Raw genomic sequence first — 112503 nt, forward strand, 5'->3', positions numbered from 1 at the left:
GGAGGCGGAGGCGGCGTGCCCAGTCCGGCGCGCGGCTTGCGCGGCGGCGGCGCCGCCTTGCTGGTCGCCGCGTCCGCGATGTCCCCGGCGTTCGGCGCGAGCGGCCGCTCCGGACCGGCCGGCGGCCGCGGCGCGTCCGGCACCCCGGCCGGCGCCTGCGGATAGCCGTACGTCGGCGCACCAGGAGGCGGCGCGGGCGTGGCGCCCGGCGGCGGGGTGGCACCCGGCCCGGCGGCCGGCGGGGGCGTACCCGGCGCCGCCGGCGGCTGCGGATGGCCGTACGACGGCATGCCCGGAGGCGGCGGGGTGGCACCCGGCGCACCGGGGGCAACAGGACCAGCGGACGGAGTACCCGGCGCACCCGGCGGAACGTTCGGCGCACCCGGCCCGCCCTGCGGGCCCAGCGCCGGCGCCACCGCCGTGGGCGGCAGCGCGCTGCCCCCGGACATCAACGCCGTCTTGGCGTCCGGCGCCGCGGCCGGCGGCCGCGGCACATCGCCGCCCGGCTCGCTCAGCGGCGGCGCGAACACGGTCGCCGGCAACGGCACCGAACGATCCTCGCCGGAATCCGCGTTGGTGTCCGTACCCGCCCACGGCGTCGCCCCCACGGGCGCCTCCGGCGCACTCGGCACACCAGGCGCACTCGGCGCAACGGGCCCACCGGCAGGCGCACTCGGCGCGCCCGGCGCACCGGGTACCCCCGCGCCCGGCGTGGCGCCCGCCCCGGCAGCCGGCCACGACGCACCGCTCCCGGAACCACCCGCCGCGCCCGCACCGGCCGGCGTCCCCGGAACCGCATCCGAGGGCTCCACCGCCGGCACCCCGGCCTGCGTCTCGGCGAGGGCCCCGCCCACCGCACCCGAACCGGCAGCGACAGCACCGGAATCCGCGACGGCAGCCGCGGCCCCGGACGACTCCCCCGACCGGCGATCCGGAATACCCAGCTTGTCCGCCGCCTCCTGCAACCACTCCGGCGGAGTCAGCAGGAACGACGTCTGATTCAGATCCACCCGGGCCGGAGCCTGCGCCGGCACCGCGTCCCGCACCTCGTCGACCCGCCCGTACTCCTCCTCGTACCGGCGGATCACCTCGCCCACCGGCAGCGCCGGCCACAACGTCGCCTCACCGCTGTCCCGGGCGATGACCAGACGCTGCCCGCCCGCGTCCGAACGCGGCCCCTCCGCACGGTCCTCGCCCCACACCACGAAGCCCAGCTCGAACTCCCGCACCCGCACCTCACGATGCTGGTACACGGGCACGTCACCGTTGATCCACTCCTCGGCGCGCTCCTGCGCCTGCGCAAAGGTCACCATCGCTCGCAGCTCACTCCCCCACCGGCACGGAAGACACCGGGACGGCACGCGCGAAACCGCCGTCCACCATCAGATTCGCCACCGTCTCCAACTCCGGCGGATTGCCCGCCAGCCGCGACAGGAACACGTCGAAGTCGTCACCGCACGGCAGCAGCAACCGCTCCACCCGCTCCGCGGGCGCCCACGACGCGTCCACGTCCCGCGCGTCGTCGTACGCGCAGAACCACACCGAACCGACCCGCTCACCGCGCACCTTCACCGCGAGCAGACCACCCTGCACGAAACCGACGCCCAGGTAGTCCTTGGTCAAGTGGTCACGCAGGCACTTGTTGACGTACACCAGGTCATTGACCGCGGCCTCGTCCCGCACCGTGAAGAACGGCTGGTCCAGCAACAGCCCCAGCTCGGCGTCCAGCGCGGCACCCACCGGCGCACAGCCGCCCGCCGCCTTCAGAAACGACCGGTACGCGCCCGGAAGGCGGTACCCCAGCTCCTCCTCGACACCCTGCACCTGCGACTCCGTCACCGCCACACCCGACTTCGGCAGCCCGAAGTGCGCCGGACGCGTCTCCTGCAACGGCCGCGTACCGCGCTTGCCGTGATCCACCCGGGTCGTCGCCACCCCGCCGTGATGCCGCAACAGCGCCTTCACGTCGACCGGCACCAACTCCAGCCGCCGCGAACCCACCACGTGATGCCACGTCCAGCCGTGCGGCGTCGCCACATCCGGCACCGTGTCCCACAACTCGTGCCCCGCCGCGGCCAGCGCCGCGTTCGCCGACACATAGTCCGTCAGCCGAAGCTCGTCGACCCCGAAACCCTCCGGCGGCTCGGCGATCTCCGCCGCCGCGCGCGCGTACGCCGAGAAATCCGGGTAACCATGCTCATCGACCCGTACCCCTCTCGGGTGACGTGCCGCCCGAACCGGATCCGGGAAGTGCACGACCTGCCCGGCATAAGCCGCGTTCGGCGGCGCGGCTTTCTGCCCGAGCCGACCTGTCGTCATGGCGGTTGCCCCCTGCGGCGTGCTCTCTGGCCTGAACGGCGGTGTCGATCGCGGATGCCGACAGCCTAAGCGGTACGCGCACACCGGTCACCGGCCCCGCCACCCCACCCCGCCACATCCCGCCCCCACTTCCGTGACCAGCCGTCACCCCAACGTGACGGCACCACCCGACCCGGGCGTGTCGCGCCGCCCCAGCTTCCGCACCAGGCACGGCATTTGGCACTCTGTGTCCTTCGGGGCACCTTCGGGGCACTCCCCGGGGAGGGAAAACGCACATGAACGCGACGCAGACCGGGGGTACCGACGTGCGGGGTACCGACCTGCGGGCCGGCGACCCGCGCATCGGCTGGAGCGGCACCCGCACACCCCCCGCCCCCACCCTCCACCACCGCCGCGACGGCATCCTCCCCACCATCGCCGCCGCCCTCTCCGTCCGCGGCACCACCCTCACCGGCACCGCCGCCCGCGGCGACCAGCCCCCGGCCCTGCACCCCCTCGTACAGGACTTCCTCGACACCCTCACCAGCGCCCAGCGCGACCGCTTCACCGGCCGCTGCGCCGAGACCATCCTCATCTCCCGGCACATCACCGCCGCCGACGCCGCCCGCAGCAGACGCTCCGCCCGCAAGCCCATGACCAACGGCGAAGCCCGCAAAGTCCTCAAACAGGCCAAACTCACCACCCGCCGTATACGCGAGGACGGCGACCCCCTGCACGGGAACTTCGCCACCCCCTGCCGCGCCTGCACCGCCCTGAGCGCCCACTTCGGCGTCCGCGTCGTCGACCCCACCGCCGACGACTGAACCCCCGCACTCCCGCACGGACGGGACCCGCCGCGACACCCCGCACCACCCGCACAGCACGCACGACGATCGAAGGGCAGATGCACCCCGACCGCACCTCCACCACCCGCTTCCCCGTCCCCGTGGACGCCGCCCTGCGCGCCGCCGGCTGGCAACCCGGGCGCTGGGACATAAAGCAAGCGGAGTTCTGGGCCGACACCCTGCGCGAGCACACCTCACCCGCCGGGCACCAGCACACCGTCTTCCCCGCGGCCGTCGAAGCCTGGGCCGAATTCGGCGGACTGCGCATCGCCCCCATCGGCCCCGGCCGCCAGGTCGCCCCCGCCACCCTGCACCTCGACCCCCTGCACGGCCTCCACCTCGCCCGCACCCTCGGCGACCTCGGCCGCGCCCTCGGCACCGAGGTCAGCCCCCTCGGCGAGGAGACCGACACCTCCGCCCTCCTCGCCATCGACACCGAAGGCCGCGTCTACGCCCTCGACCACACCGGCGACTGGTACCTCGGCCCCGACATCGACCAAGCCCTGTCGACCCTCGTCGCCGGCGCCCAACCAGCCCGCCTCACCACCGCCTGACACAGCCCGGCACCCCGGTCACCAGGCCCAGCCGAGAACGGCGGCACCCCTCACACCGCCGGAATCACCGCCGACACCCGGAAACCCCCCACATCCGTCGGCCCCGACACGAACACCCCGCCCAGCGCCAGCACCCGCTCCCGCATCCCCACCAGACCGTTGCCACCCGACGGCAGCCCCGCCGCCGACGCGGACCCCGGCTCCGGCGGCGGCCCGTTCTCCACCTGCATCGCGATCTCCCCACCCCGGTGCGCGAGCCGCACATACGTCTTCGCACCCCCCGCGTGCTTGTGCACGTTCGTCAGCGCCTCCTGCACCACCCGGTACGCCGTCTGCTCCACCTCCGCCGCATACGACCGCACCTCACCCTCCACCGACAGATCGACCACCATCCCCGCCGCGGCCGACTGCCCCACCAGCTCCTCCAGCTCCGACAGACACGGCCCCTCCTCCTCGGCCGCCCCCGAAGCCGCCCGCGCCACGGCCACCCCCACCGCCGCCAGCGGCACCACCGCCGCCCGCCGCCCCGCGTCCTCCCCGGCCCGCAGCACCCCGAGCATCTCCCGCAGCTCGGTCAGCGCCTGCCGCCCCATGTCCCCCACCAGCGCCGCGTTCCGCACCGCCTTCTCCGGATCCTTCCGCGCCACCGCCTGCAACGCCGCCGCGTGCACCACCATCAGACTCACCCGGTGCGCGACCACGTCGTGCATCTCCCGGGCGATCCGCGTCCGCTCCTCGTTGCGCGCCCACTGGGCCCGCTCCTCCGCCCGCTCCGCGAGCAACTGGAGCTCCCGCTCCAGAGAATCCGCCCGCTCCCGCAGGCTCTCCATCAACCGGCGCCGCGCACCCACATACAGACCGAGCAGCACCGGCGGAGCCGTCAGCCCCAGCGACGTCGTGATCGAGGCGAACGGCACGAACCAGTCGCCCAGCGTCAGATCACCGCGCGCCATGTCCTGCCGCACCCGCACGAACGTCACGATCATCGTGCCCACCAGCGACATCCCCGCCAGCGCCACGATGATCCGCCGCGGCAGCTCGCACGCCGCCAGCGTGTACAGCCCGACGATGCCCATCAGGAAGCCCATCTGGGCCGGCGTGATCGCGATCGCGACCAGCACGACGGCTATCGGCCACTTCCTGCGCACCAGCAGCACCGAGCCGGCGATCAACCCGAACACGATCCCCACCGACACCGGGACACCCGCGTCCTGGGCGAACGGAATCCCCTCCGCACCGCACTCCACGGCCGACACCAGCGCGAGACTCCCGTCGAGCACCGCACTGCGCCACCTGGCCCACCACCACGGGCCGGTCAGGGCCCTGGTGTGCTCTTCCCCCGTCGTGGTCATGCCTCCAGCCTACGGGCGGCGGCGGTGCCATTTCCGGTGACTTTCACCTACCGCCGCACAACACACTCCGTAATCGAATGACACCTGAACCCACCACAATCCCTCGAACAGCTGAACCCCACCCGTTCGACCTCGGAGCCGATCATTCCGCCCGGACGGTATGCGTATGACACATTCACCCGGCAAGAGCAGCAGGTACGAGGACTTCGAGACGTTGCGGAAGCGAGCGGTCGAGTTACGCCGGGAGGGGCACAGCCTCCGGCAGATCCGGGACGAGCTGAAGGTCTTCAACAACGACATCCTCAACCAACTGGTCAAGGGCGAACCGCCACCCGAATGGACCAGGCGCCCGAACGCCAAGGACGACCTCCGGGAGAAGGCACGGGAGCTGCGCCTTCGAGGGTGGACGTACGACCGGATCCAGGCGGCGCTGGGCTGCTCCAGGAGCTCGGTGTCGCTTTGGGTGCGAGACCTGCCGAAGCCGGCTCCGCGCCATACACCGGAAGAGCAACAGGAGCTGATGCGCGCGGGACTGGCACACAAGTACGCGGCCGTGGACCGCGAGCGTGAGGCGACGAAGCGGGCCGCGGCCGATTCGATCGGCAAGCTCTCCGCCCGGGAGCTGTTCCTGCTCGGCGTAGGCCTCTATTGGGCCGAGGGCGGCAAGGACAAGCCCTATGCTCGCCGCGAAGTCGTCGCGTTCGTCAACAGCGATCCGAGCATGATCGAGGTCTTCCTGGCATGGCTGGACCTCCTGGGGGTCGCGCGCGAGCGCCTCCGGTACACCGTGATGATCCACGAGACGGCGGACGTCCCGGCCGCCGAGCGGTATTGGGCAGAGCTCGTCGGCGCCGCCTCCGGCTCGTTCAACAAGACGAGCCTGAAACGGCACAATCCCAAGACGGTCCGCAAGAACGTCGGCGACGACTATCACGGCTGTCTCGCCATCAAAGTGCTGCAAGGCGCCGACTTGTACCGTCGCATCGAGGGCGCCTGGTACGGCATAGTGGTGTCCGTGCGCGAAGCCGATCAACCAAATCGGACATAGCGCATCTTTCATCCCGGATCGTCTAAAGGTAGGACAAACGGTTTTGGTCCGTTGAATGAGGGTTCGAGTCCTTCTCCGGGAGCCCAGGATCAGTGGGCCCTGACAGCACCGTCAGGGCCCACACTCATATCCGCCCCAACCCGCCCCGGTATCCTGCGGCTGTCACCCCCACCCATCCAGAGCCGAAGGGCAACCCCGTGAGCGCCATTCGCCCGGCAGCCGTCGTCGTTCTTGCAGCGGGTGAGGGCACCCGTATGAAGTCGGCCACACCGAAGGTCCTGCACCAGATCTGCGGCCGTTCCCTCGTGGGCCATGTGCTGGCCGCCGCCCGTGAATTGGATCCGGCGAACCTGGTCGTCGTCGTGGGGCACGCCCGTGAGCAGGTCACCGCGCACCTGGGTGAGATCGACCCCGGCGTCCGCACGGCCGTGCAGGAGCAGCAGAACGGCACCGGGCACGCGGTGCGGATGGGCCTGGAGGAGCTGGGCGGGCCGGTCGACGGGACCGTGGTCGTGGTGTGCGGGGACACTCCGCTGCTGACCGCGGACACGCTGCGGCGGCTCGCTGAGACCCATGCCGCCGACGGCAACGCCGTGACCGTCCTGACGGCGGAGGTTCCGGACGCGACCGGTTACGGCCGGATCGTGCGCGACGAGGCGTCGGGTGCGGTGACGACGATCGTGGAGCACAAGGACGCCTCGGACGCCCAGCGGTCGATCCGGGAGATCAACAGCGGGGTGTTCGCGTTCGACGGGCGGCTGCTGGCGGACGCGCTGAAGAAGGTGCGGACCAACAACAGCCAGGGCGAGGAGTACCTGACGGACGTGCTCGGGATCCTGCGTGAGGCGGGGCACCGGGTCGGTGCGTCGGTGGCCGGTGATCACCGGGAGATCGCGGGGATCAACAACCGGGTGCAGCTCGCTGAGGCGCGCCGCATTCTGAACGACCGTCTGCTGACGCGGGCGATGCTGGACGGTGTGACGGTGGTGGATCCGGCGTCGACGTGGGTGGACGTGACGGTGACGTTCGAGCGGGACTCGGTGGTGTACCCGAACACGCTGCTGTCGGGTGCGACGCTGATCGGCGAGGGCGCCGAGGTGGGTCCGAACAGCCGGCTGAACGACACCCGGGTGGGCGCGGGGGCGCGGGTGGACAACACGGTGTCGGACGGTGCGCGGATCGGCGCGGGGGCGTCCGTGGGGCCGTACGCGTATCTGCGGCCCGGTACGCGTCTCGGGGCGAAGGCCAAGATCGGTACGTATGTGGAGACGAAGAACTCGTCGATCGGTGAGGGGACGAAGGTTCCGCATCTGTCGTACGTCGGTGACGCGACGATCGGTGATTTCTCGAACATCGGTGCGGCGAGTGTGTTCGTGAACTACGACGGGGAGAGCAAGCACCACACGACCGTCGGGTCGCACTGCAAGACGGGGTCGGACAACATGTTTGTGGCTCCTGTCACGGTCGGGGACGGTGCTTACACTGCCGCCGGGTCCGTGATCACGAAGGATGTGCCGCCCGGTTCGCTGGCCGTGGCCCGTGGTCAGCAGCGGAATATCGAGGGTTGGGTGGCTCGCAAGCGTCCTGGGAGCGCGGCCGCGAAGGCGGCCGAGGCGGCGTCCCGTCAGGCCCCTGACGAGGACTGACGGGAAACGAGTGCGTCGAACACGGCGTACCGTGATAAGTGGACAACCGCACCCCTACCAGCTGATTCGGCCTCTCGCGCCCAGCCGAGTGGTGGCTTGAGCAGCCGGCTGGCTTTTAGAGACCTCTGAGGAGACTGTGCTGTGACCGGGATCAAGACGACCGGCGAGAAGAAGATGATGTTCTTCTCCGGCCGCGCCCACCCCGAGCTTGCCGAGGAGGTCGCCCAGCAGCTGGGTGTCGGGGTTGTCCCGACGAAGGCCTTCGACTTCGCCAACGGCGAGATCTATGTGCGTTACCAGGAGTCGGCGCGTGGCGCCGACTGTTTCCTGATCCAGAGCCACACGGCGCCGATCAACAAGTGGATCATGGAGCAGCTCATCATGATCGACGCGTTGAAGCGCGCGTCGGCCCGTTCCATCACGGTGATCGTGCCGTTCTACGGTTACGCGCGGCAGGACAAGAAGCACCGGGGTCGTGAACCGATCTCGGCGCGTCTGATCGCGGACCTGATGAAGACCGCGGGCGCGGACCGGATCCTGACCGTGGATCTGCACACGGACCAGATCCAGGGCTTCTTCGACGGTCCGGTGGACCACCTGTTCGCGCTGCCGCTGCTGGCGGACTACGTGGGCGGCAAGGTGGACCGGGAGAAGCTGACGGTCGTGTCGCCGGACGCCGGCCGGGTGCGGGTGGCGGACCGTTGGTGCGACCGGCTGGGCGCGCCTCTCGCCATCGTGCACAAGCGGCGGGACAAGGACGTGGCCAACCAGGTCACGGTGCACGAGGTCGTCGGTGACGTGAAGGGCCGCATCTGCGTCCTGGTGGACGACATGATCGACACGGGTGGCACGATCTGTGCCGCTGCGGACGCGCTGTTCGCGCACGGTGCGGAGGACGTCATCGTGACGGCGACGCACGGTGTGCTGTCGGGTCCGGCGACGGACCGGCTGAAGAACTCGCGGGTGAGTGAGTTCGTGTTCACGAACACGCTGCCGACGCCGGGTGAGCTGGCTGGGGACCTGGACAAGATCAAGGTTCTGTCGATCGCTCCGACGATCGCGAGTGCGGTGCGTGAGGTCTTCGAGGACGGGTCGGTGACCAGCCTCTTCGACGAGCAGTGAGGTTTCCGCAGCTCGCCGCGGCGGGCTAGCTGAAGATCCTTTTGGAGGCGGCCTCCCCTGCCGAGTAGACTGCTGCAGTTGCTCGGCGAGGGAGGCCGTTTCCCGTTTCACGGGGTACGGCGATCCGTTATCGACGCGCTCTTCGTAGCAGGCCGTTCGTGGCCGGGTGACCACGTCCGTCTCTGTTTCCGAGGAGTGATCAACATGTCCGAGGTGAAGCTCACCGCCGCGACGCGCACCGAGTTCGGCAAGGGTGCCGCCCGTCGTATCCGTCGTGACAACAAGGTTCCGGGTGTTCTCTACGGCCACGGTTCCGACCCGCTGCACCTGACGCTGCCGGGCCACGAGCTGCTGCTGGCGCTGCGTACGCCGAACGTCCTGATCTCGCTGGACATCGACGGCAAGGCCAACGAGCTGGCGATCCCGAAGTCCGTGCAGCGTGACCCGATCAAGGGCTTCCTGGAGCACGTCGACCTGCTGCTGGTCAAGCGCGGCGAGAAGGTCACGGTCGAGATCCCGGTGCAGACCGAGGGCGAGCTGGCCCCGGGTGGCAACCTGCTCGAGCACGTGCTGAACGCGCTGCCGGTCGAGGCCGAGGCCACGCACATCCCCGAGGCCGTCACCGTCTCCGTCGAGGGCCTGCAGGCCGGTGCGTCCATCCACGCCAAGGACATCACGCTGCCGTCCGGCGTGACCCTGGCCGTCGAGGAGGACGCTGTCGTCCTGCAGGTCCTGGCCGCGCAGGCCGAGGAGGCCCCGGAGGGCGAGGAGACCGAGGGCGCCGAAGAGGTCGCCGAGGCCTGATCCTCGTAGTCGTCGTTTCGTCAGCCGCTGTTCCCCGAGGGGGACGGCGGCTGGCGCGTATCAAGGAGACATGGACGTGAGCACTCCCGCAGGTGCCCCCTGGCTGATCGTGGGGCTCGGTAATCCCGGGCCGGAGTACGCCATGAACCGGCACAACGTCGGTTTCATGGTGGTGGATTTGCTCGCCGGGCGGATCGGGGGGAAGTTCAAGCGGGCGGGCAAGGCGCAGGCGCAGGTGCTGGAGGGTCGGATCGGTCCGGTGGGGCCGGCGAACCGCCGGGTGATCCTGGCGAAGCCGATGTCGTTCATGAATCTGTCGGGTGGTCCGGTGAACGCGTTGCGGGACTTCTACAAGGTGCCGTTGGAGAACGTGGTGGCGGTGCACGACGAGCTGGACATCGACTACGGGGTGCTGCGGCTGAAGCTGGGCGGCGGGGACAACGGGCACAACGGTCTGAAGTCGATGACGAAGGCGATGAGCGCGGACTACCACCGGGTGCGGTTCGGGATCGGCCGGCCGCCGGGGCGGATGCAGGTGGCGGACTTCGTGCTGAAGGACTTCTCGTCGTCGGAGCGCAAGGAGCTGGACTACTTCGTGGACCGGGCGGCGGATTCGCTGGAGTGCCTGGTGACGGAGGGGCTCGAGCGGGCGCAGAGCGCCTACAACTCCTGACTTGTCCGGTCATGGCTCGCACCGGAGTTGACCAGCGGTAGGGGCATGGCCAATGATCCCCGCCATGCCTGCCTCAGCCACCACCGCCCGCCAGGCCTCCGTGACCGCGCTGCGGTTCGGGCGGGTCGCGGCGATGGGTGCCGTCGCCGCCCTGATCCTGTTCGCCGGGGTGTGGGGGTCCTGGGGGACCGCGCAGCACGTGATGCTGACCAAGGGGCGTGAGCGGGGCACGATCCGGGTGGCGGACTGCGCGGGGGGCGTCTGCTCCGGTCCGTTCACGCCGGTCTCCGCGGGGGCGGGGGCGCGGGCGCACATGGAGATCGCGCGGACGGTCGCGGTGCGCGAGGGGCGGACGTACGACGTGGTGGTGAAGCCGGGGTCGGCCGAGGTGGTGCGGTCGGGTCCCGCGGGTGTGCTGTACGCGTGGGTGCCGTTCGGCGGGGCGTTGCTGCTGGCGTCGGTCGTGGTGGCGGGCGGGATGCGGCGGACCCGGGTGGCGTGGGCGCTGGCCGGGGCGGGTGTGGCGCTGCTGACGGCGGCGTTCGTGTCGCTGTGACGGGTTCGGGGCGTTCTTCACGTGTGTAAGGGACCTGTGTGTTGTCCGTTCGTGATTGACCGGGCACCGGGCCGGGGCGGAAGCTGAACCGCCCCCTCCACATCTCCCCGTCCCTGTCGCGTAGATGGACTGCCCTATGCCCACCCTCACTCGCGTCGGCGCACTGACCGCCGTCGCCTCGGCGGCGCTGCTCGCCGTCCCCACCGCCGCTCACGCCACCGCTCCCGGTGACAACGGCACCGTCAAGATCCACGATGCCCGGACCGGCGAGGAGCTGCGCCGCAACGAGCCGCACGTCTGCACGTTCTACCTGGACGCCTTCGGCTTCGACGGCGTGCAGCGGGTCGACTGGCACATCGAGGCCTGGGCGCCGACGGCGTCCGTGAAGGGCGGGACGGTGAAGTCCGGTGCGCTCACGCTGGACGCCGGCGGTCATGGCCGCACGGAGGATCTGTCGCTGCCGGACGGTCACTACAAGCTCTTCTGGAACTTCGAGGGCGAGAAGGGGTCGGCGAAGCACAAGGTGTTCTGGACGGACTGCGCGGGCTCCGAGGGGGGCGCGGGCGTGCCCTCCGGTTCGGCGTCGCCGTCCGCTTCGGTTCCGGGCTCCTCGTCCGCCGCGTCGCCGTCGTCCTCGTCCGGCTCGGCGGCGGGTGTGCCGGCGTCCGGCTCGCCGTCCCCGGCGGTGTCCTCGTCGCCGTCCGCCCAGGGCGGCGGTGGCGATCTGGCGGAGACGGGCAACGGTGCTCCGGTGGGCCTGCTGTCGGCCGGGGCCGCGGCGCTGGTCGCCGCGGGTGGCTATCTGGTGGCGCGGCGGGTGCGGCGCGGCTGAGGCCGGTGTGAACGAAACGGGTGCCCCCGCGGTCGTGCGACCGCGGGGGCACCCGTGTGTGCGGTGGGGCGTCAGCCGGTGTTGCGCAGGCCCGCCGCCACGCCGTTGACGGTGAGGAGCAGGGCACGGGCGAGCAGCGGGTCGGCCGTGGCCCCTGCGGCGGCCGCGTCGCGGTGCCGCTTGAGCAGGGTGACCTGGAGGTAGGAGATGGGGTCGAGGTAGGCGTCGCGGATGGCGAAGGTCTGCTTGAGTACGGGGGTGGCGTCGAGGAGTTCGTCCTCGCCGGTGATCCTCAGGACCTCGCGGACGGTGAGTTCGTGTTCGGCCTTGATGGTGTCGAACACGTGCTTGAGCTCGTCGGGGACGAGGGTGTCGACGTAGTGCTGGGCGATCCGCAGGTCGGTCTTGGCGAGGGTCATCTCGACGTTGGAGATGAAGTTGCGGAAGAAGTGCCACTGCTGGTGCATCTCGTCCAGGACGGTGTCCAGGCCGGCCTCGCGCAGGGCCTTCAGGCCGGAGCCGACGCCGAACCAGCCGGGGACGATCTGCCGGGACTGGGTCCAGCCGAACACCCACGGAATGGCGCGCAGGCCGTCGAGCGAGACGCCGGAGCCGGGGCGGCGGGAGGGCCGGGAGCCCAGGTGCAGGTCGGCGAGCTGGTCCACCGGCGTGGACGCGAGGAAGTACGTCGGCAGGTCGGGGTCCTCGACCAGGCGGCGGTAGGCGCCGTGGGCGGCGTCGGAGACGACGTCCATGGCGGCGTCCCAGCGGGCGAGGGCCTCGTCGGACTGGCGGGGCGCGGTGTGCAGGGCGGAGGCCTGCAGGGTGGCCGCGACGGTCAGTTCGAGGTTCTCGCGGGCGAGGGAGGGGATGAGGTACTTGTCGGAGATGACCTCGCCCTGTTCGGTGACCTTGATCTCGCCCTCGAGGGTGCCCCAGGGCTGGGCGAGGATCGCGTCGTGGGAGGGGCCGCCGCCGCGGCCGACGGTGCCGCCGCGGCCGTGGAAGAGGCGCAGCCGCACGCCGTAGCGGTGGGCGACGTCGCGCAGCCGGCGCTGGGCGCGGTGGATCTCCCACTGGCTGGTGGTGATGCCGCCGAACTTCGAGGAGTCGGAGTAGCCGAGCATGACCTCCTGGACGTCGCCGCGCAGCGCGACCAGGCGCCGGTAGGACGGGTCGGAGAGCATGTCCTCGAGGATGGTGTCGGCGGCGCGCAGTTCGTCGGTGGTCTCCAGCAGCGGCACGATGCCGATCCTGGCCCAGCCGGCGTGCAGGTCGACGAGGCCCGCCTCGCGGGCGAGGACGGCGGCGGCGAAGACGTCGTCGGCGCCCTGGCACATGGAGATGATGTAGGACTCGATGACCTCGGGTCCGAAGACCTCCAGGGCCTTCTTCACGGTCTCGAAGACGCCGAGGGTCTTGGCGCCGGCGGCGTCGACGGGGGCCGGGGTGGGGGCGAGGGGCCTGCGGGAGCGCAGTTCCTTGGCCAGGAGCCTGGCCCGGTAGTCCCGGGGCATGTCGGCGTAGCGCCAGGACTCCTCGCCGAGGCGGTCGAAGAGCTGGCCGAGGGCGTGGTGGTGGGCGTCGGCGTGTTCGCGGACGTCCATGGTGGCGAGCTGGAGGCCGAAGGCGGCGAGGGTGCGGATGGTGCGGGCGAGGCGGCCGTCGGCGAAGAGGGCGCCGCGGTGCTCGCGCAGGGAGGTCTGGATGATGCGGAGGTCGGCGAGGAGCTCGCTGGTGCCGAGGTAGTCGCGGCCGTCCTGGTGGGGGGTGCCCTTGGCGAGGCGCTGCTTGGTGTTCTCCAGCTTCTGCCGGATGCAGGTGGCCTTGAGCCGGTAGGGCTCCTCGGCGTTGAGGCGCTTGTAGCGGGGGCTGATCTCGGGAAGCTGTTCGAGGTCGCTGTGCAGCGACTCCAGCAGTTCCTCGGTGGCTCCGGCGTAGCGGATGGAGTTGGAGAGCAGGCCGCGCAGTTCGTCGATCATCTCCAGGGCGTCGTTGATGCCGTGCTCGTGCTGGAGGATGAGGACGTCCCAGGTGACCTGGGGGGTGACGTTGGGGTTGCCGTCGCGGTCGCCGCCGATCCAGGTGCCGAAGGTGAGCGGGCGGGTGGCGTCGGGCAGCCTGACGCCGACGCGCTCGAGTTCGGCGGTGAGGTCCTCGAGGACGTCGCCGACGGCGTCGGCGTGCAGCTCGTCGAGGTAGTAGATGGCGTTGCGGGCCTCGTCGGCGGGTTCGGGGCGGACGACGCGCAGTTCGTCGGTCTGCCAGACGAGGTCGATGTTCTCGGCGAGGCGGATGTCGTGGCGGCGGCGGTCGGAGTCGAGGACGGGGGTGTCCAGGAGCGCGGCGACCCGCCGGAGCTTGTTGAGGACGGACCGGCGCGCGGCCTCGGTGGGGTGCGCGGTGAACACGGGGCGGACGTTGAGGTGCTCGACGGTCTGCCGCAGGTGTTCGGGGTCGGCGTCCTTGAGGCGGTCCGCGGTGCGGGCGAGGAGGCCGCCCTCGGCGGCGCGGCGGGCGCGCAGCTCGCGGCCGCGGTGGACCTGCTCGGTGACGTTGGCGAGGTGGAAGTAGGTGGAGAAGGCGCGGACCAGCTTGGCGGCGGTCTCCAGTTCGGTGCCGCGCAGCAGCTCTGCGGCGGCTTCGCCGTCCTCCCGGGTGAGGCGGCGGACCTTCTCCACCAGGTCGAGGAGTTCGGGGCCTTCCTGACGTACGAGGGTCTCGCCCAGGAGGTCACCCAGCCGGCGGATGTCGGCGCGCAGCTCGCTGCTGGTCGTGGTGGTCTGGTCGTCGGCACTGCTCACAGGTGCGGCTCCTTGCAGTGTTGAAGCTCGTCTGGAGGGAACCCGGAAGTCCGTCCGCCGCGCAGCGGGTGCCGCATACGGGCCGAGGGGTCCGGGAAGGAATCAGAGCGGACCGCGCTGTCCGACCGACTTCAAGGATAGGTGTCCACTCGGACGCGCAGGCTCTCGGGCTCTTGCCGCCGAACGGCACGCTGACATACTTACGATGCCGTAGGTTACGGAACCGTAGGGAAGGTCGCTCCATCTCCCGCCGGTTCCGGCGGCCCGGCATCGGCCTCGACCCTAGACCCCACAGGGGACGCGCATGACCTCAAGTTCCGATGTGATCGACGAAGCCCGTAAGGCCAACGACACCTCCACCTCCTCCGCCACGCTGGGCGGCGAGCAGAAGCGTTCGATCGAGCAGATCACGCTGCTCCTGTTCATCACGGTGCCGTTCCTGGCACTGGTGGCGGCCGTGCCGCTGGCCTGGGGCTGGGGGGTGAGCTGGCTCGATCTGGGCCTGCTGGTGTTCTTCTACTTCCTGGGGTGCCACGGCATCACGATCGGTTTCCACCGGTACTTCACCCATGGCTCGTTCAAGGCGAAGCGGCCCCTGCGGATCGCGCTGGCGATCATGGGGTCGCTGGCGGTCGAGGGGCCGCTGGTGCGCTGGGTGGCGGACCACCGCAAGCACCACAGGTTCTCCGACGCCGAGGGCGACCCGCATTCGCCGTGGCGGTTCGGGGAGACGGTCCCGGCGTTGATCAAGGGCCTGTGGTGGGCGCACATCGCCTGGATGTTCGACGAGGAGCAGACGCCGCAGGAGAAGTACGCGCCGGACCTGATCAAGGACGGGGCGATCCGGGCGATCTCGCGGCAGTTCGTGCTGTGGACGGCCGTGTCGCTGCTGCTGCCGCCGCTGATCGGTGGTCTGGTGACGATGTCCTGGTGGGGCGCCTTCACCGCGTTCTTCTGGGGTTCACTCGTCCGGGTGGCGCTGCTGCATCACGTGACGTGGTCGATCAACTCGATCTGCCACGCGGTGGGCAAGCGGCCGTTCAAGTCGCGGGACCGTTCGGGCAACGTGTGGTGGCTGGCGGTCCTGTCGTGCGGGGAGTCCTGGCACAACCTGCACCACGCCGACCCGACCTCGGCGCGGCACGGGGTGATGCGCGGCCAGGTCGACTCCTCCGCGCGGATCATCCGCTGGTTCGAACTGCTCGGCTGGGCGTACGACGTGCGCTGGCCGTCACGCTCGCGTATCGATTCGCGGCGCGACACCGGCGAAGGCGGCTCCCGGCGCGGGAAGGAAGCAGCCGAGGCGGCATGATTGACGCCGTGGCGACCGACTCCAGCAGCACTCCGAGCAACGACAAGCAGCGGCGGACCCGCCGGACCCGTATGACCGGCGCCGAGCGCCGCCAGCAGCTGCTGGAGATCGGTCGCACCCTTTTCGCGGCGAAGGGTTTCGAGGGCACGTCGGTGGAGGAGATCGCGGCGAAGGCCGGGGTGTCCAAGCCGGTGGTGTACGAGCACTTCGGCGGCAAGGAGGGGCTGTACGCGGTGGTGGTCGACCGCGAGATGCGGCGGCTGCTGGACATGGTGACCGGCTCGCTGACCGCCGGGCATCCGCGTGAGCTGTGCGAGCAGGCGGCCTTCGCGCTCCTGGACTACATCGAGGAGTACACGGACGGCTTCCGCATCCTGGTCCGCGACTCCCCCATCCCCCAGTCGACGGGGTCCTTCGCCTCCCTCATCTCGGACATCGCCACCCAGGTGGAGGACATCCTGGGCCGGGAGTTCAAGTCCCGCGGCTTCGACCCGAAGCTGGCCCCGCTGTACGCCCAGGCGCTGGTCGGCATGGTCGCGCTGACCGGCCAGTGGTGGCTGGACGTGCGCCGGCCGAAGAAGGCGGAGGTCGCGGCGCACCTGGTGAACCTGGCCTGGCACGGACTGGACGGCCTGGAGCAGAAACCGCGGCTGATAGGGCACCGGAAGGCCTAGGGCCTGCCGCGCCCGGCGGACGGGACCCTCACAACAGGCTCGGGCGGGGTTCCAGGAACTCGAGCCGGTTGCGCTACGAGCATGGCTCACTCCGCCCTCTTCACGGCGACCGCGAACAGCCGGCGGAACGGCAGGACGGTGCCGTACGGGGCGCTCGGGTAGGCGGCGCGGAGCAGGTCGCGGTACTCGGTGACGAAGGCGTCGCGGGCCTCGGGGTCGTCGGCGAGGGCGGTCAGGGCGGGGCGCAGGCCGGTCCCCTTGACCCAGTCGAGGACGGGGTCCTCGCCGGTCAGGACGTGCAGGTACGTCGTCTGCCACACGTCGGTCGCGCAGCCGAGGCGGGCGAGGCGGTCCAGGTAGACGCCGGGGGTGTGCACGGAGTCCTCGTGGCGCAGGACGTCGCCGAGGAGGGGCTTCCAGCGGGGGCCGGCGGCGAGTTCGCGCATCAGGGCGTGCAGGGGGGCGTCGATGTTGTCGGGGACCTGGAAGGCGAAGGTGCCGCCCGGTGTGAGGCCCGCGATCCAGTCGGCGAAGCGGTCGGCGTGGCCCGGCACCCACTGCAGGGTGGCGTTGGAGACGATCAGGTCGTACGGCTCCCCGGGCGTCCAGGTGCGGGCGTCGGCGTGGGCGAAGTCGAGCCGGCCGCCGCCGGCCGTGGGGCCCTCGTGGTCGACGTGCGCCTTGTCGAGCATCTCGGGTGAGTTGTCGTAGCCGGTGATGTGGGCGGTGGGCCAGCGTGCGGCGAGCAGGGTGGTGACGTTGCCGGGGCCGCAGCCGAGGTCGGCGATGCGGGGCCGGCTGGAGGGGAGGTCCGGGACGCGGGCGAGGAGGTCGGCGAAGGGGCGGGCGCGGTGGCCGGCGTGGCGGAGGTACTGGGCGGGGTCCCAGGTGGGTGTCGTCATGTGGTTCACTCTCCCGAGAATATTGTCTCGATGTCAAGAGACTCGATATCAAGAGACTTCACGTCGACACAACCACTACACTGATCTCCATGGAGGACGAGGTCGATCGGCTGGTCGCAGCGTGGCGCCGGGAGCGCCCGGACCTCGACGTGGAGCCGCTCGAGGTGCTCAGCCGGGTGAGCCGACTGGCCCGGCACCTGGACCGCGCGCGCCGGCTCGCCTTTGCGGAACACCAGCTCGAGCCCTGGGAGTTCGACGTGCTGACCGCGCTGCGGCGTGCGGGAACCCCCTACCAGCTCTCTCCCGGGCAACTGCTGACACAGACCCTGGTCACCTCGGGCACGATGACCAACCGGATCGACCGGCTCGCCAAGAAGGGCCTGGTGGAGCGGCTGCCCGATCCGAGTGACCGGCGGGGCGTTCTGGTCCGGCTGACCGACACCGGCCGGGACCGCGCGGACCAGGCGCTGGCGGGCCTGCTGGAGCAGGAGCGGGCGATCCTCGCCGAACTCTCCCGCGCCCAGCGCGCTGAACTGGCCAGCCTGCTACGCCAGTTGACCGCCCCGTTCGACAACATCCCCGGCTAGGTCGGCCGGCCCCACTCCCGCCCTGCGGGCGAGGGCGACGGCGGCGAGGGTCGAGTGGACGCCCAGCTTGCCGAGGACGTTCTGCATGTGCGTGCGCACGGTGTGCGGGGAGAGGAACAGCCGCTCCGCCACGGCCTTGCGGCCGAGCCCCGCGACCATGCACCGCAGCACTTCCCGCTCCCTGGGGGTCAGCGACTCCACCAGCCGCTCGCTCTCGGTGCGGTGCTTGCGGGCGGCCGTCAGTTCCTTCAGGACGCCGGTGAGCAGCGCGGGCGGCAGATGCGTCTCGTCGCGCAGCACACCCCGGATCACCGTCAGCAGCCGGGACAGCGAGCAGTCCTTGGCGACCCAGCCGGAGGCCCCGGCCTGCAGGGCGAGGGCGGCCCGCCGGGGATCGTCCTTCTCGGCGAGGACCACCGTACGCACTCCCGGCTGCGCCGAGCGGACGCCCGCGACCAGCGAGATCCCGTCGACCAGCCCCTCCTCGTCGCCGGCGTGCACGGGCACGGCCGGGCGGACGCCGGACACGGTGCCGCCCAGATCGGCGTCCACGAGGAGGACGTCGTAACGGCGGCCCTCGGCGGCCGCGCGCTCCAGACAGCGCAGCGCTGCCGGGCCGCTGCCCGCGGCGAAGACGTCGACGTCGGGCTCGGCGGCCAGCGCGGCCGCGAGCGACTCGGCGAAGATACGGTGGTCGTCGACGACCAGCACTCGGATGCGAACCACGAAACCCCCTTCCCCAGGCTCCGCGTGGAGCAGGGGACAACCAAGGTCCGGAGAACGACGACCCGCGCGGACCCGACACTCGCCGGTGGGAAACGCCGACCGCACGGCCGCCGCCGTTGCGGACACTGCTACCCCCACCACGGGCGCCGTACCCGTCTGTCTCGCCCCCTGATCAGCACCGGCCCCCACCGGCGCTGCTCCACAGAGTACGGATGCGGGCACGCGGCGGAAGTCGATTCACAGAACTGGCCGTCCGGCACGTTTATGGTGTGCCGCATGTTTCGTATTGAGGCGGAAGTCGACAGAGGCCGACGTGATCTGCTCCGCTCCCGGCTGCGGGACACCAACACGGCGGCGTCCCCGGTCCTCGCGGCCCTGCGTGGAACCCCGGGCGAGCGCGACGTGCCACTGCACGTGTGGGCGCTGGACGAGTCGGGGGAACTGGCCGCCGGCCTGGTCGGCCACACCTGGGCGACCTGGCTGCACGTCACCTACCTGTGGGTCGACGCCCGCCACCGCGGCGCGGGCCTCGGCACCCGCCTGCTGGCCCGCGCGGAACACATCGCCCGCACCGACCGAGCCTGCGCCACCGCCCGCCTGGAGACCTGGGACTTCCAGGCCCCCGACTTCTACAAGAGACAGGGCTACGAAGTGGTGTGCGTGATCCCCGACTACCCCCCGGGCCTCACGGAGTACACCCTGACGAAGCGACTCACCTGACGCGGGGTCACCGCGGGGACGGCGGAGCCGGATACGGCGAGGGCCGTTCCGTGAGACCGCTGGACGGCGGCACGGCCTCGCCCACCGCCCGGTGCACGGCCCGGGCCAGGCGGGCGCCCCACAGGGAGCGAGGGCCGGCGAAGGGGTGGAGGGGGGCGTCGGGGGTTGGGGTGCGGGAGGCCACGCAGATGGCGTCCGTGGGAGTGCCGGAGCAGTCGTGGCCGGCGTCGAGCAGGGCCTGGACCTTGGCTTCCGTGGCGGTCGCGACCGCGTTGACCAGGGCGGCGTCGGTCAGCGCCACGGGGAGGACGGCGATGATGTTGATGGTGCCCGGCTGCGCGGGCAGCGCGGTGCCCTCCGCAGGGATCGCGGCCCAGCCGCGCACGCTGATGCCGGCCGTGACGACCGCTTCCGCTCCGCCGTCCTCCGCACGGCCGTGGCGGGAGACGTCCGCCGCCGTCATCAGCCCGACGCCCGGTCCGGCGGCATCCGCCGCGGCGGCCAGTTCGGCGAGGTGCCGGTCCGGGTCGGTACGCCGGTAGCCGTGCGCCACCTGGGCGTTGAGGACCCAGCCGCGCTCTCCGATGCCGCCGCCGAGCACGGCGCTGCTGATCATCCGCCACCCCGGGCCCGCCCGCCACAGCAGCGCGTGCAGCCGCTCACCGTCCTCGAAGCGGGTCAGCAGCCGCACGGCGAGCGGTCCGGTGGTCGTGGCGGACGGGGGGAGGACGGCGGTCACCGGTTCTTCGCTCCTCGGGGTGAGAACCGGCCGATCTTATCCGGGCCGGTCCCGCCGCCCCGCCCGGCCGTCAGCCCAGCCGGCGCGCCCCCGGTGAGGGCACCGCCTCGAAGACCCGCGGGGCCGTGTAGCCGGCCGTGGCGAAGGCCTCCCGCACCGCCTTCGTCACCGTGTCCACGTCCGCCGCCTCCGCCAGGACGATCGCCGAGCCGCCGAAGCCGCCGCCGGTCATCCGGGCGCCCAGGGCGCCCGCGGTCAGGGCCGTGTCGACGACCAGGTCCAGCTCCGGGCAGGAGATGCGGAAGTCGTCGCGCAGGGAGGCGTGGCCCTCGGTGAGGACCGGGCCGATGGCGCGGGTCTCGCCGGAGCGCAGCAGGTCGACGGTCCGCTCGACCCGTTCGTCCTCGGTCACCACGTGCCGGACCAGGCGGATCACCTCCTCGTCGTCGCCGAGGCGGGCGAGGGCCGCGTCCAGGCCGGCGTAGGGGATGTCCCGCAGGGCGTCGACGCCGAGCAGGGCGGCGCCCTTCTCGCAGCCGGCCCGGCGCTTGCCGTACTCGCCGCCGCTGTGGGCGTGCTTGACCTGGGTGTCGACCACCAGCAGGCGCAGGCCCTCGGCGGCCAGGTCGAAGGGGATCTGCCGCTGGGACAGGTCGCGGGTGTCGAGGAACAGGGCGTGGCCCTGCTCGCAGCAGGCCGAGGCCGTCTGGTCCATGATCCCGGTGGGCGCGCCGACGTAGGCGTTCTCGGCGCGCTGGCACAGGCGGGCCAGTCGCCGGCGCTGCAGGCCGAGGTCGTACAGGTCGTTCAGGGCCAGGGCGACGACGACCTCGAGGGCGGCGGAGGAGGACAGACCGGCGCCGGTGGGCACCGTGGAGGCGAGGTGGATGTCGGCGCCCGTGACCGGGTGGCCGGCCTCGCGCAGCGCCCAGACGACGCCCGCCGGGTACGCCGTCCAGTTCTGGTCGCTCCGCGGAGCGAGCGCGTCCAGCGTCAGCTCGACGGCCGCGCCCCCGATGTCCGCCGAGTGCAGGCGCAGCACGCCGTCGGTGCGGCGGGAGACCGCGGCCGTGGCCTGGTGCGGCAGCGCGAACGGCATCACGAAGCCGTCGTTGTAGTCGGTGTGCTCGCCGATGAGGTTGACCCGGCCGGGCGCCGCCCACACCCCTTCCGGGGCGGCGCCGTACAGCTCGGTGAAACGCCCGGTGACCTGCTCTGCCCGCACTACCGCTCCCTGGAGATGTGCTGTGCGAACTCCCACGCGTCCGCGACGATCCCCGCGAGGTCCGCGCGGGACGGGTTCCAGCCCAGCTTCTCGCGGGCCGTGTCCGCCGAGGCCACCAGGACCGCCGGGTCGCCGCCGCGGCGCGGTGCGACGACCTCGGGGATCGGGTGCCCGGTGACCTTGCGGACGGTCTCGACGACCTCGCGGACGGAGAAGCCGCTGCCGTTGCCGAGGTTGCAGATCAGGTGCTCGCCCGGCCGGGCGGCGTCGAGGGCCAGCAGATGGGCCTCGGCGAGGTCGGCGACGTGGATGTAGTCGCGGACGCAGGTGCCGTCCGGGGTGGGGTAGTCGTCGCCGTAGACGGAGATCGCCTCGCGGCGGCCCTGGGCGACCTGGAGGACCAGCGGGATCAGGTGCGACTCGGGGTCGTGGCGTTCGCCGTACGTGCCGTAGGCGCCGGCCACGTTGAAGTAGCGCAGGGAGACCGCGGCCAGGCCGTGGGCGTTCGCCTCGCTGGTGATCATGTGGTCGACGGCGAGCTTGGTGGCCCCGTAGGGGTTGGTCGGCCTCGTCGGGGCGGTCTCCACGATGGGGACCTGCTCCGGTTCGCCGTAGGTGGCCGCCGTGGAGGAGAAGACCAGCTTGCGGACGCCCGCATCGCGCATCGCGCCAAGCAGGGCCAGGCTGCCGGCGACGTTGTTGTCCCAGTACTTCTCCGGCTTCACCACCGACTCGCCGACCTGCGAGGAGGCGGCGAAGTGCAGCACGCCCTCGTAGGAGGGGTCGAGCCACTTCGCGGCGTCCTTGATGTCGCCCTCGACGAACGCGGCACCGGCGGGCACGCCCGCGCGGAAGCCGGTGGAGAGGTTGTCGAGGACGGTGACCTCGTGGCCGGCCTCCAGCAGGTGCTGGGCCACGACACTGCCGACGTACCCCGCCCCGCCCGTCACCAGGTACTTCATGAACTCGCTACCTCTCGCAGTCGCTCGGCCGCGGTTTCCGGCGGCACATCGTTGATGAACACGTTCATGCCGGACTCGGAACCCGCGAGAAACTTCAGCTTGCCGGAAGTGCGGCGGATGGTGAAAAGCTCGAGGTGCAGCGCGAAGTCGTCCCGCGTCACGCCGTCGAACTCCTCCAGCGCGCCGAACGGGGCCTGGTGCCAGGCCGCGATGTAGGGCGTCGGAGGCTCACCCTCGCCGAAGATACGGTCGAAGCGCTTCAAGAGTTCCAGATAGATCTGGGGGAACTCTGTGCGGGCCGCCTCGTCGAGGGCGAGCAGATCGGGCACGCGGCGCTTGGGGTACAGGTGGACCTCGTACGGCCAGTGCGCCGCGTAGGGGACGAAGGCCGCCCAGTGTTCACCCTCAAGGACGACCCGCTCGCCGGCGAGCTCCCGGGCCAGGACGTCGTCGAACAGGTTCTGTCCGCCGGTGGCCTCCTTGTGGGCGGCGAGCGAGCGGAGCATCAGCGCGGTGCGGGGCGTGGCGAAGGGGTAGGCGTAGATCTGACCGTGCGGGTGCTGCAGGGTCACGCCGATCTCGGCACCCCGGTTCTCGAAACAGAACACCTGCTCGACGGAGGGCAGATGCGACAGCTCGGAGGTGCGGTCCGTCCAGGCGTCCAGTACCAGCCGCGCCTGGTCCTCGGTGAGGCCGGCGAAGGAGGCGTCGTGGTCGGAGGTGAAGCAGACCACCTCGCAGCGGCCGGAGTCGCCGGCGAGCGAGGGGAAGCGGTTCTCGAAGACGACCACGTCGTACGAGGAGTCGGGGATCTCGCTGAGCCGCTCGCCCCGGGTCGGGCACAGGGGGCACTGGTCGGCCGGCGGGTGGTAGGTGCGGCCCTGGCGGTGCGAGGCGACGGCGACCGAGTCGCCGAGCAGCGGGTCGCGGCGGATCTCGGAGGTGGTCACCGTGGCGTCCAGCGGGCGGCGGTCGGCGGCGTCCCGCACGATGTCGTCCTGGAGGTCGTAGTAGATCAGCTCACGACCGTCGGCCAGCCGGGTCGAGGTCTTCTTCACGTCGGACTCCTTGTTCCGCGCCTTCTTGAGGCTCGTCCGCACTCCATCACTCAACACAATCAAACATAACAGATCACAACCCGACAACACCTCGTACGATCACAATCAAACAAAGAACACCACCGGAAGTGTTCAATTGCTGAACACAGAGGCGTAGGTTCCGCTCTGGATCAGTTCGCGCGACGAAGCGAGTGCTCATGCAAACCCCCACATACGCCCCCACCTATCTGGCGGCGGAGCTACGGCTCCCCACCAACTGGCTGGACTACACGATCCTGGCGATCTACTTCATCGTCGTTCTCGGCATCGGCTTCGCGGCCCGCCGGTCCGTCAAGACCAGCCTCGACTTCTTCCTCTCCGGACGCTCGCTGCCCGCCTGGATCACCGGCCTCGCCTTCATCTCGGCGAACCTGGCGGCCACCGAGATCCTGGGCATGGCCGCCAACAGCGCCCAGTACGGCGCGTACACCGTGCACTGGTACTGGATCGGCGCCATCCCCGCCATGGTCTTCCTGGGCCTGGTGATGATGCCCTTCTACTACGGCAGCAAGGTCCGCTCGGTCCCCGAGTTCCTGCTGCTGCGCTTCGACAAGGCCGCCCACCTGCTCAGTTCGATCCTGTTCGCCTTCGCCGCCATCCTGATCGCGGGCGTCAACCTGTACGCCCTCGCGATCGTGGTGGAGGCCCTGCTCGGCTGGCCGCAGTGGGTCGCCATCGTGGTCGCCGGCGCCTTCGTGCTCGCCTACATCACGCTCGGCGGTCTGTCCTCGGCGATCTACAACGAGGTGCTCCAGTTCTTCGTGATCCTGGCCGCCCTCATCCCGATCACCGTCCTCGGCCTGAAGAAGGTCGGCGGCTGGGACGGCCTGACGGGCAAGCTCACCGCCGCGCACGGGCAGAACTTCACCACCGCCTGGGGCGGCACCGGCATCGGCAGCGCCAACCCGCTGGGCGCCAACTGGCTGACCATCGTGCTCGGCCTCGGCTTCGTGCTCTCCTTCGGCTACTGGACCACCAACTTCGCCGAGGTGCAGCGCGCCCTGTCCGCGAAGAACCTCTCGGCGGGGCAGCGGACGCCGCTGATCGCCGCCTATCCGAAGATCTTCATCGTCTTCCTGGTGATGATCCCCGGCCTGGTCGTCGCCGCGCTCATCCCGAACTTCGGCACCTCGGCCTCCGGTTACCAGTACAACGACGCCATCCCCTACCTGATGCAGGAGCTGCTGCCCAACGGCGTGCTCGGTATCGCGGTCACCGGTCTGCTGGCCGCCTTCATGGCGGGCATGGCGGCGAACGTGTCGTCGTTCAACACGGTGTTCACCACCGACATCTGGGAGAAGTACGTGGTGCCGGGCCGCGACGACGCGTACTACGTCCGCTTCGGCCGCCTGATCACCGTCGTCGGTGTGTGCGCCTCCGTCGGCACGGCGTTCCTGGCGTCCTCGTTCTCGAACATCATGTCGTACCTGCAGACGCTGTTCTCCTTCTTCAACGTGCCGATGTTCGTCGTCTTCATCGTCGGCATGTTCTGGAAGCGCGCGTCCGCCAAGTCCGGCTTCTGGGGGCTGCTCGCCGGCACCGTGACCGCGATGGTCAACTACTTCGTGTTCTACAAGAAGGGCATCATCTCCCTTCCCACCGACCAGGGCGCGAACTTCGTCTCCGCGATCGCCGGTTTCGTCGCCGGCGCGATCGTCATGTTCGCCGTGTCCCTGTTCACCAAGCCGAAGCCGGCGCAGGAGCTGCAGGGCCTGGTCTACGGCACCCGCTCCCCCGGCATGGCCGAGCCGTCCGCCCCGGGCGACGACGCCTGGTACCGCAAGCCGGCCCTGCTGGGCTGGGGCGCGATCGTGATCGCCGCCGCCTGCTACATCCCGTTCTCGTTCTGACGCGGGAGGACCGAGGAAATCATGACCGAACAGCCTGGACAGCCCGACCACCCCGGCCGGCACCACCACTACACCGAGGACGACCTCTCGCGTGACGTCACCGACCTCGAGAGCAAGTCGGCGACCGCCGCCCGCATCTTCGACCTGCGCCGCATCATCGGCGGCCTGTTCGTCGTCTACGGCGTCATCGTGACGATCGTCGGCATCACCGATCCGCAGTCCGCCATCGACAAGGCCCAGGGCGTCAACATCAACCTGTGGACCGGCATCGGCATGCTCCTGCTGGGCATCTTCTTCCTGGCCTGGCTGAAGCTGCGGCCCACTCCGCCGCCGCTTCCTCCGAAGGGGTCGCCGGAGGAGAAGGAGTCGGCGTAATCGCCGTACCCGTCCGCGGGCGCGTGGGGGCTGGTCGCGCAGTTCCCCGCGCCCCCAGGGTGCGGCGTGCCCGCGCGGTCGGCGCACCCCGCCCATGCATCAGGCCCCAGGTTCCTAGGCGGGGCCGGCATTCATGTACGGACCGGCCCGGTCCAGCAGGCCGGTGCGGGCGGCCAGGGCCGCCGCCTCCAGACGGGAGCCCACGCCCAGCTTCATCAGTACCCGCTGGACGTGCGTGCGTGCGGTGCTCGGTGCGATGCCCATGCCGGCCGCGATCACCCGGGTGTCCTCCCCGTCGGCGACCCGGACCAGCACCTCCACCTCGCGGGGCGTCAGCATCTCCAGCAGGCGCTGCCCCTCGTCGTCCGGCTGGGCCGCCGGGTTCAGCAGCTCACCGAAGGCCCCCTGCAGGAGCTGCGGCGCCACCGCCGCCTCGCCCGCCCGCGCCTTCATGATCGCCCGCTCGACGCCCTCGATGCGCTCGTCGTGCCGTACGTAGCCGGAGGCCCCCGCGGCGAACGCGGCCGCGATGCCGCGCGGCGACGGAACCGGGCCCAGCACCAGCACCGCCACCTGCGGCCGCTCCCGCTTGATCTTCGCCACCGGGTCGAAGGCACCCGGCTCGGCCGGCGCCGCCGTGCCCAGCAGGCACACCTCGGGCGCCCGTGAGATCACCAGGTCCGCCGCGCCGGCGGCCGGCGCCGCCGCCGCGAGCACCCGGTGCCCGCGCAGCTTCAGTGCCGACGCCAGCGCCTCCGCGAGCAGGCGATGGTCGTCGACGACCATGAGCCGCACTCCCATAGAGCAACCCCCCAGCCCTCCCCCATGGATGCCCCACTATGGAGCCCACCGGTCCACCACGACAGAGGGCCCCCCGGCACCCCGCCCCTTCATGCCCCCGGAAGCTACACGCTTGTTCGACGTCGCGCTGCCCCTATGAAGGAGAAGTGCCCCGGATAGTGAAATCCGGGGCACTCCCTGGTAATCCCTCGCATTCGCCCCGGCGCCCGTGTGCGCGCCGGGGCGGACGGTCAGCCGCCCGCGCCGAACGCGAGCAGCAGGTACTCCTTGCCGTACGTGGACTTGTGCGCGTACACGGCCGACATGTAGAGCCGGCCCTGCCCGTACAGGATCTCCGCGTACTCCGGCAGCATCGTGGTCTCGGCCCGCCGCACGCTCTCGGTGGCCGGGTTCTCCAGCAGGGTGGTCGCCTTGAAGGACGGCCCGCCGAGGGTGACGATCTGGCCGCCCTTGTTGTACGGCGGGTGCTTGTAGGCGATCAGGTTGCCGCCGTCCATGCGCAGCGGGGAGAGCGTGTAGCCGTCACCGGCCTCGGCGCGCTGGCCGGTCTGCTTGCCGGTGGCCAGGTCGAAGGCGACGATCTCGTTGGTCTTGCTGTAGTCGCCGTCGCCGTCGTGCTCCTCGGTCGGCACGTACAGCCTGCCGTCGCCGGCGACGACCTCCCGGCAGTCCTCGACGCGGGTGATGCTGTCGCAGCGGCCGGCGTAGGTGTCGGAGGGCGCGGAGATCCGGGTGAGGAGCTTGCCGGTCCTGTTGTCGATGGAGAAGTAGTCCGAGATGCCGCTGCCGTCGTCGGCGCTGTCACCGACGTCGGCGGCCACCACCAGCGGGTCGGTGGAGACGATGCCGGCGTACTCGATGCCCGCGGTCATCTTGTAGTCGGAGATGACCTTCCCGGACGTCGGGTCGATGGTCTGGATGTGGAGCTGGCGCTCGCCGTAGCTGCCGCACTTGCGCACCGCGACCAGCTTGGGGCCGCCGCCGTACCCGGCGTCCGCGCAGGTGTCCTCCGGCTTGGGCTGCCAGAGCACCTTGCCGGTGCCGATGTCGAACGCGGCGCCGCCGTTGCTGCTGCCGACCGCGACGGTGTGCTGAGAGACCGTCACGTTCTGCAGGTTGGCCGTGTAGTCACCGTTCTTGACCGTCTTGGTCCAGAGCTTGGTGCCCCTGTCGAGGTCGATGGCGGCGACCTGGCTGCAGCCCTCGCTGGACCCCTTCTTGGGCATCTTCGGCTGGAAGACGACCGCGGTCTTGTTGTCCTCGGTGACGTGCTTGCTGGCCGTGCACACCGGGCCGGGCAGCTTGAGGGTCCACATCTTGGTGCCCGCGGCGGGGTTGTAACCGACGATCTCCGCGACGCCGCTCTTGGCGTACACCGAGTTGGTCAGCCAGGAGCCCGAGGTGACGACGGTGTCCTTCGTCTGGGGCATGTCGACCTGGAAGAGCACCTTGGACGCGGGGTCCGACGGCACCTTCTCCTTGCTGCCGGAGGACGTGCCGCCGGTGGCGTCGTCCTTGCCGTTCGTTCCGCCCTTGCCGCCGCTGGAGCTGGCGGTCTCGTCCCTCTTGCCGTCGCCGCCGGAGGACTTGGCGTACCAGATGCCGCCGCCGACGATCAGTGCGATGGCGACGACCGCCGCGACGATGATGACGAGGCCGGTGTTGTTCCGGCCGCCGCCCGGCTGCCCGGGCTGCGCCGGCATCGGCACCGTGGGTCCGCCCGGGTAGCCGTAACCCGGCTGCTGGGCGTACGGGCCCATGGGCTGGGTCGGCTGCGCGTACGGGTTCGGCTGCGCGCCGGGGTAGCCGTAGCCGGGCTGCGGCTGGGGCGGCTGCGGAGCCTGGGGCTGGGATGCCTGGGGGAAGCCGTAACCCGGCTGCGGGGCCTGCGGGTAGCCGTAGCCGGGCTGCGGCTGGGGCGGCTGCGGGGCCTGGGGTGCCGGGGGCTGCTGCGGGTAGCCGTAGCCCGGCTGGGGCTGGGGCGGCTGCGGGCCCTTCTGCAGGCCGGGCGGGGTCGCGGGGGCCTGCGGGGCGGCGGGGCCCTGCGGGGCGGGGGTCTCCGGGGTTGCCGGAGTCTCCGGATCGGTGGGCGGCTGGTCCTGGGGCGGACCGAACCCACCCTGCTGCGGGGGCTGGTTCGGCGGCGGAGGGGGCTGCGTCATGACGGGGATACCTCGGTGAAGCACTCGGGGCCGGGCGGCCCGGGGGACGACGGGAGAAGGGCCGGGGCCTACTTGCCGAAGGCCATCATCAGCTTCTCCTTCGACTCGTCGTTGCCGGACAGCCGGGTGGTGGAGATGTAGAAGCGCCCGTCGGTCCAACTGACGGCACCGTCGTAGAAGCCGTTCTCGATCTGGGCCGTGCCCGCCGGGTTCTGCAGCAGCTTGGTCGTCGTGTGCGAACCGCCGGTGGTGGGCACGGACACGATCTGGCCGCCCGCGTCGTAGGACGGGTCCACGTAGGCGACGAGCTTGCCGTCCTCCACCGTCAGCGGGGACATCGACTCGTCCGCCGGCGACTTCACGCGCCACTTCTCCTTGCCGTCGGCCAGGCCGATGGCGACGATCTCGTTGGCGCCGCTGGTGGCGCTGGTGGGCAGGTAGAGCGTGTCGGAGTCGACGGCGACGCCCTGGCAGCCCTGCAGGTCGCGTTCGAGGATCGCCCAGCCGCACTGCGGGGCGAACTTCTCGTTCACCTTGACCTCGGAGCGGAACTTGCCGTCCTTGGTGAAGGTGGAGATGTTCCAGGCCTTCTTGCTCTCGTTGGTCAGGTAGACCACGAGCGGGTCCAGGGAGTAGGTCCGCGCGACCCGCCAGCCCTTCTTGACCGGCTGCGTCCACCTGACCTTGCCGGTGGCCGGGTCGAGTTCCTGGATCTCCTCGTGCGCGTTGCTGCCGCCGGCGTTGCAGGAGGCCACCTGGACCAGCCGGTCCGTGCCGCCCGCGAACGCGGTCGGGAAGCAGGCGTCGCCGTACTTCTTCTTGTCGTACAGCTTCTTGCCGCTGTCGAGGTCGTACGCCGTGCCCGACTGCGAGCGGCCCACCATCAGCGTCTTGTCGCTGACGCTCAGCTCGACGCTGATCGCGCTGTCGAACAGCGCGCCGTCGGCGACCTCGGTGCTCCAGCCCTTCTTGCCGGTTGCCAGGTCGACCTGCTGGAGCTGGTTGCACTTGGCGCGGTCGCTGACGCCGCTCATGTAGGCCACGACGATCTTGTCGTCGGCCGACTTCCGCGGGGTGACCGCGCAGATCTTCTGCGGGAAGGTGATCGGGTCCCAGGTGGGGTTGCCGTCACCGGTGTTGTAGGCGAAGAGCTGCTTGTACGCCGCCTTCACCGCGGTCTTGCCGGTGATCCACATGCCGGGCGCGTCGGCACCGGAGCCGGGGGCGTCGGGTGCCGACTTGTACCAGAGCACCTTCGCCTCCCCGGGCTTGCGGCCCTCGTTGAGGTTCTCCGGGTCGGCGCCGCCGTCGCCGCTGCCGTCGCCGGGGTTGACCGGGGCGTCGGAGGCGGACTTCTTGCCGTCGTCGCTCTGCTGGGCGACAGGCTTCTTGTCGCCGTCGTCACCGCCGCTGGTGACGGCGTAGACGGTGCCGCCGATGACCAGCAGCGCGGCCGCCGCGGCGCCGATGATCAGCGCGGTCTTCTTCTTGTCGGTGGGCGGCTGCGGCCCGCCGTAGGGGGCGCCACCGGGGGCGCCGGGGTACTGGGGCGGCTGCTGCGGGTAGCCGTAGCCGGGCTGCGGGGCGTACGGGCCCGGCTGCGGGGGCTGCCCGTAGGGGCCGGGGGCGCCGGGCGCGGGCGCGCCGTAGGGGCCCGGCTGGGCGTAGGGGCCGGGCTGCTGGGGGTAGCCGTAGCCGGGCTGGGGCTGGGGAGGCTGGGCCGGTGCCTGCGGCGGCTGGGCCGGCGGCGGGGGCGGCGACTGCGGGGCGCCGAATCCACCCCCCTGCGGCGGTCGGTCCTGCGGTGCTCCGAAGCCGCCCTGCGGCGGCTGGTCGGGCGGCTGAGTCATCAGCGCTCTTCCCCCTCGTTCACTGATTTTTAGCCACGCCCCGAGGTTCGCTCACGGACCCAGGTCGTACTCATACGGTTCTCAGACGGCTCTTTCTATCACCCGGCACCGACAGCGCAGGGGCCCGGATCCACGCCTGTTCCCAAGGGAGAACCGGGCCGTGATGCCGCCGTTACGCGCCTTCACGCCCTCTTCACGCGGCGCACGCAACAGCGGCGCGCGCGGCGGTTTCACGCCGCGCGCGCCGAAGAGGCGGATCCGACCGCGGGTTACGCGTCCTCCGCCAGTTCCAGCCAGCGCAGCTCCAGTTCCTCGCGCTCGCCCGCCAGGTCGCGCAACTGGGCGTCCAGTTCGGCGACCTTGGCGAAGTCGGTGGCGTGCTCGGCGATCCGCGCGTGCAGCTTGGACTCCTTCTCGGAGACCTTGTCCAACTGGCGCTCGATCTTCTGGAGTTCCTTCTTGGCGGCGCGCTGGTCGGCGGCGCTCTTCTCCTGCGTGGCCGGCTTGGGCGCCGCGGCGGAGGCCTGGGCGGCGACCGCCTCCTCCATGCGCAGGCGCCGTTCCAGGTACTCGTCGATACCGCGCGGCAGCATCCGCAGGGCGCCGTCGCCGAGGAGCGCGAACACCCGGTCCGTGGTGCGCTCGACGAAGAAGCGGTCGTGGGAGATGACGATCATCGAGCCGGGCCAGCCGTCGAGGACGTCCTCGAGCTGGGTGAGGGTCTCGATGTCGAGGTCGTTGGTGGGCTCGTCGAGGAAGAGGACGTTGGGCTCGTCCATGAGCAGGCGCAGAAGCTGCAGGCGCCGCCGCTCACCGCCCGACAGGTCCCCGACCGGCGTCCACTGCTTCTCCTTGCTGAAGCCGAAGGTCTCGCAGAGCTGACCCGCGGTCATCTCGCGCCCCTTGCCCAGGTCGACGCGCTCGCGGACCCGCTGCACGGCCTCCAGGACCCGCCAGGTGGGGTCGAGTTCGGCGACCTCCTGGGAGAGGTAGGCGAGCTTGACGGTCCGGCCGACGGCGATGCGCCCGCCGGCGGGCTGGGTCTCGCCCTCGGTGCGCGCGGCCTCGGCCATGGCCCGCAGCAGCGAGGTCTTGCCGGCGCCGTTGACGCCGACCAGGCCGATGCGGTCGCCGGGGCCGAGCTGCCAGGTGACGTGCTTGAGCAGCACCTTGGGGCCGGCCTGCACGGTGATGTCCTCGAGGTCGAAGACGGTCCTGCCCAGCCGGGAGGAGGCGAACTTCATCAGCTCGCTGCTGTCCCGGGGCGGCGGCACGTCCGCGATCAGCTCGTTGGCGGCCTCCACGCGGAAGCGCGGCTTGGAGGTGCGGGCGGGCGCTCCGCGCCGCAGCCAGGCCAGCTCCTTGCGGATCAGGTTCTGCCGCTTGACCTCCTCGGTGGCGGCGATCCGCTCGCGCTCCGCGCGCGCGAAGACGTAGTCGGAGTAGCCGCCCTCGTACTCGTACACGTCGCCGCGCTGCACGTCCCACATGCGGGTGCAGACCTGGTCGAGGAACCACCGGTCGTGGGTGACGCACACCAGCGCCGAGCGCCGGTCGCGCAGGTGCTGGGCGAGCCAGGCGATGCCCTCGACGTCGAGGTGGTTGGTGGGCTCGTCGAGGACGATGAGCTCCTGTTCCTCGATGAGCAGCTTGGCGAGCGCGATACGGCGCCGCTCGCCACCGGAGAGCGGTCCGATGACGGTGTCCAGCCCCTTGGGGAAGCCCGGCAGGTCCAGCCCGCCGAACAGCCCGGTCAGCACGTCCCGCACCTTGGCGTTGCCGGCCCACTCGTGGTCGGCCATGTCGCCGATGACCTCGTGGCGGACGGTGGCGGCCGGGTCGAGGGAGTCGTGCTGGGTGAGCACCCCGAGCCGCAGCCCACCGGAGTGGGTCACGCGTCCGGAGTCGGCCTCCTCCACCTTGGCCAGCATCCGGATGAGGGTGGTCTTGCCGTCGCCGTTGCGCCCGACGACCCCGATCCGGTCCCCTTCGGACACACCGAGCGAGACGCCGTCCAGCAGGGCACGAGTGCCGTACACCTTGCTGACGTTCTCGACATTGACCAGGTTGACGGCCATTTCACTCCTGTGCGCGGGACTGTGTCGACACGCGACTGCGCCGCCTGTCAGCCTTCTAGCCTAGGGCCTGCGACCTGCGGCCCGGGGCGTCGATTCCCTCAGAGCACCGTCGCCCCGGCCACCGGCCCCGCCGCCGTCCGTACCGTCCGGCACGTTCCCGAGGCGCGCAGTGCTTCGGCGGCCTTCTCCGCCGACTCGGCGTCGCGGGTGAGGAACGCCGTGGTGGGGCCCGAGCCGGAGACCAGTGCGGCGAGCGCGCCGGCGCCTCGTCCCGCCTCCAGGGTGCCGGCCAGCTCGGGGTAGAGGGACAGGGCGGCCGGCTGGAGGTCGTTGGTGAGGGAGGCGGCCAGGGCCTCGGCGTCGCCCTTGGCCAGCGCCTGGAGCAGCTCCGGCCTGGCCACCGGCTCCGGGATCTCCCGTCCCTGCGCGAGCCGGTCGAACTCGCGGAACACCGCCGGCGTCGACAGTCCCCGCTCGGCCATCGCGAACACCCAGTGGAAGGTGCCGCCGGTCTCCAGGACCGTCAGCCGTTCGCCGCGCCCGGTGCCGAGGGCGGCGCCCCCGACCAGGCTGAACGGCACGTCGCTGCCCAGCTCGGCGCAGATGGCGAGCAGCTCGGCGCGTGAGGCGCCCGTGCCCCACAGCGTGTTGCAGGCGAGCAGCGCGCCCGCGCCGTCCGCGCTGCCGCCCGCCATACCGCCGGCGACGGGGATGTCCTTGGCGATGTGGATGTGCACGGCCGGCTCGATGCCCCGGCGCCCGGCGAGCGCGATCGCCGCGCGCGCGGCGAGGTTGGTACGGTCCAGCGGGACCTGGTCCGCGTCCGGCCCCTCGCAGGTGACGCGGAGCTCGTCGGCCGGGGTGACGGTGACCTCGTCGTACAGGCCGACCGCGAGGAAGACGTTGGCGAGGTCGTGGAATCCGTCGGGGCGGGCGGCGCCGACCCCGAGCTGGACGTTGACCTTCGCGGGGACGCGGACGGTGACGCTCACTTGCCGGACTCCTCGTTCGGGGCGGCGGGGCCCGTTCCCCGCACCGGTGCGGACTCGGCGATCCGCGCGAACTGCTCCACCGTCAGCGACTCGCCCCGCGCCTGCGGCGAGACCCCGGCCGCGACCAGTGCGGCCTCGGCGGCCGCAGCGGACCCCGCCCAGCCGGCGAGTGCGGCCCTGAGGGTCTTGCGGCGCTGCGCGAACGCCGCGTCGACGACCGCGAAGACCTCCTTCTTGGACGCCGTCGTCCTGATCGGCTCGGTCCGCCGGACCAGCGACACCAGTCCGCTGTCGACGTTCGGCGCGGGCCAGAAGACCTTGCGCCCGATGGCCCCGGCCCGCTTGACCTCGGCGTACCAGTTGGCCTTCACGGAGGGCACGCCGTACACCTTGGAGCCGGGCGCGGCAGCCAGCCGGTCGGCGACCTCGGCCTGCACCATCACCAGCGTCCGCTCGATGCCGGGGAAGGTGTCGAGCATGTGCAGCAGCACGGGGACGGCCACGTTGTACGGCAGGTTCGCCACCAGGGCCGTCGGGGCGGGGCCGGGCAGCTCGGTGACGTGCATGGCGTCGGAGTGGACGAGGGCGAACCGGTCGGCACGCTCCGGCATGCGGGCGGCGACGGTCGCGGGGAGGGCCGCGGCGAGCACGTCGTCGATCTCGACGGCGGTGACCCGGTCGGCGGCCTCCAGCAGCGCGAGGGTGAGGGAGCCGAGCCCCGGGCCGACCTCGACGACCACGTCGTCGGGGCGGACCCCGGCGGTGCGCACGATACGGCGGACCGTGTTGGCGTCGATCACGAAGTTCTGGCCGCGCTGCTTGGTGGGACGGACACCGAGCGCGGCCGCGAGCTCGCGGACGTCGGCGGGGCCGAGGAGGGAGTCGGAGGTGGGGCTGGTCACGGGACAAGGGTACGGGGCTGCCGGACCCCCCTCGCCCGGCTCCCCGTCCTCACCGGCGGTGCAGCCGTGGGCCGCAGTGCGGCCAGGGGCTGGTGCCGCGGCGCACGTACAGCTTCTTCGCGCGGTTCGTCTGTTCCGCCACCGACGCGTCCTGCGGGCGCCCGCTGCCGCCGAGGCTGCGCCAGGTGCTCGTGTCGAACTGGTAGAGCCCGCCGTACGTGCCCGAGGGGTCGACCGCGTTGGGCCGGCCGCCGGACTCGCAGGCGGCGAGGGCGCGCCAGTTCAGGCCGTCGGCGCCCCGGCCGGAGGCCGGGCGGGCTTTGGTGCCCACCTTCACCACCTGGGTGCGGGGCCGGCGCAACACCTCCGAGGACTCCCGGCGCGGCTTCTCACGGACGCCGTTGACGGTGCGCAGGTAGTAGGTGACCTGCCGCAGCCCGGGCCGCCCGGGCCGTTCGACGACCTCGGTGCCCCGGAAGAGGGAGGAGTCCTTCACCCGCTTCACATGGAACGGGATCCGCTCCTCCCGCACCTCGCGGAAGCCGTGCACCCGCAGCACGGTCACCGTCTGCCCGTCGCGCGGGAAGCTCTCGGGCGGGACCGAGGTGGTGTCCTGGCCGCGCAGGACGATGCCGGCCTCCGCGACGGCCTCCCGGACGGTGGCGGCGTTGGTGCGGATGGTGCGGGCGCGGCCGTCCGCCATGACCGTGACGGCGCGCTCGGTGCGCACGTCCAGCGCGAGTCCGGCGCGTCCGATGGTCCGGGAGCGCGAGGACGACAGATACGCGCCCTCGGCCCGCACCCCCAGCTCGCGCAACGCCCCGTCCACGGTGGGGGACGTCGTCCACACCCGGCGTTCCTGACCGTCCAGCTTGAGCCGTACCGGTCGCCCGTAGCGCACCGCGACCTCGTCGCCGCTGGCGAGTGCCGTGCCGGGGGCGGGCGCGATCATGTCGTGTCCGCCCACCCGCAGGCCCTCCTCGGCGAGCAGCCCGGAGACGTCGTCGGCGAAGGTGTGCAGGGTGCGCTGCCTGCCGTCGACGCTCAGCTCGACCGCCTTGTCCTCGGCGACGAAGGCGGTGGTGCCGCCGGCGAGGAACGCGACGACCAGGGCCTGCGGCAGCAGCCGCCGCACGGCGGAGTCGTGGCGCTCGCCGAAGCGCCCCCGGCGCCGGCGGGCGGCCCGCCGGCCGCGCTTCGCGGGCGCCTCGGGCTCCCGGTGCGCCGTCCCGGCCTCGTCACTCACCGTCACGGACACGGTCGGCGTCCGGGACGGCGGCGGCTCGGCGACGAAGTACGCCTCGGCCTCGTAGGCGGGCCGGTAGGTGTCCTTGTACACGCCGGACGGCAGTGTCTCCGCCGTGTGGACGGAGGCGTCATGGCCGTAGGGGCCGTACGTCTCGTGCTGCGACTTGCTCACGCCGACACGCTCCAGGGGGGCCAGAGGGGTCCGGTTTCGGGCCCCCAGAACCTAGCGGAGCGTTCGTCACTCTCCAAAGCGACGCGACTACGTACTGTTGCACTTCCGAACGTACACGCGGTTGTCCGGGTGATCAGTAACCGAACGCGCGAGCGGTGTTCGCACCCAGGGCCGTGGCCAGCGCGTCCTCGTCGATGCCGCGCACGGCGGCCATCGCACGCACCGTGACGGGGACGAGATACGGGGCGTTCGGCCGGCCCCGGTACGGCGCCGGGGTCAGGAAGGGGGCGTCGGTCTCCACGAGGACCAGTTCCAGCGGGGCGACGGCGAGGGCGTCGCGCAGGTTCTGGGCGTTCTTGAAGGTGACGTTGCCGGCGAACGACATGAAGTAGCCCTCGCGGGCGCAGATCTCCGCCATCTCGGCGTCGCCGGAGTAGCAGTGGAAGACGGTGCGCTCGGGGGCGCCCTCCTCCCGCAGCACGCGCAGGACGTCGGCGTGCGCGTCGCGGTCGTGGATGACGAGGGCCTTGCCGTGCCGCTTGGCGATCTCGATGTGGGCGCGGAAGGACCGCTCCTGCGCCTCCTTGCCCTCCGGCCCGGTGCGGAAGTGGTCGAGCCCCGTCTCGCCGACACCCTTGACCTGGGGCAGGGCGGCGAGCCGGTCGATCTCGTCGAGCGCCTCGTCCAGCGCGGCGTCACCGCCGGGCTCGCGGGCGCCCTGCCGGGACCACCCGTCGGGGTCGCCGTGCACGATGCGCGGGGCCTCGTTGGGGTGCAGGGCGACGGTGGCGTGAACGCCGTCGTGCGCCGCGGCGGTCTCCGCGGCCCACTGGGACCCCTTGATGTCGCAGCCGACCTGGACGACCGTCGTCACACCCACCGACGCGGCCTTGACGAGGCCCTCCTCGACCGTGCCCGACTGCATGTCGAGGTGGGTGTGGGAGTCGGCCACGGGCACCCGCAGCGGCGGCGGGAGCGGCGGTGCCGCGTTCTTGTCGGCGTTCGAAGGCATGCCCCGATCCTACGAAAGGGGCATGCCCGGGCGGCCGGCCCGTCGGCTCAGCTCGCCCTGCGCTGGAAGGGGTGGAGGAGATCGGACAGGTGCCAGTGGTGCGGCTCGGCCGCCTGCCCCGGCACCTGGGGCGCCTCGACGGGACCCGCCTGGGGCACCCGGTGGTGGCGCCCCTCGGCCCCGCCGCGCACCGAGGACACCTGTCCGGCGCGCATGATCCGCACGACACGGCCGTCGCAGTTGTGGCAGACGGGGCGGCTCAGCGGGGACGGCACGACCCGGCCCTCGGCCACGTACATCACGTACTCCTGGCCGTCGCCGTCCAGGTGGTGCTCTATCTCGTACGACTGCTCCCAGCCGAACCCGCACCTCATACAGGCGAAGGCGTACGACTCGTGAACGACGGCGGTGGCGGTGCCGCGAAGGCCTGTCCGTCCTGCGATCTCACTCATGCCAGCTCCAGTTGTCCGCTGGACAAGCACCCCGGCGAGGGTTCCCCCGAAGGGTGCGGGACGGGTGCCGTCCCTGCGACCAGTGGACGCCCTCACCGGCGCGAACGCATCAGGCCTGTCGAGTGTTGGAGGCGTTTTGGACTTTCCTTGCCGGAACGGGCCCGGACGGGCGCTTCGGGCTTTGCCTTGCGTGCCGCCCCTTTGCCCCGCGTTGGGGCGCACGCTCAGCGGAGAAGAGACCTGCTCAGAACGCGAGTGCGCCCCTGGTCCGTCCGGGGACCGCCGTCAGACGCCGCCGTCCTTCTTCGCCGCGACCACCGCGTCGAACACCACCCTCTTGGGCAGCCCGGCCTCCACCGCCACCGCCGCGATCGCCTCCTTGCGCCGCTCCCCGGCCTCCTCACGGATGCGCACCCGGCGGACCAGTTCCCCCGCGTCGAGTTCCTCGGGACCGGTCTCGGCGGCCCCCTCCACCACGACGGTGATCTCCCCGCGGACGCCCTCGGCGGCCCACTCGGCCAGCTCGGCGAGCGGGCCGCGCCGCACCTCCTCGTACGTCTTGGTCAGCTCGCGGCAGACGGCGGCCCGCCGGTCCGCGCCGAACACCTCGGCCATCGCGGCGAGGGTGTCGTCGAGCCGGTGCGGGGCCTCGAAGTAGACGAGTGTGCGCCGCTCACCGGCCACCTCGCGCAGCCGGGACAGCCGCTCGCCCGCCTTGCGCGGCAGGAAGCCCTCGAAGCAGAACCGGTCGACGGGCAGCCCGGACAGGGCGAGGGCGGTGAGCACGGCGGACGGCCCGGGTACGGCGGTGACCTTGATGTTCTCCTCCACCGCGGCGGCGACCAGCCGGTATCCCGGGTCGGAGACCGACGGCATGCCCGCGTCCGTCACCAGCAGCACGCGCGCGCCGCCGAGCAGCTCCTGGACCAGCTCGGGCGTGCGGGCGGACTCGTTGCCCTCGAAGTACGACACGACGCGGCCCTTGGGTGTGACACCCAGCGCCTGGGTGAGCCGGCGCAGCCGCCGGGTGTCCTCGGCGGCGACGAGGTCGGCGCCGGCCAGCTCCTCGGCCAGCCGGGGCGGCGCGTCCGCGATGTCGCCGATGGGGGTACCTGCGAGGACAAGGGTTCCAGTCACGCCCCCATCCTCGCAGGGACCGCCGGGCGGGCGGGAAGGCGACCGTGTCCCGACCGGTACCGCCATGCACGGGACTCACACAGAACGTTTCCCTACGATGGCGCGGTGACCAGTACCGCGTCCTCCATGGACCTCCGGCCGGGCCAGGCACCGCACGACCAGCGGCCGACGTGGCAGCAGCGGCTGCGCCGATTCGGGTACGCACCGGCGGGGGACGCGCCCGCGGGCGACGTGCGCGACCGGCTGGTTCCGCCGTACAACGAGCCGAGCCCGCGCCTGTGGCAGGTGCTGGGCGTGCCGCCGGTCCTGGCCGAGCGGCTCACCCGCTGGTCGGGCTGGGGCGGTCCGCTGCTGGTGACGCTGATGGCGGGCCTGATGCGGTTCTGGCACCTGGGCAGCCCGCGTGCGGTGATATTCGACGAGACGTACTACGCCAAGGACGCCTGGGCGCTCGTCCATCGCGGGTTCGAGGTCAACTGGGACAAGAACGCCAACAATGCGGTGCTGCAGACGCACGGGCATCTCGCGATCCCCACGGACGCGGCGTATGTCGTGCACCCGCCGGTCGGCAAGTACGTCATCGGCCTGGGCGAGCTGGTGTTCGGGTTCGACCCGTTCGGCTGGCGGTTCATGACGGCACTGCTGGGGACGCTCTCCGTGCTGCTGCTGTGCCGGATCGGGCGCCGGATGTTCCGCTCGACGTTCCTCGGCTGCCTGGCGGGCGCGCTGATGGCGGTGGACGGCCTGCACTTCGTGATGAGCCGTACGTCGCTGCTGGACGGCGTGCTGATGTTCTTCGTGGTGGCCGCGTTCGGCTGCCTGGTCGTGGACCGGGACAGATCCCGCGCGCGACTGGCCGCCGCGCTCCCGGTCGACGCGGACGGCCGGGTCCGCCCGGACGCGGACGTGGCCGACACCCTCCGCCTCGGCTGGCGGCCCTGGCGCTGGGGCGCGGGGCTGATGCTGGGCCTGGCCATCGGCACCAAGTGGAACGGCCTGTACGTCCTGGCCGCGTTCTGCGTGCTGGCGGTGCTGTGGGACGTCGGCGCCCGCAAGGTGGCCGGCGCCCACCACCCGTACCTGGCCGCGCTCAAGCACGACACGGGCATCACGTTCCTCGCGACGGTCCCGGTGGCGGTCGGCGTCTACCTGCTCTCCTGGCTCGGCTGGATCCTCTCCCCGGCCGACGGCACCGGCGGCTACTTCCGCAACTGGGCGGCGACCGACGGCAGGGGCGGCCACTGGACCTTCCTGCCGGACTGGCTGCGCAGCCTGTGGCACTACGAGCACGAGGTCTACAAGTTCCACGTCGGCCTGTCGACGCCGCACACCTACCAGTCCAACCCGTGGAGCTGGCTGGTCCTGGGCCGCCCGGTCTCCTACTTCTACGAGTCCCCCTCCCCCGGCGCCGACGGCTGCCCGGCCGACGCGGGCGAGAAGTGCGCCCGCGAGGTACTGGCCATCGGCACCCCCGTCCTGTGGTGGGCGGGCATCGTCGCCCTCCTGTACGTCCTCTGGCGCTGGGGGTTCCGCCGCGACTGGCGGGCCGGGGCGATCGCCTGCGGCATCGCGGCCGGTTACCTGCCCTGGTTCATGTACCAGGAGCGGACGATCTTCCTCTTCTACGCGGTCGTCTTCCTCCCGTTCCTCTGCCTGGCCCTGGCCATGCTCATCGGTGCCGTCATCGGCCCCCCGGGCTCGACGGACACCCGCCGCCTGGTCGGCGCCTCGGCGGCGGGCGTGCTGGTGCTGCTGATCGCCTGGAACTTCATCTACTTCTGGCCGCTGTACACAGGAAGGGCGATCCCGATCGACGACTGGCGGTCGCGGATGTGGCTGGACACATGGGTCTAGCTGGGCGGACGAGACCCGGGGGCACGGCAGCACGCCGTGCCCCCCGCGGCCGTCGTGGACCATCAGCCACCGCTGGTGTCGCCCGGCGAGGGAAGGCGACGGCCGCGGGACTCGGCCACGCGTAGTGCGTCGGCCAGGCATTCCGAGAGCCGGATCGCGGTGTAGCGGACCTCGACGTTCGGAGACAGGGGGTCGTCGAGGACCTTTCGGGCCGCCACGAGAACCTCCAGGCCTTCGGCCAGTTGGAGGGTCTCGGTCTCGTCAGCCAGCCGCGACAGATATCCGCCTTCGCTCGCACCGGCGAGGAAGCAGGGCTTGCCCTCCGGGGAGGACCAGGGGCAGCAGCCTGAGCGTGGTGCGTGCGTCCATCAGGCCGCCGTCCTCTCCGCGCCGATCACATGCTGGTCGAGGTCGATGCCGAAGTCGGCGGCGAGGACGAGGGTGCGGCGGCGGTGCCGCTGACGTGCCCTTTCCTGCTCGTGGGCCGCGAGGTAGGGGCGGACAAGCCGGGATTCGGAGCCGTCCAGGGTGAGGTGCAGGCAGTACGGCGAGCGGTGGACGGGGAGGCGGAGGGAGTCAGCGGGGCGCCTGGGCAGGGGCTGGTGAGGGCGGGGGCCGCCGGCTCGGTGGGATCCGGAGCCCGGGCCGAGGAGAAGGGCCAGCCGATGGACGAGGCGGCGGATAAGGTCGTGCATGTCGGCGCTCCTGGTAAGCGTTGGCCGCGCCCCGGGAGGTCTAGCCACCTCGCCGGGGTCTTGTCATTACTGACGATAGCGACAACCGCGTCCCCCTGCACCCCACTCCGTCCTACCGCGTCCGGACGCGGCATGCAGCGTCCTGCCACTGCGCGATGCGTCGCACTGCTTCACCGTTGATACATGACTGAGCTGCCGCGCTACGAGTACGTCAAGCTGGCGGATGCCATCGCCGCCGAGATCGCCTCTGGCAAACTGCCGCAGGGCGCGGCGCTGCCCGGCGAGCGGGCGATGACCGAGCTGTATGGCGTGAGCATCGGCACCGTGCGGCGGGCCATCGTCGAGTTGCGCAAGCGCGACCTGGTCGCCACCCTGCCCGCGAAGGGGACGTACGTCATCGGAACCCCTGAGACGACCGCCGACTGACGCCCCCGATATTCCGTTTCGGGCCCAGCTCCACGCCCCTACTGTGGCGCCGTGACGACTCAAGTGATCGTGCTCAACGGTGGGTCCAGCTCGGGGAAGTCCGGGATCGTCCGGTGTCTGCAGGCGGTGTTGCCCGGGGCGTGGCTGGCGTTCGGGACGGACACGTTCGTCGACGCGTTGCCGGCGTCCATGCGGGTCGGCGACGGGGGGATCGAGTTCGGGGCGGACGGCGAGGTGGTCGTCGGGGCGGAGTTCCGGACGCTGGAGGCCGCGTGGATCGAGGGGGTCGCCGCGATGGTCCGGGCGGGTGCGCGGGTCGTCGTGGACGAGGTGTTCATCGGCGGGGCGGAGTCGCAGGGGCGGTGGCGGAAGGCGCTGGACGGGCTCGGGGTGCTGTGGGTTGGGGTGCGGTGCGATGCCGCCGTCGCGGCGGGGCGTGAGGTGGCGCGGGGCGACCGGGTCGTGGGGATGGCCGCTTCCCAGGCGGAGCTCGTGCATCAGGGGGTGACCTACGACCTCGAGGTGGACACCGCGCACGCCGAGTCGATGGAGTGTGCACGAACCATTGCCGCACATGTCGGATAGAGAGCGGGGCGGCCGAGTCTCTGTTCGGACAACAATCGGCAACACCGCTCACAACAGCCCCACAACCGCTTACAGTTCCGCTGCGACCTGCTTTTGAACGCGTTCAGGAGACTCCGGGCGCGGCAGGTCCTCACGGGGAAACGGGGAGAGGAAGCGCCTGATGCGCAGCGGAGTGAAGGCCGGGGTCATAGGCGGCGTGTGCGCGGTGATGCTGGGCGGGGCCGGCTACGGCGCCTACAACATCCTGTCCGCGCTGACAGGCGACGGGGGGACGGGGGGCGCGGCGGCCGTCCGGACCGGGCCGCCCAGCCGGGACGAGGTGAATGACACCACGGGGAAGTTCTTCGCCGCGTGGGAGAAGGGGGACGCCGCCGCGGCCGCCTCGTACACCAACTTTCCCGAGGCCGCCCGGGAGTTGCTGACGGCGTACCGGAGCGACGCGCACCTCACCAAGGTGCACATCAAGCCCGGCGCGGCCACCGGGGCGACCGTGCCGTTCACGGTCAGGACAACGGTGTCGTACAAGGGGAAGTCCCAACCGCTCAGCTACGAGAGCACGTTGACCGTGGTGCGCGGCGAGACCTCGCACCGTGCTCTGGTCGACTGGCAGCCCTCCGTCGTGCACCCGCGGCTGCGCAAGGGCGACACCCTCGCGACCGGCGAGGCCGCGGCACCCGAGATCGAGGCAGTGGACCGCGACGGGCAGGTGCTGTCGAAGGAGAAGTACCCCTCGCTCGGCCCGGTGCTGGACGAGCTGCGCAAGCGGTACGGCGACACGACGGACGGCCGGCCCGGCGTGGAGCTGGTGATACGCCACCAGGGCACCGGCGAGGAGAGCCCCGCCGACACCTCCCTGCTCACCCTCGCCAAGGGCAGGCCGGGCAAGCTGCACACCACGCTCAGCGCCGGCGCTCAGGCGGCGGCGGAGACGGCCGTGCGGAAGTACGCGGACGCGTCCGTCGTGGCCGTGAAGCCCAGCACCGGCGAGATCCTGGCCGTCGCCAACAACCGTGAGGACGGCTTCGACGCGGCCCTGCTCGGCGAGCGCCCGCCCGGCTCCACCATGAAGATCGTCAGCGCGGCGACCCTCATCGACACGGGTCTGACCAGTGCGAACGGCAAGGCTCCCTGCCCGCCGACCGCCGTCTGGCAGAGCCAGACGTTCCACAACCTCAAGAATCTGGCCCCGAACGAGAACGCCACCCTCTCGGAAAGCTTCGCCCGCTCGTGCAACACGGCGTTCGTGAAGTTCGCCGACGACCTCGGGGTGGACGCCCTCACCAAGGAGGCGCAGGACCGGTTCGGGCTCGGGCGCGACGACTGGAAGATCGGCGTGCCGTCCTTCGACGGCCGGGTGCCCGCCTCCGGCGGACCGGACACGGCGGCCAACCTGATCGGCCAGGGCCAGGTACAGATGAGCCCGCTGAACATGGCCTCCGTCACGGCGACCGCGATGACCGGCGCCTTCCGGCAGCCGGTGATCGTGCCGCTGGCCCTGGACCACCGTGAGCCGGCCCGTGCGCGCGGGTTGTCGCCGAGCACCGCCCAGCAGCTGCGCGCGATGATGAACCGCACCGCGACCAGCGGCACCGCGGCCACCATCATGTCCGGGCTCGGCAGGAACATCGGCGCGAAGACGGGTTCGGCCGAGTCCGACGGGCAGGAGAAGTCGGACAGTTGGTTCGCCGGGTACCGCAATGACGTGGCCGCCGCCGCGATGGTCCAGGACGGCGGGCACGGCGTGGACGCGGCCGGTCCGATTGTCGCAAGCGTGCTACGGACCGCAGGCTGACGTCACCCGCGCGGCCGGGGACTTTAGGCTGGTCGGCGTCGTTGGGGTGGGCGGGCTGCGGGAACGCCGGTGAAGGCGCGGAGGAACTGAGGCTGTGGGCAAAAGAAGGCGCGTCGCCGAGCGGCGGAAGAACAGACCGGTGATGCTCGGCGGCATGATCGCCGTGGTCGTCGGCGGTGCCGGGCTCGGCGCTTACGCGCTGTACGGCGGCGGAGCGGCGGCCGACGAGCGGTCCTCCGGCCCGACCGTCAAGACCGGCCCGCTCAGCGCCGCCGAGGTGCGCACGGCCTCCACCCGCTTCCTCACCGCCTGGCAGCACGGCAAGGTGGCCGAGGCGGCGGCCGCCACCGACGACCCGTCCGCCGCGGCGGAACTGCTCACCGGCGCCGCCAAGAACGCCCACCTGACCGGCGTCACGCTCACCGCCGGCAGGGCCGCCGGCGCCAAGGTGCCGTTCTCCGTCAAGGCGACGGTGTCGTACAAGAGCACCGGCAAGCCGCTCGGCTACGACAGCTCGCTCACGGTCGTGCGGCGCAAGAGCGACGGCAGGCCGCTGGTCGACTGGCACTCCTCGGTCGTCCACCCCGACCTGAAGGACGGCGACCGGCTCGTCACCGGCGAGTCCGGCACCCCGCCGGTGACGGCGCTGGACCGCGACGGCGGGGAGCTGACGGCCGCGAAGTACCCCTCGCTCGGCACCGTGCTGGACGGCCTGCGCGAGAAGTACGGCAAGACGGCGGGCGGCAAGGCGGGCGTGGAGCTGCGCGTGGTGCGCGGCAAGGCGTCCAAGGCGGCCGAGCTGTCCGACAAGACGCTGCTGGAGCTGAGCCAGGGCACGCCGGGGACCGTGCACACGACGCTCAGCCCGGCCCTGCAGGCGACGGCCGAGCAGCAGGTCGGCAAGCGGGACAAGGCCTCGGTGGTGGTCGTGCGGCCCTCGACCGGGGAGATCCTCGCGGTCGCCAACAGCGGGCACGGCTTCAACACCGCCTTCCAGGGCTCCCTGGCGCCCGGCTCCACGATGAAGGTCATCACCTCGTCACTGCTGATCGACAAGGGCCTGGCCTCGGTGGACGAGAAGCACCCGTGCCCGAAGACGTTCACCTACGGCGGCTGGAAGTTCCACAACGACGACGACTTCGAGATCAAGGGCGGCACGTTCAAGGCGAGCTTCGCCCGCTCCTGCAACACCGCCTTCATCAGCCAGGCGAAGAAGCTGGAGAACGACGACCTGACCAAGCAGGCGCAGCAGGTCTTCGGCCTGTCCATGAACAACTGGGCGATCGGCGTGCCGACCTTCGACGGCGCGGTGCCGGTGCAGTCGGCGGCGCAGATGGCGGCGTCGCTGATCGGGCAGGGCGGGGTTCGCATGAATCCGCTGAACATGGCCTCGGTCGCCGCGACCGTGCAGTCGGGCAGCTTCCACCAGCCCTACCTGGTCTCCCCCGACGTCGACCACCGCAAGCTGGCCACCGCGTCCCGCACCCTGTCGGGCAAGACGCTGGCGCAGCTACGGGAGCTGATGCGGTACACGGCCGCCTACGGCACCGCCGCCGAGGCCATGTCCGGTCTCGGCCCGGACTACGGCGCGAAGACCGGCTCGGCGGAGGTCGACGGGCAGAAGAAGCCCAACGGCTGGTTCACCGCCTACCGGGGCGACCTCGCGGCCGCCGGTGTGGTCCAGGCGGGCGGTCACGGCGGTGACACGGCCGGGCCGATCGTCGCGACGCTGCTGAAGCAGGGCAGATAGCCCCGCCGCTGAAGCGGGGCAGCCGGCCCCGCCGCTGAAGCGGGGGAGCCAGCCCTCCGGCACGAGCGGGCCGGCTCAGCTCACCACCGGTTCGGCCGTGTAGGTCCGGCGCAGGAAGCTGATCAGCGCCTTCGACTCGAACTGCACCACCGATACGCCGCCGTCGGTGTGGAACTCGACGACGGCCTGGACGCGTCCGCACGGCCACACCCGTACGTCGCCGCTCGCCGCGGGTGCGGTCAGGCCCCGTTCGAGCAGGGCGCGGGAGCAGGTCCATTCATGCGTGCCGGGCAGATCGATGTGCACGGATCGCGGATCGCTGTCGGGGTCGTAGCGCAGTACGACGGGTACGGCCCCGGGATCCTCCTCGTCCGTGACGATATGGGCGCGTGCGTACTGTTCGACTACAGACATCTGACCGCCCTCTCACGCTCAGTCACCTCAGCGGAAGCCCTGCATCCGCTTCTTCTCTAATGTCCCATATTTTCCGATTTGCACCTCATTTCCCCATTCGTACCTCCGCGAGGCGGAAACGACGTCTCTCTTGCAAATCCTTCGCAACAAGAGCCTAAACTCGTACGGTGCACGTACCTGACGGATTCATCAACGCCCCTGTCTCCGCCGTCACCGGGGTGGTCGCCGCCGGCGCCATCGCGGTGAGCCTGCGCGGTGCCCGCCGTGAACTCGACGAGCGCACCGCTCCGCTGGCCGGTCTCGTGGCCGCGTTCATCTTTGCCGTACAGATGCTCAACTTCCCCGTGGCGGCCGGAACAAGCGGTCACCTGCTGGGCGGTGCGCTCGCCGCGATACTCGTCGGCCCCTGCACGGGGGTGCTGTGCGTGTCGGTGGTGCTGCTCATGCAGGGTGTCCTGTTCGCGGACGGCGGGCTCACCGCGCTCGGCGTGAACATCACCGACATGGCGATCGTCACCACGGTCGTGTCCTACGCCGTCTTCCGCGGGCTGCTCGCCCTGCTGCCCCGCAAGCGGCGCTCGGTCACCGTCGCCTCCTTCGTCGCCGCGCTGGTCTCGGTGCCCGCGGCCGCCGTCACCTTCACGCTCATGTACGCGGTCGGCGGCACCACCGACGTCTCCATCGGCAAGGTGGCGACCGCGATGATCGGCGTCCATGTGCTGATCGGCATCGGCGAGGCCGTGATCACCGCCCTCACCGTCGGCGCCGTGATCGCCGTGCGCCCGGACCTGGTGCACGGCGCGCGCGGGCTGCGGCAACGGCTGCGGCTGCGGGTGAACGGCGAGCTGGTGGACGCCCCCGCGCCGGCCGCCCCCGTGGCGGCACGCACCTCCCGGCGCACCCTGTGGCTGACCGGTCTGGTCACCTCCCTGGTCCTCGCCGGGTTCGTGAGCTTCTACGCCTCCGCGAACCCCGACGGCCTGGAGAAGGTCGCGCACGACCAGGGCATCGACAAGAAGACCGGCAAGCACGCCTCCTCCGACTCCCCGCTCGCCGACTACGGCGTCAAGGACGTCTCCGACGCCCGGCTGTCCGGCGGCCTCGCGGGCGTGATCGGCGTCGGCGTCACCGTCGTCGCCGGCAGCACGGTGTTCTGGGCGGTGCGCAGGCGCCGCGACACGGACGTCTCCCCCGCCTCCACCGCGAGCACGGGCGCCTGACATGGGAGCGGGACACGCGCACCGGCTCTACCGGCACGGGCACTCGCCGGTGCACGCCCTGCCGCCGCACACCAAGCTGGCGGCCGCCTTCGCGTTCGTGGTCGTCGTGGTCTCGACCCCGCGCGAGGCGATGTGGGCGTTCGCGGTCTACGCCGTGCTCCTCGCCCTCGTCGCGCGCCTGGCGCGCGTGCCCGCCGGTTTCCTGCTGAAGCGGCTCCTGATCGAGGTGCCCTTCGTGGCCTTCGCGGTGCTCATGCCGTTCGTGGCGGAGGGCGAGCGGGTGCAGGTGCTCGGCCTGTCGCTGAGCGTCAACGGGCTGTGGGGCGCCTGGAACGTGCTCGCCAAGGGCACTCTGGGCGTCGCCGCCTCCGTGCTGCTCGCCGCCACCACCGAGCTGCGCGAACTGCTGCTCGGACTGCAGCGGCTGAAGCTGCCGCCGCTGCTCGTGCAGATCGCCTCGTTCATGATCCGCTACGGCGATGTCATCACCGACGAGATGCGCCGGATGCGGATCGCCCGTGAGTCGCGCGGCTTCGAGGCGCGGGGCGTACGGCACTGGGGCGTGCTCGCCAAGTCGGCGGGCGCGCTGTTCATCCGCTCCTACGAGCGCGGGGAGCGGGTGCACCTGGCCATGGTCAGCCGGGGGTACGCCGGCTCGATGCCGGTCATCGACGAGGTGACCGCGTCCCGGGCCGAGTGGCGTCACGCCCTCACCCTCCCCTGCGCCGCCCTCGTCGTCTGTCTGCTGGGATGGGTCCTGTGACTACTGCCTCGCTGGAGGTCTCCGGCCTCGCCTTCGCCTACCCCGACGGCCACCAGGCCCTGTTCGGCGTGGACTTCTCCATCGCGCGCGGCGAACGGGTCGCACTGCTCGGCCCGAACGGCGCCGGCAAGACCACCCTCGTGCTGCACCTGAACGGCATCCTGGGCGGCGGCACCGGCACGGTGACCGTGGCCGGGATGCCGGTCGGCAAGCGGCACATGGCCGAGATCCGGCAGAAGGTCGGCATCGTCTTCCAGGACCCGGACGACCAGCTCTTCATGCCGACGGTGCGGGAGGACGTGGCGTTCGGCCCGGCGGCCGCCGGGATCAGGGGCGCCGCGCTGGAGGAGCGGGTGCGCACCGCCCTGGACCTGGTCGGGATGGGGGACTTCGCCGACCGGCCGCCGCACCATCTGTCGTTCGGGCAGCGCCGCCGGGTCGCGGTCGCGACCGTGCTCGCGATGGAGCCGGAGATCCTGGTCCTGGACGAGCCGTCGTCCAACCTGGACCCGGCCTCCCGGAGGGAACTCGCCGACATCCTGCGCTCGTTGGACGTCACCGTCCTGATGGTCACCCACGACCTGCCGTACGCCCTGGAGCTGTGCCCGCGCTCGCTGGTCCTCAGCGAGGGCGTGATCGCGGCGGACGGCCCGACCGGCGAACTGCTCTCCGACGACGCGCTGATGCGGGCGCACCGTCTGGAGCTGCCGTTCGGCTTCGACCCGAGGTCCGTGACAATGGGCGCGTGACGCGTCAAGACGACCAAGACGACAACGAGGCCGCCGGGTCGCTGCTGCTGGACGACCAGTTGTGCTTCGCGCTCTACGCCGCACAGCGCGCCGTGACGGCCGCGTACCGCCCGCTCCTCGACGACCTCGGGCTCACCTACCCCCAGTACCTCGTGCTGCTGGTCCTCTGGGAGCGCGGCGAGACCAGCGTGAAGGAGCTGGCGGGGACCCTGCGCCTGGACTACGGCACCGTCTCCCCGCTGCTGAAGCGGCTGGCGGCGGCCGGCCTGGTGCGCCGGGAGCGCGCGGCATGCGACGAACGCTCGGTGCTCGTGGCGTGCACCGGGCGCGGGGAGCAGCTCAGGGAGCGCGCGGCGCGCGTACCCGGCGCCCTGCTCACCGCCACAGGGCTCGGCACCGAGGAGACCGCGCTGCTGCGCGAGGCCCTGTGGAAGCTGACCGAGCGCGTGGACGCGGCGGCCGGCCGGCGCTGATTCCGGGGCGCGCCCGCGCCGCCCCGGGGGTTACCCACGGTTGCCGCCCCTGCCGACGGACACCGACCTACCGGCCGGTACCTTGTGCGCGATGTACTTGTGCGCCACTAGTCCTGGGGGAGGCCGATCATGACCGACACCACCGCGGTCGACGCTGCCGTCGACACCGCGCCCGACACCCGCCCGACGAAGATCATGTACGTCGCCGAGGCCACCGCCCACGGTGGCCGCGACGGGTACGTCACCAGCCAGGACGGCCATATCCAGCTCAACGTGGCGATGCCCCCGGAGCTGGGCGGGGACGGCAACGGCACCAACCCGGAGCAGCTCTTCGCGGCCGGCTACAGCTCCTGCTTCCACAACGCGCTGATCCTGGTCGGCAACCGGGCCGGCTACGACCTCACCGGCTCCACGGTGGCCGCGAAGGTCGGCATCGGCCCCAATAGGCACCGCGGCTACGGCCTCGCGGTCGCCCTCAGTGTCTCCCTGCCCGTGCTGGACCGGGAGGTCGCGGCGGAGCTGGTGGACGCGGCCCACGAGGTCTGCCCGTACTCGAACGCCACGCGCGGCAACATCGATGTAACGATTCTGTTGGGCTGATCCCGCCGAGGAATCGCAGGCCCGCGGACCCCGTTGCACCCACTGTCGCAGGCGATCGGAAGGGACGGCGGACGTGGACGTGCACGGCACTGTGGCCGAGGGCTTCGAGCCGGTCAGGCAGGCGTTCGCCGCCAACTTCGAGCTGCTCGGGGAGCGGGGCGCGGCCGTCGCCGTGTACCGGGACGGCCGGAAGGTCGTCGACCTCTGGGGCGGCACCAGGGACGTGGACGGCACGGCCCCCTGGGTGCCCGGTACCGCGCAGGTCGTGCGCTCGGCGACGAAGGGCGTCGCCGCCGCCGCGCTCCTGCTGCTGCACCAGCGCGGCGAGCTGGACCTGGACGCCCCGGTCGGCGAGTACTGGCCGGAGTACAAGGCGGCCGGCAAGGAGCGCACCCTCGTCCGGCACCTGCTCGCGCACCGGGCCGGGGTGCCGGTGCTGGACCGCCCGCTGACCCCCGAGGAAGCGGCCGACCCCGACCTCGGCGCGGCGGCCGTCGCCGCCCAGGCTCCGGTGTGGGAGCCGGGCACCGACCACGGCTACCACGCGCAGACCTACAGCTGGCTCACCGGCGAGCTGATCCGGCGGATCACCGGGCGGCCGGTCGGTACCTGGATCGCGGAGGAGATCGCCTCGCCCACCGGCGCGGAGCTCTGGCTCGGACTGCCGGAGGCGGAGCAGGCACGCGTCGGCCGGGTCGGTCCCGTGGAGGCACCGCAAACGTCCGGCACCCTGCGGACCCGCCCCAAGCGGGCCGTGTCCGAGGCCTACGCCGACCCCGGGTCCCTCACCCGCCGCGCCTTCGCCGCGATCACCCCGCTGCCGGACGAGAACGCGCCCGCCTACCGCGCAGCGGCCCTGCCCGCCTCCAACGGCGTCGCCACCGCCGACGGCCTGGCCCGCTTCTACGCCTCGCTCATCGGCGAGGTGGACGGCGGCACCCGGCTGTTCGCCCCGGCGACCGTGGAACTCGCCCGCGCCGAGCAGTCGGCCGGACCGGACCGGGTCCTCGTGGTGGGCACCCGGTTCGGCCTCGGCCCCATGCTGCACGGCAGCGCCTCGCCGCTGCTGTCACCCGGCTCCTTCGGTCACCCGGGCCGCGGCGGCGCCCTCGCCTTCGCCGACCCGGAGACCGGCGTCGCCTTCGGCTACGTCACCAACGGCTTCCGCAAGAGCGTGACGGCGGACCCGAGGGCGCAGGCGCTGGTCCGGGCGGTGCGCGCGGGGCTGGCGGCGCTCGGGTAGGCCGCCCGCGTCACACGTGGATCGGGTGCGACGTCCGCCCGGACTCCGCGTCGATCTCGCTGTGCGCCTTGGTCAGCAACTGCATCGCCAGTTCGTTCAAAGCGCGCGCGCCCGCTATCTCCTCGCCCACCCGGGGCTGGTTGGAGTCGACGTTGTGCCGGCTGGCGTGCCCGTGCGCCCGTACCTCGCTGCCGTCGGGCAGGCGCACCAGAGCGGCCGCCCGGGTGTGCGTGTCGTCTTCCTTGAACTCCAGCTCGACGTGCCATCCCACCGTGGTGTTCATCATGTCGGCCACCTCCGGAACCAGTGATTCCCGCTGGTTCCAGGGTGCTCCCGCACGGGCGGAACGTCACGTGGAGGCCTGGTCGCTGTCCTTGAACTCGCCCCAGCCGTGCCAGCGCTCGACCTCGACGTACGCGCTGACCCGCGGCCGGGACCGCTCCGGGTAGGGCTTGCCGGTGTAGTGCTCGGACAGCCGGTCGATGTCGGCCAGTCCCTCGTCGTCCCGCAGCTCGGCGACCCGCCCGATCAGCGTGACATGGCTGTACCAGTCGCCGTCCGCGAGGACGGTGAGGCTGATGTGCGGATCGCGGCGCAGGTGGCGCAGCCGGACCCGGCCCTCGTCCAGGTTGACCAGCACCCGGCCGTCCTCCTGCCACAGGTACCAGGTGGCCGTGGTGACGGGCACCCCGTCGGAGCGCACGGTGGCCATGACACAGGGGTTGGGGCGGCGCAGCAGTTCCTGGGCCTTGGGCGGCAGCGGGGGTTTCGACACGGTGTGCTCTCCTCGGTCTCGCTCGGTCTCGCTCGGTTCGGGTGCCGGATCCGGTTCTCAGCTCGCGGGCTCGTCGTCGAAGCTGGCGAAGTAGGCGGCGGCCATGTCCTCGTCGGCGTGGCCCCGGGCGGCGGCGCGGGCGAACCGCTCGGCGGCCGCGGCGGCGACGTCGAGCCGTACTCCGCCCCGCTCACCGGCCTCGACGATGAGCCGGGCGTCCTTCTCGGCGGTGCCCACGGCGAAGGACGCCGGCGTCAGCTTCCCCTCCAGCACCAGACCGGACTTGGCGCGCAGGTACCCCATGTCGAGCGGCCCGCCCTCGATCAGGTCGAAGAAGTCGTGCGGGTCCACGTCGAGCGCCTTGGCGAGGGCCAGCGCCTCACCGGCCGCCGCGGTGACCGCGAGCACCCAGCTGTTGGCGACCAGCTTCAGCCGGCTGGCGCTGCCCGCGGCCCCGTCGTCCCCGGTCCACACGGTCCGGACGCCGACCGCGTCGAAGACGGGCGCGAGCGTTTCCCGGCCCTCCTCCGGCCCGGCGGCCAGCACGGTGAGCTGACCGGCCTCGGCGGGCTGACGGGTGCCGAGGACGGGTGCGTCGTAGAACACCAGCCCGTGCTCACCGGCGAATCCGGCGAGGTCGGCGACGAGTCCGGTGCCGGCGGTGGTGCACTGCGCCCAGACGGCGCCGGAGCGCAGCGCCGGTGCCGCCTCGCGCATCACGTCCAGGGCGGTGTTGCCGTCGTAGAGCATGGTCAGGACGACATCGGCGCCCTCGACGGCCTCGGCGGGCGTGCCGGTCACCCGGATCCCTTCGGCGGCCAGCGGCTCGGCCTTCTCCCTGGTGCGGTTCCAGGCCCGGACGCCGAATCCGGCGCGGGCGATGTTGCGGGCCATCGCGGCACCCATGATGCCGGTGCCCAGAACGGCAACGGTCGGCTTGTCGGTCATGGACGGCTCCCTGTCGTACGGTTCGTGTCCCCGGGGATCTTGTCCTCGTGGTCCCACGTCATCTTCCACGGGTCACCACTTCGGGCCGTTCCTCTCCGCCCTACCCGGCGTGCAGCATCAGCCCGATGCCCACGACCAGCAGACCCGCCGCGGCTATCCGGGGCGCGCCGAACCGTTCCTTGAAGAACACCGCGCCGATGGCCGCGCCGACGATGATCGAGGACTCGCGCAGGGCCGCGATGGGCGCCAGCTCCGCCCGGGTCTGCGCCCACAGCACGAGGGCGTACGCGGACACGGACAGCGCGCCGCCGAACAGGCCGAGGGTCGCGTACGGGCGGAGCTGCCGGACGATGTCGCCCCGCACGCGCGCGTACATGTACGCCGGGATGGCGAGCCCCTGGACGGCCATCAGCCAGGCGATGTAGCCGAGTGGCGTCTCGGAGGCGCGTACGCCCAGGCCGTCGATCACCGTGTACGCGGCGATCGTCAGGCCGGTCGCCAGGGCGGCGCCGATCGCGGCCCAGTCGGGCCGGTGACCGCGCAGGCCCCACAGGCTGACGCCGGTGAGCCCCACGCAGGACACGGCGATCCCGGCCGCGGCCCACGTTCCGGGGATCTCGTGCGCGAACACCGCCGCCAGCACGGTCACCACGAGTGGCGCGGTGCCCCGGGCGATCGGGTAGGCCTGCCCGAAGTCGCCGAGCCGGAAGGAGGTCATCAGCAGGGCGTAGTAGGCGATGTGCACGGCCGCCGAGACGAGCAGGTACGGCCAGGCCGGCCCGGCCGGGAACGGCACGAACAGCGCCATGACGAGCCCGATCAGCAGGCCGCCGCCGGATATCAGGGTGAACCCGACCAGCTTGTCGGTGATCCGGTGCGCGATGGCGTTCCAGCTGGCGTGCGTGACGGCGGCGAGCAGCACCGCCGCGGTCACCAGGGGTGTCACGCGGTCTCCTCGCGCACGTCCACCAGTTCCGCGCCCGCGTGGGCGACGAGCGCCTTCGGCTCGATCGGGAAGACGGTGTGCGGGTTCCCGGCCGCCGCCCACACCACCTCGTGCGCGAGCAGCGAGCGGTCGGCGAGGACCCGGGTGCGGGTGCGGTGCCCGAAGGGCGGTACACCGCCGATGGCGTACCCGGTGGTCTCGCGGACCACGCCGGCGTCGGCCCGGGTGACCTTCCGGGCCCCCAGTTCCTCGCGCACCCGGTCCAGGTCCACGCGCGAGGCCCCGTCCATCAGCACCAGGACGGGCACCCCGTCCGCCGCGAAGATCAGCGACTTGCAGATCTGGCTCAGCTCGCATCCGACCGCCGCGGCGGCCTCGGCGGCGGTACGGGTGCCCTCGGGGAAGCGGCGGGCACGGGCGAGCACTTCGACGAGGCCGAGACCGCGCAGGGCCTCGACGAAACGGGGGTGAGCTCCGGATTCTTCGGCGTCAGTGGCGGCTGTCGTCATGACTGGCACGCTAGCGGTGCCTGTACGGTGCACGCGAACGGGTATCGCCGGGCCGCTCGCCCCGCCCGCGGCGGCGGACAGGAAGAAGCCGGTGAGGGCAGCCCCGTCCCCACGGATCCCTCACCGGCTGGTCTTCCTCGAGCGGTACGTCAGGCGCGTACCAGCTCCTTCTCCGCGTCGGGGTCCCGGCGCTCCGCCTCGGTGCGCAGTCCGTCGCCCTCGACGTCCACGTTGGGCAGCGCCCGGTCCAGCCACTTGGGCAGCCACCAGGCCCGCTTGCCGAGCAGCGCGAGCACCGCCGGGACGATGGCCATGCGGACGATGAACGCGTCGAAGAAGACGGCGACGGCGAGACCGAAGCCGATCATCTTCACCATCGACTCGCTGGAGCCGATGAAGCCGGAGAAGACGGCGATCATGATGACGGCGGCGGCCGTGACCACGCGAGCCCCGTGCTTGAAGCCGGTGACGACGGCCTGCTGGGGCTTCTCCCCGTGGACGTACGCCTCGCGCATCCGGGTCACGAGGAACACCTCGTAGTCCATGGCGAGTCCGAAGACCACGCCGACCATGAAGATCGGCATCATCGACATGACCGGTCCGGTCTCCTCCACGTTCATCAGGCCCGACAGCCAGCCCCACTGGAAGACCGCGACCACCGCGCCGAGGGCGGCCATCACGCTGAGCAGGAAGCCGAGGGCCGCCTTCAGCGGGACGAGGATCGAGCGGAAGACCACGATCAGCAGCAGGAACGCGAGGCCGACCACCAGGGCGAGGTACGGCAGCAGGGCGTCGTTCAGCTTCTGCGAGACGTCGATGTTCATCGCCGTGGAGCCGGTGACCAGCACCTTCGCGTCGGTCGCGGAGGTGATGTCCGCGCCCTTGTCACGGATGGCGTGCACCAGGTCCTCGGTGGTGGCCGACGACGGCTTGGAGTCCGGGATGACGGTGATCGTCGCGGTGTCGCCCGTCTTGTTGGGCGTGGCCGGGGTGACCGTGACGACGTCCTTCAGGCCCTTGATCTCGTCGCCGACCTTGGTGAAGGCCTTCTTCGGGTGGTCGCTGTCCTTGGCGTCGACCACGACCATCAGGGGGCCGTTGAAGCCGGGGCCGAAGCCCTCGGAGAGGAGGTCGTAGGCGCGGCGCTGGGTGGTGGAGACCGGCTGGGAGCCGTCGTCGGGCAGGCCCAGTTCCAGGGAGGCGGCCGGGATGGCCGCCGCGCCGAGGCCGATCACACCGAGCAGCAGCACGGCGACCGGGCGCCGTACGACGAAGCTGGCCCAGCGGGTGCCCATGTTCGGGCGGCCCGGCTTCTTCGGCGTCCGGCCCCCGCCGAGCAGCTTGCTCTTCTCGCCGGTCGGCTTGATCCGGCGGCCCGCGTAGCCGAGCAGCGCCGGGATCAGGGTGAGCGCGATGAGGACCGCGATGGCGACCGTGCCCGCGGCGGCGACGCCCATCTTGGTCAGCATCGGGATGTTGACCACGGAGAGGCCGACGAGGGCGATGACGACGGTCAGTCCGGCGAAGACCACCGCCGAGCCCGCCGTGCCGACGGCCCGGCCGGCCGCCTCCTCTCGCTCGCGGCCCTCGGCCAGTTCGGCGCGGTAGCGGGAGACGATGAACAGGGCGTAGTCGATGCCGACGGCGAGGCCGATCATCGAGGCCAGGGTGGAGGTGGTCGAGCCCAGGTCCAGGGCGCTGGCCAGCGCGGTGATCGTGGAGACGCCGATGCCGACGCCGATGATCGCGGTCAGCAGCGGGAATCCGGCCGCGAGCAGCGAGCCGAAGGTGATGACGAGGACGACCGCGGCGATCGCGATGCCGATGACCTCGCTGGAGCCGGTCTCGGGGGTCGCGGTCAGCGCGTCACCGCCGATCTCGACCGTCAGCCCGGCGTCCCGCGCGTCCTGTCCGGCGTCCTTCAGCGCGTCCTTGGCGGAGTCCTCCAGCTCCATGCCGGAGACCTTGTACTTCACCGACGCGTAGGCGATGGTGCCGTCCTTGCTGACGGCGTGCCCGGCGTACGGGTCGGCGACGGAGGCGACCTCGGAGCCGCTCTGCAGCTCCTTCACCGTCTTGCGGACGGTGGCCTTGTTCGCCTTGTCCGTCATCTTCTCGCCGTCCGGCGCCTTGAAGACGACCCGCGCGGTGGCGCCGTCGGCGCTCATCCCGGGGTAGCGCTGTTCCAGCAGGTCGAAGGCCTTCTGGGCCTCCGTACCGGGGATGGAGAAAGAAGTGCTGCCGGCGGGCGGCGCGGAGGCGGCGCCCACCCCGGCGAGGGTGAGCAGCGCGACCCATACGAGGGCGACGAAGTGCCGTCGCCGGAAGGCGAGCCGGCCGAGTTTGTAGAGGAACGTGGCCACGAGGGCGTACTCCCGGTCAGGTCGTGGGGTTCTGGGCAGGGTCGATCAGCCCGACGACGTGAGCGGTGACGTCAGATGGTGGGCTTGCCGGGGAGAGCGATCAGGGGACGATCAGCGTGATCAGGAGGTGGTGACGCCGAGGGCGGGGAGGACCACGGCGTCGATGTACGAGATGAGGAAGGCCCGGGTGGGCGGCTGGTCGTCGAGCAGCGCCCGGGTGGCGAAGCCGCCGACCATCATGTGCAGCAGGAAGTCGAGCGCGGGACAGTCCGGGCGGACCTCGCCCCGGTCGATCGCACGCCGGATCACCTGGTGGAAGCCGGACATCTCCGGCTCCACGAGCTGGGCCCGGAAGGCCTCGCGCAGATCCGGGTTGTTGTGCATCGCCATGGCGACGCCCCGCATGAGCGCCGAGTTCTGCTCGATGGTGCAGTCGTCCTCGAGCAGCACCAGCGCGTGCAGGTCGCCCCGGAGCGTGCCCGTGTCGATCTCACCGGTCCGGTCGGGCTTGCCGTGCCGGATGGCCTTCACGACCAGTTCGGCCTTGCCGCCCCACTGGCGGTAGAGCGTGGCCTTGCTGGACCGGGTGCGGGCGGCGACGGCGTCCATGGTGAGGGCGTCGTAGCCGACTTCGCGGAGCAGGTCGAGCACGGCCTCGTACAACTCGGCCTCGCGTTCGGGCGTGATCCGACTGCGACGCGCGGTGGCGGCCTCAGTCATGTCTCTCACCCTCCCGATGCGGCTGCCCGCTTGGAACGACACGGTTTCGTACACGACGAATGTACCCCAGCCGCAAGCGAAACGAAACGGTTTCGTTCGTGTGCTGGGTCACGCCTGTCGGATCCACATAAGGCGGCGCCCTGACCGGCCCCGGTTCCGCTCCCGCCGCGCCCCGGTCCGCTCCGGTTGCTGGGCCTCCTCCCCCGGAAAAGCATGGTGAGGTGAGCTATCTGCGCCTGCCCCACCTCAACGGCGACCTGCTGTGCTTCGTGGCCGAGGACGACCTCTGGCTGGCCCCGCTCGACTCCCCGGGCCGGGCCTGGCGGTTGACCGTGGACCGCGCCAAGACCGGGCACCCCCGCTTCTCGCCCGACGGCCACCACATCGCCTACGCCACCTGGCGCAGCCTCGTGCCCGAGATCCACCTCGTCGGCGTCGACGGCGGACCGTCGCGGCAGCTCACGTACTGGGGCAGCGCCGACACCCAGGTGTGCGGCTGGACCCCGGACGGCGACATCCTCGCCGTCACCTCACACGGCGAGCCCTTCTCCTACTTCACCTGGGCCTACAAACTGACCACGGACGGCGCGCCCGGCCGCAAACTGCCCTGGGGCCCCGTCTCCGACATCCAGACCGCCGACATCGACGGCGAGCGCAGGAGCCTGCTGCTCACCGGCACCCCGCCGCACGAACCGGCCTCCTGGAAGCGCTACCGGGGCGGCGCCATGGGCCGCCTCTGGCTGCACGGGCAGCGGCTGCTCCCGGACATCGGCGGGCATCTGGACTCCCCCATGTTCGTCGGCGGCCGGATCGCCTTCCTCTCCGACCACGAAGGCGTCGGCAACCTCTACTCCTGCGCCTACGACGGCTCCGACCTGCGCCGCCACTCCGACCACGACGCCTTCTACGCCCGGCACGCCTCGAGCGACGGCAACCGGGTGGTCTACCAGTGCGCGGGGGAACTGTGGCTCGTGGAGGACTTCGCCCCGGACGCCGCACCGCGCAGGCTCGATATCCGGCTCGGCGGCCCGCGCGCGGGGCGTCGCCGGCACCAGGTTCCGGCCGCCCAGCACGTGGACGGCATCTCCGTGGACGAGACCGGTCGGGCCAGCGCGGTCGTCGTCCGGGGCAGCCTGTACTGGCTCACGCACCGGGACGGCCCGTCCCGCACGATCACGGACACGCCCGGAGTCCGGGTCCGGCTGCCGGAGATGCTCGGCTCCACCGGGCAGGTGGCGTACGTGACGGACGCCGAGGGCGAGGACGCCGTCGAGATCGCCCGGCTCCCCCGCGCCTCCGGCGACCGCGCCACACGCCGGCTGGGCCAGGGCGAGCTGGGGCGGGTCCTGGAGATCGTCTCCGACCCGCTGGGCGAACGGCTGGCCGTCGCCTCCCACGACGGACGGCTGCTGCTGATCGACGTCACGGACGAGGAGGGGACCGAGGGAGCGGAACGGCCCGCCGCCGAGGGCTCGGCGGACTCCGGGGATTCCGGGGACACCGGGGACACCGGGGACACCGGCGGTGGGGCCGCCGCGGTGCCGGACGGCCGGGTCACCGAGCTGGCGCGGTCCGCCAACGGGCCCGTCCGCGACCTCGCCTTCTCCCCCGACGGCTCCTGGATCACCTGGTCCCACCCGGGGATCGGCCGCTCGCTGCGGCAGATCAAGCTGGCGCGCATCAAGGACCGGCACATCGTGGACGTCACCAACGGCCGCTTCGAGGACGAGAACCCCGTCTTCACCCGCGACGGCCGCTACCTCGCCTTTCTGTCCTGGCGCGGCTTCGACCCGGTGTACGACGTCCACACCGGCGATCTGTCCTTCCCGCTGGGCTGCCGCCCCTACCTGGTCCCGCTCTCCTCGGCGACCCCCTCCCCGTTCGCCCTGAACCCCGAGGGCCGCCCGGCCGCCGGGGGGCTCGACCCGCTGGAGGACGAGAGCGGCGGGGAGGGCGGCGCGGTGATCGTGGAGGTGGAGGGCCTGGAGAACCGGGTGACCCCGTTCCCGGTCGTCGCCTCCAAGTACTCCGCGCTGTGCCCGGTGGCCGGCGGGGGCCTGGTCTGGCTGCGGTGGCCCATCTCCGGGGCGCTCGGCGAGACCTTCGCCAATCCGGCCGACATCAGCGGCCGGCCGACGCTCGAGTACTTCAACATCGCCAAGGCCAAGAAGTCCGAACTGGTCGACCACCTCGACTGGTTCGCGGTGAGCGGAGACGCGACCCGGCTGATGGTGGTCGACGAGGGCGACCTGCGGGCGGTGCCGTCGACCGAGCCGGGCGACGGCGACACGACCGTCTGGATCGACCTGCGCCGCATCGTGCACCACGCCGATCCGCCCGCCGAGTGGCGCCAGGCCTACGACGAGGCCGGCCGTCTCATCCGCGCCTACTTCTGGGACCCCGGAATGTGCGGCATCGACTGGGACGGGGTGCTCGACCAGTACCGGCCCCTGGTCGAACAGGTCGCCTCCCCCGACGACTTCGCCGACCTGCTGCGCGAGGTCCTCGGCGAACTGGGCACCTCGCACGCCTACGTCACCGCGGCCCGCCGCAACGAGGGGCCGCCTCAATACCAGCGCTGGCAGGGCCTGCTCGGCGCCAACCTGGTCGAGCGGGACGGCGGCTGGGCCGTCAAGCGCATCCTGCCCGGCGATTCCTCCGACTCCAAGGCGCGCTCGCCGCTGGCCGGCACGGGCATCCGCGAGGGCGCCGTACTGACCCATGTGGACGGCCGCCCCGTCGACCCGGTGACCGGCCCGTACCCCCTGCTCGCGGGCTCGGGCGGGACGACGACGGAGCTGACGTTCGCCCCGCCGCCGGGCGAGCCGGGACGGGCCCGGCGGGTCGCCATCATGCCCCTCATCGACGAGCGGCCGCTGCGCTACCAGGACTGGGTGGCCAAACGCCGCGAGGTCGTCCGGGAGTTGAGCGGGGGCCGGTGCGGGTATCTGCACATCCCCGACATGGGCGGCTCAGGCTGGGCCCAGTTCAACCGGGACCTGCGCATGGAGGTGTCCCGGCCGGCGCTGATCGTGGACGTGCGCGGCAACGCGGGCGGGCACATCAGCGAACTCGTCATCGAGACGCTGAGCCGCACGATCCTCGGGTGGGACCTGACCCGCAACGCGCAGCCGGTGTCGTACACCTCGAACGCGCCCCGGGGCCCGATCGTGGCCCTCGCCGACGAGGCGACCTCCTCCGACGGCGACATGATCACCGCCGCCTTCAAGCTGCTCAAGCTGGGCCCGGTCGTCGGCCAGCGCACCTGGGGCGGCGTGGTCGGCATGACCGGCCGGCACCGGCTCGGCGACGGCACGGTGATCACGGTCCCGATGAACGCGGCCTGGTTCGACGCCTACGGCTGGTCCGTGGAGAACCACGGCGTGACCCCGGACCTGGAGATCCTGCGCACCCCGCTCGACTGGGCCGAAGGCCGCCACGCCCAACTGGACGACGCGATCCAACTGGCCCTGGAACTCCTGCAGACCAACCCGGCAGCCGAACCCCCCGACTACACCGACGTCCCCAACACCCCCCGCCCCACCCTCCCCCCAAGACCCACCACCTGACCCACCCCAACAGGCGACGCGACCACCGAGGGGCGCACGGAGCTGCGCAATCCTCAAGGGGCGGGCAACTGCGCATCCTCTTCAAGGGCGCGGGGGAGTGCGCGTTCTTTTCAGGGGTCCGGGGAACCGCGCGTTCTCTTCAGGGGCGCGGGGAACTGCGCGACAGGCCCCCACCCACCCGCACCCGACAACGCGCCCTCAACAACCCCCATCGCACCCGACAACGCCCCCCGACACCAACCCCCACCCCCACGACGCCCCGCCCCCAGAACAGCAAGGTGCCCCCCGAAAGAATCGGAGGGCACCCCAAGCTGCCGAACCGGCCGAAGCCGCGCAGCGCTACGCGTCGTAGTCGGCGTCGAAGCGGTCATCCATCTCCCGCTCCGAGTCCTCGATGTCGCGCATGTTCTGCCGGCCCCGCTCAGGCTGCTGGTGGCCTCGCTGACCCTGCTGCTGCCCGTGCTGACCCTGCTGCGGGCCACGCTGACCCTGCTGCTGGCCGCGCTGACCCTGACCGGCCGGCTTCTCCCGCGTGGCCTGACCGGCCTTCTCCCGGGCCTGGCCGACCTTCTCGCGGGCCTGGTCCTGCCAGTCGTGGGTCTTCTCGCTGAACTGGTCCTTCATACCCATGTGGGTTCACTCCCGAAGTGGGTGGGGGGGTTGGCCCCCGGTGGGGCCTCGACCAGATTCACACGGGCCAACACGCTGCGCATGTCGATCAGTTACGCTGCGTAGCACGGGCCGCCTCATCGGCCTCCCCACCTGCGCCGACGAGCCCGGAACGCATCCCCTGGAGCCGTGGCGCGAACCGCCGCATCTCCCGCTGGCCGACGGTGCCGATGAGCGCCGGCAGATAGCCGCGCACCCCCTGCATGCCGCGCAGCCACCACTGCCCGTACACGTGCGCCGAGCGCCGCTCGATGCCGGCGACGATCCGGTCCACCGCCGGGCCCAGCGGGTACGTCTTGTTGGACGGCCACGGCAGCCGCTGCCTGAGTTCCCGCATCACGTCGTCCTGGTCGGCGCCGCGCACCATGTCGGTGTCGGTCCAGGACAGGTACCCGACGCCCACCCGGACACCCTGGTAGCCGACCTCGGCCCGCAGACTGTGCGCGTACGCCTCCACCCCCGACTTGGAGGCGCAGTACGCCGACATCATCGGCGCCGGGGTGATCGCGGCGAGCGAGGCGATCTGCAGCAGATAGCCCCGGCTCTCGACCAGCACCGGCAGGAACGCGCGGGCCGTGACCGCCGAACCGATCAGGTTCACCTCGATCACCCGCCGCCAGGCCTCCGGGTCGGAGTCGATGAAGGGCCCGCCGGTCGCCACACCGGCGTTGGCGACGACGATGTCGACCTTGCCGAAGCGCGCCTTCACCTCCCGCGCCACCCGGCTCGTCGCCTCGTGGTCGGTGACGTCTGCGTACCAGTGCGCGCTCTCGCTGTGCAGCCGCCCGGAGACCTCCTTGAGCGCGTCCTCCTCCAGGCCGACCAGCGCGACCCTGGCGCCGCGCGCGGAGAGCTTGCGGGCGAGCAACTCGCCGACACCGCGCGCCGCTCCGGTGACGACGGCGACCTGTCCCTCGAGGCTGACCCTGCTCATGCGCCCTCCTTGATCTGCTGCACGACGGTGGAACGGGAGACGGGGGCGTCCCCCGTGACATAGGTGGTGACGAGCTCCCGGATTCTCCCGGTCACCTGCTCCGGGGCCTCGACGGGAGACATGTGGCCGACGCCGGGCAGCTCGGTGAGACCGAGGCACCGGGGCAGCGCGGCGACCAGCGCGTGGGCGTGCGCGACGGGCGTGAGCCGGTCGGCGGCGCCGTGCACCACCGCGGTGGGCACGCGCAACTCCCGTACCCCGTGGTCGAGGTCGAGCGCCGCGAGCATGCCCGCCCAGGCGTGGCGGACGGTGCGCGGGCAGGCATGCACGATCCGCGCGCACGCCTCCACCATGTGCGGGGCCGAACCGGCTCCCATGGTGCCGTACTTGAGGACGCGCATCGCCAGGGGCGTGACCGGCCCGAGCGGGGCGCGCGAGGTGAGCACGCGCCCGGTGAGCCAGGTGCGGGCCCGTCCGGCGCGCAGCGGCACCACACGCGCCTCGGCGACCAGCCGGGAGCTGCCGGTGCTGCACAGCAGGACGGCCGCGGCGTGTTCGCGGAAACGGGATCGCGCGGAGGCGGCCATGACCGTCATCCCGCCCATGGAGTGGCCGACGACGAGTGCCTTCTCCTTGGGCGCGAGGGTCTGGGCGAGCACCGCCTCGAGGTCGTCCGCGAGCGCCTCGGTGGTGCAGGCGTGGCTCGCCGGACTGCGCCCGTGCCCCCGCTGGTCGTAGGCGATCACCCGGTGGTCGGCCGCCAGTTCCCTGATCTGCGCCGCCCAGAACGCGGTCGAGCAGGTCCAGCCGTGGGAGAGGACGACGGGCGGGGCGTCCTCGGGGCCGTGCACCTCGGCGTGCAGCCGGGCGCCGTCGGCGGAGACCACGGTGAGGGTGCGGGACGGCACCGGCGGGGCGTACGGTCCGGAGGCCACCGCGGCGATCCGGCTCATACGGCGGCCTCGCTCTGCTGCCCCGCCACCGGGCCGGCGTCTCCGGCTCGGACGCCGGACTGCCGGACGACCTCGTACTCCGCCAGGTCCACCCGCCGGGTCTCGCGCCTGAACTCCGCCGTCGTACCGGGCCAGATGGTGGTGTTGCGGCCGCTCGGGTCGAGGTACCAGCTCGTGCAGCCGCCGGTGTTCCACACGGTCCGCTTCATGCGCTCCTGGACCTTGTGGTTCCAGGCGTCGACGGCGGCGGGCCGCGCGTCGAGGGCGGTGCGGCCTCCCCCGGTGCCCCGAGGGCCTGGGGGGACCGTCAGCACGTCGAGCTGACGCAGGTAGTCCGCCATGTAGTTGAGCTGGGACTCGATCATGAGGATCATCGAGGAGTTGCCCAGGCCGGTGTTGGGCCCGATGATCGTCATCCAGTTCGGGAACCCGGCGGCCGAGGCACCGCGCAGCGCCTGCATGCCGCCCTTCCAGGTCTCGGCGAGCGTGACACCCTCGGCTCCGACCACACGCTCGGCGATGGGCATGTCCGTGACGTGGAAGCCCGTGCCGAAGATGATCGCGTCGACCTCCGCCTCGCTGCCGTCGGCCGCGACGACGGTGGAGCCGCGGATCTCGCTGAGCCCGCTCGCGACCACGTCCACATTGGGCCGGGCCAGCGCCGGGTAGTACTCGCTGGACAGCAGGATCCGCTTGCAGCCGATGCGGTAGTCGGGCGTGAGTTTGGCGCGCAGCGCCGGGTCCTTGACGGCGCGGGCCATGTTGCGCCTGGCGAGCTGTTCGACCAGGCCGAGTTCGTCCGGGTGCTTGGTGAACGCCTGCACCTGGAGCTCCCGGATGCCCCACAGCAGTCCGCGCCTGATCCGGGTGGTGAACGGAAGCGCCTGGTGCAGCCGGCGTTCGGCCGCGCTGATGGCGCGGTCCATGCGCGGCATCACCCAGGGCGGGGTGCGCTGGAAGAGGGTGAGCCGGCCGACCTGGCGCTGGATGGCGGGCACGATCTGGATGGCGGAGGCGCCGGTGCCGACCATGGCGACCCGCTTGCCGCGCAGGTCGTATTCGTGGTCCCAGCGGGCCGAGTGGAACACCTTGCCGGGGAAGGACTCGAGCCCCGGGATCTCGGGCGTCTTCGGGTCGGACAGCGGGCCGGTGGCGGAGACCACGACATCGGCGGTGAGCGTGCCCCGCGCGGTCTCGATCTCCCACCACAGCCGCTCGCCGTCCCAGCGCATCAGCTTCACCTCGGCGCCGAAGCGGATGTGCGGGCGCAGCCCGAAGACGTCGGTGACGTGCTCCAGATAGGCGCGGATGTGCTCCTGCCCGGAGAAGGTGCGCGGCCAGTCGGGGTTGGGCGCGAAGGAGAAGGAGTACAGATGGGAGGGCACGTCACAGGCGCACCCGGGGTAGCTGTTGTCCCGCCAGGTGCCGCCGACGCTGTCGGCCCGCTCCAGGACGACGAAGTCGGTGATCCCCTCGCGGCGCAGCCGCACCGCGGCCCCCAGTCCGCCGAACCCGGACCCGATCACCGCCACCCGTACATGCTCGTGCTCGGCCATCCCGGAGCCTCCACGCATCGCCTTGGACTCTGCCAGTGAATACTGGCGCAATGGGACTGTAGAGCAGCCGCGTACCGAGCGGTAGGGGGTGAGAAAGGGAAAGTTACCGGCGGTACAACATAGGCTTCGACCGTGACGGACGACGGCGGACACGAGGTCGAGCAGGGCGGCGGGGCGCGCGGATACCGCATGGAGGAACTGGCCCGCCTGGCCGGCATCACCGTGCGCACCCTGCGCTTCTACCGCGAACGCAAGCTGATCGCGCCACCCCGCCGGGAGGGCCGCATCGCCTGGTACGACGACCACCACCTGGCCCGTCTGCGCACCATCGCGGCACTGCTGGAGCGCGGCCACACCCTCACCGGCATCGCGGAGCTCGCGGAGGCCCTCGACCAGGGCCGCGACGTCGCCGACCTCCTCGGCGTCGGCACCCCCACCGAGGAGGAGCCGGTCCGCCTCACCCCCGAGGAACTCGCCGCCCGCTTCGAGGGCGAGGTCACCCCGGAGAACCTGGCCGCCGCCATGGACCTGGGCTATCTGGGCACCGACGGCGACGAGATCGTCCACATCAGCCGCCGCCTGCTGGACGTCTCCTCCGCGCTGGTCCGCGAGGGCATACCCCTGGCGGAGGTCCTGGCGGCCGGCAAACGCGTCCGCGAACACGCCGACGCCCTCGCCACCCTCTTCACCGACATGATCCTCCGCCACGCCCCCGAGGAGGACCTCCACCGCCTGCGCCCCCTGGCCCGCAGCGTCATGGAGGCGGAGCTCTCCCTGGCCCTGGACCGGCGGATCAGCAAGCGGGCCTGAGCGGGCCGCCGGCGCCCGTCAGGGGCCCTCAGAGGTCGTACACGACGGTCACCGGCGCATGGTCGCTCCACCGCTCGGCATGCGTGGCCGCGCGCTCGACGAACCCCTTGACCGCCCGGTCCGCGAGCCGCCGCGTGGCCGCGTGGAGGTCGATCCTCCATCCCGTGTCGTTGTCGAAGGCCCGCCCCCGGTACGACCACCACGTGTACGGGCCCTCCACGTCCGGGTGCAGGGCGCGTACCACGTCCACGTAGCCGCCGTCCTCAGCGGTGAGGACCCGGGTGAGCCAGTCCCGCTCCTCGGGGAGGAAGCCGGAGTTCTTGGTGTTGCCGCGCCAGTTCCTGAGGTCGGCCCGCTCATGGGCGATGTTCCAGTCGCCGCAGACCAGCACGTGGCGCCCGTCGGCGGCGGCTCGCTCGCGCAGCCCCTTGAGGTGGACCAGGAACTCGTCCATGAAGCGGAACTTCTCGTCCTGGCGCTCGGTGCCTACCTCGCCGGAGGGGAGGTAGAGGGAGGCGACGGTGACGCCGGGCAGGTCGGCCTCCACGTAGCGCCCGCTGCCGTCGAACTCGGCCGAGCCGAAGCCGATGCGGACGCGGTCGGGTTCGCGGCGCGTGTACAGGGAGACGCCCGCGCGCCCCTTGGCGGCGGCCGGGGCGTGCACGACGTGCCAGCCGTCGGGCTGACGGACCTCCTCGGGCAGCTGGTGCGGCTCGGCGCGCACCTCCTGCAGACAGACGACGTCCGCGGAGGTCTGGGCGAGCCACTCCACGAAGCCCTTCTTGGCGGCGGCTCGCAGTCCGTTCACATTCACCGAGGTCACAGTCAGCACCCGGGCACGATACCGGCACACTGGTCGAGGTCAGTTGTTCCCTATGCATAGAAGTACGATGCCCAGCATGAATATACGTCGTGTTCGTTTCGACCACCCCGACGCCGTCAAGCTCAACGACGTGGTCCAGGAGGAGTACCACCTGCGCTACGGCGACGGCGGCGACGCCACGGTGCTCGACGCCACCGACTTCGACCCGCCCCGGGGCGCGTACCTGATCGCGTACGACGAGCGCGACCGGCCGGTCGCCACCGGCGGCTGGCGCGGCCAGGACAGCAACGGCGAGGGCAACGAGGACGGCGACGCCGAACTCAAGCGCATGTTCGTCGTCGAGGAGATGCGCGGCCTGGGCCTCGCCCGCCGCATCCTCGCGGCCCTGGAGGAGGACGCCCGCATGGCCGGCCGCGTCCGCATGGTCCTGGAGACCGGCACCAAGCAGCCGGAGGCCATCGCCCTGTACGCGTCGAGCGGTTACGAGCCCTGCACCAAGTTCGGCTACTACCGCCACCACGAGGAGAGCCTCTGCTACGCGAAGCGGCTGTGAACACGATGAAGCCCCAGTCGGCTTTCGCCGACTGGGGCTTCATGATGCGTGGACCTGAGGGGATTTGAACCCCTGGCCCCCTCGATGCGAACGAGGTGCGCTACCGGACTGCGCCACAGGCCCTTGCAACGAGTGAAACTCTAGCATCCCCGTCGGGGTGCTTGGAAATCCGTTCCCTGACTGGTCAGGGGCGGACTTCCAGGGGCGTGACGGCTGTCACTCGTTGGCCGCGCGCGGGCGGTCGCCGTCCTCGTACTGGTCGAAGAGCGGGGTGCGTCCGCGTTCGCGCGTCCGGCGTGCGGACGCGCCGGAGGCCGCCCCGCGCGAGCGGGACCGGGCGGGCGGAACGGAGTCGCCACGGCCATCGGCCGGCTCGCGCGCCGCCCGGTCCGCCTCGGCGTCCGGGACGTGGCCGTCCTGCTCCGGCACGAGGGGGCCCGAGCGCGCCGAGCTCCAGGTGTCGGGCGCGCCGAGGTCGACGTCGGAGGTGGCCCGGGGCGCGACCGGTGCGGTCACATACGTGGGCAGCGGTACCGGTACCGGGTCCCAGCTGTCCCCGTGGCCGGGCCGGCGCTGCCGCTCGCGCTGCTGGTCGACCCATTCGGCGTGGTCGGTCTGCTCGACGAGGGCCCGGCGGTCGGCGGCGAGGGCGGACATGCCGGTGTGGGTTCCGGTCGCCGGCTCCTCGTCCGGTTCGCCGGTGGCCGGGTCCGGGTCCGGAAGGGCGCGCCGGCGCGGCTGGCGCTCGCGCAGGCTGCGGGCCGCGTCCTCGGCGCGGCGGCGGTCCATGTGGTAGGCGAAGCGGCGGCGCTCCTGCGCGCGCAGGTACCCGATGTACCCGCTGAGCATGAGGGCGGGCACGCCGGGCGCCCAGAGGAAGGCGAGGCCGCCGACGGCGGCGACGATGGCGCCGGCGGTGAAGGCGATGAAGAGCATCACGGTGGTGCGCCGACGGCGCGCGAGCACCTTCGAGCGCCGGGCGCGCGCTGCGGCCGCCTGGGCCGAGGCCGTGTTCCGCGGTGCGGGCACCCGGGCCTGCGCGGGCACGGAGCCGGTCGTGGACGCGGACTTCGGCGCGGACGGGGATTTGGGCGTGGCGGGGGACGACTTGGGCGCCGGGATGCCGGACTGGTCGCGCTCCGGTTCGGCCGGTCCCGCCTGCTCCGGTTCGACGTCGGCGTGTACCTGACGGCGGGTCGGAGGCATGGCGAAGGACCGGACGTCCACCGAGTCGGTGACGGCGTCCGGGTCACCGGTTTCCGGCTCCCCCTCCTGGGTGGAGCGCGCCCGCAGGTCCTTGGCGTACCGGCGCTCCATACCCGCCCGTCCGGACAGCAGCCGGATGGCGGTGCTGAAGCGTTCCGTCGGACGGGCCTCGTTCAGCTCGTCCTGCCTACGGAGCCACATCGGCACCAAGTAGGCGGCCCAGGCCCCGACGATGACTGCGTAGATGAGGCCGCTGCTGCTCACGTCCCACACGGTAGAGGGATTTGCGTGAGGCCATCCGCCAATTGGGCCGGTGTGTCGCACGATCTGGCTGATATTTCGAGCTTTTTTTGCGACCGATGCGATCAGTGGACCGCGGCAAGTCGCGAATTGAATGACCCGGGACGGTCACCGGGCGATCAATTTCGAACATGTATTCAATTTCAGGGTCACGCGGGATTCCGCGGGGTGTTCTCCTGACGTCCCCGCTCGGATCGTGCCCGCTGCCAGCGGGCGAGCAAACCGTCGGGCACCTCCTCCGCCGTGAGCGCGTAGACGAGGTGGTCGCGCCAGGCCCCGTCGATGTGCAGATAACGCGGCCGCAGCCCCTCCTCGCGGAATCCGAGTTTCTCCACGACCCGGCGGCTGGGCCGGTTCTCGGGGCGAATGCAGACCTCGACGCGGTGCAGACCGACGGTGCGGAAACAGTGGTCGACCGCGAGCGCGACCGCCGTCGGCATCACCCCGCGCCCGGCCACCGACTCGTCCACCCAGTAGCCGACGTGACCCGAGCACATCGACCCCCAGGTGATCCCGGCGACCGTCAACTGCCCGACGAGCTGCCCCTGGTACTCGATGACGAACGGCAGCATCCGGCCCGCGTTGGCCTCGGACCTGAGGTGCCGGACCATCTGCCGGTAGGTCGGCCGGTGGGTGATCGGGCCGCTGGGCGTGGGCGGCGGGATGGTCGCCTCCCAGGGACGCAGCCAGTCGCGGTTGCGCCGGTTGACCTCGCGCCAGACCCGCTGGTCACGCAGCTTTATCGGCCGGAGGACGACATCGCCGTCCGCCAGCACGACGGGCCAGGACGGGGTGTTCAGCTCGCACCCCCACTTCCGGCACCGGGTCTGGGGTGGTCGCCGCCGCGGATCTGGTCGACCGCGTGGACCAGCAGCGGCTCCAGGACGGCGAGACCGTCCCGCACCCCGCCGCTGGAACCCGGCAGATTGACGATCAGCGTCCCCTGCGCCACCCCGGCCAGTCCGCGGGAGAGCGCGGCGGTGGGCACCTTCTCCCGCCCGAACGCCCGGATGGCCTCGGCGATGCCCGGCACCTCGCGGTCGATCACCTGCCGGGTCGCCTCGGGCGTGCGGTCGGTGGGCGAGATGCCGGTGCCGCCGGTGGTGACGACCACGTCGTAACCGGCCGCCACGGCCTCCCGGAGCGCCGCCGTCACCGGGTCCCCGTCGGGCACGACCCGCGGTCCGTCGACGGCGAACCCGAAGCCCGCCAGGCCCTCGGCGATCAGGGGGCCGCCCTTGTCCTCGTAGACCCCGGCGGCGGCCCGGTTGGAGGCGGTGACGACCAGGGCGCGGTACGGCCCGGCGCTCATGCCCGGCTCCAGTCGCCCGACTTGCCGCCCGTCTTCTCCTCGACCCGTACGTCCGTGATGACCGCTCCCTTGTCGACCGCCTTGACCATGTCGATCACGGTGAGCGCGGCGACCGTCACCGCGGTGAGGGCCTCCATCTCGACGCCCGTGCGGTCCGTCGTCCTGACGGTGGCCTCGATCCGCACGGCGTCGTCCGCGACCGACAGGTCCAGTTTCACACCGGACACCGACAACGGGTGGCACAGCGGGATCAGGTCCGGGGTGCGCTTGGCGCCCATGATGCCCGCGATGCGCGCGGTGGCCAGGGCGTCACCCTTGGGGACTCCCTCACCGCGCAGCAGCTCGACCACCCGGGGTGACACCAGGACCCGGCCGCTCGCGCGCGCGGTGCGGGCGGTCACGTCCTTGCCGGACACGTCGACCATGCGGGCCGCGCCCGCCGCGTCGATGTGCGTCAGTCGGTCCTGTGCGGCGGCTCCGGGGGTGTCCCCCCGGGAAGGCTCAGTCATGCTGTGTGGCGCTCCCGGTCCGGGCCCGTCGCGGTGCGGTGCACGGGCCTGCTGTGCGCGACACGGTACCGCCAAGCCGGTTCGGGCACCGGGCCAGGACCCCCCGGGGGGCGCTCAGCCGAGCAGTACGACCTCCACCTCGGTGCCCGGCTCGACGGACTCCACGCCCTCGGGGACGACGATCAGCGCGTCGGCGTGCGCCAGCGCCGCGACCAGATGGGAGCCGGCGCCGCCCACCGGGCGCACCGTTCCGCCGGAGTGGCTGCCGCGCAGGAACTGCCGTCGCCCCTTGGGCGAGCGCAGCGGCCCGTCCGCCGTGAGGGTGGCCCTGACGCGGGGCCGGTGGACGTCCTCGAGGCCCATCAAGGTGCGGATGGCGGGGCGGACGAACAGCTCGAAGGAGACGTACGACGAGACCGGGTTGCCGGGCAGGGCCAGCAGGGGGGTGTGGTCGGGGCCGATGGAGCCGAAGCCCTGGGGTTTGCCGGGCTGCATGGCGAGCCTGCGGAACTCCACCCCGCTGCCCGGCTCGTCCTCGTCCCCGGCGTACGACAGCGCCTCCTTGACGACGTCGTACGCCCCGACGCTGACCCCGCCCGTGGTGACCATCAGGTCGGCGCGGACGAGCTGGTCCTCGATGGTGGACCGGAGGGTGTCGGCGTCGTCGGCGACGGCGCCGACCCGGTAGGCGATGGCGCCCGCGTCCCGGGCGGCCGCGGTGAGGGCGAAGCTGTTGGAGTCGTAGATCTGGCCGTTCGCCAGTGCCTCGCCGGGCTGGACGAGTTCGCTGCCCGTGGACAGCACGACCACGCGCGGGCGCGGGCGCACCCGCACCGTGCCCCGGCCGACCGCGGCGAGCAGCGCGAGCTGCGGCGGGCCGAGGACCGTCCCGGCCTCCAGGGCCAGGTCGCCGGCCTTCACGTCGCTGCCCTTGGCCCGTACGTGCGCGCGTGCCTCGGCGGGGCGGTGCACGCGCACCTGCCCCTCGGCGCCCTCCGGTGCCAGACTCCGCGACCGCATCCCGGTGACGGGTCCCTCGCCGAGCCCGCCGTCGGTCCACTCGACGGGTACGACGGCCTCGGCGCCGGGCGGCAGCGGTGCGCCGGTCATGATGCGGGCGGCCTGGCCGGGCCCGACCCGCACCGACTCGCCCGCGCCCGCCGCGACGTCGCCGACGACCTCGAGGACGGCCGGGAACTCCTCACTGGCGCCCGCGATGTCCGCGACCCGTACCGCGTACCCGTCCATGGAGCTGTTGTCGAACGGCGGCAGGGAGACCGGCACCGTGATGTCGTCGACCAGGACGCAGCCCTGGGCGTCGAGCAGTTGCAGCTCGATGGGTTCGAGAGGGCGGACGCTGCCGAGGATGTCCTCCAGGTGGTCGTCCACCGACCACAGGTCGTCCGGGCCGGCGGGGCGGGTCGCGGCGCTGCTCAACGTTGCTGCATCTCCTCGGCTACGTAACTGCGGAGCCAGGTCCGGAAGTCCGGGCCCAGATCCTCACGTTCGCACGCCAGTCTGACAATGGCACGCAGGTAGTCGCCACGGTCGCCGGTGTCGTAGCGGCGGCCCTTGAAGACGACGCCGTGCACCGGGCCGCCGACCTTCTCGTCCTCGGTGAGCTGCTGGAGGGCGTCGGTGAGCTGGATCTCGCCGCCGCGGCCGGGCTCGGTCTTGCGGAGTATGTCGAAGACGTGCGGGTCGAGCACGTAGCGGCCGATGACCGCGTAGTTGGAGGGGGCGTCGGCCGGGTCCGGCTTCTCGACCAGCCCGGTCACCTTGACCACGTCGCTGTCGGGGGTGCTCTCCACGGCCGCGCAGCCGTAGAGGTGGACCTGCTCGGGCGCGACCTCCATGAGGGCGATCACACTGCCGCCGTGCTGCTCCTGGATCTCGATCATGCGCTGGAGCAGCGGGTCGCGGGGGTCGATCAGGTCGTCGCCGAGGAGCACCGCGAAGGGCTCATGGCCGACGTGCGGGGCCGCGCACAGCACGGCGTGGCCGAGGCCCCTGGGGTCGCCCTGGCGCACGTAGTGCATGGTGGCCAGGTCGCTGGACTCCTGCACCTTCGCGAGCCGCTCGGCGTCTCCCTTCTTCTCGAGCGCCGATTCCAGCTCGTAGTTGCGGTCGAAGTGGTCCTCGAGGGGACGCTTGTTGCGTCCGGTGATCATGAGGACGTCGTCGAGCCCCGCCGACACGGCCTCCTCGACCACGTACTGGATCGCCGGCTTGTCCACGACCGGCAGCATCTCCTTGGGAGTGGCCTTGGTGGCCGGCAGGAACCGGGTGCCGAGGCCTGCTGCGGGGATGACAGCCTTGCTGATCCTGGGGTGCGACTGAGTCATGCCCGCAACCTTATCCGGTGCCTTTGCAGGGAATCTGGGGCTCCGGTTGATTGGCACTCATATGAGCACATTGGGAAAGGGGTGCGGAACGACCCGTGGAACACGACGGACGCACGGCCGAGCCTGACAAGCGAACATTGCGGCGGGAGTTCCTCGCGGTGAGGAACAGGTTGACGGAGGATGTCGTCCGGGCGGCGGGCGAGGCGCTGGCCGGGCGCGCTCTGGAGCTGCCCGAACTGGCGGGGGCGCGCACGGTGGCGGCCTACGTCTCGGTCGGCACGGAGCCGGGCACGATCGCCCTGCTGGACGCCCTGCGCGCGCGAGGCGTGCGTGTCCTGCTCCCCGTCCTCCTGCCCGACAACGATCTGGACTGGGGGGAGTACACCGGTCCGGACTGTCTCGCGCGGATTCAACATGGCGGGAAAATGGCCCTGTTCGAGCCCTCCGGCGAGCGTCTCGGCCCGGCCGCCGTGACCGGCGCGGACGTCGTCCTGCTGCCCGGCCTCGCGGTCGACGCGCGCGGGATGCGCCTGGGACGCGGCGGAGGGTCGTACGACCGGGTGCTCGCGCGTCTGGAGCACGCGGGTGCGGGGCCCGCGCTCGTGGTGCTGCTGTACGACACGGAGGTGGTCGGCCGGGTCCCGGCGCAGGCGCACGACCGGCCGGTGCACGCGGTGGTGACGCCGTCGGGCGTGCGCCGGTTCACGGGCGCCTGAGCGGCCCGAGACGCGGACGGCCCTCCACGCGCGCGTGGAGGGCCGTCCGGCCGTGTCAGAGGCTCACGGGCTGAGGACGAGGGTGTCGCTCGTGCTCTTGCCGACCGCCTCACCGGAGAAGGCCCAGGGCAGCAGTTCTCCCTTGGCCCACTTGCCCGTCTGGTCCGTGTAGTGGGCGTTGAAGGCGTGCCCGGAGGCGCCGGTCAGGTTGATCCACTTGGACTTGTCGAGGTCGGCGAGGTTGACCACCATCCGCATGGACGGCACCCACACGACGTTGTAGCCGCCGGCGGCGTTCCAGCCGGAGGCGTTGACGGTGGCCTCGCCGCCGCTGAGCTTCCAGGGGCCGCGGTTGAGGACGTACTGCAGGGCCTTGGGGCCCCCGGTGCCGAGCGTCTGGTTCTTCAGGAACAGGCGGTGCAGCCGGCCCCAGCTCCAGGTGTCGATGTCCTTGCCGAGCTTGGAGGTCAGCTCCCAGCGGGCGTCGATCATGGCGCGGGCGAGCAGCGAGTCGCGGTCGGTCGCCGCGGGGCGCGTGCCCCGCTCGGGCGTCTTCCACCAGTCGCTGTCCGGCTTGTCCATCAGCTTGCGCACGACCTCGAACCAGCGGTCGCCGCCGTCCGGCTGCGCCTGGTCGGCGTCGCGCTCACCGCACTCGCGCACCTTGCCGTCGTCGTCGACCGGTCCGGTGCTGCCGGTCTTGTCGACCCACAGGCACTGTCCCTTGACGCGCAGCTCCTTGGGGAGCTTGTTGCCGAAGGCGAGCTTGAGGACGTTGCGCCAGACCGCGTTGAAGTAGGCGGCGGCCGCCGAGTCGGCGTCCTGGGTGTAGTCCCAGCCCTCCAGCAGCTTCTGGGCGTCGCGGACCGACTTGTCGTCCAGGTTGATCTTCAGCAGCTTGGGCACCAGCAGCTTGGCGATCTCACTGCTGGTGTCCATCTGCATCTGCCGCATGTCATCGGTGGAGATCTTGCCGCCGTCCTTGATCTTCGACTCGATCAGGTCGGTGATGCGCTGGCTGCGGGTGCCGTAGCCCCAGTCGGTGGTCAGCGTGTACGGGTACTTGTCCTTGTCGACCACGGCCTGGTTGGCGGTGACGATGTAGCCGCGCTCGGGGTCGTACTCGTAGGGCAGCTCGTCGTCCTTGACGAAGCCGGTCCAGCGGTACTTGGCGTCCCAGCCGGGCACCGGGACGGAGCCGTCGGCGGCCGAGGAGCGGGTGGGGATCTGCCCGGGCAGCGTGTAGCCGATGTGGTTCCTGGTGTCGGCGTAGATCAGGTTCTGCGAGGGCACGTCGAACAGGGCGGCCGCCGACCGGAAGTCGCTCCAGCCGGCCGCCTTGTCGAGGGCGAACACGGCGTCCATCGAGGTGCCCGGGTCGAGCGCGGTCCACCGCAGGGCGATGCCGTAGCCGTCGCCACGGTCGGGGGCCGCGGTGTTGACGCCGGCCCGCCTGCCGACCTGGACGAGTTCGTCGTCGCGGTCGGACAGCAGGGGCATGCCGTCGGCGGTCTGGCGCACGACGATCTTCTTGGCGTCCCCGCCGGCGACCTTGATGGTCTCCTCGCGGGTCTTGAAGGGCCGCACCTCGCCGTCGTACAGGTAGCCGTCGCCGGAGAGCTTCTCCAGGTAGAGGTCGCTGACGTCGACACCGGAGTTGGTCATGCCCCAGGCGATGTCCGCGTTGTGGCCGATGATCACACCGGGCATTCCGGCGAACGTGTAGCCGGTGACGTCGTACTGGCACTTGGCGGAGACGCTGCGGCAGTGCAGGCCCATCTGGTACCAGACGGACGGCAGCGACGCCGACAGGTGCGGGTCGTTGGCGAGCAGCGGCTTCTTGGTGATCGTGTACTTCCCGGAGACCACCCAGGAGTTGGAGCCGATGCCCTGGCCGTTCACGCCGACGGCGGCGGGAACGTCGTCGAGGACCTTGTAGAGGCCGGCGAGCTGGCTGGTGAGGGCCGAGCCGGTCGTGCTCCGGGTGCCCGTCGTGCCCTGCGTACCGGTCGTGCCCGTGCCCTGCGTACCGGTCGTGCCCGTGCCCTGCGAGCCGCTCGCGGCACCGCTCTGCTGGAAGGTCCCGGACAGCTCGCTGTACTGCCCCTCCTGCACGATCGGCTTGTGGCGGCCGTAGGGGTACTCCGGGTAGAGGTCCGCGATCTGCTGCGGGTCGAGGCGGCTGGTCATCAGGGCGCGGTCGATCTCGTCCTGCATGTTGCCGCGCAGGTCCCAGGCCATGGCCTTCAGCCAGGAGACGGAGTCGACCGGGGTCCACTCGGCGGGCTTGTAGTCGTTGGTGAAGCCCAGGGCGGCGTACTCCAGGGAGATCTCCGCGCCGTCCTTGCCCTCGAGGTAGGCGTTGACGCCCTTGGCGTAGGCCTGGAGGTACTTCTTCGTGGAGGCCGACAGCTTGGTGTCGTACTCCTGCTTCGCGACCCGGTCCCAGCCGAGCGTGCGCAGGAACTCGTCGTTCTTCACCTGGCTCTTGCCGAACATCTCCGACAGGCGCCCGGAGGTCAGGTGGCGGCGCACGTCCATCTCGTAGAACCGGTCCTGCGCCTGGACGTAGCCCTGCGCCATGAACAGGTCCTCGTCGGAGGAGGCGTAGACCTGCGGGATGCCGTTGCCGTCGCGTTTGACGTCGACGGGGCCCGACAGGCCGTCGAGCGTGATCGAGCCCTTGGTCTGCGGGAAGGAGGCCCGGACCGTGCTGATCGACCAGTAAGCCCCGTAGGCGATGCCGCCGATGATGGCCAGGACGAGCACCAGAACGAGGAGCCGGGCTTTGCGCCCCTTCTTCCTCCCGTTCGTGCTGGGCGCGACACCCGTCGTGGCGGTGTCACCCGTTGTGGCGGTGGTGTTGGGGGGCATCGCTGTCCTTGCTGTCCTAACGCGAGCGGCAGGCGGTCCTGGAGTGCTGGAGCAACCATAGGCGCAGGGGCCGATCGCGCTTGACGCGGAGTCGGGAACCGGCACGCACGGACGTTCGATCTTGCCCCGGCAAGCGTCAAGAAAGCGTCAAGAGTTAGGTAAGGTAACGAAGTAACCGGAGAACCAAGGGGAGGAACCGCCGCTGAACGTTCACCACCTCAACCAGCTCCTGCTCGTCTGCTCCGTCGTCCTCCTCGTCGCCGTCGCGGCCGTCCGGATCTCCTCGCGCAGCGGGCTCCCCAGCCTGCTCGTCTACCTGGGCATCGGCGTCGTCATGGGCCAGGACGGCCTCGGTCACGTGAGCTTCAACAGCGCCGCGCTGACCCAGGTCATCGGGTACGCGGCCCTGGTCGTGATCCTCGCCGAGGGCGGTCTGGGCACGAAGTGGAAGGAGATCCGGCCGGTTCTGGCGTCGGCCTCCGTGCTGGCCCTGGTGGGAGTCGGGATCAGCGTCGGGGTCACGGCGGCGGGCGCGCACTACCTGGTGGGACTGGACTGGCGGACGGCGCTGATCATCGGCGCGGTGGTGTCGTCGACGGACGCGGCGGCGGTCTTCTCGGTGCTGCGGCGCATCCCGCTGCCCGCGCGCGTGACCGGCACGCTGGAGGCGGAGTCCGGATTCAACGACGCCCCGGTGGTCATCCTGGTCGTAGCCTTCGCCGCGACCGGTCCGGTCGAGCACTGGTACGTCCTGGTGGGCGAGATCGCGCTGGAACTGGCCATCGGCGCCGCCCTGGGCCTCGCGGTGGGCTGGTTCGGCTCCTGGGGCCTGCGGCACGTCGCGCTGCCCGCCTCCGGCCTCTACCCGATCGCCGTCCTGGCCATCGCCGTCACGGCCTACGCGGCCGGCGCGCTGGCCCACGGCAGTGGCTTCCTCGCCGTCTACCTGGCCTCGATGATGCTGGGCAACGCGCGGCTCCCGCACTGGCCCGCCACACGCGGCTTCGCCGAGGGGCTCGGCTGGATCGCCCAGATCGGCATGTTCGTCCTGCTCGGCCTGCTCGTCACCCCGCACGAACTGGGCGACGACGTCTGGCCGGCGCTGATCATCGGGCTGGTGCTGACCATGGTGGCCCGGCCGCTGAGCGTGGTGCTCAGCCTGGCCCCGTTCCGGGTGCCGTGGTCGGAGCAGGCGCTGATGTCGTGGGCGGGGCTGCGCGGAGCCGTGCCCATCATCCTGGCGACCATTCCGATGGTGACGGGCGTAGGAGGCAGCCGCCGCATCTTCAACATCGTCTTCGTACTGGTCGTCGTCTACACCCTCCTCCAGGGCCCGACCCTGCCCTGGCTGGCACGCAAGCTGCGGCTGGGCGAGCAGGGCGAGGCCTCCGACCTCGGCATCGAGTCGGCGCCCCTGGAGCGGCTGCGCGGGCACCTGCTGTCCCTCGCGATCACCGAGGGCTCCCGGATGCACGGCGTAGAGGTCAGCGAGCTGCGGATGCCGCCGGGCGCCGCCGTGACGCTCGTCGTCCGCGAGGGAAAATCGTTTGTCCCGCTGCCCACGACGGTGCTGCGGCACGGGGACGAGCTCCTCGTGGTCGCCACCGACCCCGTGCGCGACGCGGCGGAACGGCGTCTGCGCGCGGTCGCGCAGGGCGGCAAGCTCGCGGACTGGCTGGGCACGGACGGGGCCGGGACGGGCGGCTCCCGTTAAGTGGAGGTTTCGTACCCTTCACACCGCCCGTAATCCCAGGTGGCGCCCCCCGGTGGTGCTCGTTTTCACAGGCCCGCGATGCGGTGATCCCTGTACGATGAAGGCGCACCCTGATCGAACCAACTCTGCCTGACGCAGAGCTGGCGCGACCGTATGGCGGCCGGGTCGTCCCCTCTCATCGTGGGCACCGGTATCTACCGCAGTTCCGCGCAAGAGGACAGCTCTCGGCGCCCGGACCCGCACGGGACCCGCGCTACCAGGCGGCAGAAAGGCACGGGCCGTGGGATCCACGGTCACCACCTCCGACCCGGAGAAGACCTCGCCGGCGCCGCCCCGCCCCGGATACGGACAGCTGCTGCGCACCCGCGGCGCCTGGACGTTCCTGCTCCCCGGCTTCGCGGCGCGCCAGCCGTTCGCGATGCTCACCATCTCCATCGTGCTGCTGGTGCAGCACACCACCGGCTCGTACGGCGCCGCGGGCGCCGCCGCGGCCGCCACCGGCGTCTCCATGGCGCTGTTCGCCCCCTACAGCGGCCGCCTCGCCGACCGCTACGGACAGCGCGCCGTGCTCGTCCCCGGTGTCCTGGTGCACGCGCTGTCGGGCCTGACCCTGACGGCGCTCGCGCTGGCGCACGCGCCCCTGTGGGCGCTGTTCGCCGCGGCCGTGCCGACCGGCGCCTCGGTGCCGCAGGTCGGCCCCATGGTGCGTGCGCGCTGGGGCGTGAAGCTCCAGGGCTCGCCCCTGATGACGACCGCGGCGGCCTTCGAGTCCGTAACGGACGAGCTGACCTTCGTCTTCGGACCGCTGCTGGCGACCGCGCTGTGCACCGCCGTCACCCCGTCCGCGGGCCTGGTGACCGAGGCGGCGCTGACCCTCGTCGGCGGCCTGCTGTTCGCGGCGAGCAGGAGCACGCAGCCGCCGGTGAGCGCCGATAGCGGCCACGCGCGCGTGCGGCACGAATCCGCCCTGCGCGTCCCCGGCGTGCGCGTGCTGGTCGTGACGTTCCTGGGCATCGGGGCGGTCTTCGGCGGCATGCAGGTGTCGCTGGCCGCGTTCACCGAGTCGATCGGCGAGCCCGGCCTGAACGGCGTCCTGTACGGCGTCTTCGCCGCGGGCAACATGCTCTCCGGCGTCGTCTGCGGCGCGATCGCCTGGAAGGCCGCGCCGCAGCGCCGCCTGGTCCTCGGCTACGCCGGGCTCGCGCTGACCGCGTCGGCGCTGTGGACGGCGCACTCGGTGCCGCTGCTGGCCGGCCTCGGCCTGCTGGTCGGCATGTGCATCGCGCCGGCTCTGATCAGCGGCTACACGCTGGTGGAAGGTCTGGTCCCGGCCGGGGCCCGGACCGAGGCGTTCACCTGGCTGACCGGCGCCGTCGCGCTCGGCCAGGCGGCGGCGGTCACGGTCGCCGGGCAGCTGGAGGACCGCCTGTGGGACGGCGCCGGATTCCTGGTGCCGATGGCCGGTACGGTGCTCGCGCTGGTCACCCTGGTGGCCCTGCGTTCACGGCTGACGGCCCGGCCGCAGAGCCGCACGGTCGCACGTGGCGTCGGTCACCGCGTCCCCGTCACGGTGGACTGATCCCCGGGAATACGTCACTATGGACCGTCGTTAGCACTCATCGAGTGAGAGTGCCAGGAGGAAGACAGTGCCGACCTACCAGTACCAGTGCACCGAGTGCGGCGAGGGCCTCGAGGCGGTGCAGAAGTTCACCGACGACGCCCTGACCGAGTGCCCCGGCTGCGGTGGCCGCCTGAAGAAGGTGTTCTCCGCCGTCGGCATCGTCTTCAAGGGCTCCGGCTTCTACCGCAACGATTCCCGCGGCTCCTCGTCGAGCAGCAGCCCGGCGTCGAAGTCGTCCACGTCGTCGGCCGGCTCCTCGTCCGACGCGAAGTCGTCCACGTCGGCGTCCTCGTCGTCCTCCACGACGTCGTCGTCCGGCTCCACGAGCACCTCCGCGGCCTGAGCTCCCGCTCCCCGGGCCCTGCCGTCCTGCGACGGCGGGGCCTTCGGCGTACCCCGGCACCGGCTCCACCGCCCCGTCCCGGGCAGCTAATCTGCTCGTCATGGCGAACGCAGAGATCGGCGTAATCGGCGGCTCGGGCTTCTACTCGTTCCTCGAGGACGTGACCGAGGTCCAGGTGGACACCCCCTACGGGCAGCCCAGCGACTCCCTCTTCCTCGGTGAGCTGGCCGGCCGGCGGGTCGCCTTCCTGCCCCGGCACGGTCGCGGCCACCATCTCCCGCCGCACCGCATCAACTACCGGGCCAACCTCTGGGCCCTGCGCTCGGTCGGCGTCCGCCAGGTGCTCGGCCCCTGCGCGGTGGGCGGGCTGCGCCCCGAGTACGGACCGGGCACCCTGCTCGTGCCGGACCAGTTCGTCGACCGTACGAAGTCCAGGACGCAGACCTTCTTCGACGGGCTGCCGCTGCCCGACGGCACGGTGCCCAACGTGGTGCACGTGTCCATGGCCGACCCGTACTGCCCCGCCGGACGGGCCGCCGCGCTCAAGGCGGCACGCGGCCGGGACTGGGAACCGGTGGACGGCGGCACGCTGGTCGTGGTCGAGGGACCGCGCTTCTCGACCCGCGCCGAGTCGCTGTGGCACCAGGCGCAGGGCTGGTCGGTGGTGGGCATGACCGGCCACCCCGAGGCGGCGCTCGCCCGTGAACTGGAGCTCTGCTACACCTCGCTGACCCTGGTCACCGACCTGGACGCGGGCGCCGAGAGCGGGGAGGGCGTCTCGCACGAGGAGGTGCTCGAGGTGTTCGCGGCCAACGTGGACCGGCTGCGGGACGTGCTGTTCGACGCGGTGGCGGCGCTGCCGGAGACCGGGGCGCGGGACTGCCTGTGTGTGAACGCGCTGGGCGGGATGAACCCGGGGTTCGACCTGCCGTGAGCTGAGGGGCGGGGCCCGGCGGGCTGAGGCGCACACGGGCGATCGCCCCGTCGGGTGGTCGAGTTGTCCACAACCCGCCGGTCGTCCACCGGCGCCGGCGGGGGCCGGCGCGAGGCGTCATCGTGGCACCGCAAGCCGATCCCCCTCGTCGCCGGCGGTGATTCCCATGGCTCTGGCCTCGTCGTACCCCGCTCCCTCCACGCCCTCATCCGCGCGCCCTCACTCCCCCGCCCCGCCGGCCGTCCGGCTGCCCCGTCCGCTGGGCACCGACGCCCCGGCGACCTGTGAGGTGCCGCCCTTCGCCCCGGTACGGGTGCGCGGCGGGCGGTACGGGCTGGAGCGGCTGGTACGGCGGCGCGGGCGGGCCCTCGCGGCCGGCCTGGTCGTGACCGCGGCCGCTCTGGTGGCGGCGGGGCCCCGGACCGCGGGCGAGCCGCACCGGGCCGACCGGGCCCGCGGGCATCCGGTCACCCGTCCCGTACGGGCCCCTCGGGCGGCGGACCTGGTGACGGCACCGGTGCGGATCGCCGACGCCGCCACCGTTCGGTTGCTGCGGCCCGGCGACCGGGTCGATGTCATCGCCGCCGAGGACGCGTCGGCCGGGGGCGCCGCCCGGGTGCTCGTGCGCGGCGCGCGGGTGACGAAGGTGCCCGAGCCCCTGACGGGGGCGGCCGAGAGCGGGGCCCTGGTCGTGCTGTCGGTGCCCCGGGCCGTCGCGGCGGGGCTCGTGGGCGCGAGCGCCACGGCACGGCTGGCGGTGACGCTGTGCTGAGCCGCGTGGCCCATTACGCCTTCGGTCTGTTCTCCCGACATAGGGACAAGCTGCCGAATTGGACATGGGCACCCCACCGTGCCGTAGGTTGCGGAGCGTTTTGTTCCGCGTCCTGTGCACGTGAGGAGTGCCCCCGAGGTGATCGAGAAGAAGGAACCCACCCTCTGGCAGGGCTTCAAGGCCTTCCTGATGCGGGGGAACGTCGTCGACCTGGCGGTCGCGGTGGTGATCGGCGCCGCCTTCACGAACATCGTCAACTCGGTGGTGAAGGGGCTCATCAACCCGCTGGTCGGAGCGATCGGCACGAAGAACCTGGATCACTACAGCTTCTGCCTGAAGGACCCCCCGTGCGTGGTGAACGCGGACGGGTCGGTGAAGAGCGGTGTGCCGATCATGTGGGGCTCGGTCGCCGGGTCCACGCTCAGCTTCGTGATCACGGCCGCGGTGGTCTACTTCCTGATGGTCCTGCCGATGGCGAAGTACCTGGCACGGCAGGAGGCCCGCAAGAAGGCGCGCGAGGGCACGCACGAAGTCATCGAGGTGACCGAGCTGGCGGTCCTCAAGGAGATCCGCGACACGCTGGTCGCGCAGCGCACGGCGGGCCACGACGAGCGCTAGCGGCACCGAGCCGGGCCGCTCACCCGCCGGCGGAACTCCGTCCGCAGGCCCGGGCGGTGGCGCCGCTCCGCCCCGCGGTTCAGATGTGGTGGGGCGGCTTCTCGTCGAGGAAGCGCCTCAGATCGGCGGCGCTGTCGCCGTCCGGGCGCTCGCCCCACCCGCGGTCGGTGTCGTCCGAACTCTGCCGGTTCAGCGGGTCGTCGAAGATGAGCGCGGTCTTCGGGTCGCGCTGCTCGGGCTCAGGGGCGGTGCTCATGCCTCAAGGGTACGGCCCCGGCCCACCACCCTTCCGGGCTCGTGAATCCGTTCACAAGATTTCGTCCCCGTTTTCTGCTGTCCTGGGAGACATGACGTCGAGTTCCGCTCCGTCGCCCGCCTCGCCGGGCGCACCACAGTCCCAGGGGCTCCTTCGGCGGCTCACCGCGCGCGGGCGCGACGAGGCCCACCGGGTCTCCTCTCCGCTGGAGCTCTTCTTCGACCTGTGTTTCGTCGTGGCCATCGCACAGGCGGGCGCCCAGCTCGTGCACACGGGGACCGCGGGACACGTGGCCGCCGGCATCCTGAGCTACGCGATGGTCTTCTTCGCCATCTGGTGGGCCTGGATGAACTTCTCGTGGTTCGCCTCGGCGTACGACAACGACGACGCCCTCTACCGGGTCGTCACCCTGGTGCAGATCGCGGGTGTGCTGGTGCTGGCCGCGGGCGTGGCCCCGGCCTTCGAGCGCCACGACTACCTGGTGGTCTGGCTCGGCTATGTGATCATGCGGCTGGCGATGGCCGCGCAGTGGCTCAGAGCCGCCGGATCGGCCGAGGGACCGGAGCGGACCACGGCGCTCAGATACGCCGGCGGTGTGCTCCTGTGCCAGGTCGGCTGGCTCGGTCTGGTACTCCTGCCCGAACCGGCCCGGCCCTGGGTGTTCCTGGTGATGGCCGTCGCCGAGCTGTGCGTGCCGGTCTACGCGGAGAGGGACCACGCGACGTCCTGGCACGCGCGCCACATCGCCGAGCGGTACGGCCTGTTCACCATCATCGTGCTCGGCGAGACGGTCGCTGCGGCCACGGTCGCCGTGAAGTCGGCGGTGGACGAGCACGACGCGCTGGGTGAGCTGCTGCCCATCGCGGCGGGCGGGCTGCTCATCGTCTTCTCCGCCTGGTGGATCTACTTCGTGGTGCCCATCCACGGCCATCTGCGTTCCAACACCCAGGCGTTCCTGTGGGGCTACGGCCACTACCTGATCTTCGCCTCGGCCGCCGCGATCGGCGCCGGTCTGGAGGTGGCGGTGGAGCAGACGGTCGGCAAGACGCACATCTCGACGCTGTCCGCCTCGGCGGCCGTGACCCTGCCGACGGCGCTGTACCTGCTGACCGTGTGGGCGCTGCACTCGCGGCACTTCAAGTCCGGCATCAGACAGCAACTGGTGCTTCCGGTCACGGCGCTGCTGGTGATCTGCTGCACCTTCCTGGGCGAGTGGGCGGTGCTCGCGACGGGGCTGGTGTCGGCGGCCTCGGTGGTGACCGGGGTGACCCTCACGGCACGCCGGGCCTCCCGCGCGCGGCGCTCGGGTGCCGGCGCCCCGGCCGCCTGACCTCCCCTCACCCCCGTCCGGCCCGCCCCCCTCCCGCCCGGGCCGGGGTGGGCCACACTGGCCCGCATGACAGTCGACGCTCTGACGGATGTCGCCGGGCTGCGGGTGGGGCACGCCACCCGCACCGGGGACGGCTGGCTCACCGGCACCACGGTCGTGCTCGCGCCCGAGGGGGGTGCCGTCGCCGCCGTCGACGTGCGCGGCGGCGGCCCCGGTACCAAGGAGACCGACGCCCTCGACCCACGCAACGTGGTGCAGCGGGTGGACGCCGTCGTGCTGACCGGCGGCAGCGCGTACGGGCTCGACGCGGCGTCCGGGGTGATGGCCTGGCTCGAGGAACGGGGGCGCGGGGTTCCGGTGGGGGCGGATCCGGCGCACGTGGTGCCGGTGGTCCCCGCCGCGTGCGTCTTCGACCTGGGCCGGGGCGGGAACTTCCGCGCCCGCCCGGACGCGGCGACGGGACGCGCGGCGGTGGAGGCCGCCGCGGCGAGCGCCCCGGGTGCCCGGATGCCGGAGGGGTCCGTGGGGGCCGGTACGGGCGCCGTGGCCGGCGGGCTGAGGGGCGGGGTGGGCACCGCGAGCACGGTCCTGGACTCCGGGGTGACCGTGGCCGCGCTGGTGGTCGTGAACTCCGCGGGGTCCGTCGCGGACCCCGGAACGGGGGCTCTCTACGGGGAGTTGTTCCAGGGGCGCGTGGAGTACCCGGAGGCGCGGGTGCACGAGGCGGCGCGCCGGCGCCTGGACGAGGTGGCGGCGCGCAACGCTCCCCCGCCGCTCAACACGACGCTCGCGGTGGTCGCGACCGACGCGGACCTCGGCAAGGCACAGGCGCAGAAGCTGGCGGGCACGGCGCACGACGGCATCGCGCGCGCCGTGCGGCCCGTGCACCTGCTGCACGACGGAGACACGGTGTTCGCGCTGGCGACGGGTGCCCGGCCGCTCGGTGGCGGGCATCCGCTGGAGCTGAACGACGTCCTCGCGGCCGGTGCGGACCTGGTGACGCGCGCGATCGTCCGGGCCGTGCGCGCCGCCGAGCCGTTCTCGGGGCCGGGTGGGGCGTGGCCGTCGTACGGGGAGTTGTACGGCGAGCGGCGGGCGCCGGGCGCGTAACGGGCGCGGCCGCACCGGCAGCGGGGCCCGGGAGCGTGACTCCCGGATGCGGATTGTCGCGGTTCTGTCACCGGACGACGCCAACGGGCACCGGCGGGAACCTCGCCGGCGCCACGGACCTCTTTTCCCACGCATCGGAGCGGATCAAGCACATCACACGAACTGGGAGCAGCCCGTGACTACGCCGGACATCGCAACGCGGCGCGTACTGGGGGCCTGTGCCGCCCTGGTGGTCGGCGCCCTCACCCTGACGGCCTGCGGCGGCGACGCCAGCGCCAGCGGCGAGGACGGCAAGAACGGCAAGGGCTCGGCCACGAACTCCAGCGCCAGGATCGTGATCTCGGCCAAGGACGGCTCGACCGGCGCGTCCATCAACGCCACCGGCGTCAAGGTCAGCGACGGCCGGCTGACCGACGTGAGGATGACCGTGTCGGGGTCCGGGCAGGCGGTGCCGGGGGCGATCTCGGCGGACGGCCACACCTGGAAGCCGAAGGAGCAGCTCGAGCGCGGCACGAAGTACCGGATAGCGGCGACCGCGAAGGACGGGAACGGGCATACCGCGGCGGCCAACTCCATCTTCACCACCGTGTCCTCGTCGAACAGCTTCATCGGTACCTACACGCCGGACAACGGCACCACGGTCGGTGCGGGCATGCCGGTGTCCTTCACCTTCGACAAGTCGATCACCGACCGCAAGGCCGTGCAGTCGCACATCACGGTCGCCTCCAGCAGCGGCCAGCAGGTCGTCGGGCACTGGTTCGGGGACCGCCGGCTGGACTTCCGGCCGCAGGAGTACTGGAAGGCCGGCTCCAAGGTCACGATGAAGATCGACCTGGACGGGGTGCAGGGCGCCAGTGGCGTCTACGGCGTGCAGAAGAAGACGGTGACCTTCACCGTGGGGCGCTCACAGGTCTCCACGGTGGACGTCGGCACCCAGACCATGACGGTGGTGCGGGACGGCAGGACGATCAAGACGCTGCCGATCTCCGCGGGCAGCGCGCAGCACACCACGTACAACGGTCAGATGGTGATCTCCGAGAAGTTCGTGCAGACCCGGATGAACGGCTCGACGGTCGGCTTCGGCGGGGAGTACGACATCTCGGACGTCCCGCACGCGATGCGGCTGACCTCGTCCGGCACGTTCATCCACGGCAACTATTGGTACAACAAGGGCAACCCGCCCTTCGGCCGGGAGGGCACCAGCCACGGCTGCGTGGGCCTGGCGGACGTACAGGGCGCGCAGGGCGACACCACGGCCAAGTGGTTCTACGACAACTCGCTCGTCGGGGACGTCGTGATCGTGAAGAACTCCCCCGACAAGACGGTGGCTCCGGACAACGGCCTCAACGGCTGGAACCTGTCGTGGAGTGACTGGACCGCGGGAAGTGCCGGATGACCGGCGGGTTTTGACGGTACGTGGGGCCGCGCGGGAACTTTTCGCGCGGCCCTCGCGTTTTCCCCGCATAGGTTTTCTCGTATCGGGGGACACGATGTCCGACCGAGGGGCTACGGTATGCACCCACTAGGTGACATGCAGCAACGCCGGGAGAAACCTTGAGCGTTCCGTACGAGACGGCAGCGTACGAACCAGCCGAGTCGCCCGAGTCTCCGGAGGAGCACCTCGCGCGGCTCCTCGGCCGTGCCCTGAACTCCTTCGAGCTGCCCGACGAGGTGCTCCGGCTGCTCGAGTGCGCCCTGGCGCACGACAGCGCCCTGCACTCCGCCCACCACAGCGCGGGCCTGCACCGGGAGACCTACCGGCACACCTGGCTGCTCGCCGACGGCTCGGCGGTGACCCTGTGGGAACTGGTGCACAACACGGCGCCGGGCGGCGAGGCACAGCACGAGGTGTACGTCGACGAGGAGGAACTGCACACCGCCACCGGCCGGCTCGCGCTGCCTCCGGACGCGCCGGACTTCGAACTGCCCGTCGTGTCGCAGCTCTCCGCGATACCCGAGCCCCGGCACGTGTACGCCCCGGACGACACGGCGGACCACGCGCGCCGGCTGCTGCGCCGCGCGGAGAACCCCGACCGGCCGGGAGCGGAGGTGGCGGCCCTGCTGGCGACGGCGTCCGCGCACCAGATCACCCAGGCGTTCGGACGGCCGGGACGGGCCGGACGGGCGGGGCTGAGCTTCGCGCTGTACGAGCACGCGTTCCTGCTGCCGGACGGCGGCGAGGTCTCCCTGTGGGAGGCGGAGCACACGGCGACCCCCGACGGCCGGCACATGTGCGAGGTCTACACGTCCCAGGACGCGGCCCGGGACGCGATGGAGCGCCGGGCGGCGCGACAGGCCTGACGCCCGGCGGCCCGACAGGCGCCAAGCCCGAACGCCCGGCGGCCCGGCCTCGCCCGCGACGGTCAGCGGCCGCCGAGTTGCCGTACCAGGCCGGCGAAGGCGTCCTGTTCCTCCGGGGTCAGCTCGACGGATTCCCGCGTGGGGCCGGCCTGCGGCTGGTCCGGCAGGGCGGGGAGAACCGAGAGGACCGGAAGCACGGAGGGAGCGGCGGCCCGACGCCGTTCGGCGGCGGCCTCGACACGGAAGCGGCGCAGCAGGCGCATCACGATGACGGCCCAGACGACGCCCGCGGCGGTGAGGACGACCGCGCCGGTCAGCTGGAGTGTCGAGACGTGCTCAGGCATGCCCTCCAGTAGACACCACGGTCCGGGACTTTGGTCCCGGACCGTGACGTATCTCGCAGGTGCCGTGAACAACTCACAGCGCGCCAAAGGGACAAGAGGTGCGGCCGCCGTCAGGCGGCGACCGCCTGCTTCGTCCCCCGCGCCGCCGTGGTGGGGCCGGTGGCGGGGTCGTCGGCCGTGGTCCCGGGGACCGGCCGGCGCATGCCCTTGAGGACGACGACCAGGGCCGCGGTGACACAGACGCCTGCCGCGATGGCGATCAGGTAGAGGAACGGGTTGCCGATCAGCGGGACCACGAAGATGCCGCCGTGAGGGGCGCGCAGGGTGGCGCCGAAGGACATCGACAGGGCGCCGGTGACTGCGCCGCCCACCATGGCGGACGGGATGACCCGCAGCGGGTCCGCCGCGGCGAACGGGATGGCGCCCTCGGAGATGAAGGAGGCGCCCAGCACCCAGGCGGCCTTGCCGTTCTCGCGCTCGGTCCGGGTGAAGAGCCTGCCGCGCACGGTCGTGGCCAGGGCCATCGCCAGCGGCGGGACCATGCCGGCGGCCATCACCGCGGCCATGATCCTCATCGCGGAGTCGCTCGGGTCGGCGACCGCGATGCCGGCGGTGGCGAAGGTGTAGGCCACCTTGTTCACCGGACCGCCCAGGTCGAAGCACATCATCAGGCCGAGCAGACCGCCCAGCAGGACGGCGTTGGCGCCGGTGAGGCCGTTCAGCCAGTCGGTCATGCCCTTCTGCGCCGAGGCGATGGGCTTGCCGATCACGACGAACATCAGGAACCCGACGATCGCCGAGGAGATCAGCGGGATCACCACCACCGGCATGATGCCGCGCAGCGCCGCCGGGATGCCGATCCGCTGGATCGCCATCACCACACCACCGGCGATCAGACCGGCCGCGAGTCCGCCGAGGAAGCCGGCGTTGATCGTCAGCGCGATGGAGCCGCCCACGAACCCGGGGACGAGACCGGGGCGGTCCGCCATGCCGTACGCGATGTAGCCGGCCAGGACCGGGACCAGGAAGGCGAAAGCCACTCCGCCGATCTGGAACAGCAGGGCGCCCCAGCTGTCCGCCTGGGTCCACATGAAGTGGTCCATCACCGAGGGCGCCTTGTTGATCTTGTAGCCGCCGATCGCGAAGCCGAGGGCGATCAGCAGACCGCCCGCAGCGACGAACGGCACCATGTAACTGACGCCGCTCATCAGCCATTTGCGGAGCTTGGTGCCGTAGCCCTCGCGCGAGTCACCCGACCGCTCGACCGGTGTGCCGGCGGAGGCGGCCGCGGTGGCCTCGCCGCGCGCGGCCTTCTCCCGTACCTCGGTGATGAGTTCGCCGGGACGGTTGATGCCCGCCTTCACACCGACGTCGACGGTCGGCTTGCCCGCGAAGCGGCCCTTGTCCCGTACGGGGACGTCGTGCGCGAAGATCACGCCGTCCGCCGCCGCGATCACCTCCGGGGCCAGCCGGGCGAAGCCGGCCGAGCCCTGCGTCTCGACTACCACCTCGGCGCCGGCCTCGCGGCCCGCGTTCTCCAGCGACTCGGCCGCCATGTAGGTGTGGGCGATGCCGGTCGGGCAGGAGGTGACGGCGACGATGCGGAAGGGCCGCTCGGCCGGGCCGGAATCGGCGTCCGCGGTGGGGCCGGATCCGGATTCCGCGGTGGCGGCCGGGGCCGGCCCGCCGGCGTCCGACGGTTCCGGCGTACTGCCCGCCGCGGCGTCGGCGGAGGCCGCCCCCGACGCCGCGGCGGTGTTCTCGGCGGCGCCGTCGGCCGGCGCCTCCTCCCCGCGGATGAGCGCCGCGGCCGAGCCCGCCGCGCCCACGGACCGCAGCGCGTCGGTGAACTCGGCGTTCATCAGCTGCCGGGCCAGCGACGACAGGATCGTCAGATGGGCGTCGTCGGCGCCGGCCGGGGCGGCGATCAGGAAGATCAGGTCGGCGGGGCCGTCCGCAGCGCCGAAGTCGATGCCGTCGGCGCTGCGGCCGAAGGCGAGGGTCGGCTCGGTGACATGGGTGCTGCGGCAGTGCGGGATGCCGATGCCGCCGTCAAGGCCGGTGGGCATCTGCGCCTCACGGGCGGCCACGTCGGCGAGGAAGCCGTCCAGGTCGGTCACCCGGCCCAGGGCCACCATGCGTTCGGCGAGTGCGCGCGCCGCCGCTTCCTTGGTGTCGGCGGACAGGTCGAGATCGACCAGGTCCGCGGTGATCATGTCGCTCATCGCGGGCTCCAATGCACGCGTATCGCCCGGGGAGTGGGGTGGGCGAGGGTGGGGACGGGGGTGCGGTCGGGGGAGGCTTCGGGGTGGGTGGAGCCGGGGCCGGGCGGCCCCTGTGTCCTGGGGCCGGTCACGGCGGTCGGGAGGCTCTGCCGTTCGGGCTCGGGCGGGGTGGGGGCGTCGGGGCGGACGGGCCGCGGTCTGCCGCCCAGGTGCCTGCCGCCGGGACGGGTGCCGTGCAGCGCCAGGGAGGTCATGACACCGGCTCCCTGAGTTCGCGGTCGACGGGGATGCCGGCCGTGACCGTGACCGCCGCCGGGTCCAGGTCGGCGGGGGCCGGCATGACGCTGCCCGGGAGCTGCACGGCGGCGGCGCCGTGGGCGACGGCTGAGGCGAGGGCCCGGGGGCCGCTGCCGCCGGCGATCAGGAAACCGGCGAGGGAGGAGTCACCGGCTCCCACGTTGCTGCGGACGGTGCGCACCCGCGCGCTGCCGAACCAGGCGCCCGTGCCGTCCACCAGCAGCTGTCCGTCGGCGCCCAGGCTCGCGAGCACGGCGCCCGCGCCCATCTCGCGCAGCTCCTCGGCGGCCTTCAGGGCGTCGCCCACGGTCGCCAGGGGGCGCGCGACGGCTTCCGCGAGCTCCTCGGCGTTGGGCTTCACCACGTCGGGCCGGGCGCGCAGCGCCTCCTGCAGCGCACGCCCCGAGGTGTCCAGGGCGATGCGGGCGCCCCCGGCGTGCGCCCGGGTGACGACATCGGCGTACCAGGAGGGCGCGAGCCCCCGGGGCAGGCTGCCGCAGCAGGCGATCCAGTCGGCGTCGCGCGACTGTTCGCGGACGGTGTCCAGGAGCAGTTCCTGCTCGGCGGGCGACAGGTCCGGGCCCGGTGCGTTGATCTTCGTCAGCACCCCGTCCGCCTCCGCCAGCGCGATGTTGGAACGGGTGGCGCCGGCCACCGGGACCGGCGCGACCTCGATGCCCTGGGCGTGGAGCAGCTCGGCGACCAGGGCGCCCGGGGCACCGCCCAGGGGCAGGACGGCGACCGTGCGCCGCCCGGCGGCCGCCACGGCGCGCGAGACGTTCACACCTTTGCCGCCGGGGTCCATGCGCTCACCGGTGGCGCGGATGACCTCGCCGCGCTCCAGGGAGGGGACCTCGTAGGTGCGGTCGAGGGACGGGTTGGGGGTGACGGTGAGGATCATGCGCGCACTACTTCCGTGCCGCCGCGCTCGATGACGGCGGCGTCTTCTTGGCTGAGCCCGCTGTCGGTGATCAGCAGGTCCACGTCGCTCAGGCCGCCGAAGCGGGCGAAGTGCTCCTGGCCGTGCTTGGCGGAGTCGGCGAGGAGGACCACGCGGCGCGCGGCGGCGACGGCCGCGCGCTTCACCGCGGCCTCGGCGAGGTCGGGGGTGGTCAGGCCGTGCTCGGCGGAGAAGCCGTTGGCGGCGACGAACAGGACGTCCGCGCGGATCTCGCCGTACGCGCGCAGCGCCCAGGCGTCCACGGCGGCCCGCGTACGGTGCCGTACCCGCCCGCCGATCAGGTGGAGCTGGATGCCGGGGTGGTCGGCGAGGCGGGCGGCGATGGGCAGGCTGTGCGTGACGACGGTGAGGGCGGACTCCAGCGGGATCGCCGCGGCCAGCCGTGCCACCGTCGTGCCGGCGTCGAGGATCAGCGTGCCCCCGGCGGGCAGCTCGGCGATGGCCGCCTTGGCGATGCGGTCCTTCTCGTCGGCGGCGGTCGACTCGCGCTCGGTGAGGTCCGGCTCGAAGTCGAGGCGGCCGACGGGGATGGCCCCGCCGTGCACGCGGCGGACGAGGCCGGCCCGGTCGAGGGCCTTCAGATCGCGGCGGATCGTCTCCGCCGTCACCTGGAACTCCTCGGCCAGCGACAGCACGTCCACCCGGCCGCCGTCGCGGGCGAGACGGAGGATCTCCTGCTGTCGCTCCGGTGCGTACATGCCCGTTTACCTCCACCTCATGCCCGAACGTGTGGTTTCACTGCGAGGCTACGCCCAGGGTTCCGGAAAGTAAACAAGTCCGGACCCCAATCGGGCATGAACGGACTTCTGGTTCCGTCCGTCCGCGGCCCGAAGAGGGGCCGGGAAGGACTGGGCACGGCTGGGAGCGGCTTTGGAGCGGCTTGGAGCGGCTGGAAAGAGCCTGGAAAAGGCCGTGCACGGCGGAGGGCCCGGCACCTGTTCGGTGCCGGGCCCTTCCTTCGCCGCCCCCGCTCAGGCCACCGGCTCGGGCTCCTTCTCCGCCGCCGGCGCGTCGGCGGTGGCCCCCTCCACGTGCTGTGCCGGGCGCTTCGGCAGGGCGGACATCAGCAGGAAGATCGCGCCGAGGATCCCGGCGACCCACCACAGGGCGTGCTGGAAGCCGTTCACGAAGGCGGGGCCCACCTGGGCCGGGGTCAGCCGGTCGCCGATCACTCCGAAGAAGACGACCGACACCAGGCCGAGGCCCAGTGCGTTGCCCATCTGCTGCACGGTGTTGATCAGGCCGGAGGCCGACCCCGCGTGCTCACGCGGCACCTCCGAGAGCACCGCGTCCGTCAGCGGGGCGACGATCAGCCCCATGCCCGCGCCCATCACGACCAGCGGCAGCGCCATCTGCCAGGAGGCGATGGCGAGGCCGTAGCGGTGCGACTCCCAGATGTAGAGGAGCACGCCCGCCGCCATCACCAGCGCGCCCGCCCGCAGCACCTTCCGGCCGAACCGCGGGACCAGCTTCTGCACCGACATCCCCGCCGCCGTGGACACCGCGAGCGAGAACGGCACACCGGTCAGGCCCGCCCGCAGCGGGCTCCAGCCCAGGCCCTTCTGCATGTACAGCGTCCAGACCAGGAAGAAGACGCCGAGCGCGACACCGAAGACGGTCTGCACGGCGATGCCGGCGGCGAAGCTCTTCACCCGGAACAGGGACAGCTCGATCAGGGGCGAACCGTCACGGGCCGCCTTGCGCCGCTCGTAGGCCACCAGCGCCGCGAAGACACCGAGCGCGCCGGCCATGCACACGTAGCCCCACAGCGGCCAGCCCAGCTCACGGCCGCGGATCAGCGGGTAGAGCAGCATCAGCAGGCCGAGCGTCACCAGGGCGACGCCGACGAGGTCCAGCTTCAGCGCCTTCGGCGCCCGGGACTCGGTGATGAAGCGGCGGCCCAGGAGGAGGGCGACGACGCCGACCGGCAGGTTGATCAGGAAGATCGGCCGCCACTCGAGGCCGAACAGGTTCCACTCGGTCAGCAGGGCGCCGAGCAGCGGGCCGGAGACCGCGCCGAGACCGACGATCGCGCCGAACAGGCCGAAGACCTTGCCTCGTTCATGGGCGGGGAAGGTGGCGTGCACGATCGACAGGACCTGCGGCACCATCAGGGCCGCCATGCCGCCCTGCAGGAAGCGGGAGGCGACCAGCATCTCCGGGTTGGCGGCGAAGCCGCACAGGGCGGAGGCCAGGGTGAAGCCGCCGATGCCGACGAGGAACAGCCGCTTGCGGCCGTGGATGTCGCCGAGCCGGCCGCCGGTGATCAGGCCCGCCGCGAAGGCCAGGGCGTAGCCCGCCGTTATCCACTGGATCTGGCCGAACGAGGCGCCCGCGTCCTCCTGGATGGAGGGGATCGCGATGTTGACGATCGTGACGTCGACGAGGTCCATGAAGGCCGCCGTCATCACGATCGCGAGCGCGAACCAGCGGCGGCGGTCGGCCGGCCGGGCCGGCTGGGCCGGGTCCTGCCGGGCACTGAGGGTCTGTTCCGTGGAGGTCATGCGCCCAGGCTAGAACCGCAATAGGTCAGATCATGTCCTAGTTGTGCGGCATGCTCATCAGCATGACGACGGACACCCCGGCCCGGCTCCTCCAGCTCCTGTCCCTCCTGCAGACGCCGCGCGAGTGGCCGGGCGGCGAGCTGGCCGACCGGCTCGGCGTCTCCCGCCGTACCGTGCGGCGGGACATCGACCGGCTGCGGGAGCTGGGCTACCCGGTGCAGGCCACCAAGGGCTCCGACGGCGGGTACCGGCTGGTCGCGGGAAAGGCCATGCCGCCGCTGGTGCTGGACGACGAGGAGGCGGTGGCGATCGCGGTCGGGCTGCGGGCCGGGGCCGGGCACGCGGTGGAGGGGGTGGACGAGGCCTCGGTGCGGGCGCTGGCGAAGCTGGAACAGGTGCTGCCGGCCCGGCTGCGCCACCGGGTGTCCACGCTTCAGGCCGCGACGACCCCGCTGACCAGTGGGGACGGGGCGAGCATCGCGCCGGAGACGCTGACCGTGATGGCGTCGACGGTGGCGGGGCGGGAGCGGCTGCGGTTCGCGTACCGGGACAAGGACGGTGGTGATTCGCGGCGGCTGACGGAGCCGCACCGGCTGGTCTCGACGGGGCGGCGGTGGTACCTCGTCGCGTACGACCTGGGGCGGGAGGACTGGCGGACGTTCCGGGTGGACCGGGTGCGGGAACCGTTCGCGACCGGCGTGCGGTTCGCTCCGCGGGAGTTGCCGGAGGGGGACGCGGCGGAGTATCTGCGGAGGTCGATCCGGCGGCGGGGGCAGGACACGTACGCGTTCGAGGTGCGGTTCGCCGGGGCGGTGGAGGAGGTGGCCGCCCGGGTGCCGGAGTGGGTCGGAGTGCCGGAGCCGGATGGCGGCGGGGGGTGTGTGCTGCGGGGGACGAGTGGGGAGCCGGTGGAGTGGCTGGCGGTGCGGCTGGCGATGGTGGGGTGTGAGTTCGTGGTGCGGGGGCCGGATGAACTTGTCTCGTGCGTGCGGGAGTTGGGAGGGCGGTTGAGCCGGGCGGGGGTGGGGGGAGCGTAGGGGGGTCTGGTGTGCATGCCGACCCCCCTGCCCGCAGCCGCGGCACCAGCCCCGAGCCGCGGGCATGCGTGCCGCTGGGGGGGCGGCACGGGGGGGCGCTGCGGCAACCCGCAAGCGCGGGCGAGCACGACACCTCCGCCCAGCCCCAGCATCGGGCACCCGAAAAGGGCGGCGTCAGGAACCGGACGGTGCCGGGTTCTCCGGCCAGGCGTAGTTCTCCAGGGCCGTCAGGTTCTGGAGGGCCAGGGTCGCGGGGCCGTCGGGGCCCGTGGGCGGGGAGGTGGTGGCGGCCCAGGACTCGACGGCCACGCGGATCGCCGCTCCGGCCACCGCCGCCGTGAGACGCAGGTGCGGCGGGATCGCCGGCGGCCGGGCAACGTTGTCGTCGGCGGATTCCGCCCGATCCGCCCGCTCCGCGTCATCCGCGGGCGCCAGCCGTTCCGCCAGGGTCTCCGCGAGCGCGCCCTCGGACGTCCTGCAGACCTCCGCCCACACCTTCCCGAGGGCGGGGCTCGCGTCGGCCAGGCGGATCAGGGTGCGGACCCATTCCCAGGAGGCCGCCGAGACGCCCACGCCGGGGCTGAGAGTGTGCTCGACCGCGTGCCGGAGGGCCGCCGGCACGGAGAGACCGGGCGGGGCGTCGCGGACCGCCCGGATGCAGAGTTCGGCGCCCGCCGCGTACAGCGGCGCCACCGCCTCTTCCTTGGAGGCGAAGTAGCGGTAGAAGGTGCGCGGGGCGATGCCCGCGGCCTGGGCGATGTCCTCCGCCCGTGTGCCGCGCAGGCCCTGGCGCACGAAGAGGGCGGCCGCGGCGCGGGCGATCTCCATGCGGGTCTCGGCCTTGCGGCGCTCGGTCAGGGACATCGGGGCGGTGGCGGAAACAGGCTGGTGGGCGGTGTTGCCGGTGGTGCTGGGGGTGCTCACCCCGGCAGGCTATGCCGGTATGGCAGAATCTGCCATTCGGGCGGGCCACCCCGGGGTTCAGGTACGGGGTGGCCCGCCCGTGCGGGCATGAGGCCGGGCCCCGGCGCCTGGGGGGGAGGCGCCGGGGCCCGGCTCTGGAACGTTCCGACGCCGGGGGGGGTGGCGTCGGAACGTGGCTCACTCGGCGAGTACCTGGCGAGTGCTCGTCGCGCGGCATGTGGGGGTGGGTGCTACGGCTGGGAGTGCGGCCCCTTGGTGCAAGTCCAACTCCTGGGCCCGCAATGGTTTTTCCCTCGGGCCCCGGGGTTGAAGCGACGGTACCGCGCCATGTTTGCGCCGTCTTTCGCCACCGGATGTGCGCGGTCGCACGCCGGCCGGTCAGGCCGCCGCGTCGAAGCCGGTGCCACGGGCGAGCTTCTTCAGTTCGAGCAGCGCGTGCTTCTCGATCTGCCGGATGCGTTCGCGGGTCAGGCCGTGCTCCTTGCCGACCTCGGTCAGCGTGCGCTCGCGGCCGTCCTCGATGCCGTACCGCATCTTGATGATGGAGGCCGTGCGCTGGTCCAGGCGGCCGATCAGGTCGTCCAGTTCCTCGCTGCGCAGGAGCGTGAGGACCGACTGTTCCGGGGAGACCGCCGAGGTGTCCTCCAGCAGGTCGCCGAACTGCGTCTCGCCCTCGTCGTCCACCGGCATGTTCAGGGAGACGGGGTCACGGGACCAGTCGAGCACGTCGGTCACGCGCTCCGGCGTCGAGCCCAGCTCGCCGGCGATCTCCGCGGGCTCCGGCTCGCGCCCGTGCTCGCGGTTGAACTCGCGCTGGACACGGCGGATGCGGCCCAGCTCCTCCACCAGGTGGACGGGGAGCCGGATCGTGCGGGACTGGTCGGCTATCGAGCGGGTGATGGCCTGGCGGATCCACCAGGTGGCGTACGTCGAGAACTTGAAGCCCTTGCGGTAGTCGAACTTCTCGACGGCGCGCACCAGGCCGGCGTTGCCCTCCTGGATCAGGTCCAGCAGCGGCAGGCCGCTGCGCGGGTAGCGCCGGGCCACCGCCACGACCAGGCGGAGGTTGGAGCGGATGAAGACGTCCTTGGCCCGCTCACCGGCATCGACCAAGGCCTGCAGCTCCTCGCGGGTGGCGTCCGACTTCGACTCCTCCTCGCCGTCGAGGACCTGCCGCGCGAACACACCCGCCTCGATGGTCTGGGACAGCTCGACCTCCTTGGCGGCGTCGAGCAGCGGCGTGCGCGCGATCTCGTCGAGATACATGCCGACCAGGTCGCGATCGGCGATCTCGCCGGCGTGGGCGCGAACACTGCCTGCCGAGTCGGCCGTCTCGCCGGTGGCGGACTTACGACGGGCGACGGCACGGGTTGCCATGCGTGCTCCCTTGCGATGGTGGGCTGGCGGGTGGACCTTCGAACGCTCGGCACCGAACGGATTCGTCTTGCGGATCTGACTCCTTGGGACTCTCCTCGGGTGCCCTGCATCCGAGGGAAACAACGACTGGAATCCGGACAGAATTCCCCACACGACCCTCAAATTTTCTGATCATGCAGTACCCTGTCGGCCACACGGGGAGGCGCAATGCCGTCGACACACGCAGAGGTGCAGGTCAGACCGGGAGCCGAGGGAGATCTCGATGCCCTCACGGAGATCTACAACCACTACGTGCGTGAGACAGCGATCACATTCGACACGGCCGTCTTCACCGCGGAAGAGCGCCGCCCTTGGCTGCTCTCCCACCCGGAAGACGGCCCGTACCGCCTGATGGTTGCCACGGCGGCGGACTCACAGGAGATTCTGGGGTACGCCACATCCAGCCCTTACCGCGCGAAGCCCGCGTACTCCACCTCCGTGGAGACCACCGTGTACGTCGCCCCCGACGCCGGCCGCCACGGCATCGGCACCCTGCTCTACGACGCCCTCTTCGAGGCGCTGGCGGGTGAGGACCTGCACCGCGCCTACGCGGGCATCGCGCAGCCGAACGAGGCCTCGCGGCGGCTGCACGCCCGCTTCGGCTTCCGGCACGTCGGCACCTACCGGGAGGTGGGCCGCAAGTTCGGCCGCTACTGGGACGTGGCCTGGTACGAGAAGGACCTCGGGCGGGCCCGTCTCGGATAGCCGGCCCTCGGGCACCCGCTCACCCGAACTGCAGCGATCGCTTCGCCAGCCCCATCCAGAACCCGTCGATCACCGACTTCTGGGCGTCGAGTCCGCCGCCCGCCTCGGCCGCGCCCATGGTCACGAAGAGCGGGGCGAAGTGCTCAGTGCGCGGGTGGGCGTAGCGGCCCGCCGGGGCCTTCCGGAGGAAGTCCAGCAGGGTGTCCCAGTCGCGGGCCTCCAGGGCCCGGCGGCCCCAGTCGTCGAACTCGGCGGACCAGGCCGGCACGCCGGCGCCGGTGTGCCGCAGGGCGGCGAGGTTGTGGGTGAAGAAGCCGGAGCCGATGATCAGCACGCCCTCGTCGCGCAGCGGGGCGAGCTTGCGGCCGATGTCCATCAGCCGGACCGGGTCGAGGGTGGGCATGGAGATCTGCAGGACGGGGATGTCGGCGGCCGGGAACATCTCGACGAGCGGCACGTAGGCGCCGTGGTCGAGGCCGCGGTCGGGAATGTCCTGGACCGGGACGCCGGGGGCGCGCAGCAGCTTGCGAACGGATTCGGCCAGCTCGGGCGCGCCGGGGGCGGCGTACCGGACCTGGTAGTAGTGCTCGGGGAAGCCCCAGAAGTCGTAGACGAGGGGGATCGTCTCCACGGCGCCGAGGGCGAGCGGGGCCTCCTCCCAGTGGGCCGAGACCATGAGGATCGCCGTGGGGCGCGGCAGATCCGCCGACCAGGCGGCGAGCTGGCCCGGCCAGACGGGATCGTCGGCGAGCGGCGGGGCGCCGTGGCTGAGGTAGAGGGCGGGCATGCGCTCCCGCCCGGCAGCGGACGTCTCCTGCGGTGCGGCGGACATGACGGCGGCTCCCGGTGCTCGGTCCCTGCGAGACGCACCTCAAGGTGCTTTAAGTCTCAAGCTTTCGACTTCAGCGTACGCCCGACTTGTTCAAGTTTCAAGGAGATGCCTCGTACAGTGGGACACATGAACACGGCAACGGACTCCGCCGGCCGGCACCGCTGGCTCACCGACGAGGAGCAGCGCGTCTGGCGCGCCTATCTGCACGCCACCACCCTGCTCGAGGACCACCTCGACCGGCAGCTCCAGCGTGACGCGGGCATGCCGCACATCTACTACGGCCTCCTCGTCGGCCTCGCCGAGGCACCGCGCCGCCGGCTGCGGATGACCGAGCTGGCGATGCGGTCCAAGATCACGCGCTCCCGGCTGTCCCACGCGATCGCCCGGCTGGAGAAGAACGGCTGGGTCCGCCGCGAGGACTGCCCCTCCGACAAGCGCGGTCAGTTCGCGGTGCTCACCGACGAGGGCGCCGAGGTCCTGGGCCGCACCGCGCCGGGCCATGTGGCCGCCGTACGCCAGGCGCTGTTCGAGCGGCTGACCCCGCAGCAGCAGAAGGCCCTCGGCGAGATCATGGAGATCGTCGCCGAGGGCCTCCAGCCCAACGAAGCGGGTGCGGACCTGCCCTGGCTCCGCTGAGTCACCGTACGACGCGTCAGTGGGCGACCACCGGCACCGGCACCTCGTCCTCGACACCCTCGCCGGAGGCGACCGGGGCGGAGCCCGGGCGGCCGGCGTTGACGAAGGTGAAGGCGATCAGCGCGGCGAGGGCCAGGATGCCGACGGCGAACCCGATCGCCGTGCTGTAGCCGTGCACCATGCCCTGCAGGCCCACGAGCTGCTGCTGCGGCTTGGTGGCCGCACCGGCGATGTGGTCCTTGATGTACGAGGTCTTCGCGGACGCGGCGATGGTGTTCAGCAGGGCGGTGCCGATCGCGCCGCCCACCTGCTGCGAGGTGTTCACCATCGCGGAGGCGACACCGGCGTCCCGGGGCTCGACGCCCGAGGTCGCCAGGGACATGGCCGGCATGAACGCCGTACCCATGCCGAGACCGAGCAGCACCATCGCGGGCAGCAGCAGCGTCGCGTACGACGAGCCGATCTCCATCTGCGTCAGCAGCAGCATGCCGAACCCGGCGACCAGGAAGCCGGGGCCCATCAGCAGCCGGGCCGGGACGCGGGTCATCAGCCGGGTGCCGATCTGGGTGGAGCCGGTGATCATGCCCACCACCATCGGCAGGAACGCGAAGCCGGTCTTGACCGGCGAGTAGCCCTTCACCACCTGCAGGTAGTAGGTCAGGAAGAGGAACAGGCCGAACATGCCGATGATCGCGAGGCCGAGGGAGAGGTAGATGCCGCCGCGGTTGCGGTCGGTGACCACGCGCAGCGGCAGCAGCGGTGCCTTGACCCGGGACTCGACCAGCACGAAGGCGAGGAGCAGCACCGCGGACGCGACGAACATCGCGACGGTCACGGTGTCGCCCCAGCCGTCGGACTCGGCGCGGGTGAAGCCGTAGACGAGCGCGAACAGACCGAGGCTGGAAAGGATCACACCGGGGATGTCGAGCGGGGAGCGGTTGCGGCCGCCCTCCGGCTCACGGATGACGAACCAGGCGCCGAGCGCGGCGACGACGGCGAACGGGACGTTCACGAAGAAGGTCCAGCGCCAGTCCAGGTACTCGGTGAGGAAGCCGCCGAGGATCAGGCCGACGGCGCCGCCGCCACCGGCGATCGCACCGTAGATGCCGAACGCCTTGGCGCGCTCCTTGGCGTCGGTGAACATCACGGCGAGCAGCGACAGCGCGGCCGGGGCGAGCAGGGCGCCGAAGACACCCTGCAGGGCGCGGGCGCCGAACATCATCGCGCCGGTGGTGGCGGCACCGCCGAGCGCGGAGGCGGCGGCGAAGCCGCCGAGGCCCAGCACGAAGGCGCGCTTGCGGCCCCACAGGTCGGCGACGCGGCCGCCGAAGAGCAGCAGACCGCCGAAGGCGAGGGCGTAGGCGGTGACGACCCACTGCCGGTTGCCGTCGGATATGCCGAGGTCGGTCTGGGCGGAGGGCAGTGCGATGTTCACGATGGTGGCGTCGAGGACGACCATCAGCTGGGCGAGCGCGATGAAGACGAGCGCTTTCCAGCGGTTGGCGTCACCGCTCGCCGCGGTGGTGCCGGGAGCCTTGAGGGCTGTTTCGGACATGGAGGTACCCACTTCGGGACTTCGTGACGGAAAAAGACGTAGGTATCGGGCGGCGCGTCGACGGCGACGGCCGGAAGCTCGGTTTCCGGCGCGTGCGGCCGGCAGCGCCCGCAGGCGCTCTGGGTGCTGCGAGTCGGGACCGGCGCGCGGCCCCGAACTGATCGGTCGGGCTGATCGGTCAGGCTGATCGGTCAGGCTTTGCGGAGGTCCTCCATGGTCACGGCCGTGCCCGGCAGGACGGAGCGGCCCGGAGCCCGCAGACCGTCCAAGAAGAGCTGAAGATGACGGTGTGCGAAGCGGTCGACGCTGCAGCAGTCCGTGCCGGCCGGCGGCCGGCTGAGCTGGGCGACGGCGACCATCAGGTCACCGACGCCCACGTCGGTGCGGAGCAGCCCGGCCCCCTTGGCCCGGTCCATGAGGTCCTCGACGATGCGCTCGACGCGCTCCCGGGCGGCCTCGAGGTCGGGGTGGTGCTGGTCGAACGTGCTGGTGACCATCGGGCACAGGGCGCTGATCCGCTCGTCCGCGGCGGCGTGCACGAAGCGCTCCAGCGCCTCGAACGCGTCGCCGCTCTCGGACAGGGCCCGTTCGGCGACCCGTACGGTCCGGTCGAGGACCGAGCAGACGACCTCGCGGACGAGGGCGTCGCGGTCCGGGAAGTTGCGGTACACCGTGGCATTGCCGACACCGGCCCGGCGCGCGATCTCGTCGAACGGCACGTCCGGGCCGTGCTCGACGAACATCTCACGGGCGGCGGTGACGATCCGCTCCCGGTTGCGCAGGGCGTCGGCGCGGGGCCGGGACACCTTGCGCGGTGCGGGAAGGGAGGTCTGCACGGCGTACTCCTGGTCTGGGTGACTCTGGCGATCCGGGGAATGGGTCCCCGTTTCGCGCGGACACAGGTCTAAACGGGGAACGCGTCCCCGGTTATTTCCGCCCCGCCGAAAACTTCTCCGTGACCTGGCTCACACCTGCTGCTCCCGGGATTCCCACGATCGGCTGCTCCAGCGCGCGCCCTCCGGCCCGTCGACCCAGGGTGATCACAAGGGTGCAGTCGTCAGACCAGCGGCTGCCGTGGAGCGGGAGGTCCATGCATGCAGCCGCCGCCGTCGCCACGCCGCCGCATACGCCCGCGCCGGACGGCCGCCCTGGCCTCGGTGACCGTCCTGACCCTGGCGGTCAGCACCTCGGCCGGGACCGGGCAGCTGACGGCGTCCTCCACCGCCGGGCCCACCGGCCTGGTCCGCTCCTCCGCCCTCTCCCCCTGCATGATCCGCGGCGGCATGGACGTGCAGATGACGGAAGGCGTCCCCACCCCGGTCGGCTACTCCCGCTCCACCGGCACGGTGCGCGCCCTGACCCTGATGATCGACTTCTCCGACGCTCCCGGGCAGGGCAGCGCCCAGGACCGCTTCCACGAGTTCTTCCCGCAGACCCAGGAGTGGTTCCGCACGGCGTCGTACGGCCGGCTCGACTACCGCCCCGAGACCCCGATATCCGGCTGGCTGCGCATGCCGAAACCCTTCAGGGCGTACGGCATAGAGCGCGGCGCCCCCTTCGACCCCGGCTACCGCCAGCTCGTGCAGGACATGGTGGCCGCCGCCGACCCCGACGTGGACTTCCGCTCGTACGACCTGCTGAACGTGCTGGTCACCCCCAACGCCGGCCCCTCCGCCCTGGACACGGTGCTGTCCGTGACCTTTGCCGGCAACTCCGACGCCCCGGTCGCCGACGGCATCGTCGTCGCCAACGCGTCCTTCGTCTACTCCCGCCAGGACGACGGCTCCGGCTCCTACGGCCGCACCGGCTACCGGGTACTCCCGCACGAGAACGGCCACACCTTCGGGCTGCCCGACCTCTACACCCAGGAAGGCGGCTCGGCAGTGGGGCACTGGGACATCATGAGCGAGGACTGGGGGGTCAACAACGACCTCCTCGGCTGGCACAAGTGGAAACTGGGCTGGCTGGACGGCACCCAGGTCGGCTGCGCGGCCCGCCCCGGCCGCACCGACTACACGCTGACACCGCTGTACCGGCCGGGCGGCGGGAAGCTGGTCCTGATACCGATAGACCGGCGCAGCGCCTACGCCCTGGAGCTGCGCGCGCCGGGGGGCAACGACGAGGCGGTGTGCGAGCCGGGCATCCTCATCTACAAGGTCGACGCCACCGTGGACACCGGGCGCGGCCCGATCTCGGTCTACGACGCCCACCGCCACAGCGGCGGCTGCACCCGCAGCCCCAACGTCCAGGCAGAACTCTCCGACGCCCCGTTCACCACCGGCGAGTCCTTCAAGGACCCGGGCCACGGGATCACGGTCGAGATGAGCGCGACGGGGCACGACGGGGAATTCAAGGTACGGGTCACTCGGCGGTAGCGGCGGCAGGGTGCCGTGCGGGGCAATCGGCGGCGACGGGGGCAAGGAGCGGCCGCGTGACGGCGTCGGCCGGGCGCCGCGCCGGGCGGTCTACCGTAGGCGTTCCCGCACGCCGCCGTACCGGACCGGAGAACCGAGCCGATGCCCCCGAGAACCGCCCCGCATCAGGATGCCGTGCCCGGCCCGCCGGCCGAGGCGGTGGCGCCGCTGATGCGCGGGATCGCCGTACTGCGGCGACTGACCGAGGCGGGCGGAACGCTCAGCCCGAGCGCGCTGGAGCGGGCGACCGGGCTCGCCCGTTCCACGGTGGACCGGATCACCGCCACCCTGGCCCGCATGGGATACGTCCGCCCCGACGGCCGGGACGTCGTCCTCACCCCTCGTGTGATGGAGCTGGGCAACGCCTACCTGGCCGCGCTTCGCCTGCCCGCCCTGCTCGACGCCCGCGCGGACGCCCTCGCCGACGAGCTGGACGAGTCGGTGTCCCTCGCGGTCGCCGACCTCGACGGCGTCCGCTTCATCCACCAGGCCACCCGCCGCCGCGCGATGTCCGTCAGCTTCCGCATCGGCGACCTGCTCCCCGCCGAACGCACCGCACCGGGAGCGCTGTTCGCGGCCGAGTGGGACCAAGTGGACTGGGCGCGCTGGCGCACCCGGCTGTCCGGCGACCCGGCGAACACGTCCTTCCCCGCCGTGCCCCCTCAACCCACCCCTCTGTCCACCGACTTGACGGACTTCGAGGCGAGGGTGGCGCGGGCCCGCCGGGACGGCTGGGCGCTGGACGACCAGTTGATCGAGCCGGGCCTGGTCGCCGTGTCCGTGCCGGTGCGGGACCCCTCGACCGGCCGGGTGGCGTGCGTGGCGAGCGTGGTCAGCCACACCAGCCGACACACGGCGGCCGACTTGCGCACCACCCTGCTGCCCCGTCTGCGCACGGCGGTGGCGGCCATGGAGTCCGACCTGCGCCAGGCGCCCCCGCCGGAACCCGGCCCGGCGCCCTCGGGCCTGGCGTCCTGGACCACGGCGTCCAAGCACGAGCTGGGCCGCGAGTTCATCGAGTCCCTGGCCCGGGGCCTGACCGTACTGACCGCGTTCGGCGAGGGCCGCTCGGCGCTGCCGCTGACCGAGGTGGCCCGGGCGACCGGCCTGGCCCGGGCCACGGCCCGGCGGGCGCTGATCACCTACGAGCACCTGGGCCTGGTGGCCACCGGACCCGACCCCCGCACCTTCATCCTCACCCCGCGCGTCCTGGACCTGGGCTTCCCGGCACTGGCCCGCACCACGCTCCCGCGCCTCGCCGCGCCGCACCTCAGGGCCCTCGCCGACCAGCTCCACGAGCCGACGGCGCTGGCGGTCCTGGCACCCGGCACAGGTACGGAGATCCAGTACACGGCCGGCGCGGACGCGAGTCGGGTACTGACCGTGGACATCGCGGTCGGCGCACGCCTCCCGGCCACCGGAACCTCCCTGGGCCGCGTCCTGCTCGCCGACGCCGAAGGCCCCCTGACCCCCGCCCTCGCCGAGATCCGCGCCCAGGGCTACGCCGTCGCCGACGAGGAACTGGAGTCAGGGCTGCGCTCCATCGCCGTACCGGTACGCGACCGGACCGGCCGGGCGGTCGCCGCGGTGAACGTGGCCACGCACGCGGCCCGCCGCACCCTCCAGAACTGCGTGACGGACCTGCTCCCGGCCCTCCGCTCCACCGCCGACCACATCCAGACAGACCTCCACACCGCCTCCCGCTTCACCCACGTCCCCCCGTCCTGATCCACCACCCCACCCTGATCCGGTACCCTGTGGACCGAGTACAGCGCCTTCGTAGCTCAGGGGATAGAGCACCGCTCTCCTAAAGCGGGTGTCGCAGGTTCGAATCCTGCCGGGGGCACACGATGAAGGGCCAGTTCCGAGGGGTGATCCTCTGGAACTGGCCCTTTGCTGTGATCGCGGCCGTGCCACACCCGTGCCACAAGGCCCACTACGGGTCCACGTCACCCCGCTCTTTTCGGATCATCGAGCCGAGCCGATCCGCGATCTCACGGTCCCGGCCGTTGACCATGTGCTGGTAGATCAGCGCCGCACGAGGCGTGCTGTGCCCCATCCTGGTCATCAGCTCACGAAGGCTCGCGCCGGATGCCGCGAGGGTGTTGCCGGTGTGGCGCAGATCGTGGAAGTGCACGTCTGCCGTGATGCCTGCCTTGGTCCGAGCCGCGATCCAGTCGTCCCGGAAGTTACTCCGCCGCAACTGACCGCCCCTGGGGCCGAGGAAGACGTGACCGTCACGGCCTGGCCCCGCGTAGGCGTCGAGATGCTGCGTCACGTCCGGCAGGAGTTCGGCAGGAAAGGCCACCGTGCGAACACCGGCGCTGGACTTCGGTGCCTTGCCGAAGAGGGCTCCAGTCTGCATCTCTGCCTGTGAGCGCAGGACGGTGACCACGGCACTGGCCAAGTCCACGTCCCGCCGGCGGAGTGAAGCCAGCTCCCCGAAGCGCAGTCCGGCGAAGGAGGCCAGGAGGACGAGCAGCCGGTAGCGCGGCGCGATGGCTCCAGCTACGGCGTACACCTCCGCCACGGTGAGTACTGGCCGTTCCGGCACGTCGTAGCGGTCAGCCCCCTTGATCCGGCACGGGTTGCGTCGGATCGGGGTGGCTCGCCCTTCGGCTGCGGCCCGGTCGCCCATGTCGTACTCGACGCATCCGATGAGGAACCTCGTGGGCCAGGTTCTCCGCGAACCGGTCCTCTCCGAGCAGCCGGTAACAGTCCATGGCGTAGAAGTCGAACTTCGCCGGGTCCACGACGAAGTGGTGATCGAGGTTCTCGGGGTACGGGCAGCTTGCGCCCTCGGTCTGATTCGCGCGGGCACCGACTTCTACGGGTCCGAACGGTCACCGATGCACATGGCGGAGGCGCGGATCACTCTTGGTGTGGTCGCAGCACGACAGGGCGACCTGGATCAGGCGGTGAACTACGGCGAGTGGGCTCTGAAGGGCGACCGGCAGTCTCTGCCGTCCCTGCTCATGGTCAGCCGCGAGCTTGCAGCCATCGTCAATCGGGGCTTCGCCGCCGAACCGACGGGCCGCGAGTACCTCGATCACCTGACCGCGCTCAGCCGCGCCAGCTAGAGCCGTTACAGGTTTCTCTACCTCATCAAGCCCCGGCTGCGCTCCGCTCCGCCGGGCGCGCTTCCCGGCTCCGCTCCGGGCGACGCTCCTGCCTTCAGCACGCTCCGCCCGCGCTGCGCCGACGCGCGCCCACGTGTGAATAGGGCCGGTGACCATGAGCCGAGCACCGCATTCGCGGCCCCGGTCAGAACAGAGCCTCCGGCGGGGGATCGGCCGGCACCGGGATGGAGGGGGGCGCCGTTCCCGGCTGCGGGACCGTAGTGGCGTGCGCGGGGTGCTCCCATCCCGTACGCCATCGACCCAGGCAGAGCCGAGCAGACGCAGCCCATGGCGTCCAGGTCGTTCGTACAGTGGCGCGCTCCACCTGGACGCCATGAACCACGCCTGCTCCACGGTGTGTGGGTCGACGGGCTACGGGATGGTAGCTGGGGTCAGTGGTGGGTTGAGACGTCTGCGGCCTTCGGATGAGGATTGATCACATACGCACGGAAGAGCGGTTGCCAGACCGCTGATCCACCGGGCGGGCAGCTGCGGCGGCCATGAGGGCCAGCGTCAGGGCGACCAGGCCCACAACGATGTTGTTGACTATGGTCCTGGTGGTGCTGACGTCACCTGCCACAACCCACGGCGCAAAGATCGTCCACACGCTCAGCACGCAAGCACCCCACGCCATGCTGTGCGAACGCTCGTATGCCCGGCCAAAGCCACCGCTCATGAGGACGGCGTAGGCGATGCCGACGATCAGATTGTTGACCGCCAGGGTGGAGAAGTTGTTGAATCCCGCGATCCATGGCGAGGCCGCGAGGTAGAGCCCCGTGATCAGGGACATGGCCTCGACGGCTTGCGCCCTCGGGGTGGTCGCCATGCCTTCGGCTATCTCGTGCCGCTTGCGCATTTCGATGATGTCGGGATGGGTTTCCATGTCCGGCCGGGGATGAGTCGTCATTACAGTTCCTCCAAATTGTCCGTTATGTACCCTGTCCGAGTGTGAGTACCCCACGGGAGTGGGATAACCGTCCCGAACTGCTAATTCCGAAGAGCACCGTCGCAGGAGGTTGGTGGGCGAAGACCACGCGTGCCCGCTCCGTGCCCGATCGGACGGCCACAGGCGGGGACAGCGGGGAACGTCGGCGAGTCGCCCGGAGACTCGCAGGTCAGCTTTCCGTCAGGACAGGCCCAGCGCGGTTACGCGATCTTCCAAGCTAGGGTTCGAATCCTGCCGGGGGCACCAGCGCTAAGGCCCCGGACCGGTCATGGTCCGGGGCCTTCGGCATCCGTTTCCGGAGTAGCCGCAGCTTCCACCTGGCCGTCGTGGTCTCGGCTCACAGCCATCTGACGCCAAACAGCCGGCTCCCCCGACGGACACCTTGCAGGAGGTCCCCCTCCCGAGCGAGATCTGGCTGCGCAAATCTCCGCTCATTTAGGTCAGGACCTGACCTCTACGGCCCCTAGCGTCCTCCCTGTCCGGCGAACCACGTACCACGGAAGGCAGCGACCATGAGCGAGACCGTGACTGTCGACGAACCGGCCGCCCACGACCCGGCCCATGAGCCGACCGCCGCCGGCGAGCGTGCCGACTTGCTGGAGGCGCTGGCCAAGCAACGGCACTTCCTGCGGTTCACCACCCGCGACATCACCGACGAGCAGGCCGGGCGCCGGACCACCGTCAGCCGGCTGTGCCTGGGCGGCCTGATCAAACATGTCGCCGCGGTCGAGCGGACCTGGGTGCAGTTCATCCTGGACGGCCCGTCGGCGATGCCCGACTTCACCGCCATGACCGAGGCCGACTGGGCCCGGCGGGCCGACGAGTTCCGGATGCTGCCCGGCGAGACGCTGACCGGCGTGCTCGCCCACTACGCCGAGGCAGCCCGTCGGACCGACGAACTGGTCGTCAACCTGCCCGACCTGGACGCCACACAACCACTGCCGAAGGCCCCGTGGTCCGAGCCGGGCGCGCGATGGTCGGCCCGCCGGGTGCTGATGCACATCATCGCCGAGACCGCCCAGCACGCCGGCCACGCCGACATCATCCGCGAGTCCCTGGACGGCGCCAGGACCATGGGTTAGCAGGCGGTGCGGCAGGGCGTACTAGCGGCCGCGGCGGCGGCCCTTGGAGCGGCGGGGGTAGGGGAAGAGGCGTGGGCGGCGCTTGGCGGCCACGTCCTCCGCCCAGCCGAAGAGCAGGATGGCCAGGCAGATCAGCGGGACGGCGATCACCAGCGGCGTCCACTGGCTCGCCAGCAGCCACTGCGCGTGCTCGTAGAAGAAGCTGTTGCTCCACAGCGGATCGATCAGCGGCTCGGTCAGCACCAGCGCGAAGGAGTGCCACAGGTAGACGGTGACCGCGCGGGAGTTGAGCAGGCTGATGACGCCGTTGAACCGCTCCAGCGGCTTGGGCCACTGCTCCCAGGAGGGGCTCAGGTGGAGCAGCAGCAGCACCGCGCCGAACGACCAGATCGCCTGGGCGACCGGTACCGCTTCCAGATCGTGCCCGATCCGGGGGTTGTCCAGCGGCGACCGCAGCAGCCACCAGAAGCCGAACAAGAGCACCAGCGGTGCGACGGACGGCACGACGTACTGCGGGATCCTGCGGAGCAGCCCCTCCTGGTGGGCCATGCCGAGCAGCCAGCAGGAGCCGAAGGTGGTGAAGTCGGTGGCGGCTTCCATCAGCCGGCCGGACTGGTCGACCAGGCCGGAGTTGACGAAGAACGCGAGCGCGATCGGCACCAGCAGGGTGACCCAGGGCAGCTTGCGCATCGCCTTGAGCATGAGCGGCGACAGCAGGACGTACCAGAGGTAGGCGCGCAGGTACCACAGCGGCACACAGATCTGCTCGGCCCAGGTACTCGGCAGGTGCCCGCCGAAGGTGTGCAGCGAGGCCCCGAACGGCGGCTCGCTGAACGGCAGGACCCAGTAGGCCAGATCGCCCCACCACCAGTTGGGGTGGGAGCTGGAGTCGGGCCTCCAGCCTTCCAGGAGCATCAGCGGCACCACGACCGCGCCGAACAGCCACATCGGCGGCAGCAGACGGCGCAGCCGGCCGCGGATCACGCTCAGCGCCGGCCGCTCGAGGGAGCGCGCCATCAGTGATCCGGCCAGCGCGAACATGACGCCCATGGAGGGAAAGACGATCGGCAGCCAGGTCCAGCCGAAGTTGTGGTAGACCACCACGCGGACCAGGGCGAGCGCCCGCAGCAGGTCGAGGTAGCGGTCACGGCCGGGCTTCCGCGCGGGCGCCGGGGCGGCCCCGGCCTCTTCGCGCTGCGGGGCGCGCTGCGAGGGGAGCACGGCGGGGTCCATCACCCGCAGGGCGACGGTGTCGGAGTTCTGGATGCCGAAGGCACCTCTTTCCGCGGTACTCATGAAGACGTCGCCCCCGTGGTGACCTCGAGCCCGACCTCACCGGTGCGCCGCAGCTTCTGCCAGCGCAGCCGGCCCCCGGTCAGAGCGGTGATGGCGGACTGCAGCAGCACCATGTACATGAGCACCCGGTAGACCACCTGCTGGGCCGGAAGCGTGATCAGATGCCACGCCTTCTCCCTGTCCAGGTGGAAGGACCACCAGGCGCAGACGGCCTGCAGGGCCATCACCGCGAACCAGGCGGCCAGGGTCTTGTACGCGTCGACGAAGACCACGCCGTAGACCATGCCGATGTCGATGGCGGGCGCGAGCAGCGGCGTGACCACCATGAACAGGGCGACGAACGGCAGACCCACCCGGCCGAAGTGGCCGGCCGCGCCGCGCTCCAGCAGCGAGTGCCGGTGCTTCCACATCGCCTGCATGGTGCCGTAGCTCCAGCGGTACCGCTGCGACCACAGTTGCTTCATGCTGTCGGGCGCCTCGGTCCAGGCGCGGGCGTCCTCGGCGTAGACGACCTTCCAGCCGGCCCGGTGCAGTGCCATGGTCACGTCGGTGTCCTCGGCGAGCGTGTCGTCGCTCATGCCGCCCGCCTGCTCCAGCGCCGTACGGCGGAAGCCGCCCACGGCGCCGGGGATGGTCGGCATGCAGTTGAGCACGTCGTACATCCGGCGGTCGAGGTTGAAGCCCATCACGTACTCGATGTGCTGCCAGGCGCCGATCAGCGTGTCGCGGTTGCCGACCTTGGCGTTGCCGGCGACCGCGCCGACGCGCGGGTCGCCGAAGGGCTGGACGAGCTCGCGGACGGTGGACGGCTCGAAGACCGTGTCACCGTCCATCATCACGATCAGGTCGTACGAGGCGGCGGCCACACCGGTGTTGAGGGCGGCCGGCTTGCCGCTGTTCGGCTGCCGGATCAGCCGGACCATGGGCAGGCCGAGTTCCTCCACGATGGCGGACGTGTCGTCGGTCGACCCGTCGTCGACCACGATCACTTCGATGGGGTAGTCGCTTCTGGCCAGTGAGAGCAGGGTGTTGGTGATGCACTCCTGCTCGTTGTACGCGGGCACCACCACGGTGACCGGCTCGGTGACCGGCTCGCCCCAGGAGAAGCCCGGTTTACGGGTGCGCCGCACATGGACGGCCGAGAGCACCAGCATCAGCGCGAACCGCAGCATGACCAGCACACCGACGACCGCGAGCAGGCCGACCAGCCACGGCAGCAGCCAGACGGAGAAGGTGGTGCACCACAGGAACGCCTTTCCGACCCACAGGTTGTAGCTGGTGACCTCGGTGTTGGCGGAGCCGGTGCCGAGCGCCTCGCCGATGGTCTTGAAGGTGTAGCCCTGGGCCTTGAGCTTCTCGATGATGACCGGCAGCGCGGCCAGCGTCTGGGACCGGTTGCCGCCCGCGTCGTGCAGCAGGATCATCTCGCCCTGGCCGGGGAGGTCGGGCATGGCGGACTTGACGATGGCGTCGACGCCGGGGCGCTTCCAGTCGTCGGTGTCCTTGTCGATGAAGGCGGTCAGGTACCCCTCCGACCCGGCCTGCTTGGTCACCGGCCACGACCAGTCGTCCAGCGCGTCCACGGTGGAGGAGTAGGGCGGGCGGAACAGGCTGGTGTGGATGCCGGCGACACCGGCCAGCGCGAGCTGGGTCTCGCCGAGTTCCCAGGTGAGCCGGGTGCCGGAGTGCAGCGCGAGGTCGGGGTGGGTGAAGGTGTGCAGACCGATCTCATGGCCGCCCGCCACGATCTGGCGGATCAGCGAGGGGTTGCGGGTGACCATCGAGCCGGTGACGAAGAAGTCGGCGCTGATGTTCTCCTTCTTCAGCACCTCGAGGATCTTCGGTGTCCACTGGGCGGACGGCCCGTCGTCGAAGGAGAGGACGACGGTCCTGTCCGGGATCGTGTAGTTGACCGGCTTGCTGTTCTTGTCGCCGCGCGCGTCGACGACCGGGCCGCCCTCCAGCACGCTGGTCGGGACGGTGCCTTTGTCCACCGAGGTGGCGATGCTCTCGTCGTGGAAGGCCTCGTTGTTCGCCATGCCCCGGAGCACCATCAGCGCCAGCAGGGTCGCCAGTACGGTCACCGGCAGGAAGAAGCGCAGGGGAGGCGCGGCGAGCCGGCGCGGGCGCGCGATGGACTGCCGGGGGCGTTGATGGCGGGACATGGACTTCCTGGTCGATCGCGTCTGGCTACTGCGCGGTGTCGGTCACGGAGCTCGACGCTGCCGGAACGGCCGCCGTCGTCGCGGTGACTGACGCGGTGGCATCGGGTGTGGCCATTGGGGCGGTGCCGCTGTTTCCGGGCTCGGCGGCGCCGGGAGCCGCGGGCAGCGGCGCGTTCAGGTACTGGCTGGGCGGCGTGGTGTCCGCGGTGCCGGGGACGGTGAGCGCGGGCGCCTGCGACTGGGTTCCGACCAGGCCGGAGATCATCGCCACCACGCACCCGGCGCAGACGATGCCTATCAGCCAGCCGAGCCCGCGCAGACGGCGGCCGCGCAGACCGGTCTGGTCCACGAAGACGGGAGCCGGCTCGACCTCCGTGGACGTACTGGTGATCGTCAGCTCGAGCCTTCCTTACATCATGTCGCGCCTGCCGGTTCGGCGCCGCCGAAAGCAGTGATTGGTACGAAAAGTGATGATGCGTGAGGAAGGGAGATCACTCGACCCGCTCCCGATCATGCAACTAGATTAATATGGAGGTTCAGTGAATGTCACGAGGGTCTCGTAGAGTTCCGCTGACGTCGCCTG

General features: G+C 71.7%; 105 protein-coding genes, 3 tRNA genes and 1 pseudogene (1 of these 109 only partly in view). 49 read left to right on the forward strand and 60 right to left on the reverse strand.

Going from position 1 to position 112503, the window contains the following annotated elements; all coding sequences use genetic code 11:
* A protein-coding gene (locus tag ACZ6B1_RS16105; RefSeq protein WP_468778766.1) for an SUKH-4 family immunity protein crosses the window boundary here: on the reverse strand, positions 1–1313 show its start. It extends 1564 nt beyond the left edge of the window; 1313 of the gene's 2877 nt are visible here — the first part of the coding sequence; its start codon is at positions 1311–1313; its stop codon lies beyond the left edge, outside the window.
* Positions 1314–1323: 10 nt separating this feature from the next.
* Positions 1324–2319 (reverse strand): SMI1/KNR4 family protein, encoded by a 996-nt coding sequence (locus ACZ6B1_RS16110; RefSeq protein WP_468778768.1) that lies wholly within the window; start codon positions 2317–2319, stop codon positions 1324–1326.
* Between the two features lie 275 nt (positions 2320–2594).
* On the opposite strand from ACZ6B1_RS16110, the gene ACZ6B1_RS16115 reads away from it, so the two are divergent.
* Positions 2595–3122, forward strand: coding sequence for a YwqJ-related putative deaminase (locus ACZ6B1_RS16115; RefSeq protein ID WP_468778771.1), 528 nt, complete (start codon positions 2595–2597; stop codon positions 3120–3122).
* Between the two features lie 80 nt (positions 3123–3202).
* Positions 3203–3697, forward strand: coding sequence for an SUKH-3 domain-containing protein (locus tag ACZ6B1_RS16120; protein ID WP_468778774.1), 495 nt, complete (start codon positions 3203–3205; stop codon positions 3695–3697).
* 50 nt (positions 3698–3747) lie between these two features.
* Here ACZ6B1_RS16120 and ACZ6B1_RS16125 read toward each other — a convergent pair whose 3' ends face one another.
* A complete protein-coding gene (locus ACZ6B1_RS16125) occupies positions 3748–5049 on the reverse strand; it encodes a sensor histidine kinase (RefSeq protein WP_468778776.1) in 1302 nt (433 codons plus the stop codon).
* Positions 5050–5215: 166 nt separating this feature from the next.
* Between ACZ6B1_RS16125 and ACZ6B1_RS16130 the strand changes: the two genes are divergently transcribed.
* The 8 genes from ACZ6B1_RS16130 (at position 5216) to ACZ6B1_RS16165 (ending at position 11730) form a co-directional block, all read left to right on the forward strand.
* Entirely contained in the window at positions 5216–6097 is an 882-nt protein-coding gene (locus tag ACZ6B1_RS16130) for a hypothetical protein (protein WP_468778778.1), read from the forward strand.
* 11 nt (positions 6098–6108) lie between these two features.
* Positions 6109–6179, forward strand: a tRNA-Gln gene (locus tag ACZ6B1_RS16135).
* 115 nt (positions 6180–6294) lie between these two features.
* On the forward strand, positions 6295–7743 hold the full coding sequence (gene glmU / locus ACZ6B1_RS16140) for a bifunctional UDP-N-acetylglucosamine diphosphorylase/glucosamine-1-phosphate N-acetyltransferase GlmU (protein WP_468778780.1): 1449 nt from the start codon (positions 6295–6297) through the stop codon (positions 7741–7743).
* A 141-nt stretch (positions 7744–7884) separates the two neighbouring features.
* Entirely contained in the window at positions 7885–8865 is a 981-nt protein-coding gene (locus tag ACZ6B1_RS16145) for a ribose-phosphate diphosphokinase (protein WP_468778781.1), read from the forward strand.
* Between the two features lie 204 nt (positions 8866–9069).
* A complete protein-coding gene (locus ACZ6B1_RS16150) occupies positions 9070–9669 on the forward strand; it encodes a 50S ribosomal protein L25/general stress protein Ctc (RefSeq protein WP_468778783.1) in 600 nt (199 codons plus the stop codon).
* Between the two features lie 70 nt (positions 9670–9739).
* Positions 9740–10342: an aminoacyl-tRNA hydrolase gene (gene pth / locus ACZ6B1_RS16155; RefSeq protein ID WP_468778785.1), complete on the forward strand. Its 603-nt coding sequence runs from the start codon at positions 9740–9742 to the stop codon at positions 10340–10342.
* A gap of 52 nt (positions 10343–10394) precedes the next feature.
* Positions 10395–10898, forward strand: a complete 504-nt coding sequence (locus ACZ6B1_RS16160) for a hypothetical protein (RefSeq protein WP_468778787.1) — start codon at positions 10395–10397, stop codon at positions 10896–10898.
* A gap of 136 nt (positions 10899–11034) precedes the next feature.
* Entirely contained in the window at positions 11035–11730 is a 696-nt protein-coding gene (locus ACZ6B1_RS16165) for a hypothetical protein (RefSeq protein ID WP_468778789.1), read from the forward strand.
* Positions 11731–11801: 71 nt separating this feature from the next.
* Here the strand turns inward: ACZ6B1_RS16165 and ppc are convergent, their stop codons facing one another.
* The gene (ppc, locus tag ACZ6B1_RS16170; RefSeq protein WP_468778791.1) at positions 11802–14534 is read right to left on the reverse strand and encodes a phosphoenolpyruvate carboxylase; all 2733 of its coding nucleotides are present in this window, start codon (positions 14532–14534) and stop codon (positions 11802–11804) included.
* A gap of 304 nt (positions 14535–14838) precedes the next feature.
* Here ppc and ACZ6B1_RS16175 point away from each other — a divergent pair, with 304 nt between their 5' ends.
* Both ACZ6B1_RS16175 and ACZ6B1_RS16180 read left to right on the forward strand, forming a co-directional pair.
* A complete protein-coding gene (locus ACZ6B1_RS16175) occupies positions 14839–15846 on the forward strand; it encodes an acyl-CoA desaturase (RefSeq protein WP_468778793.1) in 1008 nt (335 codons plus the stop codon).
* The gene (locus ACZ6B1_RS16180; protein WP_250399399.1) at positions 15843–16520 is read left to right on the forward strand and encodes a TetR/AcrR family transcriptional regulator; all 678 of its coding nucleotides are present in this window, start codon (positions 15843–15845) and stop codon (positions 16518–16520) included. Before ACZ6B1_RS16175 ends, ACZ6B1_RS16180 begins: the two co-directional genes overlap by 4 nt.
* 86 nt (positions 16521–16606) lie before the next feature.
* On the opposite strand, the gene ACZ6B1_RS16185 is transcribed toward ACZ6B1_RS16180, so the two are convergent.
* Positions 16607–17422, reverse strand: a complete 816-nt coding sequence (locus ACZ6B1_RS16185; RefSeq protein WP_468778795.1) for a trans-aconitate 2-methyltransferase — start codon at positions 17420–17422, stop codon at positions 16607–16609.
* A gap of 89 nt (positions 17423–17511) precedes the next feature.
* On the opposite strand from ACZ6B1_RS16185, the gene tamR reads away from it, so the two are divergent.
* Positions 17512–18009: a MarR family transcriptional regulator TamR gene (gene tamR / locus ACZ6B1_RS16190; protein WP_358928808.1), complete on the forward strand. Its 498-nt coding sequence runs from the start codon at positions 17512–17514 to the stop codon at positions 18007–18009.
* Here the strand turns inward: tamR and ACZ6B1_RS16195 are convergent.
* Positions 17968–18735: a LuxR C-terminal-related transcriptional regulator gene (locus ACZ6B1_RS16195; RefSeq protein WP_468778797.1), complete on the reverse strand. Its 768-nt coding sequence runs from the start codon at positions 18733–18735 to the stop codon at positions 17968–17970. The genes tamR and ACZ6B1_RS16195 overlap by 42 nt on opposite strands.
* Positions 18736–18999: 264 nt before the next feature.
* Here ACZ6B1_RS16195 and ACZ6B1_RS16200 point away from each other — a divergent pair, with 264 nt between their 5' ends.
* Positions 19000–19455: a GNAT family N-acetyltransferase gene (locus ACZ6B1_RS16200; RefSeq protein WP_468778799.1), complete on the forward strand. Its 456-nt coding sequence runs from the start codon at positions 19000–19002 to the stop codon at positions 19453–19455.
* Positions 19456–19462: 7 nt separating this feature from the next.
* Here ACZ6B1_RS16200 and ACZ6B1_RS16205 read toward each other — a convergent pair whose 3' ends face one another.
* The 4 genes from ACZ6B1_RS16205 to galT form a co-directional block, all read right to left on the reverse strand.
* Positions 19463–20194 carry an adenosylcobinamide amidohydrolase gene (locus ACZ6B1_RS16205; RefSeq protein ID WP_468778801.1) on the reverse strand — a complete coding sequence of 244 codons (732 nt, stop codon included), beginning with the start codon at positions 20192–20194 and terminating at the stop codon, positions 19463–19465.
* A 70-nt stretch (positions 20195–20264) separates the two neighbouring features.
* A complete protein-coding gene (gene galK / locus ACZ6B1_RS16210; RefSeq protein ID WP_468778804.1) occupies positions 20265–21419 on the reverse strand; it encodes a galactokinase in 1155 nt (384 codons plus the stop codon).
* Complete coding sequence (gene galE / locus ACZ6B1_RS16215; protein WP_468778807.1) at positions 21419–22381, reverse strand: UDP-glucose 4-epimerase GalE; 963 nt, start codon at positions 22379–22381, stop codon at positions 21419–21421. The genes galK and galE overlap by 1 nt, the downstream gene beginning before the upstream one ends.
* Positions 22378–23439 carry a galactose-1-phosphate uridylyltransferase gene (galT, locus tag ACZ6B1_RS16220; RefSeq protein ID WP_468779385.1) on the reverse strand — a complete coding sequence of 354 codons (1062 nt, stop codon included), beginning with the start codon at positions 23437–23439 and terminating at the stop codon, positions 22378–22380. Before galT ends, galE begins: the two co-directional genes overlap by 4 nt.
* A 197-nt stretch (positions 23440–23636) precedes the next feature.
* Between galT and ACZ6B1_RS16225 the strand changes: the two genes are divergently transcribed.
* Together ACZ6B1_RS16225 and ACZ6B1_RS16230 are read left to right on the forward strand one after the other, a co-directional pair.
* Positions 23637–25328 carry a sodium:solute symporter family protein gene (locus ACZ6B1_RS16225; RefSeq protein WP_468778809.1) on the forward strand — a complete coding sequence of 564 codons (1692 nt, stop codon included), beginning with the start codon at positions 23637–23639 and terminating at the stop codon, positions 25326–25328.
* A 21-nt stretch (positions 25329–25349) separates the two neighbouring features.
* Positions 25350–25703, forward strand: coding sequence for a hypothetical protein (locus ACZ6B1_RS16230; RefSeq protein ID WP_468778811.1), 354 nt, complete (start codon positions 25350–25352; stop codon positions 25701–25703).
* 114 nt (positions 25704–25817) lie between these two features.
* On the opposite strand, the gene ACZ6B1_RS16235 is transcribed toward ACZ6B1_RS16230, so the two are convergent.
* The 10 genes from ACZ6B1_RS16235 to rsmI form a co-directional block, all read right to left on the reverse strand.
* Entirely contained in the window at positions 25818–26504 is a 687-nt protein-coding gene (locus tag ACZ6B1_RS16235; protein ID WP_359551795.1) for a helix-turn-helix transcriptional regulator, read from the reverse strand.
* A 230-nt stretch (positions 26505–26734) separates the two neighbouring features.
* Positions 26735–28666, reverse strand: a complete 1932-nt coding sequence (locus ACZ6B1_RS16240; protein WP_468778814.1) for an outer membrane protein assembly factor BamB family protein — start codon at positions 28664–28666, stop codon at positions 26735–26737.
* A gap of 68 nt (positions 28667–28734) precedes the next feature.
* The gene (locus ACZ6B1_RS16245) at positions 28735–30516 is read right to left on the reverse strand and encodes an outer membrane protein assembly factor BamB family protein (RefSeq protein ID WP_468778816.1); all 1782 of its coding nucleotides are present in this window, start codon (positions 30514–30516) and stop codon (positions 28735–28737) included.
* A gap of 269 nt (positions 30517–30785) precedes the next feature.
* Positions 30786–32594, reverse strand: a complete 1809-nt coding sequence (locus tag ACZ6B1_RS16250) for an ABC-F family ATP-binding cassette domain-containing protein (RefSeq protein ID WP_468778817.1) — start codon at positions 32592–32594, stop codon at positions 30786–30788.
* 98 nt (positions 32595–32692) lie between these two features.
* Positions 32693–33586 carry a 4-(cytidine 5'-diphospho)-2-C-methyl-D-erythritol kinase gene (locus ACZ6B1_RS16255; RefSeq protein WP_468778819.1) on the reverse strand — a complete coding sequence of 298 codons (894 nt, stop codon included), beginning with the start codon at positions 33584–33586 and terminating at the stop codon, positions 32693–32695.
* A complete protein-coding gene (gene rsmA, locus ACZ6B1_RS16260; RefSeq protein ID WP_468778822.1) occupies positions 33583–34488 on the reverse strand; it encodes a 16S rRNA (adenine(1518)-N(6)/adenine(1519)-N(6))-dimethyltransferase RsmA in 906 nt (301 codons plus the stop codon). The genes ACZ6B1_RS16255 and rsmA overlap by 4 nt, the downstream gene beginning before the upstream one ends.
* 49 nt (positions 34489–34537) lie before the next feature.
* The gene (locus ACZ6B1_RS16265) at positions 34538–35908 is read right to left on the reverse strand and encodes a ubiquitin-like domain-containing protein (protein WP_468778823.1); all 1371 of its coding nucleotides are present in this window, start codon (positions 35906–35908) and stop codon (positions 34538–34540) included.
* A gap of 133 nt (positions 35909–36041) precedes the next feature.
* Positions 36042–36920, reverse strand: coding sequence for a TatD family hydrolase (locus tag ACZ6B1_RS16270; RefSeq protein WP_468778825.1), 879 nt, complete (start codon positions 36918–36920; stop codon positions 36042–36044).
* Positions 36921–36967: 47 nt separating this feature from the next.
* Positions 36968–37372 carry a hypothetical protein gene (locus ACZ6B1_RS16275; protein ID WP_468778827.1) on the reverse strand — a complete coding sequence of 135 codons (405 nt, stop codon included), beginning with the start codon at positions 37370–37372 and terminating at the stop codon, positions 36968–36970.
* Positions 37373–37657: 285 nt separating this feature from the next.
* A complete protein-coding gene (rsmI, locus tag ACZ6B1_RS16280; protein ID WP_468778829.1) occupies positions 37658–38509 on the reverse strand; it encodes a 16S rRNA (cytidine(1402)-2'-O)-methyltransferase in 852 nt (283 codons plus the stop codon).
* Between the two features lie 105 nt (positions 38510–38614).
* Between rsmI and ACZ6B1_RS16285 the strand changes: the two genes are divergently transcribed.
* Positions 38615–40363, forward strand: coding sequence for a dolichyl-phosphate-mannose--protein mannosyltransferase (locus tag ACZ6B1_RS16285; protein WP_468778831.1), 1749 nt, complete (start codon positions 38615–38617; stop codon positions 40361–40363).
* 62 nt (positions 40364–40425) lie between these two features.
* Here the strand turns inward: ACZ6B1_RS16285 and ACZ6B1_RS16290 are convergent, their stop codons facing one another.
* Both ACZ6B1_RS16290 and ACZ6B1_RS16295 read right to left on the reverse strand, forming a co-directional pair.
* Complete coding sequence (locus tag ACZ6B1_RS16290; RefSeq protein WP_468778833.1) at positions 40426–40581, reverse strand: hypothetical protein; 156 nt, start codon at positions 40579–40581, stop codon at positions 40426–40428.
* 150 nt (positions 40582–40731) lie between these two features.
* The gene (locus tag ACZ6B1_RS16295) at positions 40732–41058 is read right to left on the reverse strand and encodes a hypothetical protein (RefSeq protein ID WP_468778835.1); all 327 of its coding nucleotides are present in this window, start codon (positions 41056–41058) and stop codon (positions 40732–40734) included.
* Between the two features lie 183 nt (positions 41059–41241).
* Between ACZ6B1_RS16295 and ACZ6B1_RS16300 the strand changes: the two genes are divergently transcribed.
* The 4 genes from ACZ6B1_RS16300 (at position 41242) to ACZ6B1_RS16315 (ending at position 45611) form a co-directional block, all read left to right on the forward strand.
* A complete protein-coding gene (locus ACZ6B1_RS16300; protein ID WP_468778837.1) occupies positions 41242–41484 on the forward strand; it encodes a winged helix-turn-helix domain-containing protein in 243 nt (80 codons plus the stop codon).
* A gap of 51 nt (positions 41485–41535) precedes the next feature.
* Positions 41536–42069 (forward strand): chloramphenicol phosphotransferase CPT, encoded by a 534-nt coding sequence (cpt, locus tag ACZ6B1_RS16305; RefSeq protein WP_468778839.1) that lies wholly within the window; start codon positions 41536–41538, stop codon positions 42067–42069.
* 160 nt (positions 42070–42229) lie between these two features.
* Positions 42230–43861 carry a penicillin-binding transpeptidase domain-containing protein gene (locus ACZ6B1_RS16310; RefSeq protein WP_468778841.1) on the forward strand — a complete coding sequence of 544 codons (1632 nt, stop codon included), beginning with the start codon at positions 42230–42232 and terminating at the stop codon, positions 43859–43861.
* A 94-nt stretch (positions 43862–43955) separates the two neighbouring features.
* Entirely contained in the window at positions 43956–45611 is a 1656-nt protein-coding gene (locus ACZ6B1_RS16315) for a penicillin-binding transpeptidase domain-containing protein (protein WP_468778843.1), read from the forward strand.
* Positions 45612–45686: 75 nt separating this feature from the next.
* On the opposite strand, the gene ACZ6B1_RS16320 is transcribed toward ACZ6B1_RS16315, so the two are convergent.
* Positions 45687–46025 carry an SsgA family sporulation/cell division regulator gene (locus ACZ6B1_RS16320; protein ID WP_468778845.1) on the reverse strand — a complete coding sequence of 113 codons (339 nt, stop codon included), beginning with the start codon at positions 46023–46025 and terminating at the stop codon, positions 45687–45689.
* Between the two features lie 167 nt (positions 46026–46192).
* On the opposite strand from ACZ6B1_RS16320, the gene ACZ6B1_RS16325 reads away from it, so the two are divergent.
* The 6 genes from ACZ6B1_RS16325 to ACZ6B1_RS16350 all read left to right on the forward strand — a co-directional run bounded on the left by ACZ6B1_RS16325 (position 46193) and on the right by ACZ6B1_RS16350 (position 51073).
* Complete coding sequence (locus ACZ6B1_RS16325; RefSeq protein ID WP_468778847.1) at positions 46193–47245, forward strand: energy-coupling factor ABC transporter permease; 1053 nt, start codon at positions 46193–46195, stop codon at positions 47243–47245.
* A gap of 1 nt (position 47246) precedes the next feature.
* Positions 47247–48008, forward strand: coding sequence for a cobalt ECF transporter T component CbiQ (gene cbiQ, locus ACZ6B1_RS16330; RefSeq protein WP_392295478.1), 762 nt, complete (start codon positions 47247–47249; stop codon positions 48006–48008).
* Positions 47996–48757: an energy-coupling factor ABC transporter ATP-binding protein gene (locus ACZ6B1_RS16335; RefSeq protein WP_468778849.1), complete on the forward strand. Its 762-nt coding sequence runs from the start codon at positions 47996–47998 to the stop codon at positions 48755–48757. The genes cbiQ and ACZ6B1_RS16335 overlap by 13 nt, the downstream gene beginning before the upstream one ends.
* Positions 48754–49230, forward strand: a complete 477-nt coding sequence (locus tag ACZ6B1_RS16340; protein ID WP_468778850.1) for a MarR family winged helix-turn-helix transcriptional regulator — start codon at positions 48754–48756, stop codon at positions 49228–49230. The genes ACZ6B1_RS16335 and ACZ6B1_RS16340 overlap by 4 nt, the downstream gene beginning before the upstream one ends.
* Before the next feature lie 129 nt (positions 49231–49359).
* Positions 49360–49830: an organic hydroperoxide resistance protein gene (locus ACZ6B1_RS16345; protein WP_468778852.1), complete on the forward strand. Its 471-nt coding sequence runs from the start codon at positions 49360–49362 to the stop codon at positions 49828–49830.
* A 73-nt stretch (positions 49831–49903) separates the two neighbouring features.
* Complete coding sequence (locus ACZ6B1_RS16350; protein WP_468778854.1) at positions 49904–51073, forward strand: serine hydrolase domain-containing protein; 1170 nt, start codon at positions 49904–49906, stop codon at positions 51071–51073.
* 10 nt (positions 51074–51083) lie between these two features.
* Here ACZ6B1_RS16350 and ACZ6B1_RS16355 read toward each other — a convergent pair whose 3' ends face one another.
* From ACZ6B1_RS16355 to ACZ6B1_RS16385, 7 genes are all read right to left on the reverse strand, one after another.
* A complete protein-coding gene (locus ACZ6B1_RS16355; RefSeq protein WP_468778856.1) occupies positions 51084–51359 on the reverse strand; it encodes a DUF1876 domain-containing protein in 276 nt (91 codons plus the stop codon).
* A gap of 63 nt (positions 51360–51422) precedes the next feature.
* Positions 51423–51848 (reverse strand): PPOX class F420-dependent oxidoreductase, encoded by a 426-nt coding sequence (locus tag ACZ6B1_RS16360; RefSeq protein ID WP_468778858.1) that lies wholly within the window; start codon positions 51846–51848, stop codon positions 51423–51425.
* Between the two features lie 57 nt (positions 51849–51905).
* A complete protein-coding gene (locus ACZ6B1_RS16365; protein WP_468778860.1) occupies positions 51906–52796 on the reverse strand; it encodes an NAD(P)-dependent oxidoreductase in 891 nt (296 codons plus the stop codon).
* Between the two features lie 100 nt (positions 52797–52896).
* Positions 52897–53742 (reverse strand): EamA family transporter, encoded by an 846-nt coding sequence (locus tag ACZ6B1_RS16370; RefSeq protein WP_468778862.1) that lies wholly within the window; start codon positions 53740–53742, stop codon positions 52897–52899.
* Positions 53739–54251: a YbaK/EbsC family protein gene (locus tag ACZ6B1_RS16375; protein WP_468778864.1), complete on the reverse strand. Its 513-nt coding sequence runs from the start codon at positions 54249–54251 to the stop codon at positions 53739–53741. The genes ACZ6B1_RS16370 and ACZ6B1_RS16375 overlap by 4 nt, the downstream gene beginning before the upstream one ends.
* A gap of 149 nt (positions 54252–54400) precedes the next feature.
* Positions 54401–56614, reverse strand: a complete 2214-nt coding sequence (locus tag ACZ6B1_RS16380) for an MMPL family transporter (RefSeq protein WP_468778866.1) — start codon at positions 56612–56614, stop codon at positions 54401–54403.
* A 120-nt stretch (positions 56615–56734) separates the two neighbouring features.
* Positions 56735–57334 (reverse strand): TetR/AcrR family transcriptional regulator, encoded by a 600-nt coding sequence (locus tag ACZ6B1_RS16385; RefSeq protein WP_468778868.1) that lies wholly within the window; start codon positions 57332–57334, stop codon positions 56735–56737.
* Positions 57335–57555: 221 nt separating this feature from the next.
* On the opposite strand from ACZ6B1_RS16385, the gene ACZ6B1_RS16390 reads away from it, so the two are divergent.
* A complete protein-coding gene (locus tag ACZ6B1_RS16390; RefSeq protein WP_468778870.1) occupies positions 57556–60903 on the forward strand; it encodes a S41 family peptidase in 3348 nt (1115 codons plus the stop codon).
* Positions 60904–61242: 339 nt separating this feature from the next.
* On the opposite strand, the gene ACZ6B1_RS16395 is transcribed toward ACZ6B1_RS16390, so the two are convergent.
* The 4 genes from ACZ6B1_RS16395 to ACZ6B1_RS16410 form a co-directional block, all read right to left on the reverse strand.
* A complete protein-coding gene (locus ACZ6B1_RS16395; protein ID WP_468778872.1) occupies positions 61243–61533 on the reverse strand; it encodes a hypothetical protein in 291 nt (96 codons plus the stop codon).
* A gap of 88 nt (positions 61534–61621) precedes the next feature.
* Positions 61622–62506, reverse strand: coding sequence for an SDR family oxidoreductase (locus ACZ6B1_RS16400; protein WP_468778874.1), 885 nt, complete (start codon positions 62504–62506; stop codon positions 61622–61624).
* A complete protein-coding gene (locus tag ACZ6B1_RS16405; protein ID WP_468778876.1) occupies positions 62503–63459 on the reverse strand; it encodes an alpha/beta fold hydrolase in 957 nt (318 codons plus the stop codon). The genes ACZ6B1_RS16400 and ACZ6B1_RS16405 overlap by 4 nt, the downstream gene beginning before the upstream one ends.
* Positions 63456–65015, reverse strand: a complete 1560-nt coding sequence (locus tag ACZ6B1_RS16410; protein WP_468778878.1) for a flavin-containing monooxygenase — start codon at positions 65013–65015, stop codon at positions 63456–63458. Before ACZ6B1_RS16410 ends, ACZ6B1_RS16405 begins: the two co-directional genes overlap by 4 nt.
* Before the next feature lie 189 nt (positions 65016–65204).
* Between ACZ6B1_RS16410 and ACZ6B1_RS16415 the strand changes: the two genes are divergently transcribed.
* On the forward strand, positions 65205–65825 hold the full coding sequence (locus ACZ6B1_RS16415; protein ID WP_468779386.1) for a MerR family transcriptional regulator: 621 nt from the start codon (positions 65205–65207) through the stop codon (positions 65823–65825).
* A 28-nt stretch (positions 65826–65853) separates the two neighbouring features.
* Here the strand turns inward: ACZ6B1_RS16415 and ACZ6B1_RS16420 are convergent, their stop codons facing one another.
* The gene (locus ACZ6B1_RS16420; protein WP_468778880.1) at positions 65854–66657 is read right to left on the reverse strand and encodes an exodeoxyribonuclease III; all 804 of its coding nucleotides are present in this window, start codon (positions 66655–66657) and stop codon (positions 65854–65856) included.
* A 67-nt stretch (positions 66658–66724) separates the two neighbouring features.
* On the opposite strand from ACZ6B1_RS16420, the gene ACZ6B1_RS16425 reads away from it, so the two are divergent.
* Positions 66725–67201, forward strand: a complete 477-nt coding sequence (locus ACZ6B1_RS16425) for a GNAT family N-acetyltransferase (RefSeq protein WP_468778882.1) — start codon at positions 66725–66727, stop codon at positions 67199–67201.
* Positions 67202–67250: 49 nt separating this feature from the next.
* Here the strand turns inward: ACZ6B1_RS16425 and ACZ6B1_RS16430 are convergent.
* From ACZ6B1_RS16430 to galU, 7 genes are all read right to left on the reverse strand, one after another.
* Positions 67251–67324, reverse strand: a tRNA-Ala gene (locus ACZ6B1_RS16430).
* Positions 67325–67417: 93 nt separating this feature from the next.
* A complete protein-coding gene (gene sepX, locus ACZ6B1_RS16435; RefSeq protein WP_468778884.1) occupies positions 67418–68671 on the reverse strand; it encodes a divisome protein SepX/GlpR in 1254 nt (417 codons plus the stop codon).
* Positions 68672–68856: 185 nt separating this feature from the next.
* Complete coding sequence (locus ACZ6B1_RS16440) at positions 68857–69483, reverse strand: GNAT family N-acetyltransferase (RefSeq protein WP_468778886.1); 627 nt, start codon at positions 69481–69483, stop codon at positions 68857–68859.
* 20 nt (positions 69484–69503) lie between these two features.
* Positions 69504–70019: a MogA/MoaB family molybdenum cofactor biosynthesis protein gene (locus tag ACZ6B1_RS16445; protein ID WP_468778888.1), complete on the reverse strand. Its 516-nt coding sequence runs from the start codon at positions 70017–70019 to the stop codon at positions 69504–69506.
* Positions 70016–70528 carry a cyclic pyranopterin monophosphate synthase MoaC gene (gene moaC, locus ACZ6B1_RS16450; protein WP_250399457.1) on the reverse strand — a complete coding sequence of 171 codons (513 nt, stop codon included), beginning with the start codon at positions 70526–70528 and terminating at the stop codon, positions 70016–70018. The genes ACZ6B1_RS16445 and moaC overlap by 4 nt, the downstream gene beginning before the upstream one ends.
* A gap of 114 nt (positions 70529–70642) precedes the next feature.
* Positions 70643–71965, reverse strand: coding sequence for a molybdotransferase-like divisome protein Glp (gene glp / locus ACZ6B1_RS16455; protein ID WP_468778890.1), 1323 nt, complete (start codon positions 71963–71965; stop codon positions 70643–70645).
* Positions 71962–72873 (reverse strand): UTP--glucose-1-phosphate uridylyltransferase GalU, encoded by a 912-nt coding sequence (galU, locus tag ACZ6B1_RS16460; RefSeq protein WP_468778892.1) that lies wholly within the window; start codon positions 72871–72873, stop codon positions 71962–71964. Before galU ends, glp begins: the two co-directional genes overlap by 4 nt.
* Before the next feature lie 95 nt (positions 72874–72968).
* On the opposite strand from galU, the gene ACZ6B1_RS16465 reads away from it, so the two are divergent.
* Positions 72969–73589 carry a 5-formyltetrahydrofolate cyclo-ligase gene (locus ACZ6B1_RS16465; RefSeq protein ID WP_468778894.1) on the forward strand — a complete coding sequence of 207 codons (621 nt, stop codon included), beginning with the start codon at positions 72969–72971 and terminating at the stop codon, positions 73587–73589.
* 63 nt (positions 73590–73652) lie between these two features.
* Here ACZ6B1_RS16465 and ACZ6B1_RS16470 read toward each other — a convergent pair whose 3' ends face one another.
* A complete protein-coding gene (locus ACZ6B1_RS16470; RefSeq protein WP_468778896.1) occupies positions 73653–76463 on the reverse strand; it encodes a penicillin acylase family protein in 2811 nt (936 codons plus the stop codon).
* 202 nt (positions 76464–76665) lie between these two features.
* On the opposite strand from ACZ6B1_RS16470, the gene ACZ6B1_RS16475 reads away from it, so the two are divergent.
* The 6 genes from ACZ6B1_RS16475 (at position 76666) to mscL (ending at position 82465) form a co-directional block, all read left to right on the forward strand.
* Positions 76666–78177, forward strand: coding sequence for a potassium/proton antiporter (locus ACZ6B1_RS16475; protein WP_468779388.1), 1512 nt, complete (start codon positions 76666–76668; stop codon positions 78175–78177).
* 280 nt (positions 78178–78457) lie between these two features.
* Positions 78458–79756 (forward strand): MFS transporter, encoded by a 1299-nt coding sequence (locus ACZ6B1_RS16480; RefSeq protein WP_468778898.1) that lies wholly within the window; start codon positions 78458–78460, stop codon positions 79754–79756.
* Positions 79757–79823: 67 nt separating this feature from the next.
* Positions 79824–80141, forward strand: coding sequence for an FmdB family zinc ribbon protein (locus tag ACZ6B1_RS16485; RefSeq protein ID WP_468778900.1), 318 nt, complete (start codon positions 79824–79826; stop codon positions 80139–80141).
* A gap of 100 nt (positions 80142–80241) precedes the next feature.
* Positions 80242–81075 (forward strand): S-methyl-5'-thioadenosine phosphorylase, encoded by an 834-nt coding sequence (locus tag ACZ6B1_RS16490; protein WP_199210886.1) that lies wholly within the window; start codon positions 80242–80244, stop codon positions 81073–81075.
* A gap of 166 nt (positions 81076–81241) precedes the next feature.
* Positions 81242–81847, forward strand: coding sequence for a hypothetical protein (locus ACZ6B1_RS16495; protein ID WP_468778902.1), 606 nt, complete (start codon positions 81242–81244; stop codon positions 81845–81847).
* A 138-nt stretch (positions 81848–81985) separates the two neighbouring features.
* Entirely contained in the window at positions 81986–82465 is a 480-nt protein-coding gene (mscL, locus tag ACZ6B1_RS16500) for a large conductance mechanosensitive channel protein MscL (RefSeq protein ID WP_468778904.1), read from the forward strand.
* A 79-nt stretch (positions 82466–82544) separates the two neighbouring features.
* Here the strand turns inward: mscL and ACZ6B1_RS16505 are convergent, their stop codons facing one another.
* Entirely contained in the window at positions 82545–82721 is a 177-nt protein-coding gene (locus ACZ6B1_RS16505) for a hypothetical protein (protein WP_468778906.1), read from the reverse strand.
* 91 nt (positions 82722–82812) lie between these two features.
* On the opposite strand from ACZ6B1_RS16505, the gene ACZ6B1_RS16510 reads away from it, so the two are divergent.
* The 4 genes from ACZ6B1_RS16510 to ACZ6B1_RS16525 all read left to right on the forward strand — a co-directional run bounded on the left by ACZ6B1_RS16510 (position 82813) and on the right by ACZ6B1_RS16525 (position 87462).
* On the forward strand, positions 82813–84051 hold the full coding sequence (locus ACZ6B1_RS16510) for a low temperature requirement protein A (protein ID WP_468778908.1): 1239 nt from the start codon (positions 82813–82815) through the stop codon (positions 84049–84051).
* A gap of 66 nt (positions 84052–84117) precedes the next feature.
* Complete coding sequence (locus ACZ6B1_RS16515; protein ID WP_468778910.1) at positions 84118–85161, forward strand: P1 family peptidase; 1044 nt, start codon at positions 84118–84120, stop codon at positions 85159–85161.
* A 175-nt stretch (positions 85162–85336) separates the two neighbouring features.
* Positions 85337–86557 (forward strand): L,D-transpeptidase, encoded by a 1221-nt coding sequence (locus ACZ6B1_RS16520; RefSeq protein WP_468778911.1) that lies wholly within the window; start codon positions 85337–85339, stop codon positions 86555–86557.
* A gap of 158 nt (positions 86558–86715) precedes the next feature.
* Positions 86716–87462 carry a DUF6227 family protein gene (locus ACZ6B1_RS16525; protein ID WP_468778913.1) on the forward strand — a complete coding sequence of 249 codons (747 nt, stop codon included), beginning with the start codon at positions 86716–86718 and terminating at the stop codon, positions 87460–87462.
* A 62-nt stretch (positions 87463–87524) separates the two neighbouring features.
* On the opposite strand, the gene ACZ6B1_RS16530 is transcribed toward ACZ6B1_RS16525, so the two are convergent.
* From ACZ6B1_RS16530 to ACZ6B1_RS16555, 6 genes are all read right to left on the reverse strand, one after another.
* Positions 87525–87806, reverse strand: a complete 282-nt coding sequence (locus ACZ6B1_RS16530; RefSeq protein WP_468778915.1) for a hypothetical protein — start codon at positions 87804–87806, stop codon at positions 87525–87527.
* 110 nt (positions 87807–87916) lie between these two features.
* The gene (locus tag ACZ6B1_RS16535; protein WP_468778916.1) at positions 87917–90031 is read right to left on the reverse strand and encodes a PTS fructose transporter subunit IIABC; all 2115 of its coding nucleotides are present in this window, start codon (positions 90029–90031) and stop codon (positions 87917–87919) included.
* Positions 90028–90285, reverse strand: a complete 258-nt coding sequence (locus ACZ6B1_RS16540) for a hypothetical protein (protein ID WP_468778918.1) — start codon at positions 90283–90285, stop codon at positions 90028–90030. The genes ACZ6B1_RS16535 and ACZ6B1_RS16540 overlap by 4 nt, the downstream gene beginning before the upstream one ends.
* Positions 90282–91229 carry a 1-phosphofructokinase gene (gene pfkB / locus ACZ6B1_RS16545; protein WP_468778920.1) on the reverse strand — a complete coding sequence of 316 codons (948 nt, stop codon included), beginning with the start codon at positions 91227–91229 and terminating at the stop codon, positions 90282–90284. The genes ACZ6B1_RS16540 and pfkB overlap by 4 nt, the downstream gene beginning before the upstream one ends.
* A complete protein-coding gene (locus ACZ6B1_RS16550) occupies positions 91226–91987 on the reverse strand; it encodes a DeoR/GlpR family DNA-binding transcription regulator (RefSeq protein WP_468778922.1) in 762 nt (253 codons plus the stop codon). Before ACZ6B1_RS16550 ends, pfkB begins: the two co-directional genes overlap by 4 nt.
* Before the next feature lie 273 nt (positions 91988–92260).
* Positions 92261–93793, reverse strand: coding sequence for an MFS transporter (locus ACZ6B1_RS16555; RefSeq protein WP_468778924.1), 1533 nt, complete (start codon positions 93791–93793; stop codon positions 92261–92263).
* A gap of 62 nt (positions 93794–93855) precedes the next feature.
* Between ACZ6B1_RS16555 and ACZ6B1_RS16560 the strand changes: the two genes are divergently transcribed.
* On the forward strand, positions 93856–94830 hold the full coding sequence (locus tag ACZ6B1_RS16560; protein ID WP_468778927.1) for a helix-turn-helix transcriptional regulator: 975 nt from the start codon (positions 93856–93858) through the stop codon (positions 94828–94830).
* 174 nt (positions 94831–95004) lie between these two features.
* Here the strand turns inward: ACZ6B1_RS16560 and ACZ6B1_RS16565 are convergent, their stop codons facing one another.
* A complete protein-coding gene (locus tag ACZ6B1_RS16565) occupies positions 95005–95658 on the reverse strand; it encodes a TetR/AcrR family transcriptional regulator (protein WP_468779390.1) in 654 nt (217 codons plus the stop codon).
* A 474-nt stretch (positions 95659–96132) separates the two neighbouring features.
* Positions 96133–97131, reverse strand: coding sequence for a sigma-70 family RNA polymerase sigma factor (locus ACZ6B1_RS16570; protein WP_468778929.1), 999 nt, complete (start codon positions 97129–97131; stop codon positions 96133–96135).
* A gap of 207 nt (positions 97132–97338) precedes the next feature.
* On the opposite strand from ACZ6B1_RS16570, the gene ACZ6B1_RS16575 reads away from it, so the two are divergent.
* Entirely contained in the window at positions 97339–97875 is a 537-nt protein-coding gene (locus tag ACZ6B1_RS16575; RefSeq protein WP_468778931.1) for a GNAT family N-acetyltransferase, read from the forward strand.
* A 19-nt stretch (positions 97876–97894) separates the two neighbouring features.
* Here the strand turns inward: ACZ6B1_RS16575 and ACZ6B1_RS16580 are convergent, their stop codons facing one another.
* Complete coding sequence (locus tag ACZ6B1_RS16580; protein WP_468778933.1) at positions 97895–98707, reverse strand: dioxygenase family protein; 813 nt, start codon at positions 98705–98707, stop codon at positions 97895–97897.
* 126 nt (positions 98708–98833) lie between these two features.
* On the opposite strand from ACZ6B1_RS16580, the gene ACZ6B1_RS16585 reads away from it, so the two are divergent.
* On the forward strand, positions 98834–99343 hold the full coding sequence (locus tag ACZ6B1_RS16585; protein WP_468778935.1) for a MarR family winged helix-turn-helix transcriptional regulator: 510 nt from the start codon (positions 98834–98836) through the stop codon (positions 99341–99343).
* 16 nt (positions 99344–99359) lie between these two features.
* Here ACZ6B1_RS16585 and ACZ6B1_RS16590 read toward each other — a convergent pair whose 3' ends face one another.
* On the reverse strand, positions 99360–100898 hold the full coding sequence (locus tag ACZ6B1_RS16590) for an MFS transporter (protein WP_468778938.1): 1539 nt from the start codon (positions 100896–100898) through the stop codon (positions 99360–99362).
* Between the two features lie 191 nt (positions 100899–101089).
* Positions 101090–101734: a TetR/AcrR family transcriptional regulator gene (locus ACZ6B1_RS16595; RefSeq protein WP_468778941.1), complete on the reverse strand. Its 645-nt coding sequence runs from the start codon at positions 101732–101734 to the stop codon at positions 101090–101092.
* A gap of 258 nt (positions 101735–101992) precedes the next feature.
* On the opposite strand from ACZ6B1_RS16595, the gene ACZ6B1_RS16600 reads away from it, so the two are divergent.
* From ACZ6B1_RS16600 to ACZ6B1_RS16610, 3 genes are all read left to right on the forward strand, one after another.
* Positions 101993–103273 carry a M6 family metalloprotease domain-containing protein gene (locus ACZ6B1_RS16600; protein WP_468778942.1) on the forward strand — a complete coding sequence of 427 codons (1281 nt, stop codon included), beginning with the start codon at positions 101993–101995 and terminating at the stop codon, positions 103271–103273.
* Positions 103274–103414: 141 nt separating this feature from the next.
* Positions 103415–105040, forward strand: a complete 1626-nt coding sequence (locus tag ACZ6B1_RS16605; RefSeq protein WP_468778944.1) for an IclR family transcriptional regulator domain-containing protein — start codon at positions 103415–103417, stop codon at positions 105038–105040.
* Between the two features lie 45 nt (positions 105041–105085).
* A tRNA-Arg gene (locus ACZ6B1_RS16610) sits at positions 105086–105158 on the forward strand.
* Positions 105159–105248: 90 nt separating this feature from the next.
* On the opposite strand, the pseudogene ACZ6B1_RS16615 reads toward ACZ6B1_RS16610, so the two are convergent.
* A pseudogene (locus tag ACZ6B1_RS16615) lies at positions 105249–105911 on the reverse strand (tyrosine-type recombinase/integrase); the annotation flags it as partial.
* Between the two features lie 70 nt (positions 105912–105981).
* On the opposite strand from ACZ6B1_RS16615, the gene ACZ6B1_RS16620 reads away from it, so the two are divergent.
* Complete coding sequence (locus ACZ6B1_RS16620) at positions 105982–106392, forward strand: hypothetical protein (RefSeq protein ID WP_468778948.1); 411 nt, start codon at positions 105982–105984, stop codon at positions 106390–106392.
* Between the two features lie 475 nt (positions 106393–106867).
* On the opposite strand, the gene ACZ6B1_RS16625 is transcribed toward ACZ6B1_RS16620, so the two are convergent.
* Positions 106868–107338: an SPW repeat protein gene (locus ACZ6B1_RS16625; RefSeq protein ID WP_468778950.1), complete on the reverse strand. Its 471-nt coding sequence runs from the start codon at positions 107336–107338 to the stop codon at positions 106868–106870.
* A 551-nt stretch (positions 107339–107889) separates the two neighbouring features.
* Here ACZ6B1_RS16625 and ACZ6B1_RS16630 point away from each other — a divergent pair.
* Positions 107890–108459: a DinB family protein gene (locus ACZ6B1_RS16630; RefSeq protein WP_468778952.1), complete on the forward strand. Its 570-nt coding sequence runs from the start codon at positions 107890–107892 to the stop codon at positions 108457–108459.
* A gap of 21 nt (positions 108460–108480) precedes the next feature.
* Here ACZ6B1_RS16630 and ACZ6B1_RS16635 read toward each other — a convergent pair whose 3' ends face one another.
* The 3 genes from ACZ6B1_RS16635 to ACZ6B1_RS16645 are packed head-to-tail and all read right to left on the reverse strand — an operon-like array spanning position 108481 to position 112269.
* Complete coding sequence (locus ACZ6B1_RS16635) at positions 108481–109692, reverse strand: acyltransferase family protein (protein WP_468779392.1); 1212 nt, start codon at positions 109690–109692, stop codon at positions 108481–108483.
* A 59-nt stretch (positions 109693–109751) separates the two neighbouring features.
* Entirely contained in the window at positions 109752–111920 is a 2169-nt protein-coding gene (locus tag ACZ6B1_RS16640; RefSeq protein ID WP_468778953.1) for a bifunctional polysaccharide deacetylase/glycosyltransferase family 2 protein, read from the reverse strand.
* Between the two features lie 25 nt (positions 111921–111945).
* A complete protein-coding gene (locus ACZ6B1_RS16645; protein ID WP_468778955.1) occupies positions 111946–112269 on the reverse strand; it encodes a hypothetical protein in 324 nt (107 codons plus the stop codon).
* Between the last annotated feature and the right edge of the window lie 234 nt (positions 112270–112503).

It is taken from the genome of Streptomyces sp. NPDC041129, from assembly GCF_055592265.1.

Excerpts from the sequence above, each read along its gene's own strand:
- cbiQ (WP_392295478.1), top strand. The coding sequence starts at position 47,247 with ATGGGAGCGGGACACGCGCACCGGCTCTACCGGCACGGGCACTCGCCG.
- ACZ6B1_RS16150 (WP_468778783.1), top strand. The coding sequence starts at position 9,070 with ATGTCCGAGGTGAAGCTCACCGCCGCGACGCGCACCGAGTTCGGCAAG.
- ACZ6B1_RS16250 (WP_468778817.1), bottom strand. The coding sequence starts at position 32,594 with ATGGCCGTCAACCTGGTCAATGTCGAGAACGTCAGCAAGGTGTACGGC.
- ACZ6B1_RS16530 (WP_468778915.1), bottom strand. The coding sequence starts at position 87,806 with ATGCCTGAGCACGTCTCGACACTCCAGCTGACCGGCGCGGTCGTCCTC.
- ACZ6B1_RS16555 (WP_468778924.1), bottom strand. The coding sequence starts at position 93,793 with ATGACCTCCACGGAACAGACCCTCAGTGCCCGGCAGGACCCGGCCCAG.
- ACZ6B1_RS16490 (WP_199210886.1), top strand. The coding sequence starts at position 80,242 with ATGGCGAACGCAGAGATCGGCGTAATCGGCGGCTCGGGCTTCTACTCG.
- ACZ6B1_RS16540 (WP_468778918.1), bottom strand. The coding sequence starts at position 90,285 with ATGACCTCCCTGGCGCTGCACGGCACCCGTCCCGGCGGCAGGCACCTG.
- galU (WP_468778892.1), bottom strand. The coding sequence starts at position 72,873 with ATGACTCAGTCGCACCCCAGGATCAGCAAGGCTGTCATCCCCGCAGCA.
- ACZ6B1_RS16110 (WP_468778768.1), bottom strand. The coding sequence starts at position 2,319 with ATGACGACAGGTCGGCTCGGGCAGAAAGCCGCGCCGCCGAACGCGGCT.
- tamR (WP_358928808.1), top strand. The coding sequence starts at position 17,512 with ATGGAGGACGAGGTCGATCGGCTGGTCGCAGCGTGGCGCCGGGAGCGC.
- ACZ6B1_RS16495 (WP_468778902.1), top strand. The coding sequence starts at position 81,242 with ATGGCTCTGGCCTCGTCGTACCCCGCTCCCTCCACGCCCTCATCCGCG.
- ACZ6B1_RS16245 (WP_468778816.1), bottom strand. The coding sequence starts at position 30,516 with ATGACTCAGCCGCCCGACCAGCCGCCGCAGGGCGGCTTCGGAGCACCG.
- ACZ6B1_RS16345 (WP_468778852.1), top strand. The coding sequence starts at position 49,360 with ATGACCGACACCACCGCGGTCGACGCTGCCGTCGACACCGCGCCCGAC.
- ACZ6B1_RS16575 (WP_468778931.1), top strand. The coding sequence starts at position 97,339 with ATGCCGTCGACACACGCAGAGGTGCAGGTCAGACCGGGAGCCGAGGGA.
- ACZ6B1_RS16120 (WP_468778774.1), top strand. The coding sequence starts at position 3,203 with ATGCACCCCGACCGCACCTCCACCACCCGCTTCCCCGTCCCCGTGGAC.
- ACZ6B1_RS16295 (WP_468778835.1), bottom strand. The coding sequence starts at position 41,058 with ATGCACGACCTTATCCGCCGCCTCGTCCATCGGCTGGCCCTTCTCCTC.
- ACZ6B1_RS16405 (WP_468778876.1), bottom strand. The coding sequence starts at position 63,459 with ATGAGCCGGATCGCCGCGGTGGCCTCCGGACCGTACGCCCCGCCGGTG.
- ACZ6B1_RS16320 (WP_468778845.1), bottom strand. The coding sequence starts at position 46,025 with ATGTCTGTAGTCGAACAGTACGCACGCGCCCATATCGTCACGGACGAG.
- ACZ6B1_RS16395 (WP_468778872.1), bottom strand. The coding sequence starts at position 61,533 with ATGGGTATGAAGGACCAGTTCAGCGAGAAGACCCACGACTGGCAGGAC.
- pth (WP_468778785.1), top strand. The coding sequence starts at position 9,740 with ATGGACGTGAGCACTCCCGCAGGTGCCCCCTGGCTGATCGTGGGGCTC.
- ACZ6B1_RS16565 (WP_468779390.1), bottom strand. The coding sequence starts at position 95,658 with ATGGAGATCGCCCGCGCCGCGGCCGCCCTCTTCGTGCGCCAGGGCCTG.
- ACZ6B1_RS16200 (WP_468778799.1), top strand. The coding sequence starts at position 19,000 with ATGGTGTGCCGCATGTTTCGTATTGAGGCGGAAGTCGACAGAGGCCGA.
- ACZ6B1_RS16355 (WP_468778856.1), bottom strand. The coding sequence starts at position 51,359 with ATGATGAACACCACGGTGGGATGGCACGTCGAGCTGGAGTTCAAGGAA.
- moaC (WP_250399457.1), bottom strand. The coding sequence starts at position 70,528 with ATGACTGAGCCTTCCCGGGGGGACACCCCCGGAGCCGCCGCACAGGAC.
- ACZ6B1_RS16130 (WP_468778778.1), top strand. The coding sequence starts at position 5,216 with ATGACACATTCACCCGGCAAGAGCAGCAGGTACGAGGACTTCGAGACG.
- ACZ6B1_RS16310 (WP_468778841.1), top strand. The coding sequence starts at position 42,230 with ATGCGCAGCGGAGTGAAGGCCGGGGTCATAGGCGGCGTGTGCGCGGTG.
- ACZ6B1_RS16115 (WP_468778771.1), top strand. The coding sequence starts at position 2,595 with ATGAACGCGACGCAGACCGGGGGTACCGACGTGCGGGGTACCGACCTG.
- ACZ6B1_RS16240 (WP_468778814.1), bottom strand. The coding sequence starts at position 28,666 with ATGACGCAGCCCCCTCCGCCGCCGAACCAGCCCCCGCAGCAGGGTGGG.
- ACZ6B1_RS16365 (WP_468778860.1), bottom strand. The coding sequence starts at position 52,796 with ATGACCGACAAGCCGACCGTTGCCGTTCTGGGCACCGGCATCATGGGT.
- ACZ6B1_RS16165 (WP_468778789.1), top strand. The coding sequence starts at position 11,035 with ATGCCCACCCTCACTCGCGTCGGCGCACTGACCGCCGTCGCCTCGGCG.
- ACZ6B1_RS16225 (WP_468778809.1), top strand. The coding sequence starts at position 23,637 with ATGCAAACCCCCACATACGCCCCCACCTATCTGGCGGCGGAGCTACGG.
- ACZ6B1_RS16560 (WP_468778927.1), top strand. The coding sequence starts at position 93,856 with ATGACGACGGACACCCCGGCCCGGCTCCTCCAGCTCCTGTCCCTCCTG.
- ACZ6B1_RS16535 (WP_468778916.1), bottom strand. The coding sequence starts at position 90,031 with ATGAGCGACATGATCACCGCGGACCTGGTCGATCTCGACCTGTCCGCC.
- ACZ6B1_RS16335 (WP_468778849.1), top strand. The coding sequence starts at position 47,996 with ATGGGTCCTGTGACTACTGCCTCGCTGGAGGTCTCCGGCCTCGCCTTC.
- ACZ6B1_RS16585 (WP_468778935.1), top strand. The coding sequence starts at position 98,834 with ATGAACACGGCAACGGACTCCGCCGGCCGGCACCGCTGGCTCACCGAC.
- ACZ6B1_RS16175 (WP_468778793.1), top strand. The coding sequence starts at position 14,839 with ATGACCTCAAGTTCCGATGTGATCGACGAAGCCCGTAAGGCCAACGAC.
- ACZ6B1_RS16235 (WP_359551795.1), bottom strand. The coding sequence starts at position 26,504 with ATGGGAGTGCGGCTCATGGTCGTCGACGACCATCGCCTGCTCGCGGAG.
- ACZ6B1_RS16630 (WP_468778952.1), top strand. The coding sequence starts at position 107,890 with ATGAGCGAGACCGTGACTGTCGACGAACCGGCCGCCCACGACCCGGCC.
- galE (WP_468778807.1), bottom strand. The coding sequence starts at position 22,381 with ATGAAGTACCTGGTGACGGGCGGGGCGGGGTACGTCGGCAGTGTCGTG.
- ACZ6B1_RS16180 (WP_250399399.1), top strand. The coding sequence starts at position 15,843 with ATGATTGACGCCGTGGCGACCGACTCCAGCAGCACTCCGAGCAACGAC.
- ACZ6B1_RS16590 (WP_468778938.1), bottom strand. The coding sequence starts at position 100,898 with ATGTCCGAAACAGCCCTCAAGGCTCCCGGCACCACCGCGGCGAGCGGT.
- ACZ6B1_RS16300 (WP_468778837.1), top strand. The coding sequence starts at position 41,242 with ATGACTGAGCTGCCGCGCTACGAGTACGTCAAGCTGGCGGATGCCATC.
- ACZ6B1_RS16510 (WP_468778908.1), top strand. The coding sequence starts at position 82,813 with ATGACGTCGAGTTCCGCTCCGTCGCCCGCCTCGCCGGGCGCACCACAG.
- ACZ6B1_RS16185 (WP_468778795.1), bottom strand. The coding sequence starts at position 17,422 with ATGACGACACCCACCTGGGACCCCGCCCAGTACCTCCGCCACGCCGGC.
- ACZ6B1_RS16125 (WP_468778776.1), bottom strand. The coding sequence starts at position 5,049 with ATGACCACGACGGGGGAAGAGCACACCAGGGCCCTGACCGGCCCGTGG.
- ACZ6B1_RS16570 (WP_468778929.1), bottom strand. The coding sequence starts at position 97,131 with ATGGCAACCCGTGCCGTCGCCCGTCGTAAGTCCGCCACCGGCGAGACG.
- ACZ6B1_RS16230 (WP_468778811.1), top strand. The coding sequence starts at position 25,350 with ATGACCGAACAGCCTGGACAGCCCGACCACCCCGGCCGGCACCACCAC.
- ACZ6B1_RS16640 (WP_468778953.1), bottom strand. The coding sequence starts at position 111,920 with ATGTCCCGCCATCAACGCCCCCGGCAGTCCATCGCGCGCCCGCGCCGG.
- ACZ6B1_RS16385 (WP_468778868.1), bottom strand. The coding sequence starts at position 57,334 with ATGACTGAGGCCGCCACCGCGCGTCGCAGTCGGATCACGCCCGAACGC.
- ACZ6B1_RS16375 (WP_468778864.1), bottom strand. The coding sequence starts at position 54,251 with ATGACGACAGCCGCCACTGACGCCGAAGAATCCGGAGCTCACCCCCGT.
- ACZ6B1_RS16515 (WP_468778910.1), top strand. The coding sequence starts at position 84,118 with ATGACAGTCGACGCTCTGACGGATGTCGCCGGGCTGCGGGTGGGGCAC.
- pfkB (WP_468778920.1), bottom strand. The coding sequence starts at position 91,229 with ATGATCCTCACCGTCACCCCCAACCCGTCCCTCGACCGCACCTACGAG.
- ACZ6B1_RS16635 (WP_468779392.1), bottom strand. The coding sequence starts at position 109,692 with ATGGACCCCGCCGTGCTCCCCTCGCAGCGCGCCCCGCAGCGCGAAGAG.
- ACZ6B1_RS16445 (WP_468778888.1), bottom strand. The coding sequence starts at position 70,019 with ATGAGCGCCGGGCCGTACCGCGCCCTGGTCGTCACCGCCTCCAACCGG.
- ACZ6B1_RS16605 (WP_468778944.1), top strand. The coding sequence starts at position 103,415 with ATGCCCCCGAGAACCGCCCCGCATCAGGATGCCGTGCCCGGCCCGCCG.
- ACZ6B1_RS16410 (WP_468778878.1), bottom strand. The coding sequence starts at position 65,015 with ATGGCCGAGCACGAGCATGTACGGGTGGCGGTGATCGGGTCCGGGTTC.
- ACZ6B1_RS16600 (WP_468778942.1), top strand. The coding sequence starts at position 101,993 with ATGCAGCCGCCGCCGTCGCCACGCCGCCGCATACGCCCGCGCCGGACG.
- ACZ6B1_RS16160 (WP_468778787.1), top strand. The coding sequence starts at position 10,395 with ATGATCCCCGCCATGCCTGCCTCAGCCACCACCGCCCGCCAGGCCTCC.
- ACZ6B1_RS16580 (WP_468778933.1), bottom strand. The coding sequence starts at position 98,707 with ATGTCCGCCGCACCGCAGGAGACGTCCGCTGCCGGGCGGGAGCGCATG.
- ACZ6B1_RS16270 (WP_468778825.1), bottom strand. The coding sequence starts at position 36,920 with ATGCCTTCGAACGCCGACAAGAACGCGGCACCGCCGCTCCCGCCGCCG.
- ACZ6B1_RS16625 (WP_468778950.1), bottom strand. The coding sequence starts at position 107,338 with ATGACGACTCATCCCCGGCCGGACATGGAAACCCATCCCGACATCATC.
- ACZ6B1_RS16400 (WP_468778874.1), bottom strand. The coding sequence starts at position 62,506 with ATGAGCAGGGTCAGCCTCGAGGGACAGGTCGCCGTCGTCACCGGAGCG.
- ACZ6B1_RS16425 (WP_468778882.1), top strand. The coding sequence starts at position 66,725 with ATGAATATACGTCGTGTTCGTTTCGACCACCCCGACGCCGTCAAGCTC.
- ACZ6B1_RS16415 (WP_468779386.1), top strand. The coding sequence starts at position 65,205 with ATGGAGGAACTGGCCCGCCTGGCCGGCATCACCGTGCGCACCCTGCGC.
- ACZ6B1_RS16470 (WP_468778896.1), bottom strand. The coding sequence starts at position 76,463 with ATGCCCCCCAACACCACCGCCACAACGGGTGACACCGCCACGACGGGT.
- ACZ6B1_RS16505 (WP_468778906.1), bottom strand. The coding sequence starts at position 82,721 with ATGAGCACCGCCCCTGAGCCCGAGCAGCGCGACCCGAAGACCGCGCTC.
- ACZ6B1_RS16275 (WP_468778827.1), bottom strand. The coding sequence starts at position 37,372 with ATGAGTGAGATCGCAGGACGGACAGGCCTTCGCGGCACCGCCACCGCC.
- ACZ6B1_RS16550 (WP_468778922.1), bottom strand. The coding sequence starts at position 91,987 with ATGTACGCACCGGAGCGACAGCAGGAGATCCTCCGTCTCGCCCGCGAC.